The following is a 93109-nucleotide window of genomic DNA, read 5'->3' as shown; positions in this document are numbered from 1 at the left end:
TAACGTAAGGCAGCAAATAAGACAGCCGCCGAAAAACCGGCGGCCGCAAGATGGATCATTACTTTCGAGATACAAGAAACAAAGTTTACTTTTATACTTGACAGCTGAGACGGTATCTGGATTCCCGTCAAGTTGCGCCAGGGAACGACGGTTATTCAGCTTCCCGGTATTAGGGTTTTCACGATAGTTTGACGATAGTTTGACTACTGTTTGACTATCGTTTGCCCGCCCTTACTCGTAATAATCAGTCAGAAAGTTTTCTCTTCTTGCATCTGTCAGAGCCTTAATTATCATGTTCCTTATGTGGGAAAGGCCAGGGGATCCGTCTGGGATATCCTTCTCATAGATCAGGGGTCTGCCTGATAACAGCAAAGCTTTTGCACCGTTGAAGTTTTGGACCTGAATGTCATATTGAGGTGTTTCAAGCTGAAGGTCCCTGTTAAGCCTTTCCTTATAAACTTCAAAATCGCTTGGGCTGCCGCCCCATTCTTCTCCTCTCATGACCACAGTGTCGTCAAGGGTCAGGACACTCTTGCCCGTTACTTCTTTAACGTTTGGTATCAGGATATTCAAGACATACTTCCTTCTGATCTCGATATCGTTTTCTTGAAAATAATCCAAAACAGCACCGACTCTTTCTTCCATGTCAGTATTGGCCCGTATCATATCAGTCTGCACAGGATCGGTCGGTTTCCGGTTGTCATCCCTTGGCTTGATGAACTTCATAGTATCAAGGACCGTCTCCAGCGGCTTGAAACCGCTTTTGTAGCGAATGTCTATTCCTTTGACATAAAGCTGCTTAAGTCTCTCTACCCTCATACGTTCAAGATAGGTCAGGAGACCTACGTTGTTGTATCCTGCCTTTTGCATGATGTCCAGTGCCTTCAGGTCCGTCTCTTTTTCAAGGTCGATGTCGTAAAAATTTATAACAGCTCTGTTCAGATATGACCTCACCATGTTCCCCGCTACCTTGCCGCTTTGGGTCGCAGCAGCGACCTCTGCCATCGTCTGGAAGTCAATTTTTTCATTTCGGGATGACTGGATCAGCCAATGCGAGAGGTCTGAATGGGTAAACTCACGTGCAAGTACAGCCGAGATCTCATGGTCGCTTTTCAGGAAATCAAGCATTCCTGTAGTTATATATGTCAGTCCGCCCGGAAGGGAAAAAGCATGAGGATCGTTCCTTTTGATTATGCGAACCTCGTAATTCAGGTCTCTTCCCATATAAGGCTTTATTTTTGCTGCCACTTCAGAGAGTTTTTTCTCCATTTGGGGATCTGTTACCCTCGGTATCTGCTTTTCCACCTGTTCTGATATGTTTTCAGTGATCTTCTGCTCCTTCTCACGGATATCATCTGAGTTTACGGAGTTATCATCAGAGGCTGAGCTCTGAGAAATAATTACAGCAGAGGATATTAATATATAAAAAAGCAATACCAGGAACTTTTTCATTAAGCTTCCCCCATGAGTTGTTTAGATATTCGATTATTCTAGCTGTTTGGCAGAGATGAAACAATTGGGGGAATTGCGGCTTTTAAACCGCAGAGAATTTACAGCTTAACAATGGTGAGGACGCAGAGGCGGTCAAACGATAGTCGAACGGTTGTCAAACAGTCGTCAAACGATCGTAAGAGCTTTTGAAAAGCCACCTCGGGGAATTGCGGAGTGGGACATGCCGCGGAGAATTTGCTTGCTTCGCATCGCGGAGAATTTTGCAGGAAGACCCATCCGGCTGTGAATAAAAGTTTTTTATATCGTCTTCCCCGAGTGCTTAAATCGGGGGCCTGTGTCCCTGCTCAGCCGCCCCTCCTGGATGCGAAGCGAACAAATTCTCCAGCGGCCGAAGGACGCGAATTCCCCGCGGCCCTTGGCCGCAAATCCCCGCCCTTTGGCCCCTACGGCCGCTCGCCAATTGCCAGTCTTTACAACTCCTCAGCCTTTCTTACTTAACAAACTCTTTGACCGCATTCAGATCCTGGGGTTTTAGGCTGCGGACTATCTCTCCTTTTTTAAGCTCTAGGAGTGCGGGAAGTTCTTTTATGCCAAGTTTTTCTACCATTCTGGCATTTCTGTAGCCATCTATTAGGACGATCTTTACTCCGCTCTCTTTTGCATATTTCTCTGTCTCGACCTGAAGGTTTATCTGGCTCTGGTCAATGCTCGAAGTCATCAGCGCACAGACATGGTCCGGGTCTATCAGGACAGAGCGGAGATGCAGCTGCTCAGTAATGTAGGAGTAGGCTGCCATCGATGCAACAGCGCCGTCCCCTGCAGCAGTAACTACCTGGCGCAGATACTTTTCGCGGATGTCTCCTGCGGCGAATATGCCTTCCACCGATGTCTCCATCTTGTCGTTCGTATCGATCCAGCCCCCGCGGGTCTGCTTGACAAGTGATCCGTGCTCACCGAGATAAGATATGTTGGGCTCAGTGCCGACAAAGACAAAGACTCCGGCAACGGGCAGGTCCGAAATTTCTCCAGTCTTTACGTTCTTCAGCACCAATTTTTCAACAAGCCCTTCTCCCTCTATTGATTCAACAACAGAGTTCCATATCGGCTCTATCTTTGGGTTGGAGAGTGCCTGTTCTATTGCAAGCCTGTCCGCCCTGAATTCATCGCGCCTGTGGATTATATAAACTTTTGATGCAAAACGGGTAAGGTATCCGGCCTCTTCTACGGCAACATTCCCGCCGCCTACCACGGCAATAGTTTCATCTTCAAAGAATGCCGCATCACAGACAGCACAATAGCTGACTCCCCCGCCGGTAAATTCAGCTTCGCCTTTGCAGCCTAGCTTGCGGAAGCTTGCCCCTGTGGCAAGGATTATAGCTTCGGCTTCAACTTCGCCTTTATCAGTGATAACGATCTTGCTTCCGTTCCTTATCTCGATCCCGGATACTGTGCAGTCCCTGAATTCCGTTTTGAAGTGTTCGGCATGCTTCCTGAAAGAAACACCAAGTTCTGAACCTGAAGAATGTATAACACCCGGCCAGTTTTCTATTTCGTCTGTTATGTTGATCTGACCGCCGGGGATGCCTTTCTCGAGAAGCAGCACATCAAGGCCGGCGCGGCGTCCGTAAATCGCGGAGGTGAGACCAGCAGGTCCCGCTCCTATTATGACAAGTTCTCTTTTTTCCATAAAAAACGCTCCTTCACGAAATTTTTTTATCTGATATAACTTTCCGAATTCTATATTATTTTCAATTCTTTTTCCACGTCAGGTGCCGTAATATGCCGTTATAGTCGAAAATCCTGTTCATTAGAACAAAATTGCCCGGGGCCATGGATATGAGTATATCCGCCTGTTCGTCCCCGCCTGTCTCGAATCCCATAAAGCCTCCATCCTTAAGAAACCTCGGAAAACTCTCAAAAAAGAGCCTGTAGAGTTTAGTCCCGTCCTCTCCGCCGTCCAGTGCTTCAATGGGTTCGTGGTCCTTAACATCTGACATGAGCCTGTTGACCTCTTTGGAAGGAATATATGGCGGATTGGCAACTATGAAATCAAGTGATCCCGGTGGAATATCGCATACAGAGGGATCTGAATTCAATATTAAACTAAATCTTGATTTTAAATTATATTTATAGGTATTTAAATCTGCCCAATTTAGGGCATTTTGACTTGAATCTATTCCATAGCCTGATAAATTCTGATTTTCCAGAAGCAGTGTTAAACCTATGCATCCGCTCCCCGTGCACCAGTCCGCAAATCTTTCAGCATCAGGACAGGCATTCAGCATTTCTTCTACAAGCAATTCCGTTTCGGGTCGGGGGATCAGACAGCCTTCACCTACTTCAAAAGGCCTGCCGTAAAATTCCGCTTCGCCCAGTATATATGAGAGGGGGACCCTCGCAGATCGCTTCTCTGTCATAGACAAAATTCCCACACATTTCTGCGCGGGAATTTCCATATAGCCTTTGGCTATAAGGAGCGCCCTTTCTATCCCGAGCGCTTTCGAGAGGATCAGGTCAACTGTGTAGAAGGGCCTCTCTATCCCTTCTTTCAGGAGCATGCTGAGACATTCGGAACGAAGTTCGGAGAGTTTCAAATTTTACTCCTTAAACGGTCAGCATTTTAAGCTTTTCCGCCTGATCTGCATCTGAGAGTGCGCGTATTAGCTCATAGATGTCTCCGTCCATGACCTGGTCAAGTTTGTAAAGTGTGAGATTTATCCTGTGGTCTGATATCCTGTTCTGCGGATAATTGTAAGTCCTGATGCGTTCTGAGCGGTCTCCTGTCCCGACCTGCCCCTTTCTCTCCGCGGCCATTTCGGCGTTCTGCTTCTGCAGCTCTGCGTCGTAGAGCTTCGTTCTCAGGAACTGCATCGCCTTTGCCCTGTTCTTGATCTGTGATCTCTCGTCCTGGCACGTCACGACTATACCAGTCGGAAGGTGTGTGATCCTTACAGCCGAGTCCGTCATGTTGACGTGCTGTCCGCCTGCTCCGCTGGCTCGGTAGGTGTCGATCTTAAGATCCTCGGTACGGACTTCGATGTCGACGTCCGCTGCTTCAGGGAGGACTGCTACAGTCGCCGTAGATGTGTGTATGCGTCCGCTTGCTTCTGTCTCGGGCACGCGCTGTACCCTGTGGACACCGCTTTCGAACTTCAGGCTGCTGTATGCCCCTGTTCCGTCGATCCTGAAGATTATTTCCTTATATCCGCCTATGCCAGTCTCGCTTCCCGATATGATCTCTGTCTTCCACCTCTGGCGTTCGGCAAATCTCGTATACATTCGGAAAAGGTTGGCGGCAAAGAGGGCTGCCTCGTCTCCTCCCGCACCTCCCCTTATCTCAATGATGACGCTTCTGTCATCGTTGATGTCCTTCGGCAGCAGGAGGATCTGGATCTGCCTTTCCAGGCCCTCGACCTGAGATTCCAGGAGAGCCAGCTCTTCCTTTGCAAGCTCGGCCATCTCCCTGTCGTCCCCCGCGATCATTTCCTTCGAGTCCTTGATCCCCTGCAGTACGGATTCGTACTGCATGAATGCATCTACGATCGGGGTCAGGTCAACGTGCTTCTTTCCAAGCGACTGCATCTCCTGGGGGTCGTTAGCGACCTCCGGATCAGCCATGCGCGTCTCGATCTCCTTATAACTCTGTTCGATCTCCCTTAACTTATTCATCAATTCCATATGTTGTTACACCACCTGTTTTAGTTGCAGGATGGTCCTTCCTGCGTGAAACTGCGGCAGTATCTGCCGCGTGAACCAGTTGTAAAGACTGGCAAGCGATCGGCAAGCGTGAGCAATTGGCAAGCAGTCGTTGCCAGATTTTTGTCCACCCTTACAACTGCTTCACCACTGCTTCAATATTGTTCCCAACTGCTTCACTCTGCGTGTTTTCCGCGGCTGTATCCGGGTGCAAAGCCAAATCCAGCGCGGCCAGGGCAACTTCTATCTGGTCGATCCTTGGTTCCCTTGTTGTGATGTACTGGAGCGAAAGGGCCGGCATTATGCAGTATCTTCCCCAAGTATCAGAGTTTGACGCACCTTTTATGAACTCATATGAGATGCCTATCACCAGAGGCAGCAGAAGTACCCTGCTTCCTATCCTCCACAGCAGTGACCCTCCCCCTATTGCGGAAAATACTATTATGCTGACCAAGATCACTACCAGCAGGAAAGAGGTACCGCAGCGCCTGTGTATCCTCGAAAACTTTGCCACGTTCTCAGGCGCGAGCTCGGCTTCGTTCTCATAAGCGTTTATCGTTTTGTGCTCCGCTCCATGGTATGCAAAGACCTGCTGTATATCCTTCCAAAGTCCTATCATTGCGACATAACCGACAAAAATTATACCCCTCAGTATGCCCTCTGCGATGTTTTTTGTCAGATGTGCAAGGCCCAAGAGGGATGTGAGGTATTCCGAAACAAGCATCGGCAGCGCGACAAAAAGTCCCGCGACTGCAAAGATGGCAACGGCTATCGCTCCTGCCATCTCAAGCGGAGTGATGTTGTCCTCCTCACCGAGGCTGATCTCCGCGGAAAGGGAGAGGGCCCTCATGCCTATCCTCATCATCTCTACCATAGTTGCAAAACCACGGATGACCGGATATTTCCATATGCCCCTTTTGAGCCAACCGGAACCGAGCCACGCCGTGAGCCAGATGGAACCTCCCGGTTCCCTGACCGCCAGCCCCCAATGTTCCGGACCCTTCATAAGCACTCCCTCTATAACTGCCTGACCGCCTACCGGTATCCTCTTCGGAACACCCAACGCAGCGGATATGGTCATCCGCCGCAGAGCAATTCTGATATTCTTCATTCAGACAACATCTTCTCCATGCTCACATACGGCTCACCGCATGGGTGAGCCTCTTTGCATACTCCTTCAACGACACAGGAAGGTCCCGCGACATCAAATATGTCGGGAGCTGCGTCTCTTGCCAGTATCAGCATTTTTCGTGCCAGTTCCCTTATCTCCCACTGAGCTCTTCTGCAAAGCCTCAGAGAGAAGAAATGGTGCAGTTCGCGGGCGTTCATTGTCATCACGAGCCTTGTCTCAGTCCCGTGAGGCAATATGAAGCGCGCGTCCTCTTTCGAGATCCCAAGTGAGACAAGTTCCTCATAACATTTCCAGGCATCTTCTGTCTGCTTCATAAAGAGCGCGTGCGCCTCTTTATTTTCAAGTACCGAAGGAGGCACAATGCACGTCTGTCCCGACATGCCCACATACCGCTGGCTCTGCTGGGAATAGCTTGCAAGTCTGTGCCTGACGAGCTGGTGTGTTGCGACCCTGCTTACTCCCTCTATGGCAAATGTAAATGAGACATGCTCGAATGGCGAAAGATGACCTGACTCCCTCAGCATCTTCAAAAATGAGACGGTCTTTTTTTCGTCAAGTCCTTCAAGGATGTCCATAGCCCCTGAAGGGCTGTAGCAAATTTTAGCAGCGGCAGCGACCACTTTTGCGGCATCCGGGGTGCTTGCGATCAATTCAACTTCTATCGGCAAGGAGAGAACCTCCTTTCGTCATGTGGAATATCTCAACTGATGCAGGTCGGGAATTACTAGAAAAAAGAGGGGAGCGGCATGCTCCCCTCGTGGGTGAAAGCTATTCTTCTGTACCCTCTTTTGCGCTCTTCTGTCCGTAGTTCATGCCTGCGTACTTCTGACGGAATTTCTCGAGTCGTCCGGCTTCTATTACGCGGCCCTTCTTACCTGTGTAGAAGGGGTGACATGCGTTGCAGATCGAAACCCTCATGTCTCCTGTGGTCGACCTGGTCTCGAATGTATTGCCGCAGGCGCAGGTGACCTTGCAGGTTTCATATTTCGGATGTATATCCTTTTTCAATGTATTGCACCTCCAGATGTTCTGATACGTCTAACATACAGCTGTACATTATATTGCAGGTTTCATAAAGACGCAAGTAAATTTACACTCTGTTTTTCCGATATGTTTGATTGAAAATGGAGAAGAATTTGCTGAGCATGGCTGAGCGGTAATTGAACAGTTGTAAAGGCGGTCAAACGATCGTCAAACGTTGTCAAACAATAGTGAAACGGTCGTATGGGCCTTAAGGTAGTGCCTATCTTGCCGGCCTCTTTTTTTACACTTTGCTCAGCGAATTTCCCCGTTTGGGTTCGGCCTTTACAGGTACGTTCAGCACATCGACGCCCTCCATGACTTCTACCAGCCTCTTTTCAAGCATGTCAGCATCTTCCTGCATACATTCGCAGACGATCGAGTCATGTATCTGAAGTACTGTTTTCGCCCCTTTGAACTCTTCACTGATGACCTTGTCGAACCTCATAATGGCTATTTTGGCGATGTCAGACGCGGCGCTCTGTATGGGAGTGTTTACTGCCACCCTGTCTATGGGGTTGTTGCCTCTTCCGGCAGTTGTTGCAACCTCGGCGAGCGGCCTTATGCGCCCGAATATCGAACGAGTATAGCCGGCCTCCTTTGCTTCCCTTACACTCTTTTCAAGATAACCTTTAACGTTTGGAAGGACGCTGAAGTACCTTTCGACCATCGCGGCCGCTTGTGGCCGTGATATGCCGAGCCTCTGAGCGAGTCCGTGGGCACCCATGCCGTAAAGCAGCCCGAAGTTGACCACCTTGGCGAACCTTCTCTGTTCCTGGGTTATCTCTTCAGAAGGAAGTCCGAATACCCAGGAGGCCGTCTCCATATGAACGTCACGTCCCTCGGAGAATGCGCTTACCAGCATCTTCTCTCCGGAAAGATGAGCAAGCACCCTTAGCTCTATCTGTGAATAGTCTGCCGCGACAAAGATTTTTCCTTCGCCCGAGGGTATAAAGCAGTCCCTGAACCTCGAAGCCCATCTGCCGAATACCGGCATGTTCTGAACGTTGGGATCCCTGCTTGAGAGGCGACCGGTGCCGGTGGAAAGGTGGTCAAAGGTGGAGTGGATCATCCCATCTCCCTCTTTTGCTGCAGCAAGGAAAGGCTGCACAAAACCGGACAGTATTTTTGCCTCTTCACGGTACTCTATTATCTTGTTCGGAACATCGCAAAGCGGCTCCGGGAGCCGAGCCAGCTCCTCAAGGACACTCATGTCGGTAGAATATCCGGTCTGTGTTTTCTTTATAGGAGGCAGGTGGAGATGTTCAAAGAGCAGCCATCCAACCTGCTTTGGTGAGTTAAGGTTAATACTTTCCCCCACTAATTTTTCAATATCATTCTCTGACTGCGCGATAGCTTTTGCCAGATCCTTCTCCATCGAAACAAGTCTGGCTGTGTCAGCATATATTCCGTTCCGTTCCAGGTTGGCAAGGGCTGCCGAAAGAGGAAGGTCCAGCTCAGTCATAAGTTTGTCCAGGCCGAATTTCATTATTTCAGGCTCGAATGCATCCCACATTGCAAAAAGCTCCGAGGCAAGCTCTTTCCCTGTGGGAAGTTTTCTGCCCAGAGTCTTCTCTATCGCGCTCCCGCCTCTGTCTGGGTGCAGAAGGTAATGAGCCACCTCAACATCCTTTATCCTTTCCGCAGGGGGCAGCGGAATGTCATATTTTGCAAGCATTTCCCTGTATCCGAAGAGAGTAAGGCTGCCTTTTCCGCACCAGGCAGACCACTTACCCATGGTATCGTTTTCGTCAGGGTCAAGCACGGCGCTCCTGCCCGCTTTATCAAAGAGACAGAAAACAGTTTTTCCATCGATCGCCGCAGATATTGCAAGTTCCGGCGCCTCGAAAAGATCATCATATCCTGTTTCAAGGCTCTCAGGTGTAGCTCTTATCTCGATCATAGGTGTAACTGCCGGGCCTTTATTCTTCAGATTTACAGCAGGTTTCTTCATACTTATTTTACTTGATAGGGTTTTAGTTCCCAGCATCATACGCTCCATAAGCCTCCTAAGGCTTAATCTTGTACACATCTCCGCCAGGATCTCTTCGTCAGGGTCTTTCATGATAAGCTCTTCAAGAGGCACGCTTTCGGTCAGCTGTGGAATTATCAGGTCCCTGCTGGAATAGGCCAGTTCTCTGTTCTCTTCAAGCTTTGACCTTCTGCCCTTCGGCATTTCGTCCAGGTTTTCAAAGATGCCTTCCAGAGAGCCGAATCTGCCGATAAGCTCCTTCGCCGTCTTGTCCCCTATGCCTGGTACTCCGGGGATATTGTCGACTGCGTCCCCTACAAGTGCAAGATAATCGGCCATTGCCTCCGGTCTGAACCCATATTCATCTACAAAATTTTCCTTGTCATATACCTTAAAGTCGCTTACTCCTTTTGAGGGGCGGATTATCTTTATGTTGCCGTTTATGACCTGGAAGAGGTCCTTGTCGGCGGAAAAGATAGAGACGTTCCATCCCTCATCCGAAGCGCTTTTGGCAGTTGAGACTATGTAGTCGTCGGCCTCCATGCCATCCCTTACGAACACAGGTATGCCCATGGCCCTGCTTATGTCGATTATAAGCGGCAGCTGTACCTTAAAACCCTCCGGCGTAGGCTTCCTGCCCTCCTTGTACTCCTTAAAGAGTTCGTGACGCCTCGTAGGCCCCTTAGGATCAAAGAAGAGGCCCACCCTATCAGGTTTCCACTTGTCAAGCCCATTCAGAAGCATTGTGGTGAATCCTACAACGGCGTTGGTAGGTGTCCCGTCAGCAGCTGCCAGAGTCTCGGGAAGCGCGTAAAATCCCCTGAAGGCAAGCCCGTGCCCGTCTATAAGAAGCATGTCTTTGCTCATAATTACCATCCTCTGCATAATAAAAGGTTACTTCATCCATGTACGCAATACATTGTAAATGCAAGGGAAGAGAGAGACAACGTGAGGCCAAAGGCCGCGGGGAATTTGCATCCCCCGGGCTGCGGAGAATTCGCGACACTCGTCGCTGGAGAATTTGCATCGCTTCGCATCGCGGAAAATTGCGGCCAAAGGCCGCGGAGTTGCAATCTTTAAGGATTATGGTCCAATTCAACTCAGCGTGATCCTTGCTGCAAATTCCCCGCAGCGCAGACGCTGCAAATTCACCGCGTCAAGATTTTCGTCGCAAATTCACCGGCGGACACATTCTCCGGCTGTTTTCACAGCCGCTCGGCCGCCTTATCTTTAGACCAGTCCGTAATAAGCCAGCCTTTTCCGGCACTCTTCTTTTCCGAGCTGTGCGGCTACTTCGAATACACCTGGGCTGACTTTTCTTCCTGTCAGTGCCCATCTGAGAGGGAGAGCTACCTCTTTCATGCTGCTTTCGTTGACTTCGACCCAAGATTTTGTGAAGGCTTCCATGCCCTCTGAGGTGAAGTTTTCTGTATCAAGCAGTTCCCCGTAGAATTTCTTGAGGACGGGACGGCGCTCTTCCTGTATGTCGTCTGCCTTGTATCTCTCCTTTACGGCGTCAAAGCTGATGAAGTAGTCGCTGTATTCGGCGAGCTGGAGCGTTGTCTGGCCTCTGCCGCCCATTGCCTGAAGGGAGGAGGCGAGGTAATCGTCTGAATAGCCGCTGATATCGAATCCCATGTCTTTCCAGAATGGCTTGATTATCTCAAGGAGTTTAATTGGATCCATGATCTTCATCTGTTCCTGGTTGATGTGGTTGAGCTTGTCCATGTCCAGTACCGCGGGTTTCTTTGTTACAGAGGAGAGTTCGAAGAGCTTAATGGCCTCCTCGCGCGTAAAGACCTCCTGTCCGTTCTTAGGCGACCATCCAAGCAGCGCAAGGAAATTGAATACTCCATCGGGGAGATATCCGAGATCGTTGTACTCGAAGACGCTCGTAGCACCCTGTCGTTTGGAAAGTTTTTTCTTGTCCTTGCCAAGGATCATGGGGAGGTGAGCAAAATTAGGGGCCTCGAACCCAAGGGCCTGATAGATCAACAGCTGCTTGGGAGTGTTGATTATGTGGTCCTCTCCGCGGATGACCATGTTTATGTTCATCGTATAGTCGTCTATAACAACGGCGTAGTTATATGTTGGCATGCCGTCCCTTTTGAGGATGACGATATCCTTGATCGTTCCGTCCTGACTGACTGAGGCATTCTCGCTCATCACCTCAATATGCCCGTATACTTCATCATCAAAGGTGACAAGCTTACCTGATGGGACTTTAAAGAGGACTGCCCCGTCGTCTTTATAGGCAAGTCCGGCTTCCATGAGCCGGTCTGCGTATTTCGTATATGACTCCATCCGTTCAGACTGTCTATAGGGACCAAACTTTCCGGGCTTGTCGGGGCCTTCGTCCCAGTCAAGCCCCATCCATCTCATACCATCCATTATCGACCGCTCGTACTCAGCGGTCGAACGTTCTTTGTCTGTGTCTTCTATACGGAGTACAAAAGTCCCCCCGTTGTGGCGGGCGTACAGCCAGTTAAAAAGGGCTGTGTGAGCTCCCCCTATATGAAGTGATCCTGTGGGGCTTGGAGCAAATCTGACGCGGACATTACTTGACATCCTAAAGACCTCCGGTAGTTTTTTAAATGCGGCTGAGCGTTTGTAAAGACTGGCAAGCAATAGTTTAAAAATACTGTCAAACTATGGCCAAACGGTTGTCAGACAGTCGTTTTAAAATGCGGCTGAACTGTTGTCGGTTGTCGAGCAATAGCTGAGCAGTCGTAAAACCGTAAAATCAACCATTCCCGTCTTCCCCGAGTGGGTCAATCGATCCAGAGTGTCTCTAGGTTCTGACTATGACAGGGTTTATCGGCTCTAAACCCAAAGCCGCTGGATTCCCGATTTAAGCATTCGGGAACGACGGTACTTTTGGATTCTTTTTCAAAGCCTGAATTCTCCGCGATGCGAAGCGATGCAAATTCTCCGCGACCGGTTTTGTCGCAAATTCCCCGTGGCATGATCCTTGCCGTAAATTCACCGCAGTCGAGAGACTACAAATTCCCTGAACTTACAACTGCATAGCGATTGCTCAGCGAAGTTTTTATCTATTCTGCTTCCCCCACGAATCCTTTAATGGAACCGTCAGGTTGAAAACAGGTTTGTCTGCCGTGCTTCCGTTATCTGCGCAGAAATAGCCGTGGCGAAGGAACTGGAATTTATCCATTGGTTTTGCCTGAGCCAGGATGGGCTCTAGCAAGGCATCTTCGATCACAACAAGCGATTGGGGGTCAAGGTAATCCTTGTAGTCCTTCCCCTCTTCCATATCGCTCATGTTTTTAAGGGTGAAGAGGTGCCCGTAGAGGTTGACCTTAGCTTTAACCGCTTCTCCCGCCCATGCCCAGTGGAGGGTCCCCTTTATCTTCCTGCCGTCGGGGGCGTCTCCTCCCCTGCTCTCCATGTCGACCGAGCAACGGAGCTCGACAACTTCTCCATTTTCATCCTTGATAACTTCCCTACATTTGATAATGTAAGCATATTTGAGGCGGACCTCTTTGTCAGGAGCCAGACGGAAGAAGCCCTTCACAGGTTCCTCCATGAAGTCGTCGCGTTCAATATATATCTCTTTCCCGATCCTGACCTTTCTGCTTCCGGCATTGTCGTCTTCTGGGTTGTTTTCGGCCTCAAGCTCGTCAACAAAATCCTCGGGCCAGTTCTCCAGGACGACCTTAAGAGGACGGAGCACGGCCATTCCCCGTTGCGCTGTCCTGTTGAGCTCTTCTCTCAGACAGTGCTGCAGAAGTTCGACCTCGACCATGCTGTCCGCCTTTGCAACACCGATCTCTCTGCAGAATCGCCTGATGGACTCGGGAGTATACCCCCTGCGCCTGAATCCGCAGATGGTGGGCATCCTTGGGTCATCCCACCCTGATACGATCCCCGTCGTGACCAGTTCCAGCAGCTTCCGTTTGCTCATAAGCGTATATGTGAGGTTGAGGCGCGCAAACTCGTACTGATGGGGTACGTGCGGAACGTCAACGTTCTCTATGAACCAGTCATAAAGCGGCCTGTGATCCTGGAATTCCAGTGTGCATATAGAGTGTGTGACACCCTCTATGGCATCCTCATATCCGTGCGCGAAGTCGTACATCGGATAGACGCACCACTTGTCTTCGGTCCTGTGATGGCTTCTCTTAAGTATCCTGTAGATAACGGGATCCCTCATGTTGAGGTTGCTGCTGGACATGTCTATCTTAGCGCGCAGCACCCTCGAGCCCTCTTCAAACTCACCTTCAGTCATCCTCATAAAGAGCTCCAGGTTTTCCTCAACGCTTCTGTTCCTGAAGGGAGAGTCCTCTCCGGGCTTTGTCAGCGTGCCCCTATTCTGCCGCATGTCCTCAGCGTTCTGATCATCAACATAGGCTTTGCCTGCCTTGATAAGATCTATCGCCCACCGGTGAAACTGATCAAAGTAATCAGAGGCGTAGCAAAGGTTGGCCCATTCGAATCCGAGCCACCTGACATCTTCCATGATGGATTCGACGTACTCGGTCTCCTCTTTCGCAGGATTCGTGTCGTCGAAACGAAGGTTGCACTCTCCGCCGAACTGTTTCGCAAGTCCAAAGTTAAGGCAGATCGATTTCGCATGCCCGATGTGCAAATAGCCGTTGGGTTCAGGCGGAAATCGGGTAATGATGCTCTCCACCAATCCGTTTTCAAGGTCTTTTGTAATTATCTCTTCAAGAAAGTTAAGGCTCTTTGTTCCATCGTCAGAAGCCATTGTAAATTCCTCCAATACTGCTTTCATTATTGCTGATCAAAGCATGTCAAATACAAAGTTTACCATATAAAACCAATCATGCCACCAGCCGTTAAAGCAAGCGGATAATGCTCCCGCCGGTGAATTTGCGACGAAAATCCTGTCGCGGTAAATTTGCAGCAAAGATCACGTTGCGGTGAATTGGACCATATAATTCTTAAAAATTGGATCTCCACGGCCTTTGGAGGCAATGCTCCGCGATGCGAAGCAAATTCTCCACAGCATAGAAGTTGCAAATTCCCAGCGGATGAAGTTCCTCCCCGACTTAAGAACAGCTCAGCCATGTCTCAGAACGCCGCTGTTTCCATTGATATCTTTATTCCCTCATATACGACCAGAAGTGTCGCTGTAACTGTCAGTATTATATATAGCCATGTTCCGCAGCTCTTTATTTTGATCGATCTTTCAAGCAGCTCATGCACTTTCCAGCAGAGAGTGACTCCGAATACCCTGATCAACAGTACCGTTGACCAGAATGCTGCAAAGTTGACCGACTGGGCCCACCATGAGATGCTGAATCCGGCATTGAGTCCCTTGAAAAAAACCCACGGGAAAAATATGTGAGTCACCAACGCTACCACAAGAAAAGCTCTGAATATTGACCAAAGCTGGAGCGTCGACCTAGGCGCTCCGTTGAAGTCCGGAAGTTCGCAGTTTTCAAGCAGAGAACAGCCGAAACCGGCGTTGCTGTGAGGTATACGGCTGAATATTACAAAAATGAACATCAGTGTACCGGTAAGTGAAAAAGGCACTGATGCTGACATGTGTTGAGCTTTCGTGAAAGTGTTGAGGCTGAACGGGTCTCCCTGAACTCCGCTTGCCGAATAGTAAAAACCTATTGATACAAAAGCAGCCATCATCGGCACGATAAGGCCGATAAGCTCATTCATCATCCTCTTTGCAGTTGCCTCGGCGGCGGGAGTTCCAAGTGACAGGACTGAGAGTATCGCCAGTGTCTCCGAAAGGAGAGCAAACTGCAGTATCTGCATGAGGTCTCCTCCGTTGTCCATAACAGGTACAAAAGAAAAGAAAGGTATGCTTGCTGCAATAGGGATCAGTCCGGCAAGAGCCAGGCAGGGCAAGTATATCGAAAGCCTGACCGCAGCGTTCTCCGGAAGACTTACAGGGACCGTAATGGACCTGAAGATATCACGAAGAGGGATAAACGAGACGACCGTGCCGCGCCTGCTCAGGCTTTTGCTTGACAGAAATGTATGGATGGCCTCAGCGAAAAGTGCTACGGCAAGCGTTACCAGCATCAGTACCCATGATGAAAAATATCCAAGCAAACTAATGAACAAGTTCTGCATTTTTATTCGACCCCGCTGCCAGAAAAGAGCGCAACTGCAAAAAGGAGGAAGAGTAAGACCATCGAAAGAAGGTGCAAAAAGGGGAAATCAAACCATGGTCCCATTATTTTGCTTCTCAACATTGCCGTCCTCTGTTCAGATATAACTTCGTCTTGATCTTCTCCGTACTCGCGCATCTTTTTGCTGCTTATAAGGTTCCCGCCTGTTTTCTTTTTGATCACATAAATCAAAAAACAAAAAATGACCGCGGATAAAAGAAATATCTTTATCCACGCAGTAAAATTCCAAATGAAATAGCCTGTCTCCAGTGTCGAGATCATTCGGAATTTCCTCCCTGATGGATAGCGTTGACCAGCTGTCCCTTGTTAAGGAGGGAATAGACAGACGGAGAGACCATTGAGTTTATGAAGAGCGAAGGTGTTATCGTCGAATAAAATAGGAATACAAAAAGCATTATCAGGGGTATCATCACCTGAATATCACCGTTCCTGACCTTTTCTGCGGCCTCCGTAGGTTTTCCGAACATTACCCTTGATATGTACCTGACTGAGATCAAAAGGATCAGCATTGCTGAGACCAGAAGAAAGATAGTCAAAAGAGGTGTTACGTAACTGGAAGATCTGTACAGAAACTGCTTTGCCGGGAAACCGACAAACGGCGGAATACCTGCAATAACGCATATCGCAAAGAAAAACGCGGCTCCTGACAGCGGTATCTTCCTGAATAGCCCTGTATGCTGCCACATCTCACCGTCCTCGGTCTGCTGCTTTAATGTGCAGCAAACGAATGACAGCGCCGCAGATGTCGGAAGAAAAAGTATCCACATGGCCACCATGCTTTCTATGGCTCCAAAACCATATTCGGCAGCTGCCTGCGCGGTGTATGTCCCGCTTATGCTGATCCCCATCGACAGCATGAGGAATCCTTTCATAAAAAGTTCGACAGCCTCAGCAAATTTAACCGGGTCTTTTTCATTTGCTGTAAGTATCAGTGACACGAATATCAAAACCAGTCCGAGCAATATAAAAAGATTCGGTATCTTTTCAAGTCCCGGCAGTGGACCATAGAGAGAAAAGACGATCCTGAAGACAACAAAAAGTGCCGCCTGCGCCCTAATGGCAAAAAATACCCTTTTTGATCCATCTGTCACATACGAGGAAGATTTTACAAAGAGGAAAAGAAGCGGGACCACAAGAAAAGCATATGCTAATTTTTCGTTGGTTCCAAGTTTTATTATAGTTGATAAAACTGCAATATTTGTTGTCCTATAATTATAATAAAGTATAATTGATCCTGTTAAAAACATCAGCATAGCCGTGATCCTTGAAATGTAATACCATAAAAGCTCCCTAAACTTTTCTTTAGTTTTTATGATCCCATAAATAAGTCCGGATGCCCCGATCTGCGAGATCAGTATGAAAAAAAAGAGTGAAAAGATCCCTCCGGAGTAAAAGATCCCCTGTATTCCGGCAAGTGTCGTCAGGAAAAAACTTACTTTCGAAAGGTTTAACGTGTCATTTTTATCAGCCATTGCAGCAAGTCCCGCAATGAAGGCAACGCACCCCATCAGAAAGGCTGACATGGCTCCAAATACATCGACCTGCAAAACCGCTTTTATGAGCATTGGACTGCCAGGAGAGAGTGTTTGCGACCAACCTCCGCTGCTGAGTACAAACAATTCTGTTCCCCCCTTGTCCATACCCGTCCATACTGACCATGAAAGTATGATGTTCGCAGTAAGAACAACGATGAAAAATATCTTTAGAGGCCTCAGATTAATATCGCAAACAAAATCCGCACCTTTGTGCCAGCACTTTATTTTTTTGTATAGAAAAAAACCAAAGGGGACAAAGGCTGCTGCGAGAGGCAACAGCAGGCACAGTACGGGTAACGGTATTCCTGGCAGTGATCTGTATAAAAACATTTTTATCTCCTAACTTGAACGCCCTGCAAAGCTTAATGGCAGTTCCAGCCCGCACGATCTCATATACTCTCTGTCGCTGAGAACTCCGGGGACTTCACCGTCGCTCTCTATCTTTCCATTTTTCATTATGATCACCCTTTTACAGACATCCAGCACCATGTCCAGGTCATGCGTGGCGATCACAGCGGTCATCTCTGTCTTGCCGATGATACTTATAAGCCGGCACCTGCTCCTGGGATCAAGCCCCGAAGTAGGTTCGTCAAGTAGAAGCGTTTTCGGCTTCATTGCGAAAAGTCCCGCCAGTGCAGCAAGAGTCTTTTCCCCGCCGGAGAGCTTCCATGGCGCTTTTTTTGAAAGTTCCTCGATCCCCGTATCATGAAGCGCACCCTCGACCCTTGATGCCACTTCTTTCTCGCTTAGGCCTAGATTGCGGGGGCCAAAAGCAACATCCTCCCAAACTGTCGGCAGGAAGAGCTGATCGTCAGGATCCTGGAAGAGAAGTCCCGTCTCTTTTCTCATCGACCTTACCGTATCCCTGTCAAAACTCTTGCCCAAATAAGCTATCCTTCCCTTTAAGGGAGTAAGGCATCCCATCATGAGCATCAGAAGGGTAGATTTGCCCGAACCGTTTGCTCCTGCGATCCCTAGTACATCACCCTCGCTTACCGAAAAGGAAAGTTCGTCGAGGGCTTTTGTGCCGTCCGGGTAAGAATAGCAGATTTTTTCGATTTCAAAAACCTTCAAATTACACACCTTACAGTCAGATCGCCAATAGCCCTTGAAATGTCAAAGAACCTAACGACCAGAAAATATGCCGTCCAAAAGATCCCAAATATGATATCCTGCCGCGACAGCCTGTTCATATCACGTTTTCCCCGCCAAAGGGCCCCGTCGAACCCCCTGCACAAAAGGGCATTGTGTATCTTCTCAGATCTGCTGACCGAACGCATAAGCAGCGGTCCGCATACGTTGCCTGCGTTTGACAGTGTTATTTTGCCACCCCTGAATACCCTGGCCCTTAGGGTGTTGTGCGCCTCTTCCACAATAAGCCTTATATAGCGGTTCAACAGAAAAAGCTGGGTAGCAAGCACTTCCGGCAGGCCCGCAGCGGCGGCGCACCTGCATAGTCCGTCGAAACCCGCAGCAGATACCATTATAAGCGTCGAAGCCGTGATCATCAGAAATTTTATCATTAATGAAAAAAAGGATATCCATCCCCTTGAGATAATGATCCCAAGGTGCTCTGTACCGATCCTGTCAAAAAATGGGTTCCATATCCCTATAAGGATCACGAAAGGCATCACTGCTGTCATCTTTCTGAAAAGATCCCTGCCTGATACGCCTGAGAAAAGACCGACGAAGATCGGATAAGCGGCAAGTGGAATGATCCTAAGAGTCTGATACCTGTCAAAGGAAACAACGGTTATGATGTAGGCTGAAGTCAAGCATAACAACAACATTGGGGAGAGGGCTGTCTCTCTCCTCTCGTCATATATTTCTGTCCTGTAAAGATCCCTGAGCCTCACTGACGGTTTTTTCTTTTGCTGAACATCATTCCCATGAAGACTGCAAACGTCAGGGTAATGATGCTGCCCACAATACCGGAGACCGTTGTCCCCATATTTTCGGAATATGTTTCCCCCTTGATGGAATAATCGGGCAGGGGCGCGATCATATCCTGGAGGGAAGAGAGTAGTGAGTGGATAAGGGTATGAGGTGCATCCAGCTCCGCGGTTCCCGTTACATTTACTATCGACCACTCCAGCCCGTCAGGGGAAGAAGATGCGTACCAGGCAAAAAAGCCACCTGTCAGTAATGCCAGTACCGAAAAAACAGCCACAGCACGCTTCATTCCATTTTCCGGCTTATCTGGGCTTCCGCCGTTAAGGACCTCCGGCATTCTTGCATATACATATATGATCACCATTGCCGTAGCAAAACCTTCAACTGCGCCTATCGCGAAATGTACAGGAAGCATCAGCATCATAAATACTCCGACCGGAAGGGCGGTAATCCGGGAAAGTGTCGTCTGGAGGACCACAAAGAATGCGCCCATCAGAAGCCCTGCCACCGAAGCTGAGATCGCTCCGGACATTATGCCTTTGGGTCCATCCACCCTCTCTGTTATCCTTTTATAAATGTGGGGATATGCTATGAAACAGGGGAAAAAACCCATGTTGAAAATGTTGCATCCCAATGCAAGCAGACCGCCGTCGGCAAAGAAGAGAGCCTGTACTGTCAATATGGAGACCATGGAAAGGAATGCCCTTTCCGGACCCAGCAGTATTGCCAAGAGGAGCCCTCCTCCGATATGTCCGCTCGAACCTGTTCCAGGGATCGAGAAATTTATCATCTGAGATGCGAAGACAAATGCGGCTAAGACACCCATAAGCGCCGCACCTCCGCTCATGTTGTCATTCTTTGCCGCAGCGGAGCTTTTTGCCGTCAGAAATGCGCTCGCAGCCCAAAATAACCCTCCAACGGCAGGAGAAACAAGCGCGTCAGCCATATGCATTTTTAAACATCTCCTTTAACTGTTGACAGGGCCTCTATGAGACCCGTCCCCTATTATAAGGCAGGATGCCGGTCAAGAGCTAAAAAGAAGCCCGGAACCAGCCTGATGCCTGCAATTATCAGCATGGGGCGTTAAGATTATAACAACCATAAACAACTAAGAAAAGTTTTAAGTTCTTTAAATCATTTGCAGTTTTTTACCTCTCGATCTTAGATTTATGCTAAAATCAACGTAAGAGATATAGGGCTGTATCTCTAAAAACTTTTGGATTCATCTTTATCAAAAATCATAATCTCATAAGGAGTGAAACGAATGCAGAATAAGAAGGAAATGCCACTTATCTGGAAGATCGCGATCGGGTTCGTGATAGGTATCGTGCTTGGCTTTGTGATCGGGCCGATGCAGCAGTCAAGCACTTTCATCTCTAATTTCCTTATACCTCTCCTCGACCTCATCGGTAAGATCTTCCTCGGTCTATTGAAAATGCTCATCGTTCCCCTTGTCTTTGCCAGTATCATCACAGGCGCAGCGTCGATAGGCGATCCTAAAGTGCTTGGGCGCATAGGGATCAAGACAATACTTCTATACCTTTCCACTACTGTCGTAGCAATATTCTTTGGGCTCGTTCTAGGCAACATCATACAGCCCGGATTGGGACTCAGCATTGAAGGAGCTGCCGGTGAAGCCAAGGCGGCGGCCGGAATGGTAGATGTCCTGATGGGGATCATCCCCGTCAACCCGCTGCAGGCCCTTGTAAGCGGTTCAATGCTCCAGATCATAGTATTCGCTCTATTCCTCGGCGTATCGGCCACATTGATCGGTGAAAAGGGAAAGGCCTTCCTTAAGTTCAACGAGTCTTTGGCTGAAACCATGTACAAGATGACCGGGATCGTTATGAAATTCGCACCGCTCGGCATCCTCGCATTGATCGCAGTAACTGCGGCTAAGTACGGTCCTGCCGTCCTTGCCCCCTTCGCAAAGGTCATATTTGCCGTTTACCTTGGCTGCGCTCTTCAGGCTGTCGTTGTTTACTCGAGCCTGATCATGGCCGTAGTGAAAAAATCACCGCTCTGGTTCTTTGGCGGAGTTAAAGAGGCAATGCTTGCAGCCTTCGTTACCCGCTCGAGCTCGGCGGTCCTTCCGATATCCATGAGAAACGTACAGGATAATCTCGGAGTCTCTGAGAAAGTTTCCTCATTCGTCCTTCCGCTCGGCGCTACCATCAACATGGACGGAACAGCACTATATCAGGGTGTATGTGCCCTCTTTGTAGCACAGGCCTTCGGGATCCCTCTTTCAATGGGAGCCCAGGTAGGCATCCTTATCACAGCTACTTTGGCTTCGATCGGTACAGCCGGAGTGCCCGGAGCAGGACTGATAATGCTGTCCATGGTCCTCACTTCAGCAGGGCTTCCCATTGAGGGTATCGGCCTTGTGGCAGGCATTGACGCAGTCCTGGACATGGCCCGAACCTCCATCAACGTGACCGGGGACATGTGCGTATCAGCAGTCGTCGCCAGATCCGAAGGAGAAAAGTTCTAACTTACCATCGATCCGGCCGGCAGTTCCGTCTCTTGACGGAACTGCTTTTTTTTGTATTAAGCTATAAGTAATCTAAAGCTCATTACTCAGCAAGGGGTTGTTGTGAAGCTGCCGTAAAGTCTCCGGCGTGAAACGGTTGTGAAACAGTGGTGAAGCAGTTGTTTAAGATAAAACAATAATTCAGATGTCTTTAAAAACAATTGCTTCACAATTGTTTCACGGCGATAAAGATCGCCGCTTCACGCGGCATTTCTTCTGCCGCAGTTACAGAATTGCATGTCGGTAAGTCAGCGCCGCGCTTTTAGATTTTAGCGATACCTTCACCAATATCGCAATTGGGGCAGATCGCGAGTGATGACGACGCAACTTGTGATGCTCCGAACCGAGGCGTATATTAATACGTTGAGGTGATGGAGCATCGCATGTTGCTAAGTCAGCGCCGCGAGATGCCCCAATTGCATACAAAAATCCCCGAGGGATTAGACACCCCTCGGGGATTTGTTGCTTTCAATGGCGCGCCGGACAAGATTTGAACTCGTAACCTTCGGATCCGTAGTCCGATGCTCTATCCAGTTGAGCTACCGGCGCAGTTCGTTATTGATGGCGGTGAGGCAGGGATTTGAACCCTGGAGGGCGGTTTTGGCCACCCTACCCGCTTAGCAGGCGAGCGCCTTCAGCCTAGCTCGGCCACCTCACCAACAGGGGCTATTTTATTTCTCCTTACCGGCTTTGTCAATACCTTTGACAGCGCTGTTACTGCTTATCTTCAGATTTCGCCTCAGGATCAACATCAGCTGACGCAGTCGCGGGGAAGATCTCCGGATCAAGGACCTTTACCTTAGCCCTCTTGAGAAGTTCTTCGTAGAACTGCTGCTGCTTTTCCTGTGCCTTCTGGCTCCTTATCATGGCAACGACATCTGCACTGACTTCTTCGTAGCTCAGCTGCTTCTCAGCCTCTTTGCTCCTCTTGATAGCAAGATAAGAATCACTGCTGGTCACCGGCATAACAGGAGAGACCTTGTTGAAAGGAAGGGCCTTGAGAGCCGCAAGTGAATCGACCATCATCTGCTCAGTTATCAGCACCGGCTTGTCGTAAGGAGTCGAAGACATTATGTCGGACTTGTGTGATTCCATTACCTTATCCCAGCCCTCTCCCCCTTCAAGGGACTTCTGCGCAGCCTCGGCAGCTTCGTTGCTCCTGAAGGTGGCGAGGTTTACTTTGAAGCCTGCAGGCTGCTTGTACATAAATGTCTTTGCAGAGTCATAGAACTTGCGGGCTTCGTCGTCAGGGACACTTATCTCAGCCGAAAGGGCATCCATGACTTTCTTCTGCGAGATCTGTTTTTTTAAGTCGTCCTTTATCTGCTTCTCGGTGATACCCGAACGTTCCATAAAAGCCTTGAACTCTTCTCTGGTGGGATAACTGTCCATTATGTTTTTGTAGGCTTCCTCGATCTCGTCCCCGGTCACATCGATTTTGCGGCTTTTGATCTCCTTTTCAAGCTCGGCTTCTATCGCCGTACTGTCGAGGATCGCCTTTCTCATAAACGGGATGTCTGCAGACGTTACTTCTCTGTCAGAACCAAGCTGTTCAGCAAGCTGCATCGTTCCTTTTTCAATGTCAGAACGCATGACGTCTTTCCCGTCTATTTTCGCAACAGCATAGTCTTTCGAACCGTCAGCGCTTCTGCCGGATCTGGCATACAGTCCATATCCTGCGAAACAGGAAAGCACGAACAAAAGTATTACTGCTATCATTATCGCCTTCACATGTGACCTTAGATATCTTAACAAGGAAAATCGTCCTCCTTCAAAATAAAAAGCCTGGGTGCGATCGGATGGCACATCCGATGTGAAACTGCGGTGCTCAGCACCGCGTGAAACAATGGTGAAGCGGTTGTAAAGACTGGCAGTTGGCAAGCAGTCGTAAAAATCGGCTGAGCGGGTTGCTGAGCAATAGCTAAGCGGTCGCTAAGCAGTTGTAAAATCTAAAAACCTTTAAACCGAAGCCGCTGGATCCCGATTTAAGCACTTGGGGATACGAGTGTCTCTGAACTTAGTATTTCACCGGCTTTTCAAAACCTAACCAAAAGACGCTGGATTCCCGATCTCAAAGCGCATTCGAAATAGTTCGAATGCTAAGGAGTTTTTAGATGTTTCCTTAACAGGAAACGGCATTCTCCTGATCAGGGGGGAAGCGTCCGGAAACGACAGAGAGTTAGGCTAATGGCAGAAACAACGGTAATTTTGAGCCTCCGCGGCCTTTGGCCGCAATTCTCCGCGATGCGAAGCGAGCGAATTCTCCAGCAACCGAAGACCGCGAATTCTTCGCAGCCCAAAGGCTGCAAATTCCCCGACCCTGGCCCATGTGCCCTCACAACCGTTTGACTATCGTTTATCCGCCCTTAAACTGCTTAACTATCACTTCACGCCACCTTATTCGCAGCTTCACAATTGTATATGCAGTCTCACCTGACTTGTCACACCGGACAATAATACGTCAGCTGGCCCCGCCTGTCAAAGAGCCAGCCGGGCAAACTTATCCAGCATTTTGGCATTGTCCCTCATGTATTCGGCAGCTTTGCCTTTGGCATGTTTTATGTCTTTCTTCAGCTGATGGACAAGAGCATCTGCACCGGCAAATTTCATCTCTTCCCTGTTTCTGGAAATGATGTGAAGAGTTATCGTCTTCTCGTAAAGATCACCTTCAAAACCCACGATATGAGCTTCGCAGTGAAGGCCCCTTGCTGCTTCAAAAGTCGGGTTATATCCGATGTTCAGTGCAATGGGATACCAAAAGCCGTTTATATGTGAAAAACCGGCATAGCTGCCTCTTGCAGGATATATCTTGTTTGGCCTGAGTGAGAGGTTAGCAGTCGGAAAACCCAGCACCCTTCCCCTGCCGTCACCCTTTATGACTTTGCTTTGGATCATAAAGGGGTAGCCGAGCATTTCACACGCAGCCTCTACCTGTCCTCTCAATATAGCCTCCCGCACTGTCGTGCTGCTTACGATCCCGCCGTTCAGCCTGTAAGATCCTATCACGTCAAGGCTCCAGCCACGTTCTTCACATAATCCGGACAGCATCTCCGGGGTGCCTATCCTGGCTCTTCCAAACCGGAAGTTTTCTCCTATGACAAGCCCGTCTATCGGGACCCTCTTTGAGATGTGATCTAAAAAGTCCGCCGGAAGCATGTCTGCCAGTGTTATGTTGAATGGGATCTTGTCCACGACAGGAATATCAAGATACCTGATCAGCATTTCCCTCTCTTCGGGGGTAAAGAGAAGTTTGAATGAATCTTTATTAAAAAGCAGCTGCGGGTGTCCCTCAAAGGTAATGACTCCCCATTCCCTGCCAGACTTTATCGCACGCTCTCTAGCGGTCTCAAGCAGACGCTGATGACCGAGGTGAAATCCATCAAAGGCTCCTAGTGCAAAAATCATTTCAATTACTCCTGTCGCTGATTATGTTTACTGCAGGCAAAAGATCGTATGATCTGCAGTTGTCCCTGAATCTGCATATTGAAAATATCTTTCCGGACCTTACTACGACCTCTCCCGCTGTCGTCGACCATCGGGCAAAATTCTCCCTTTTAAGTTTCTGCAGTGGGACGTTAAGTCCGTTTATGAGCCTATCCGCCTCTTCCTCGCCGCAGAGGTATGTGGCAGCAGCCGGAGAAAGGCTTTCGACCCGGAGAAGATTATCTGTAATTTCTTCCCTTGCTCTCTCCTCAAGTGAGGCTGCATCGATCGCACCATCGACTTTAAATGGCCCGCAGCTCACCCTCTTAAGTTCACATACATGAGCTCCGCATCCAAGCATCCGTCCAAGGTCCCTTACGAAGCTTCTGATGTATGTTCCTTTCCTGCAGCTTATCCTGAATGAGACTCTGCCCTCTTCGGAGATCTCTCCCGTCCTGACAATGGAGCAAAAAAAGACCGGCTTCTTCTCAGTTTTTACCTCATGACCTTCCCTTGCAAGCTCATGTGCCCTGCGTCCATCGATGTGGACAGCTGATACATCCGGAGGGGCTTGCATCCTCCATCCCATGAAGGATGCGAGAACCAGGTCGATATCCTTTTCCTTTATTTGTCTCCATTCATCCCGTCTGATCACTTCGCCGGAAGCATCATCCGTCGATGTCTCGACACCCAGGGATGCTGTCGTCTCATAGCACTTGGGCATGTCCATTACGAAACTGCTGAGCCTGGTAGCTGCCCCTACAAGGATAATAAGAAGGCCGGAGGCCGTGGAATCGAGGGTTCCTCCGTGTCCTACTTTGGTCTTCCTGCCAAGCTTATTGCGCACCAACTCGACACATTTAGTGCTGCGCATATCTACCGGCTTACTTAGCAGCAAAAGTCCTGTCATGTATATATTTCTCCGCCTCTGACTTCACAGAGTCTATGACATCACAAAAGTTGCCCTCGATTTTAGCTCCTGCTGCCTGAAGATGGCCGCCGCCGCCGAATGCGGAGGCAATATCCCTGGCTGAGTAGGGCGCCTTTGTCCTAATGCTGACCTTGTTCTCTCCGTTAACTTCTGTCAGGAAGAGCGCCACCCTGACACCGGTGATCCGAAGCAGGACGTTGACCAGTCCGTCAACGGCGCTTGAGTCTGCTCCGGCGGAGGTGAAATCTTCCTTCCTCAGCCAAAAGAGAGCTCCACTGCCGTTGGAAAAGATCTCGGTCCTCGTGTAGGCGACTCCCCAGAGCTTAAGTATCTCGGGAGTCATGTTTTCGTTGACATACTCGTCAATGATCGCAGGCTCTACTCCAGCCTCCAGGAGCCTTGCCGCACAGAGGTGGCTTCTGGCCGTTGTCGTCCCAAACCTGAAATTGCCGTTGTCGGTGGAAAGACCTGTGTAAAGACAAATGGCCTCACGCTTTTCGATCCCCCACCCACCTTCGGTGAGCAGATCGGTTATTATCTCGGCTGAAGCCGACGCATCAGGATCGACCAGATTGAGTCTGCAGTAGAGATGATTGTCTCCGTGATGATCGATATTTATACTGTCGGCATATGAAAGGACCTCTTTCAGACCGGGCATGCTCCTCGCAGCAGTGCTTGTATCGACACAGATAAGCAGGGCATCCTTCACATCATCTCCCCTGATCTCTTTACAGCATTCGAAATCGTTGTAATAAGGAAGGAACCAATACCTTGAAGGTAAGGGATCCCTGCCCATTATACGTACGTTTTTCCCAAGCCTCTTTCCAAGCGAATAGAGCGCCAGCCCACAGCCGATAGTATCTCCATCAGGGTTCTCATGACAAAGGATCACCCATTTCTCGCCGGAGTCAAACTTTTCAATTATTTCTCTCATTGCTGCCTTACCCATTATCAGTTGTCTCCCGGTGGCTTTTTTCTGCTTCCATCGCGGCGACCCTGTCAAGCAGCTCGTCCATCGCTCTGGCCTTGGCTTCGGAATCATCATACAGGAAGTGAAATTCCGGTATCGTGCGAAGGTGCATCTCCCTGCCAAGCATAGATCTGATCTGTCCGGCAACGGAGTCAAGGGCATTCTGTATTTCTACGCGTCGGGAGGTGTCGATAAGGGTGTAAAAGACCTTTGCATAGCTTAGATCCTTTGACGTATTAACCTTTGTGAGGATGGCTTCACTGACGCCCTCTTTCTTTATGCGGCTCTGGAGCATCTCCGATATCGCCCTCAGAAACTCCTTGTTTATACGGTCTATCCTATAAGTCACCATAGGCGAAAACCTCCCAGTCAAAACGTACCGTCTCAAACTCTCCCTCCCCTTCCTTCCTTGCGAGAAAGCTCTCCAGATTCCTGAGCCTCTCTTCAAGTTCGGAAGGGGAAGACCCGGCTCCGGCAAAGCCGAGTTCTGCATCCTGCCATTTATCTGCAGGTCCCAGGTCGGAGCAAGAAAGGCTGAAACGGATCCGCACGCCGTCCACTATCGAGCGGACGATATGCCTCCGTTCCTTGAGGCTTCCCGCATAGGGCAGCCTCAGTGAACACTTGGCGACTCCTATCCAGAAAGGCATGTTTGTACCTTAGTCGAGAGTCTTCTTTTCCTTGACTATCTCGTAAGCTTCGATCACGTCGCCTACACGGAAGTCCTGGAACCTGTCAAAACTGAGTCCGCATTCATTGCCTGCGCGGATCTCCCTGACGTCATCCTTGAAGTGCTTGAGGCTTGAAAGCTCGCCGTTCCAGAAGACAACTCCGTCGCGTATCAGACGAACCTTAGCGCTCCTCTTGAGAAGGCCCTCCATGACACGGCATCCCGCTATATTGCCGACCTTAGGCACCCTGAACATCTCCCTTATCTCTGCGGTCCCAAGTGTGTTCTCGCGCAGTTCGGGCGCAAGCATACCTTCCATGGCGGCATGGACATCGTCCAGCATGTCATAGATGACCTGGTAGAGGCGTATCTGGATCCCTTCAGCTTCGGCGATCTTCTTAGCGTTGCTGTCCGGCCTTACATTGAAACCCACTATTATCGCGTTTGAAGCTGATGCGAGCATGACATCGGATTCCGAGATCCTTCCGACACCTTCATGAACAATATTTACAGTGACAGCTTCGGTGTTCATCTTCATGAGCGAAGAGTGGAACGCCTCAAGCGATCCCTGTACGTCTGTCTTCAGGACTATGCGCAGCTGAGGGACCTCTTCTGTCTGCATCTTTTCGTAGAGTTCCTCAAGGGTCAGACGCTTTGACTTGCCCTGGTCCTGCTCCCTTCTCTCAAGCTCATAGTGTGACATTATGTCGCGCGCTTCACGCTCGGATCCTATGACCGAGAACTTTTCTCCGGGCTGGGGCACGTTCTCAAGTCCGAGGATCTCAACGGGCATGCTTGGCCCCGCGCTGTCAACGTTACGTCCGGAGTCGTCGATCATTGCCCTGATCTTTCCCCAGGCTGTATCGGTGTGTATTATGTTCCCTCGGCGAAGCGTCCCGTTCTGTACTATGACAGTAGCTACCGGACCCTTTCCCTTGTCAAGGTTGGCTTCGATTACGGTCCCTTCGGGTGCCGCGTTCGGATCTGCCTTCAGTTCCTGCATTTCGGCGACCAGTATCACCATCTCAAGCAGCTGGTCTACGTTTACACCCGTTTTCGCAGCGACGTCCACCATGATCGTGTCCCCGCCCCACTCCTCAGGGACGAGTCCGTAATCGGAAAGCTGCTGGCGTACCCTCTCGGGCTTGGCTGCGGGTTTGTCTACCTTGTTGACAGCGACAACGATGGGAACTCCGGCCGCTTTAGCATGGTTCATGGCTTCTATGGTCTGGGGCATGATGCCGTCGTCCGCAGCGACTACAAGAATAGCGATATCAGTCACTTGTGCTCCTCTGGCGCGCATCGAGGTAAAGGCCTCATGGCCCGGTGTGTCAAGAAATACCAGGGTGTTTCCTTCATAATTTACCCTTGAGGCGCCTATGTGCTGCGTTATCCCGCCTGCTTCCTTCTCTGTCACTCTTGTCTTCCTTATGTAGTCCAGAAGTGTCGTCTTACCGTGGTCAACATGGCCCATGACAGTTATTATGGGAGGCCTGAAGGGCAGGTCGGAGGGGTCTTTGGCAACAGCTTCCTTCCCCTTTTTGATCCCTTTCTTGGCTGAAAGAGGCTTCTCTTCTTTCTTTACTTCCTTAGGTCCATGCCTCTCTTCAACGGCCTCTTGTCTTTCCAGCGTTCCGAATACGAAGTGCTTCTCGAAGCCTTTTCCAAGGATCTCAAGTATCTTCTCGTCTGCAGCAACTGTTGCAGGCACCATAAGTCCCTCTGACATCAGTATCCTGACCGCGCTTCCCGGCTTTTCACCGATGCTCGCGGCAACATCCGATACAGAGGCGCCTTCTTCGATCCTCACCACCGGATATGTAGTTATGGCCTCTACCGCTTTCTTTTCTTCCTCTTCTTTCCTTCTTTTGAGTTCCTCTTCGACCAGCTGGTAAACTTCCTCGTCGATCGAACTCATATGCGATTTGATGCTGACCCCTATCTCTGTAAGCAGGTCCACCATCTCCGTGTTGCTCATCTCAAACATTTTCGCGAGATTATATACTCTTATTTTGCTCATCGGCATCACTCCTGTCATAAATTGCCAAAACTTTTTTAGCCAGTCCGCCCTGAGGAAGTGCGACGACCTGTGCTGATCCTACCCCGAGATGTGATCCCAGGGCGGTCCTATCCGTATCATCCAATTTGAGCAGAACTGCTTCTCCGCGCTCCACCTTTGGCTTCAGTGAACGCAGAACACTTGCTGAACAGTCAGATGTAACTATGACTACCAGCTTTTCATTGTGTCTGCCGGCGGCAAATACATGATCCTGTCCTATCAGAAGGATCCCTGCTCTTCTGGAAAGCCCCAGTATATTCATCAGTTCCTCATTTTTTGACTGAGACATCTCAGGCCTCCCCATCTTCCCCGGCACAAAGCGCCAGCAGGCTGTCATATACATCTTCGCTGACCTCTGTCCTGAGGGCCCTCGAAAGGGCCTTTTTTTTCTTAGCGAGCACCACACAATCGCTGCACCTGCACAAATAAGCTCCGCGGCCATTCGCCTTCCCCGTGGAGTCATACTGAACTTCGCCCTCTGGAGTCCTTATGATCCTCATAAGTTCCCGCTTGGGAGACTCTTCGCCGCATCCTACGCAGGTGCGGGGACGCTTTCTCTTATCAGTCCTGCGTTCCTCACCCGCCATGGTCCTCTATCCTTCGTCTTCCTGATCCTCGATGACGCTGCTAAGATCCTCGAAAAGATCTTTCATCGTCGGAAGCTTTTCATCTTCTTTGACCTTGATGTCTATCTTCCAGCCGGTAAGCCGCGCCGCAAGCCTGACGTTCTGTCCGGCCTTCCCTATGGCCAGAGAGAGCTGGTCGGAACGGACATAGACAAGTACAGAGCGGTCCTGGTCGAGCAGAGGTTCTATCTTAAGCACCTTCGCGGGAGAGAGGGAATTCCTGATATATGTAAGGATATCCTGGCTCCAGACGATGATGTCTATCCTTTCTCCGTGCAGTTCGTTGCTGATCGACTTGATGCGGGCTCCTTGCTTGCCCACGCAGGCACCCAGCGGTTCGACGTTCGCATCAAGGCTCGCCACGGCAATTTTGGCGCGGGTCCCTGCCTCCCTGACTATGTTGCGGATCTCGACCACGCCGTCCTGTATCTCCGGCACTTCAAGTTCAAGCAACTTGTGAAGGAGCTTGGGATGGGTCCTCGAAACGATTATACGCGGGCCCCTCGTGGTCTGTCTTACGTCAAGCAGATAGAACTTCATCCTTGAGCCGGGAAGGCATTTCTCTCCGATAATCCGCTCTTCCTTGGGCATTATAGCTTCAGTCTTCTCGTTGAGACGGACAAGGATCTGATCACCTTCAGCCTTGAATATCGTCCCTGTGATTATGTTGCCGATCTTGTCCGAGAACTGCTCGTAGATCACCTGGCGTTCTGCATCCTTCAACCTTTGTATGATCACCTGCCGGGCAGTCTGTGCAGCGATACGGCCAAAGTCTTCCGGAAATACTTCCTTCCTTATAACATCGCCGACCTCTACGTCGTCGTTTCCCCTCCGTTTTGCCTCGGCTATGGATATCTCCGATTCATCGGACGTCTCACCGTCTACGACCATCCTCACCTCATAAAGGGTGAAATCGCCGCTCTCAAGGTCGATGTGGACCTCCGCCGTCTGATTCCCGCCCTTGTACTTCTTATAAGCAGATACCATTGCGGCCTCAAGGCTTGCTACAATGATCTCTTCTGAAAGCCCCTTCTCTTCCTCTATCTGCTTAAGCACTTTCCTGATGTCTTTCCCAAGCTGCATCTATTTAGACTCCTCTCATGAATTATTCCGTCGCGCTAATTCTTTTTTGTAAGAAGCAGGCTTATTTAAGGCTCCTACTTTTTCTTTATCTTTTTGAAAGTCTTTTTCTGCCCCTTTTCCTCTTTATATACGAGCTTCCCCTTTTTTATGTCAGAAAATGGCACCAAACTCTCTCCGTCTGCTGAAAGAAGATGGACTCTGCTCTCTTCATCAACGCCGTTTATGATCCCCGAAACCTTTTTGCCGCCCTTCAGCAAGATCTGAGCTTCTCTGCCTGAAAAAGCCCTGTAGTCCTCCAAAGTGAAAAGGGGCCTTTCGATACCGGGTGAACTCACTTCAAGGTAATATCTCTCCGGAAGGTAACTTTCCATTCCGTCAAGATAAACGTTGACCTCCCTGGCGACCGCCTCGCAGTCCGAAAGGTTGACTCCTCCGGGAAGGTCTACATAGATGCGGAGGATCTTCATCTCGTCCTCGGTCACGTTCTCAAGCCCGACACAGTCGTAACCCAGCGACTCGATCCGTTCTCTCAGTCCGCTGTAAATGTCGTTGAGGCTGAACTTTTCCATCAGGCACCCCCCTTAAAGCAAGAAGAGTGGGCACGACCCACTCTTCCAGAACTTGCCCCTGAATTAGTATATAAATTGTAGCATTAATCCCCAAAAAAGCAAGCAATTGTGATTTATAGCAGCGTTAACTTAGCAAGGCTTGCGGATCCCCACTTCGACGTATTGGTATACGCCTTCGGCATGTTCCGCTACGTATTGCGTCGTTATCACTCACTCTAAATCCCAATTGCACACTTTTTGCCTTTGTTGAGCATGTCCAAGGGGCAAGGGACAAATTCAACGGCGGAAGTACCTTCCGCAATTGGGGCAGATCGGAGATGATAGCGACGCAACATGCAGTGGTCCAAGCGAAGGCGTATTGGACATACGTCTAAGCGCAGGATCGCAAATGTTGCTAAGTTAGCGCTCCGAGATGCCCCAATTGCTGCGAGTGTATTCGAAAAGTGCAAGTGCCGCCGCCACGGATGCATTCAGCGACCCCGTCTTTCCGGCCATGGGTATATACCTCAGCTCGTCGCATGACTTTGCAACTGACTGGCCCAGGCCGGCGCCTTCTGCGCCTATCACTATGGCCAGCCTTGGGGGCATGTCTTCCTTGAAGAGGGTCTCCTCTGCGTCCATTGAAAGGCCCACCACCCAGAAGTTGGCCTCCTGGAGCAGCCTTATTGTTTGGGAAACATTGCCTGTCTTTGCTATAGGCAGCCTCAGCGCAGCCCCTGCGCTCGTCTTGACGACTGTCCCCGTGGGAAGGGCTCCTCCCCGTTTGGGTATCATCACTGCGGACGCACCCGCTGCTTCGGCGCTCCTTATGACGGCGCCCAGATTGTGCGGGTCCTGAAGATGGTCGCACAGGATGACCATGGCAGGCTCAGGCGCCTCTGGAAGCATTTGGATGAGTTCCTCCGCCTCCCACAGCTTCATCGGAGCCATGTAAGCAACTACGCCCTGATGGTTCTCCTTGCCGGTCATCTTGTCCATTGCAGCGGATTCGACCGTCTGGAGGACGATGTTGGCAGACCGGCAGAGTTCCTGCAATCTGGCCCTTATGTGGGGCTGGACTGTCTTCGAGATGATCACCTTCATGCACCTCTCAGGCGACTCCTCAAGCAGTGAGAATACCGGGTTTCTTCCCCAGCATATATCTTCGTTTATTGTTGCCTTTTCTTCCCTCATCCGGCCTTCCTGCCTTCCCTCGTGTCGTTGAAGAATGCCGCGAGGTACTTTCCCGTAGGTCCGCCGGAAGCGGCGATCTCCTCGGGAGTTCCCTTTGCGATAAGGTCCCCGCCCCTTCGTCCTCCTTCCGGGCCGAGATCCATAATATAGTCTGTCGATGCAAGCACATCCAGGTTATGTTCTATCACAAGGACTGAGCTTCCGTGGTCGACCAGTTTGTGCAGCAGCTTCAGCAGCTTCTTCACATCATTGTAGTGAAGGCCTGTCGTCGGTTCGTCAAGAAGATAGAGGGTGTTGCCCCTGAACTTCTTGCCGAGTTCCGTGGCCAGCTTCACCCTCTGCGCCTCGCCGCCGCTCAGTGTCGGCGCTGGCTGTCCGAGCCTGATGTAGCCAAGCCCCGCTTCCTGTATTACCTTCAGTTTGTTGGCGATCCTGGGAATGTCCTTGAAATGCTCCGCTGCCTCGTCAACGGTGAGATCGAGCACATCAGCTATCGAGAGCTCCTTGTACTTCACTTCGAGAGTCTCCCTGTTGTACCTTGTCCCTTTGCAGACGTCGCATTTAACATATACATCCTGCAGGAAGAGCATTGAGACCTTAAGTTCACCGTCACCTTTGCAGGACTCGCAGCGTCCGCCCTTTACATTGAAGCTGAAACGCCCCGGCAGATATCCCCTCAGTTTTGATTCGGGAAGCTGAGCGTAAAACTCCCTTATCGGGGTAAAGACGCCCGTGTATGTTGCGGGGTTCGAGCGCGGCGTGCGACCTATCGGGCTCTGATCGACGAGGACAACGTTTTTCAGGGACTCATATCCGGATATGCTCTCAAATTTCCCTGCGCGGTCCCTGTATTCCCTGTCAAACCTTCCCTTCAGCCCCTTATAGAGTATCTCGTATAAGAACGTACTTTTGCCCGAGCCTGAAACTCCGCTGAGCGCGGCAAATACCCCGAGCGGGACATCTATGTCAATATTCTTAAGGTTATTTTCACGGCATCCCGTCACCCTGATTTTGCCCTTAGGCTTCCTTCTTTTGAGTTTGGGCCTGTACGTGCCGTCTGCCTCACCTCTGAGGTAGAGAGCCGTCGGGGTGTCTCCGTTGAGTATGTCAGAGTAGCTGCCGCAGGCGATAAGGTCGCCGCCGTTCTCTCCCGCACCGGGACCAAGTTCCAGGATGTAGTCTGCCGCCATCATCGTATCCCTGTCATGTTCAACGACTATGACAGTGTTCCCGATATCCCTGATATCCTTCAGCGTATCAAGAAGCCTGTTCGTGTCCTTCGGATGCAGGCCGATCGTCGGTTCGTCAAGCACGTAAAGCACACCGGTCAGTTGTGAGCCTATCTGGGTCGCAAGCCTTATCCTCTGGCTCTCCCCGCCGCTCAAAGTGTCCGCCCGCCTGGAAAGGCTCAAATATCCCGCCCCTACGTTGTTGAGGAAAGCGAGCCTTTTGCGTACCTCTGTCAGTGCCTGCCCTACTATCTTCTGCTCCCTGGCCCCCAGCTCCATCGAATCCAGGATTTTGATGAGCTCCTCAATAGGCATCTCCGTAAGCTGTGCAATATTGTATCCGCCAAGTGTTACCGCAAGCACCTCGGGCTTCAGCCTTGCCCCGCTGCAGGTCTGACATATGTCCTCCGCGCGGTAGCGAAGCAGTTCTTCCCTGTAGCTTTCCGATTCAGTTTCCCCCAGCCGTTTCTCCAGCCACGGCAAAAGTCCCGGATAATGTCCGTTGTACTCCCAGTCGCCGTTTCTGTCGCTGAATATCATCGGGATGACCTCGTCGGACCCGTTCAAAAGTGCATCTTTAGCCCCTTCCGGAAGATCTTTAAAGGGTTTTGAAAGATCCCACCCGTGTCGGGCAGCCAGAAGTTCAGCCTTCTGGATCATGTACTTCATGCTCTTCCAGGGTAAGAAACCTCCGTCACCGATCGGGTAATCAGGGTTTACCGCAAGATCTTCAGAAAAGTGGAGGTGTACGCCCAGCCCGGAACAGTCGGGACAGGCGCCGTATGGGTTGTTGAATGAGAATAGCCTGGGCTCGATCTCCGGAAGGCTGATCTCGCAGTCCGGGCATATGTACTTTTCTGTAAGTTCCAGGTCCTCCATGCCTTCGGATATAAGAAGGACAAAACCTTCCGACAGTTTCATCGCCATTTCGACAGCCTCTGAGAGGCGCTGGCGGTTCTCTTCCCTTACTCTTAGCCTGTCGATCACACATTCGATCGAATGCTTTTTTTTCTTGTCAAGATCGATATCCTCTTCAAGCCAAAGCACCGTCCCGTCCACCCTGGCCTTTAGATACCCCTGCTGACGGAGCTTTATGAGAAGATTCTTATACTCTCCCTTTTTACCCTTGATCAGGGGAGAAAGAATCTCAAGGGGTTTGCCGTCATAATCTCTGTAGATCTTGTCAACTATCTCGTCCACGCTGTAACGGCGAACTTCTTTGCCACAGCTTGGGCAGTGCGGGGTACCGGCTCGCCCGAAAAGAAGCCTCAGATAGTCGTAGATTTCTGTTACAGTCCCAACCGTTGACCGCGGATTGTGCCCCGACCCCTTCTGCTCTATGGATATGGCCGGAGAAAGCCCGCTTATGTCATCAACATCGGGCTTGTCGGACATCCCCAGGAACTGCCTTGCGTATGAGGAGAGTGATTCCACATATCGTCTCTGTCCCTCTGCATATATGGTATCGAACGCAAGCGAGGATTTGCCGGAGCCCGAAGGCCCGGTGACCACAACAAGCTTGTTTTTAGGAATTTCTGCGTTTATGTTTTTTAAGTTGTGCTGTCTGGCCCCTGTAATTTTTATGCTTTGTTCCAATTTTCGCATCGCCTTTCAGTCTCTGTATAGTATCCCTGAGTTCAGCCGCCGTCTCAAAGTCCAGCTTTTCGACCGCGGACCACATCTGCCTTTCAAGTTCATGTATGTCAGGCGTACCCTCGTCGCCCCTTAGCGGGGAAGCCGCCCTCATCCCTGCGTAGCCGTTTTCCCCGATGAGTTCCGCGGGCAGGAGATCCTTTACGGCCTTTGATATCGTCCGTGGTATTATTCCGTGTTCTTCATTATATGCTATCTGGCGGTTTCTTCTTCTTTCTGTCTCCTTCATTGCAGCCTCAATGCTGTCGGTTATCCTGTCGGCGTAGAGTATTACTTTCCCCGCCTGGTTTCTTGCCGCCCTTCCTATCATCTGTATCAGCGACCTGTGGGACCTCAGATATCCCTCACGGTCGGCATCCAGGATGGCGACGAGCGAGACCTCCGGCAGGTCTATGCCTTCCCTCAGGAGGTTGACACCGACAAGCACCGCAAATACGCCAAGCCTCAGGTCACGAAGCAACTCTGCCCGCTCAAACGTATCAAGCTCGGAGTGTATGTACCGGACCTTTATTCCCAGTTCAGCCATGTACTCAGCAAGGTCCTCGGCAGAACGCTTTGTAAGAGTTGATATCAGCACCCGCTGCCCTGCGTCTATTATCGGACGTACCTCTGCGAGAAGGTCATCTACCTGCCCCGTGGCAGGATGGACCTCAACTATGGGGTCTGTTACACCCGTAGGCCGTATAAGCTGTTCGACGACCTTCTCCGAATGGGCGAACTCATAATCACCCGGAGTGGCGGATATAAAGAGTGCGTTCTTAAGCAGGGGCTCATACTCTTCCCATTTCAGGGGCCTGTTGTCGAGACAGGAGGGAAGCCTGAATCCGTGTTCGACCAGCACTTCCTTCCTCGCCCTGTCGCCGTTGTACATTCCCCTGACCTGGGGAAGCGTCATGTGCGACTCGTCAATAAATTTTAATGAATCATCGGGAAAGAAGTCCATCAGTGTTCCCGGCGCGTCTCCCGGTTCGCGGCCATCCAGAAATCGGGAATAGTTCTCTATCCCTGAACAGTATCCGACCTCAAGCAGCATTTCGAGGTCATACTTGGTCCTCATTTTGAGCCTCTGGGCCTCGACGATCTTGCCTGATGACTCAAGTTCTGTGACTCTGTCTGTCAATTCCTTATCTATAAGCTCAGCTGCGTTGTTTATGGCATCGGAAGAGGTCACATAGTGCTGCGCAGGGAATATCCCTGTGTGATCTTTGCTGAGGACAGCCTTCCCGCTTACCGGGTCGATCTCCTCGATGCGCTCTATTTCGTCTTCGAAGAAGATGACTCTGACGGCGGTGTCGCTGTATGCCGGATAGATCTCCATCGACTCTCCTCTGCTCCGGAAGTTTCCGGGCTGGAGCACCAGGTCGTTGCGCTGGTAGTAGTTGTCCAGAAGCCTCGTCATGAAAGTCCTGCGGTCCCACTGCTCGCCTACTGCGAAACGAAAAATGGCATCCTCATAGTTCTTTCTCTTTCCAAGGCCATATATGCACGATACACTGGCAACTACGATGACGTCGCGCCGCTCGAGCAGGGCCTTTGTCGTGGCAAGGCGAAGCTTCTCGATGCGTTCGTTTACAGAGGCATCCTTCTCAATATAAATGTCCTGCGCCGGCATATAGGCCTCCGGCTGGTAATAATCGTAATAACTGACAAAATAATTCACTGAGTTCTCGGGGAAAAATTCCTTGAACTCGCTGTAAAGCTGCGCAGCCAGAGTCTTATTGTGGGCCATTACAAGAGTAGGCCTCTGCAGCCGCTGGATGACATTTGCCATAGTGAACGTCTTCCCGCTGCCGGTGACCCCAAGCAGTGTCTGCACAGCCCCCTGTTTTTCAAATCCCCTGACAAGCCGCTCGACAGCCTCAGGCTGATCCCCGGACATAGGCCAGGGTGAAAAGAGCTTGAATTCCTCAGACATAAGTCCACTCCTCCGGAAGAAATGCAACCTTGATAATATATAGCTTTTTAAGGAATGCGTCATCCGTGTTTCCCCCGAAAGGGGGAAGCGGCATGAAGATGTCGCGGGTAATTTGCAGCGTCAACGCTGCGGTGAACTTGCAGAAGAGACCGTGCTGCAGAGATTTTGCCTGACTAAGTCAGGCGGCGAATCAAGGTCTTTTAAACCGTCTTCCCCTAATGCCTAAATCGGGGATCCATTGTCTCTAGATCCTTGCTATAACTAAACTTATAGTCCCTAAAACCAGAGCGGGATTCCCGATCTCAAAGCGCATTCGAAATAGTTCAAATGCTAAGGAGTTTTTAAATGTTTCCTTAACAGGAAGCGGCATTTTCCTGATAAGAAGCGTCCGGGAACGACGGATAGTAAGGCCAATGCCTGGGGAGACGGTGATTTTGAAACTTCGCGGCCTTTGGCCGCAATTCCCCGCAAAGCGAAGCGAGCAAATTCCCCAGCGACGAACGTCGCGAATTCACCGCAGCCAAAGGCTGCAAATTCCCCGAACCTGGCCTTGTAACTACAACTGAACAACAAAAAAGCTCAGCAAAAAAATTTCGCTGAGCTTTTTTGAATTCTTGGTCGGGATAGTCGGATTCGAACCGACGACCCCCTGCTCCCAAAGCAGGTGCGCTAACCAGGCTGCGCTACATCCCGTGACGATGGGCATTATAGCATAAATCATCCTTGTGTGGGGAAATGAACGGCTGTGATTTAGATTTAAATACATTCCAACAAAAAAGGAGCCTTTCGGCTCCTTTCGGGTAGTTTCTTTACTCTTCTTCCTCGTCAGGATCTTCGTCGTCTTCGTCAGGGTCTTCCGCACTCTCCTGAGCCTTCTTTTTTTCCTCTTCTTCGCCCTCAGAGCCGTTGTCCTCTTCAGTTCCGTTCTCATCGTTTTCGGAATAAGCTTCCTCCTCGTCCGTCACTGCAGGGACTACCGGAGCTTCTTTCTTCGGGTAGCCGAGAAGCTCATCAAGCTCATCACCCTCAAGGACTTCCTTCTCAAGAAGCAGAGCTGTTATCTCCTCCAGGCGTTCGCTGTGTTCCGTAAGGATATTCTTCGCAAGATTGAAGCATTCATCTATTATGCTGCGGACTTCCTGGTCTATCGCATATGCTATCTCTTCGCTGTAGTTCCGGTCCTCCATGATATCCCTGCCAAGAAATACCTCATGCTGCTTCCTGCCGAGAGTCACCAGTCCAAGCCTGTCGCTCATCCCAAACTGTGTGACCATCTGCCGGGCTATCTGCGTTGCCCTCTCAAGGTCGTTGGAAGCGCCTGTTGTGACATCTCCAAATTTCAGCAGCTCAGTCACACGTCCGCTGAGCAATATCGTTATCCTGTCTGAAAGTTCCTTCTTTGAGATGAGGAACCGGTCCTCTTCGGGCAGCTGCAGTGTGTAACCAAGTGCCATGTGGCCTCTCGGTATTATTGAGATCTTGTGTACAGGGTCGCTGCCGTCTATCTTGCTTGCCACCAGTGCATGTCCGGCTTCATGATAGGCGATGATCTCTCGCTCTTTCTTGCTTATAACGCGGCTCTTGCGTTCAGGACCTGCCATGACCCTGTCAATAGCCTCTTCGAACTCGGCCATGCCAAGCTTGTCCTTGTTTCTACGGCCTGCAAGGAGTGCAGCTTCATTAACGAGGTTCGCGATGTCAGCGCCCACAAAACCCGGGGTCCTTCTCGCGATAACATCAAGGTCTACTTCCTTGCTTATCTTCTTGTCCTTGAGGTGGACCTTCAGAATATCCCGTCTTCCGTTTACATCCGGCCTGTCAACTACTATCTGTCTGTCAAAACGGCCCGGGCGGAGCAATGCCGGATCAAGAATGTCAGGCCTGTTGGTCGCGGCGAGGAGTATTATGCCTGTTCCCGCCTCAAAACCGTCCATCTCGACCAGCAGCTGGTTCAGTGTCTGCTCCCGTTCATCGTGTCCGCCTCCGAGCCCTGCTCCGCGATGGCGTCCGACCGCATCGATCTCGTCTATAAAAATGATGCAGGGCTGATTTTTGCGCGCCTGCTCAAATAGGTCCCTCACACGTGCAGCACCGACACCAACGAACATTTCGACAAAATCGGATCCGCTGATGCTGAAGAAGGGAACATTGGCCTCTCCTGCAACTGCCCTGGAAAGCAGCGTCTTTCCGGTTCCCGGAGCGCCCAGCAGCAGTACACCGCGAGGAACTTTAGCTCCCAGCCTTGTAAACTTAGACGGGTCCCTGAGGAATTGCACGACCTCCTCAAGTTCCTCTTTTGACTCGTCACAGCCCGCAACATCATCAAAAGTAACTTTGGGCCTGTTGTCCATGAAGAGTTTTGCTTTGCTCTTCGCAAAGCCCATCACCTTGTTCCCGCCGCCCTGCATGTTGTATATGAAATAGATCCATACGCCTATCAGGAGCAGAGTGGGCAGCAGCGATGTCAAAAGTGCCGTCAGCCAGGAGTTCTTGGGAGGAGGTACCACCTCGACCTCAACGCCCTTCTGGGCTATCTCGCTCGGGAGTGTCCCGGGATCAAGGATGTATGTCGTAAACTCCTTGCCGGATTTGAGCGTTCCTTTCAGCTGTTCATGGTCGATCTTTACTTTCGTTACATTGCCCAGGTTGACTTCATTCAGAAACTGGCTATAAGGAAGCACTTCGACAGTCTGACCTGCCTTGTTCCCGTCAGGGGTCAGAAAAACATTGACCAGGCTGACGACAAGGACGATCAGTATTATGTACATCCCTACATTTTTAGAGGTTTTCTTCAAACGTGTGACCTCACTTTCGTGCGATTGTTTTTCAAGTGTTGCTTCTTCTATCCGACAAATGGTGGCTTTTGATATTCCGTTTTTTAAGGCAGCTGAACGTTTGTAAAGACTGGCAAGCGATTGGCAAGCAGTCGTGAAACCTTAAAAATCTTAAATCTAAGCCGCTGGATTCCCGTTAAGTTTCGTCCGGGAATGACGGTGCTTTTGGTTCTGACGACCGCTCAGCTATTGCTTAGCCATGCTCAGCTATTGCTCAGTCGCCCCTCTTGGATGCGAAGCGCTGCAAATTCTCCGCGGAGTTTTGCTCCGCAATTTCCCCCTGCAATTGGGGCAGATCGGAGATGATAACGACGCAACATGAAATTGTACTAGCTAATACGTATTAGTCATACGTCGAAGCGACGGATAATGAATGTTGTTAAGTTAGCGCTTCGAGATACCCCAATTGCCGCTACGCGACGGGCTCGGCGATGAAGACCGCCGGCAGATGGCGGAACATTCCGGCGTAATCCAGGCCGTAGCCGATCACAAATTCATCAGGGATGGTAAACCCCGTATACTCGACCTTCACAGTTTCCTTGCGGCGGTCAGGCTTGTCGAGCAGAACGCAGATCGCAAGGCTCTGAGGCCTGCGTTCGAGCAGCAGCGACTTTATGTACTTCAGCGAAAGGCCGGTATCAACTATATCCTCTATTATAAGCACATTTTTGCCGTATATGTCCGTGCTCAGGTCCTTCTGTATTTGCACTACCCCGCTGCTCTTCGTAGATGCCCCGTATGAAGATATCGCCAGGAAGTCGATCCTGACATCCACTTCAGGGCTTATGTGCCTGATAAGGTCGGCAAGGAATATCACCGCGCCTTTAAGAACACAGACACAGATCAGCTGCTTACCGGCGTAATCCCTGCTCAGCTGTTCTCCCAGTTCCTTTATCTTCGCCTGAAGTTTTTCTTCAGAAATAAGGGTCTTGCCTATCTTATATTCCAAATGAGAAACACTCCCTGAGGACAAAGTTTATTCTGCTCAAAAACATTAGACATAATAACATAATTATTACTATCTCGCCCACCATGGGAGCTCTTCTTTTCGGGCATTTTGCCTATTTTCGTCTGCGCCTTTTGCGATATCTTTGCGATGCAGCCAGCCCATACCCCTGTTCGACCAACAAATTTCAATATCTCTCGCCCACTGGAAACGCCATTTGCCGCCCTTTCGGATCAGTGAGAGCAGTTTCATTGTTCTGTCTCTGTCAAGCCTGGGGAGGTCCAGCAGCACGCCCTGGAGCCTGAGCATATCCGCCAGTTCTGTATCCTTGACGTTTTTTATGAATGCCGGAGACCAGCATACGATCGCCGGAGGTATGGTTATTGAAGCTTCTGAAATCAGCCTTTCCGTGTTTTTCTTTTTATTTTCAAGTTCTGCGTCTATCTGCTTGGAAAGCCCCAGCATAACTGACTCGAAGTTCGGGTTCATGTTCTCCCTTATCCACGGGATCAGCACTTCCCTGACCCTGTTTCTCCTGTAGACGGTGTCGGCGTTGCTTGCGTCCTCCCGCCATTCGACCCCGTTATCCCTGAGGATCTCCCTCAGCTCATCCCTTCGGAAATCTATTATCGGGCGGACTATCATTCCCCTCCTCTCGGGGATCCCTCTCAGTCCCTCCAGTCCCGTCCCTCTGAAAAGGTTCATCAGCTGGGTCTCTACTACGTCGTCAGCAGAGTGGCCGACAGCAATGAAGGGCAGCCCCTCCGCCTCCGCAGTTTCATAGAAATGGGTGTAGCGCTCCCTTCTGCCCGCCATTTCAAAAGACTCGCCCGTCAGCCGTTCCTTGTATACCTCGACGGTTTTGACAATGCATTTGATGCCCCACTTTTCGCATAGCTCAACAGAGAACTCCGCATCCCTGTGGGACATACCCTCCCGCGTACAGTGGTCAAGATGTGCGGCGACGATCCTACCTTTGTAAAAACGGTGAAGGAGCCATAGCATTGCCACAGAGTCCCCGCCGCCCGAAAGCGCGGCAACAAGTCCCTCAGAATCCCACCAGCCCTGGCGCTTTCCTGCTGCTGTAAGTTTATTATGATAAGATATATCCTTTTTCATGCTAGTTCTCCTGATCTCAGCTGAATTATCTTCGGTCAATTTTACAAAACAACAGAGCGGGTAATTTTACTTCAACATGCCACAATACTATACACACAATAAGCTTTTTAAGAAAGAAAAAAGCCCCTGCCAAAGGCGGGGGCTTTGAACATTCTGGAGCGGAAAACGGGACTCGAACCCGCGACCTACGGCTTGGAAGGCCATCGCTCTACCAGCTGAGCTATTTCCGCGCAACGGGGGAATAATATCACTCCATTCATTCCCCTGTCAAGTGCAATTGGGATTTATAGCGGCGTTAACTTAGCTTTTTTTAAAGTATATGAATAATTTCTCGCGGCATCGGCCGCATCTTCTGTGAAGTGCTCGTAACTGTCGGTGATCTTCTGCTCAACCGCATTGTATGTCCTTAATGAAAAAAGGGCAGTGATCAGGAAAAATGGGATAATGTATACACAAATGTTGATCTGTTTAAAGAGTTTTATGTTTTTCTCGTTCATTCAACACATCCCCAATTTGAGAGAGAAACGTCAGAGACAGACGGGGACTGCATCCGTCTGGAGTCGATCAGTAATCAGCTGCAAATCTATTGCGAATCGGCGGTATCAAATACCGGTCTGCCGGCAAGCGAGAGTAATAGACAAGCAGTCGTTCAAGGCATGTAGAATCCCCGATTTAAGAATGCGGGACGGTTCACAAGGTTTTCATTCACCGCAGCTTACAAAGCTGTAGTTTCTCCGAAACGCAACGCGTTGCAAATCCTCCACAACTGGTTTTGTCGCAAATTCTCAGTGGCTTGAAAAGCCACAGCCCTTAAATTCTCCGCAGCCAATAGGCTGTAATTTCCTCACGACCCTCGGTCGCAGACCCATACCAATATTTTACTTATGATCAATATAAAATGGCAACCCCTATAAAGAAGCTGCCATTTGTGGTGTTCTTATTCTTTGATCGGAATGCTCAATGCAGCATCTCACCGTTTTGTAGGGATGAGCAGGATGGAACAGGGGGCCTTTATCGCAACTTTGCTGCTGACGCTTCCAAGGAAGAACTCCTTCACGTATCCTCTGCCCTGGCTTCCCATAACTACGAGCGGGATGCCGTTTTCCTCTACTGTTTTTATTATCTCGACAGCGGGCGAACCGTATTTTACAACCACGTCTACTTCGATCTCTCCCCTGTCCTGAAGCAGCTTTTTCATGCCTTCAAGCCTTGCTTTGTCTATCCTGTTGAATTCTTCGACCCTCTCATCAAGATGAGGGCTTATTTTTGCTGCATCCTGGACATGGAGGAGAGTCACCTTCCTGGCATTCCCGGGAGCGATTTCAAGAACTTTGGAAAACGCGACATCAGCGTTTTCTGAGAAGTCGGTCGGGTATAGCAGGTGGTCTGCTACCTGACATCCGTCTATTACGACCTTTCCATCCTCTTCGATTTTGTCGTCCCTCCTCGTCCTCATTATCAGAAGGGGCATGGATACTGAGTGCATGAGGTCGTTTGCAAGGGTGCTGAAGTATACGTCGCCGGATGATGATCGCTTTCTTGCCCCCGTGACAATAAGTGAATACCCTTCGGAGGCGGCAACCTTTTCGATTTCTCCGGCAGGATACCCCGCCAGTACCCGTGTTTCTACCTCAAATCCCGCCTCCATGAGTTTCTTTTTATTGTCTGCAAATGCGTCCTCGTATTTCTGGAGAGGAACATTCGATTGCCCTCTTGTGTAATCGATCACTTCTTCTATTGTCCTGTATTGTATCAACAGGCACTTTTTCGCTCCGTATGCCTTAAGCCTTTCCACGCAGCCCATCAGCGCAAGGGAATCATCTGACAGATCGACAGCAACCACGAATTTTTCAAACATTTTTCTCTCCTCCTACTCAATATTTACTCACAGAGAAAAATTGTCAATAAACCTATAGCTCACTTGTCCGCCCGGTGATCTGTTCAGCGTCTTGTCGGTATCAGCAGTACCGAAGAGGGGCTTAGTCTCGCAATGTTCTGGCTCACGCTGCCCAGGAAAAACTCTTTGACGTATCCTCTTCCCTGGCTGCCCATTACAACGAGTTTCACTTCGGCATCCTCGACAAGTCTAAGTATCTCAAGAGAAGGCGACCCATACCTGACCGCCGTTTCGACTTCTGCCTTCCCTTCTTTTTCAAGCATGTCCTTCATTCCTTTAAGCCTTGCCTCATCAAGTTTGTTGAACTCCTTTATCCTGCTCTCCAAATGGGGACTGATCTTCGATTTGTCCTGCACGTGAAGGAGAGTTATCTTCTGCACGCTGCCCGCTGCCATCTCCTTTATGTACCTGAAGGCGATGTCCGCATTATCGGAGAAATCTGTCGGATAGAGGATATGGCTGCTGAGATCCGCTTTTTCTACTGCCGAAAGTTCATCTTCATCTGCGCCGACAGGATCATCAGTCCTTATCTGCATTACCGGATACTGTGCCGAGTGGATAAGGTCATTTGCGATCCTCCCGAAGCAGACCTCACCCGAAGGAGTATATTTCCTTGACGCAACGACAGTGAGAGAATAACCTTCTTCTTCGCATATCTTGTTGACATGGGCAGGAGAAAAGCCCGGGAGGGTCCTTGTTTCAACTTCAAATCCCTCCGCCTCTATCTGTTTCTTGTGCATTGAAAGAGTTTTTTCATACTCGTAAACGAGTTCATTCGAGTATATGCCGGAAAAATCGACTATCTCGTTCAGGTCCACGAACTGAAGCAAAAGGCATTTCTTCGCTCCGAACGTTTTCAATCCGCCTATTGACGACATCGATATTGCAAAGTCCTTTGATATGTCGGTTGCTACAATAAACTTCTCGAACATCTTGACCCCCTCCTTTCAGAGATACCTGAAACTTTCTCCACTTTCGCAAAGAGATATGTGATATCTCTTTACTTCGTTAGTGTAATTATACATTATTTAAAAAATAATTGCACAACAATTAAATCGAAAATACCCATCCCCTGCACCCATAGAGGAGGACCGCCCTTCCTGCCAGAAAGGGCGGTCCTCTTTACTGCTTTTAATGATGCATGCTCTTATTTGAGGTTTTTTGCGTAATCGGGGTTTATGAGGCTGTCGGGGGTCTTGCCTTTCAGTATCTGTATTACAGAATCAGATGTCCCCTGTGTCTCTCTGGCAAGGCATTCCATGGTCCATCCTGCAAGGTGTGGCGTGCAAAGGACATTGTCCAGTGCAAAGAGCGGGTTGTCCTTTGATGTGGGTTCCACGCTGTATACATCTATTCCGGCACCGGCGATCCGGTTTTCACGCAGTGCCTCAACAAGGGCCTCCTCATCTACAAGGGCTCCCCTTGCAGTATTGACAAGATATGCGCTCTTTTTCATCTTCCTGAGTTTATCCCTGTCTATGAAGCCGCAGGTTTCGTCGCATAGCTGACAGTGGATGGAAATGACGTCGCTCTTTTCAAGAAGTGTATCCATGTCGACTGACAGTGCCCCGGCAGCCGAGATCCTTTCGGGGTCAGCATAGGGGTCATAACATAAAAGATCGACCCTGAAGGGCTTAAGCATTTCGGCAAGGCTTGATCCCGCAGCGCCCAGTCCTATTATACCCACTGTCTTTCCAGTCAGCTCAGATGCCTGGAGGGCTTCGCTCTTCCATCCCCCGTTCTTCTGGATCTCCGTCGACTTTGGCATAAGCTTTAAAAGGGCCATCATCAGGGTGAGGGCATGTTCCGCTACACTGACCCTGTTGGCTCCCGGAGTGTAAGTTACGGCAACACCATAGTCAGTCGCCGCTTCTACATCAATATTGTTTGGGACAGAGCCGCACTTGGCAATTATCTTGAGGTTTGTTGCGGCCGCTATGACATTCCTTGTAAATTTGCCCCTGGCTGTACAGACCACGGCATCCGCATCCCCTATCAGTTCGATGAGTTCCTTCTCATCAGTGTAACTGTTGTCAGGATCTCCGAACCTTACACTGCCGACCTGATCCATCAACAGATGGAGTTCACGTACTTCGCATTCGACTACGACGATATCATACATATAAAGACCTCCGGATCATTCATTTACACTGCGCTGAAAATTTCAATTAAAGCAAAATTGGTCATTGTCAGGCAACGCGGGTATATTATCCACCAAAATCGGCACAGATGCACCCTCTTTCCGTTTTTTTGAAAGAAAGAGAGAAAGCTCCCTTTGCGGGAGCTTTCCCTGGCGTTGCCGAGCCTGAACTGGATCAGTCCCTCTTTGCCGGTATCAGCAATACCGGAACGGGCAACTGGCGGGCAATGTTGTGGCTAACGCTTCCAAGGAAGAATTCGTTGACGAACCCCCTGCCCTGGCTTCCCATCATCACCATTTCCGCAGATAGTTCCCTTGCGCTTTTCAGGATCTCCGCAGAGGGCGAGCCATATTTGAGCACTGTTTGTACCTCGGGACATCCCTTCTCCAGCAGCAGTTTTTTCATCGCCTCAAGCCTTCCGGTATCTATCCGGTTGAACTCCTCTATCTTGTCGTCGAGGTAAGGCGATATCCTGTATTCATCCTGGATGTGGATCAGAGAGATCTTATCTTTGATCATAGGTATCATTTTGATCAGATAATTGAAAGCATACTCCGAATTTTTGGAGAAATCTGTTGCGAAGAGCACATGGCCCGCTACGTTCCCGGGCAGTTTGTAACGCTCATATTCTTGAGAAGTCTTTCCGTCAGCTGACTTGAATATGTAGGTCGGTATCCTGGCACTGTGTATGAGCTCGTTCGCCATGGAGCCGAAAATATGCCTGTCGGACCCAACTGCTATGATCGAATATTTTTCATCTACCGCTATCTTGTTAACATGCGATGCTGAAAGACCTTCAAGCACCCTTGTCTCCACCTTGAACCCCAGACTTTCAAGCGCCGACTTCTGATTCTCAAGATTCTTGTTGAAATCCTCAAATACAGTAGGTTTGTAAAAACTGTCAACTCCAAGCACATCAAGGGTCCCCCAGAAATGGAGGAGCAATATCTCTTCTGTTCCAAATCCCTTGAGCCCTCCTGAAGAGTTTACCAACGCCAACGATTCCCTCGTAAAATCAGATGCCACTATTGCACGTTTGAACATTGCTGCTCCCCCCTTGGATAGATTTGAAATGTTTTTATTGTTCTACAATGATATATAACATTGTTATCTCTTCAAAGCAAGAGCGCAAATACTTTTTAAACAAGAAAAGTGATAAAGCAATCGGAAGTATATTATAATCAGGCTCTTCCTTCATTAAGCATGTCAATTTTGGAAAGGAGTGAAAGCAGGTAGAGAAGGACCGCCCCGTTCGCTGTAAGGACTATTCCAATGACAGGTCCCGGGATAAGGTTCCTTATCAGCATAGATGTCCCAAAAATTATAGAGAGGGTGTTCAGGGTCGTCTGGGTAATGAGCAGTTTTGTGATCACGGGCGGCATTTGAGCCGTCTTCTTTTGCTCTCCGCTGAACAGCGAAGTGAGCATTTTTACAAGCGGTATGGCGCCTCCTCCGATATTCAGGAACGCTATGATCAGAGTCAGCCATGGGAGCATTATCCCGGGGACTATGCATGAGATTATCCCCATGGATGCAAAAAGGAGCCCAAGAAAAACAAGCGGCCATGTCCTTGTGAAGGACCTCAGCGGAGTATTTCCAAAAGCTGTCATCTGGATGGACATTATGACCACAAGGAGTCCAAGCTGGGCGCTCCCTGAAAAGGGCAGAAGGCCGAAAGTAACGGGTATAAGCAGCAGCCCAAGCAAGACCATGAATATACCTGTGATGAGGATGACCGCCCTATCGTCCGAAAGGCTTATGCCTCCCGGCGGCCTCTTTGCGGCGGCCGGATAGAGTGCGTAGACCTTATAGAGCACCGCGGTGAGTGAAAGGATCAGCAAACCGTACAGAAGCACTGAAAATGCCGTCAGAGATTCCGGGATGAAATCTTTATCGAGCAGCAGTATGGAGATCACTATTGAGAGGGAATAGAGGGCGGCACAGTTTACTGCAAGCTTCATCAGTATCCCCCCCTTCTTTTTCCAAAGCGGGAATTTATCTTTGGAGAAGAGCATCTGCAGCAGAAGGATCATACCTCCGGGTCCGAAACACATAAACAGCATGGCCCTCGGAATGCTTTTTAGAAGGTCGGGAACGAAACATGTGACTATGCCTATACAGGCAATGATAATGCCGAGCATCAAAACCGGAAGCGTCCTTTGGGAGATGCCGCCAAACGGCGTTTTGCCAAGTACAGTGATCTGGAGCGCATATATGAATATCAGAAGTCCGTACAGGCCGTTTTCATAGTAGGGCACTTTGCCCGAGTAAACGGCAAAAAGCAAAAGTCCCGCAATGACCATCGTCAGACCCGCGATAAGCAGTATGACAAGGTCTGACGGTATGTCTGCTCTTTTTGAATACCACCCGGCGGACATATTCAAGGCTTCCTCACCATCATCTCCGCATCAAAAGTCTTTCAGGCATAAGGATAACTCTTTCAAATGCCCGAACATCTAGCAATATGTCCCTTTGGTCCTGTAATTTTCACGCCTTTCGTCAGCCATCTGTTTCATCATCTTGTCGAATTCATCTCTCTTTTCCCTGTAAAGGTAGTCTGCAGACCTGGCTGTTTCAGGGAAGATTATGACTAACGAACCTTTTTCTATCTCAGAAAAGATGTATGTGACCGCTTCCTCGACGCTTACGGAATCTGCCGGAGGGGTAACGTCTTTGAATATCGCGGTCCTGACGTTGCCGGGACAGAAGACAGAAAACTGAAGCCCCTCGTTCTGAAGTTCATACTGGAGACATTCCGTCATTGATATGACGGCGCTTTTGCTGGCGGCGTATACTGCCTGATAAGGCACAGGGACTTTCCCTGCGATCGATCCTGTGTTGATGATGTGTCCTGCCCCCTGTTCCCTCATTACCGGTATGGCAGTATAGGTTCCATAAATGACCCCCATCAGGTTCAGGTCGATAATATATCTCCATATGTCAAATGTTATCTTTTCAGTCGGGAGAGTCAGTCCCATTCCTGCGTTGTTGAAGAGGAAATCTATACGCCCCAAGTTGTTTTTTGCCGTCGAAATCAGGCTTTGGACCTGATCGAGTTTTGTCACATCGGTAAGTATAGGGAAGACTTTTCCGGGATAGTCCCTTTCAAGGCGCCCGGACTCGCTCTTCAGGTTCTCCTCACTGTAGTCCCCCATAAATACCGCGTTCGCGCCCCTTTTCAGGAGTTCTTCCGTAATTCCCAGACCCAATCCCGAAGCCGCTCCTGTCACTACTGCCGTCCTGTTCTCAAAATATCCGCTCATGGCGTGCTCCTTTCGGCTAGTCAGACTATCTTCCGCAATAAGTGTCAAGATGTCTGTGCCCTGTGGTATCTGATGCGTTTTGACCGACTTTCAGACAAGTGATCTTGAATCTCCAACGTTCAGGCGCGCAGACCCCCTGAGCATCATCGCCCTTTCATATTTCAGGATCGGCAGCCGGGACATCTCACTGATTATCCTGATCTGAAGCATGTTCATTTCCGGATCAAACTTCAGCCACTCGATGCTGCCTTCTCCTTCCCACGCCTTATCTGTCTTCATCTCCTGCGGGTAGAGCGTGGCATGGCTCAGTGCAGTTCCCGCCTTACCCAGCTCCGGTATGTATCTCCATCCAAAACAATTCACCCTGACATCACGGTTAAGCAGATCGAGCTCCTCATTCTGCAAAGGCCTTCCCCTCTGCATTCCGATCCTCAGGAATGTGTTGCACTCATAACTTGCCGCAGAAAACCAATGATCCCCATTGTGCCTCAATCCTGCGATATCTGCAAAGATCTTCGGCATTCCGTCCTCTTCTCTTCCTCCAATTATTGGACATGCCTTGTTTTCCCATATAACAAGGATATATTCGCCTTCAACCGCTTCGCCGCCGCCAGTGTATCTTACCGGAGCTCCGGCCTGGATAAGACGGTATTCCCCGCCTGTCATCCAGTCAATATCGCGGCTCTCAGCAAACTGGATGTTCACGGTCGGGCTTATCAAATCAAAATCCTCGGGGATAAACCTTAATAGTGCCTCCTCTTCCGTCTCATAGCTGATGCAGATAGTGGTCATGTCTCCGTAAACAGTTCGTACCGGGTAAAAGGGATCACCGCTGAAATGGACCGGCATTTTGTAGACAAGGTCTTCCTTGATCCTGAACTTTCCCTTCATTGCATATACCTCCCCTTATTTTCTTCCGGATAGCCGCTTTAGAGCAGGGGGATGAACGAGGCAGATCTGATTCAGTTCAGCAGCTCTTCATGGGCCGATGAGAGCAGCCCGGTAATTTTTAATCCCTGCGGACAGTGCCTTTCACATACACCGCAGGAAATGCATCTGTCTGCTCCCCTGCCCTTTTCGTAAAAGTTTTTGACATAAAAGTTTTTCACGGCGTCCTCGCCGGTCAGCCTGTATTTGTTGAAAAGAGCGAAAACCGCTGTGATCATGACTCCCTGAGAGCAGGGCATGCAGTACTTGCAGTCAGTGCACGGAATGACAGTGCTGCTCTTGTATTCTTTTGCAATGTCCTCTATAAACTTCCCGTCCTCTTCGCTCATGACCCCGGACCCTGAGTCGCTGAATATCCTCAGGTCATCGTCGAGCTGTTCCATTGTGCTGGTACCGCTTAGGACGACAGTGACCTCAGGCTTGTCGTATAGCCACCTGAAGCACCATTCCGCAAGTGACCGCTTTTCCCGGTAGACGCCGACCATATCAAGTACGCTGTTTGGAGCGTCCTTTACGAGAGAACCTCCCCGAAGCGGTTCCATTACTGTGACCGGCAGTCCGGCTGAAGAGGCATACTTCAGTCCTTCAACTCCCCCGGCCTGGTTCTTTTCATCCAGTATGTTCAGCTGTATCTGTGTCATATCCCAGGGACAGTAACTGATTATCTCCTTAAAAGCTTCAAAACTGTTGTGGAGCGAGAAGCCCTTATGCAGTATCTTCCCTTCCGCTGCGGCCTTGTCCAGAAATCCCGCTCCGTCAAACTTTCTGACCTTTTCCCATACCGCGGGGCTAAGGTTGTGCAGCAGGTATATGTCAACGTAGTCCGTCCGGAGCCTTTTTAGCTGCTCGTCAAGGTATCTCTCCATATCCTCGCGGCTCGATGACATCGCCACAGGGCATTTCGTCACAAGGCAGACTTTTTCCCTGTATCCGTCCATAAGGGCCTTTCCGACTATCTCTTCGCTGCCGGGATATGTGTACGCCGTATCAATATAGTTGACTCCGCTGTCGATAGCGTGCCTGACCATTTTTATGGCTACTTTTTCATCAGCTGGAAACCTCATGCATCCAAGTCCAAAACGGGATACCCTAATTCCTGTTTTTCCAAAATCAACATACTCCATAATTTATGCCCCCACATCATGTTAACGTGTCATTTTGTTTATAGTATACACTTTCGCAATAAAAACGTAACTATGGTGACGGGGCGGCAAATTCTCCGTGACTCGAAGCAATGCAAATTCTCCGTCGCATATATGCGACAATTTCAGTTATAATTTATAGTGGATAGTAAGACATATCGGTTTTATATTTTTTATAAAAATCAACAGCTATAATTTTATAGGGAGGGATGCTCATGATCGAAGCTTTTCGCTTATCCGGCATGTTGGCAGGGATCCTGATGACTTTATCCGGGTTCACGGGGTTTTTCGGCCCCAGCCTCAGGAAGAGGATAAAGGGGCCGCTTGTCTTCACTGTCCACCGCTGGTGCGGTCTCGGTGCTGTAGCATGCGGACTGACGCATGGGCTGATCTACATGCTCTATCTTGGTTAGGGCTGATAAAGGGGGAATTATGATGCGTAAGTTCGCAAAGCTGCTTTTGACATTGATGTCGGCCATAATCATCTGCACGCCTCTATATGCACACCCCGCGGAAATGGTCGAACTGAAGTGGAATGAGGCTGTCTCTGTACTGGATGTATCGATCCTCCATCCGGTCAAAAACACTGCTAATCACTATATAAGCAAGATCGTGGTCTCTGTCGATGGAAAGGCCATAGAGGAAAAGACACTAAAATCCCAAAGCGACTCCAGGACAGAACATGTACAATTTGAGATCAAAGATATGAAAAAGGGATCAAAGATAGAGGTGGAGGCAACCTGCAACGTCTTTGGAAAACTTAAAGAGAGCGTGGTGCTCTAGCCACGAAGCATTAATAAAAAAGGCAAAGGAGCCGCCTGACCAGGCGGCTCCTTTGCTGTGGATTTATTGATGCTCTTATTTTACGTTAACGGTGAACATTTCTCCGGGACGGCCTATGCAGACGACATAACTGCCTTCAGGCGCATAGACTTCACCCTCGTCTGTGATGCTGTCAAAGAGCGCCAGGCCCTCGGCTTCTTCAGCCAGAACCATTATCCTGCCCTTTTCGGGTTTTTCAAATGAAAGTATGGAACCTGAACCTGTCCTGTACCATTCATTATATCCCTTTTCACCTATCATCACCGCGTTTTGCCCGCTCCTTAGGACCCTCGTTTTCCCGGCATCGGAAAAAAGGAATATCCCGGATCTGATCCACAGGATCCCGTCGTTTTCGTACATCTCAAGCTCGAACTGATCCCGGAACAGAGGCGCGGCATATGTGGCACTGTGTTCATCCTCAACCCTCAAAGGACTCATAAATGTAAGGTATCCCGGGAGCTCTCTGTACGTATCTGAAGATAATATGGCGGTCTCTCTGTACAGCTGGATCGATGGCGTCATATTCCTGATAAGCCAGACTTTGCTTTTAATATCCGCAATAAGCTTCTTTGAGTTTTTCTCTTCGGGTACTTTCTGGAACATCAGATTGTCTATCCCGTAAAAGGGATCTTTCTCTGCAATAAAGCAGGGCATATTCCCATTCTTTATAAAATAGCCCCGCAGATCTTTTTCAAAGGAGCTGAAAGAACCTCCGTTGTAGACAAAGGAGATCAGTACAGATCCGCCATCTCCGGCAGGCACTTTATCCCCTTCAGGCATCAGCCGTATTATGTCCATTTTTTTTCTCTCTTTGTCAAACCTGATCCTTACGAAGGATCCGCCGTTTGCGTAGATGCCTTCGAAGGCAGCAAGGTCGGCAGGGATGATCTTGGGATCAGCGGGCTTTTCCTTTTTCCTTTCGGAAGGAACCGGAAGCCCTTTGTCCTTCATAAGCGCATTCAGCATGGCTCTTGTAACGGCTTCCCCGTTCATCCTTCCCGATATGCTTGCTGCAACGACAAGCCTCTTTTCAGGTATTACCTGCAGGCCGGTCGAGTACGCGCCAGTACCCCCGCCTTTTGAATATACCCTCATGCCGTTTGCCTCGTATGCCGGAAGAGAAGAGTAGTCCCAGCCGAACGAGTCCATTATGACCGGACCCCGCATCCCTGCTGAAAAGGGAGTCGGCTGACTTTTAAGTATCTCTTCGACCGAACTCTGTGATAGTATTTTTTTGCCTCCCGGGCAGAAGCTGTCAGCAAACCTGCAAAGATCTTCTGCGGTTGATGAAAGACCTCCCGCGGCGTGCACCAGGATCACTTCGGGAGGATACTTCTTTCCGGTCTCGGGATCATAAAAATGCGATATGTTCCCTCCCGTTTCCCCTATGCTTGTATCCGTATCCTTCATGCCAAGTGGCCTGAAGACTCTCTCTCTGAGGAAATCAATAAATTTCTCCCCCGATACCCTTTCGACTATCATCTCTGCCAGGGTGAATCCGTCATTGCAGTAGATCCCGACGGCGCCAGGGTCATGCTTCAGGTTCGATCCCTTCATTCTCTGAAGAAACTCCTTGTGGGGGTCCCCTTCCGGCTCATATCCAAAGAGGAAAGTCGAACCCGGCAGCCCTGAAGAGTGATTGAAAAGCATCCTTACGGTGATGTCCCTGTATCTCTGATCCTTCATCTCAAATTCGGGTATGTATTTCACGACAGGTTCGTCGAGGGAGACTTTGCCGTCGTCTGCCAGAAGAAGGATCGCTGTTGCAACGAACATCTTGCTTGTTGAGCCTATGTTGAACCTGGTCGATCTGTCTACACTTTTGCCGGTCTTCCTCTCGGCGGCTCCGAAGCCTTCCGAATATACTATTTTGCCTCCGTCCATTACCGCAACAGTTGCGGAACTGCCTTTCCCTGATGTTATAACGTTCCAGACTGCTTCGCGCGCGGCCTCCTTTGTGTTCCTGTAGGAAGCCGCCGCCTCAGCAAATGACCCTGCGGCTGCGATCAGAAGGCAAAAAACAAGTACATTGACAATGGCCTTTTTAAATTTTGACATCTTACCCTCTCCCCGGAGAAAAAATATGAGATATTGTCCGCCATAATTTGTTTTTTCAGATTTTATGCGGGATCTCTTTGATTTATACATCAATTTAGTTAATTAGCAAGCATCAGATAATTAAATTTTAATATTTTTTCGTTTAAATTTTATCACTTCTTGCTTCTCATTCTTTACTGATTTGATATGATAGCCCGAGTACTATAGATCAATTATGCAATTGCCTGACCATCTGTATTTAGTATGCTGAAGCCAGAACACAGGAGGGATTTTTGTGTTGGATATCAAACAGGTTCTAATTATTATAGCAGCGGCTCTCGTAAGCTTTGCCATTTTATTTCCCTCTGCATCCTCTGCGTGTACCTCGATATGTCTTATTGCAGACGACGGAACCGCCGTATGCGGAAGGACAATGGAATGGGGTACATTCGACTTAAATTCCAGGGTCGCTATAGTACCCCGCGGACATGAATTTTCTTCAGAGACGCCTGACGGCAAAAAGGGGCTCACTTGGAAGACCCGTTACGGGGCTGTGGCGCTGGACATGATAGGGAAGAACTGCTTTGCGGACGGACTGAATGAAAAGGGGCTTGCCGTAAACTATCTTTATCTCCCGGGAATTTCTGAGTATCAGTCCTATGACCCGTCCAAAGCAGAGATATCCATGGGACCCGCACTTATGGCGACCTATGTCCTGACACAGTTCGCCACATCCGATGAAGTAAAAAAGGGTATGGGCAGAGTCCGTGTTGTTGCGATCCCTGAGCCTGCCCTCGGCGGCGCGCCTGCCCCTATGCACCTCATGGTGACAGACAAAAGCGGAAAGGTAATAGTTATAGAATATCTTGAAGGTGAACTGAAGATCCGCGACAACCCTGTGAGAGTACTCACAAATGCTCCCAGCTTCGACTGGCACCTGACCAATCTGAGCAACTACGTAAATCTTTCAGTGGTCCCCTATCCTCCAAAAAAAATAGGAGACCTGACCGTTGAGCCCTCGGGAGGAGGCAGCGGACTCCTTGGCATTCCGGGAGACATAACCCCCCCTTCACGTTTTGTAAGGGCTGTTGCCCAGACGATGCTCGCGCGAAAAACACCGGACGGGCCTGAAACTATATATGAGATATTCCGTATTATGGACAACTTCAACCATCCCCTCTCTACAGGTGAAGGAACTGTTACAGAACTTCAGAAACAGGACGGGATGCGCAGCTCCACTATCTGGACAAGCGCTATAGACACAGGAAGCCTGGTCTACTATTATCATACTCAGCACAACAGGAAGGTCAGGATGATAGACCTGAAAAGGATAGACTTTACACAGTCAAAAGCAGGCATAAGGCATCTGCCGCTTGACCGGGTGAAGGAGCAGGAGATAGAGGACGTCACGCCATAGTCCACAACGGAGGCAGTATTGCACATGTCAACATCAGAGGAGTTCATGTTCTACCTGGCAGATCAGCTGAGTGGCGCAGGCGAGATAACTTACAGGAAGATGTTTGGTGAGTATGTACTCTATTGCGACTCGAAGGTCATCGGCCTCGTCTGTGATGGTCAGTTTTTTCTTAAAAAAACAGATGCCGGACGTAAATTACTTAAAGAAGTGTGTGAAGCGCCGGCATACGCGGGCGCAAAACTCTCATTTCTGATAACATCGACTGACGACAGGGAGCATATGATAAAACTTGTCAGAGCGACCTGGAGTGAACTGCCCTTCCCAAAACCTAAAAAATACAAAAAAGAGCCGGCGGATCCTGAGTACGTATGCTACTGTTCAAAGGTGACGGAAAAAATGATAGCCGAAGCCGTAAGAGACGGAGCAGACTCTCCCGAAAAGGTGATCACGGTTACCGGAGCAATGAGAAACCCGGACTGTAAAGTCAAAAACCCTAAGGGTTCCTGATGTTACGAGGACATAGTCCGGGTGTTCGGGAAACACTTTGAAAAATACAGAAACCACAATAAAGCAGGAAAAAAGGAGTGATCCTGATGAGAGTAATAGCACTGAACGGAAGTCCCCGCAAGGATGGAAACACAGCTGCCGCGCTGAAGATAATGGCGGAGGAACTGGAAAAGGAGGGGATAGCTGTCGAAACTGTAAATATCGGACATCTGACGATCCAGGGCTGCACAGCATGCGGCTATTGCGCAACTTCAGAAAACAACGAATGTGTTTTTAAAGATGACCCTGTCAACGAGACGGCCTCAAAGATTCGCGAGGCGGATGGGTTCATACTTGCCTCCCCCACTTATTACGCGGGTATAGCGGGTACTATGAAATCATTCCTCGACAGGCTCTTCTATTCAAGTTCCAGGCACTTTAAGTACAAGACCGCAGCCGCTGTGACGGCCGTAAGGCGAACGGGCGGGACAGATACGCTCCATCAGCTGAAAAACTACCTTGACCTCGCGCAGACCGTGACTCCCCCGTCCCAGTACTGGACAGTCGTCTACGGTAGAGCTGAGGGGGAAATGACACAAGACAGTGAAGGCGTACAGACGATCAGGAGAAATGCAAGGGCCATGGCATGGCTGATCAAGGTGATCGCCGAGGGTAAGAAGACAGTCCCACTGCCTCCTGATGAAAAAAGAATCTTCACGAGCTTCATACGCTGATCCCAAACTGCGGGAGCAGAAAGCCGGGGATAAAATGCAAAACAACTATTATGCGAAGAGCCTTAACGCCCAAAAGCTATGGCAGGTCTATGACACCGAGATACCGAGGATATCACGGTACCTTGAACGGGAGACGGCCTTTGTTCGTGAGCGCCTGAAAAAAACTGACACAGTTCTTGAGCTTGCGGCCGGTTACGGTCGTATCATGAAAGAGCTGGCTCCCTTTGTGCGGAGTATTACAGGGATCGAGATATCAGACGACAACGTGCATTTCGGAGAGCAATATCTCAAAAACATACCAAATACTTCATTACTGACAATGGATGTACATGATATAGACTGCAGCAACTCATTCGACGCCGTGCTCTGCCTGCAGAACGGCCTTTCCGCAGTAAAAGCCGAAGTCCCTGAAATCTTGGCCGCAAAAGTAATGAAAGCCCTGAAAAATGGGGGCAAAGCCTATTTCAGCACATATCACCCAAAATTCTGGGAACATAGATTGGCTTGGTTTCAGGAACAGGCAAAAAAAGGGCTGATCGGAGAGATTGACATGGAAAAGACAAAAAATGGGGTCATTATCTGCAAAGACGGCTTCCGTGCCACCACACACTCCATAACTGACTTTGAAAAGATCGGGCGTTCCACGGGCTGTCGCTGGCAGATAGCTGAAGTCGATGACTCAAGCATATTCCTTGTCATTGAGAAACAGGACTGAAAAAATTATAAGATGGCTTCGGTCTCAAACCAAAGTTATTTTTTGCGTTAATACCGGAGAAAATTATTACACTCAACACAGAGTGAACAGGCTGTGATCTGTCATGGTCTTTTGTAATTCCAGACGTTTGCGTCTTTCAGAGGCTGCGGGTTTCCTGTTATGACGATCCTGTCGTCTGAAAAATCTATCCTTGTTATCCTGACCGGAAACGGGATCCTTTCCCTTTCGATGAGCGGATTTATGCGTTCAAGAAGCTGTGATGTCAGGTACTCAGGCTGTTTCACTCCTGCAACTAAGAGGGTAGTATCAGTAAGACAGAGGCCCCTCTCGTCAAATGCCAGTTTTGAAAGGACTTCCATCCTTATATTGAATGTGAACAGAAATGTGGCAACGTAAGATCCGGAGACCCTTATGCCGTTCTTGGAAAAGTCACATTCGAGGTTTTTAAATCCTTTTATATCTTCGATCTCCTTGCTTGTGTACTCGGTAAAATCTTTTTCGAGGAGGACAACTTCACCTCTTGAATAGTGGATGAGGTCTGCGAGCTTGTATTTATGGTCTTCGTCGTCTTCCTTAATATTGTTGGGGGGTTCTTTCATCATTGCATAGAGAGAGACGCTCTCGATCCTTACCCCTTTGATAACTATCCCGGTCGCCTTTGCGTACAGGAAGCTCCCACCCCCTGTAGCCTGGACAGTGAGTTTTTCAGGGTCAAACTCTTTTACAAGAAGCTTGCCTACCTTTTCCTCTATGCGTTCCTGAGCGTCTGATATGTGGGGACCAACGAAAATAGCTGCAGCAAGAAAGGCGAAAAACAAAAAAAGATGAAAAAAGCGCACTCTCATCGTGACGTAAAAAAAGCACATTCCCAATATCAGTCCTCTCTGAGGTGGATATCCTTGAATATTCTATCATTAAGATGAATACCCCAAATAGTATTCTATGCAAAAACCATTTCGTAATATTCCTTGACATCTGACAATGCTATTTCACCGATGTAAATAGATATCGGAAAGATTAAAATATAATGCATGCTAAGGTCATGAATGGAGGACAGAATAATGCACAAGGTCAGGTCGCGGATCATTAAGAGTCTTATTTTAACGCTGGCTTCACTTATCATCCTGGGAGTCCCCTCACTCTCGTACTCAGACATCAAACAGGGCGGATCCCTGCTGGGTCTCTACGTTTCAGGCCGTGAAAGGCTTATGGTGAGGGAGAACAGGGGCATCCTGGAGGTACTCTGCGACACTGAGAATGAAGAGGAAAAAATGTTTGGAACCTATGCAAGTTTTCCGCTCATCCACACCGGAGGGAACAAATATCTTCTTTTATGCCGCAGCCCTTTGAAAAATGAACGCCTTAAGGCCGACTTCACTGCAGATGCGCGGGGAGAAGGTTCAGTCCTGACAGTTGGGGGCAAGAAATTCAAAAGAAAGTTCTTCGACGCCGAAATGGGAACGACTTTCAAAATAAAACCGCTTATGGCGGAAGATGAACTGAGAAAACGGGCACTTGCAGCCGCGCCTCCGACAGAGCAGGGCCAATTCATTAAACCTGACCTTGTAGAGATAATAAAATTAGATCCGACCATCAGGCTGGACATTCGTTATGCAACTTCGAACAACTTCATGGGGATCAGGCTCTACGACCAACCCAGGGCATTCCTTCAGAGAGAAGCCGCCGCCGCTTTGGTCAGGATCAGCGGCAAGCTTTCGGCATATGGCTTCGGACTTATCGTCTACGACGCATACCGTCCCTGGTACGTCACTAAGATGTTCTACGACGCTACCCCTGACCATCAGAAGGATTTCGTTGCTAACCCATCGCAGGGATCGAGACATAACCGCGGCGGCGCTGTCGATGTAGGACTCTACGACCTGAAGACCGGTAAAACTCTGGATATGGGGAGCGGATATGACGAGTTCTCCATCCGTGCATATCCCGACTACCCCGGCGGGACCTCGGAACAGCGGGAACTGAGGGAGAGGCTTCGCATCGTAATGGAAGGAGATGGATTCAAAATATTTCACAACGAATGGTGGCATTTCGACTACAGGGAATGGAAGAAATATCCGATAATGAACCTCCGGTTTGATGAGATATGAGCTGTTTCAATGGAGCAAAAGGCAGGGAGGGATAAAAATGTTTGATTTTATTGACAGAATGGTAAGGGCAGCGAACAGGTACACTTTCTGGGACTACTTTTTTCTTAAGACGACGGTCCTCTTTTTCGGCATATTAATAGGGACATACTTCTCCAGTTTCTTCATCGGCCACACGCTCTTCCTGTGGGCGGCCTTTCTTGTCACATATGTCTACATCATATACAGGACTTTCGTAAAACACATGAAGTAGCCTTTTGTGCTTATCGGCTTACTATAGGCTCAAAATGGGCCTCCCTCGCCGGGAGGCCCATTTTGTCATTCTTCTATGCCTGCGTACTCTTTGGCCTTTTCCAGCGCCTTGAGTATCTGCTTCTCATATTTGGGAGGGACATCAAAGCTTTTTAGCTTTTCCATGTTAAAAATCTGTGTCTGATCCATCGATCCGGAAAACCTGCCGCCGCCCCCGCCTTTAGATCTTTTTCTGATCTTTTCAAGCTCCGAATTGAGGGCCCTCATTACTTCTTTGGACATAGTCCTTGACGGATGTTTTGAATCCTTGCACAGTTCCCTGATCTCTTCATCGATCCTTTTCGCTTCGTCGTACAGCATTATTATTCTCCTGTTCTCAACAGGGAAAAGCCGATAGTAAAAAATACGGCCAGCCCCAAAATTTCCTTTTTATTTTTTCTTGTCTCTTATAATAACTCACAACATGCAATAATTCATTGCCCGCTTTTTAGGATACCATATTTCTCTGACTTTGACATTTTTATATGGCCTGACCAACAAAAATAAAAAGTGGGAGGCATAACATCGGGCCTCCCACATATTTTTAGACTCCTCCCATTCAATTCCGGAAGGGTTGCTCTCTTCCTGATATGAGCATTAAAGCTGGATCTCTAACTTTTTCTCCGTGCCCTTTCGTGATATGGAAAGAGTTATCATTGCCCCTGACCTCTGTCTCTCGGAAATGTAATTGTCGAACCATGCGGGATCAAAGTTTCTGGTCTCGTAGACATCCACCGAGAGCAGCACATCGCCGGGCCTGATCCCTGCGTAGTATGCTGCCGTACCCTTCGCGACTTCCCCTATGACCAGATGGCCTGAAGAACTTCGGGCAGACCTGTCAAATCCGAACCCGGCTGACCGCAGTGTTCCGTCCTGTTGTTGCATAGCCATGGAGGCATTGGTGTAATTAGGGAGCGCAGGTACCTTGTTGCGGATCCCCTCGGAAGGCTGCGTAGGCGCCGGCCGATCCACGGCCCTTGTGTAGTAATCGTTCTCTTCGGCAGAGATCGAATAGTCAGGCACCGATATCCTGACATATACCTTCCTGTTCTCAGGCAGGAAGGTATATGTGATCTGGCTGCTGTCATAGAAACCGGTCACCTTAAGAACCTGCAGCCCGGCAGATGCATCAAGGAACGTTCTTCTGCCTTCACCTTCCCATGCACCGGCCAGAAGTGCGGCGGCCTGCTCGGAACCATGTTCTGATGCCATCTTCGCAGCCCGGCTTGCCTCAGCCCTCGCCTTCTCGCCGGCCCTGGACCTGATCAAGCCGATCTCCCTTTCACGGTCATAGCTGTTGGAATAGGAGTAACTCTCCCTGTCCGTGCCGGGGTAAGTGCCGGTGACAGGCGGCGAATACTGCGGAGTCCTGTTCATATTCGAGATCAGGCTGCCAATGAGCAATCCTACCCCTATGCTGATCCATATGTCATTGTTGCTGTAGTATCTGTAACTCCTGTATCCGGGATAGTGATAATACCCGGGCCTGTAGTAAGGTCTGTGATAGGGCCTGTAGATCGGCCTTGGCGGGGGGCCGGGAAAATGTCCCGGTCTTGGACCCGGATGAGGGGCAGCCTGTGCGGCCGGAACAGCAGACAGACAAACCAACAATGCGATCGAAACTATTTTTGATCTCATCAACAAACACTCCTTTGCATCACTGCCCTGGCATGTATCGGACTTATAGTACGGACATGCCGTTGATCAAAAGGATCCCATCCTATGCCAATATTTTATGACAGAAATGTGTGAATTTTGTGATGATTTTTTGAAATTATCCGAACTAAAGCTATTTTCTCATGCTATTTAAAAAGGGGGTGGGAGTTTAATAAAAATATTTTTCGGTTTTTAACTACAGCAAACTATTATTACTTTTGGTATTATAAACATTTGATGTCAACTATTTTTTATAGTGTCAACAAGATAATCATAATGTTGCAGGTCGTATTATAAAGTGCCTTTATAATATTATGCGTCAATTACTGTTGACGTAGTTCCTCCGTTGATGTAGTTTAAAGTTTGTGCTATTCACAGAATATTTGAGGGGGATCCTTTTTGATGGATCTAGAAAAAAAAATTCCAGATCAAGAAAACGCTTTTGTACGTTCCGTCTACGACTCAATGTTCAATTTCACACAGGATGCCATAGCCATCCTCGACACAGAAATGCATATCATAAGATCAAACAAACCCTTCATAGAGATCGCAAAAGACTATTCATCCTCAACAGATATTGGAAATATTTTTGACCTTATCCGTGACGAGGATTACAGAAAAAGTTTTTTGTCTGTCCTAGAAGACAATATCTTGATGAAGGAGATCACGCTTGACTCTTTGCAGGGGAAAGGCTTCTGCATCCTCCAGACAAAACTGGGGCCGGTCAAGGACAACGGGAAAATAATCGGTGTATATGCCATTTTCGTTGACATAACAGATTTCAGGAATAGGGAAGACGAACTTAACAGGCGCTTCAATATGATTTGCCGACTGGTCGAAAACGCAAGCCTGGGGATCGTGATCATCGATCAGCACCACAAAGTTCTGGAGGCGAACGGGCGTTTTTGCGAAATGCTGGGCTACTCCCGTGAAGAGATTTCGAAGCTCCACACTTGGGATTGGGAGTTCCTAATGGACAAGAGAAACATAGAAATGGAATTCTGCGACCTTTCGGAGGTGCATTCGTCATTTGACACGATCCACAGAAGAAAGGACGGGACCACCTATCACGTGACGGTCTCAGCTTCAGGCTTTGACGTCTTCGGTGACGGAAACGACGTAATAATGTGCATATGCCGTGACATCAGCGAGAAAAAAGAAATGGAAGAAAAGCTGAGGCTGAGCGAGAAAAAATTAAGAACATACCTTGAGAATTCCGCGGACATGATCCTCACCGTAGACGGCAACGGAGAGACAACATACATCTCGCCCAACTGCGAAAAGATCTGCGGTTTCACGGCGGATGACTTTATCGGGAAAAAAACGTCAGATTTCTTTTTGTCCAAAGATACCGCAAAAGCAATAACAACAGATCCATTCATGACCTCGCTTTCTGACGACACAAGCACATACGGGACTTTCAGAATGGAGCACCGTGACGGAACTGAACACTGGTACGGTGTGACCATATCAAAGATCTCAGACGAAAACCGCAGGGCTTTTCTTATATGCAATGCAAGAAACATAGACAAGAGGATAGAAAACGAAATGAAGCTTAAGCAGCTAAGCCTATATGATCATCTTACCGGTGTTCCAAACAAAGCCTTTTTCGACGCCACTCTGAAAAGGGCCCAGAATGAAGGACAGAGGCCGGTTTCTGTCCTTGTGTGCGACATGGACTGTCTGAAGACGATCAATGACAGATACGGACACGCGAAGGGAGATGAAGCCCTTAAGACAGCTGCGGAACTGATCAGGTCTTCCCTCAGAAAAGCTGATTTCATCGCGAGAGTAGGCGGCGACGAGTTTGTGGTGATACTTCCCGGAGCAGGCGAGGACCAGGCTCTCAGAGTAGTGGAAAGGATCCAAAAAACTTTCACAGATCACAACTCTGAGGGCAGTGCCCCTTCAATTTCCATATCTATAGGGCTATCAACGGTAAACGACACCGAAACTTCACTGGAGGATGCGCTCTGCAGGGCAGACATGAATATGTACAGCCGTAAACAGCATAACAAAGCCCTTACTGCAGATTGATCTGCTGTTCACAAACCCATTTTTGTTATATAATTTGATGGTATTTCCAACATCTCACCATGCTGAAATCATTATTGGGTGATCACATTTATGGTTAAATCGGCTGCAGGTCATTTTTGCCTTGACAACAGATCTTTAAATAGATTTTTTTTGGCAGCTTCTCTAATATTCATTATCTTTGCGGCAAACCACATCTACAGCACCTGGAAGCAATACGTTACCAGGGAGCGCAATTATGCCTACATACTGGCAGAATCGACAGGAGCTCTGATATCTTCCGCTCAGATCTCCTCTCTGCTTGGCAGCAAGGGTATAGACCCTCATAATGAAGACTACCTTTTTCTAAAAAACAGCCTGTCAAAAATTGAAGAGACTGTTCCACAGGTATCTTCAGCTTATATCTTTGCCTTAAAAGAGGGCAAACCTGCATACCTGGTCGGTTCATCGGACAGAGAAAGATACTCGAACAAAGATGATTACTATACGCCTGAAATAGCTGACGCTGTAATGCCTTTTTTCAACGGAAAAACCGCGTCCCCCGAGAATTCGACCTTCAGCCACGGAGACATCACAAGCGTATATGCCCCCATAAAAAACGGAAAAGATGGAGAAGTCTCCGCGGTCATAGGATTGGATTATTATACAGAAACTCTGCGGGCAGGGGCGATCAATGGCTTATTCAGCTCGATCATGACAGTGACTGCTCTCTTCATACTTATGTTTGCCGGATACATCATAATTCTGAAAAATTTCAGCATCAGGGATATCGGGGAAAAGCTCGAAGAGAGCGAGATACTGCTTGACAACGTCTTTCAGAGGATACCGGTCGGCATAGCAGCAGGGAACAGGTTCGGAAATTTCTCTGTGGTCAACCCCACATTTGAAAAGATAATCGGATGGCCGAAGGAGCAACTGAAGGATCTTGACTGGAGAAAGATAACACATCCTGATGATCTCCCCCTGAATATTGAAAAATACGAAAAATTCAAAAAAGGAGAGACTGACGAATACTCCCTTGAGAAAAGGATCTTAAAAGCAGACGGCTCGTATGCATGGATCGACCTTGCAGTAGCCTCCCTCGTCGAATCAGCTGGGGAAAACAGGCTGCACATGTGGATAATACAGGATATTAACGATAGGAAGCGTGCAAAAGAGGCTCTTGAGGAAAGCGAGAGGAGCAAGTCGGTGCTTCTCGCGAACATTCCGGGAATGGCTTACAGGTGCCTCTATAGCAGGGATTGGACCATGCTCTTCGTTTCAGACGGATGCTTTGAACTGACAGGCTACAGGCCGGAAGACCTCGTCAGAAACAAGACTCTGCCTTTCAACTGCCTTATCAAAGATGAATATAGGGAAATGCTCTGGCTTGAATGGGAACGTGTACTTGCCGGACATAAGACTTTCAAAAGCGAATACGCCATTACCACCGCTTCAGGAGAGAACAAATGGGTGCTTGAGACGGGGCAGGGAGTCTACGGAAGCGATGGGACCGTGGAAGCGATCGAAGGAATCATTATTGACATAACAAACCTCAAGGAAAAAGAAGAAGAGATCCGCTACATAAATGAACATGACCATCTGACAGGCCTCTACAACAGACAGTATTTCGAGAAAAAACTGTCGGAGATGAAGATGGAGGAAAATCTGCCTCTGTCTGTCCTGGTTGCCGACATAAACGGCCTTCACCTCATAAATGAAGCCTTCGGACAGCATGAGGGAGACCTGATAATTATAAAATCTGCAAGGACCATCAGGAACTGCTGCCGTGATAAAGACATACTTGCGAGGGTAGGCGGTGACGAGTTCGGCATTATTATGCCCCTGACAGACAATGCCGAAGCGCACGAGCTTCTGGACAGCATCAAGAGCGCATGCGTCAGCTTCAATGGTAACAACGGACCCAAGTCTCCGGAGATAAACATCTCAATGGGGTATGCAACGATATCAGATGAACTTGAGCTCGCAGAAGAGGCACTCAAGACAGCCAACGAATATATGAGGAACAGGAAACTCTTCTCTCAGCAAAGCTCATACAGCGACATAATCAACTCAATAATGACTACGGTGTACGAAAAGTCACAGGAGACCGAAAGGCACGCTGAACGCCTTGCCGAACTCTCCACAAGAGTGGGGAGGATGCTCAATCTTATGGAAAAGGACCTCGGCGAGCTGCAGCTGCTTGGGATGCTGCACGACATAGGCAAAATAGGGATAGATGACAAAATACTGAACAAGCCCGGGAAGCTCACCGAAGAGGAATGGGCCATAATGAAGAGGCACCCCGAGATCGGATACAGGATCGCCAGGGCTTCCCACAAACTGGCCAGGATAGCCGACTACATCCTGACGCACCACGAAAGGTGGGACGGTGCCGGATATCCCAAGGGGCTCAAGGGTGAGGACATTCCCCTGCTTTCAAGGATACTTGCAGTCGCAGACGCATACGACGCAATGACGGAGGACAGGGTCTACCGAAAAGCCATGTCCAAGGAACAGGCGGTCAAAGAGATCAGACGAAATGCAGGGACCCAGTTTGACCCCCTGATCGCGAATATTTTTATTGAAACCATACTCGAAGAGGTAAAATAGCTTTTCTTATTCCTTTCCAAGTATTTTTGCAGATGTTGATCTTTTTTCTTCTATTTGACCCGGACTGAACTGATGTGGTATCTGACTGGGGGCACAGCCGTCTCCCAAGGTCTGTGGTATGCAAGGAGAATGTCTGACCTGCCCGGAGCGGCCGCATTGAACTTCCATATTTCATGGCCCGAACGGCCTTTCGCATGACCGCCAACTTCATCTTTTTCCTCCGGCCCTTCCACCATTTTTTCTTTGAAGGCAAGTATACTTTCCCTGCCTTTTCCCAACAGAGTCCATGAGTATCCTGTCGAGGGATTGGAGGGCAGCCTCAGTGAGTATTCATGTCCGGCAGATGTCTTTTCGAATCCGGCTGTCAGGGTCAGCCCTCCCCTTTCGGGGCAGCGCAGCCCCTCTGCGCGGACTGTCTGAGAATCCGGCATTGTAAGGCGTATCGCAAAAGAGCTCCCTGGAATGATGCCTGAAACAATAAATTTGCCGTCACGTCCAGAAACAGCCCGTTTCAAAACTTTCCCGTCCCAGATATTTACTTTTACACCAGAGGCCGAAGAACCGTTAAGGCCTGAAACAAAACCTTCAATTCTGCCATCCGGGGTCTCTGCTCCTACAGCGGAAAAACCGGTGAAAATAACAAGCAATAATGAAAGTATAAACGTGCATGATGTTTTCATGACAGATACTCCCCCTTCTTAAATATGTACCGATGTGTAACAGGCTTCATAGACATGATTATATTAACACCATTGAAGGTCACATCTCCGATATTACATAGAGAGCAACAGGCAATTAAAGCAAAAATATAAAACCCGTCAAATATATTAATTGGTAGGTTAATATGAGGAATTCTCATGTATGCAGTCTGCTAAAATTCATGGGAAAAGGAGAAGTGAAAATCGGCCGGGAAGGCCCTTTGGAAGACCACTAAGGCCTGCAATGCGTGTCTGTTCGGTTAAAACCAAATTATAAATGTGCGGTATCTGGTCTCCCCTGCTGTCCGGTATCGCCGGCTGTGTACAGTTTAAATGCCAGTTCCCGGATCTCCCTTACCGAATCCTGATAAGTACGGGGGAATTTGCCTTTTGAAGTGTCGCATTTCTCAACTGTTCTGATCCAGTCTTTCGGGAACATGTTATACCCGAAATATGCTCCGGCAAGGGCACCGGTTATGGCACAATTTGTATCCGTGTCGCCGCCCATATATGCCGTTTCGCATATTGCTTGTTCCGGTGTTTCGCTGTGCATAAGCCTGTAAACCGCATTCTGCAGTGAAAGGATCACCCACCCGCTTTTACCCGGTATGTCCTCAGGCTCCCTTTCCTTTGCGTCAACGAGCGATCCTGTAAGGACGTTGTCCCCTAGTGTATCCGCTGTCCGGCAGATACTGCCGTATATTTCATCCCTTTCAGACCCCAGGATCGCAAGTGCCAGTGCCTGGACAAAGACTATGTTTGCCGCGGTGCAGGTGCTGTTGGGGTGTGTAAGTCCGGCATCAAGGGCTGAATCTGCAAAAAGTTCTGTGAGGTCAGGCTCTTGGTTATCTTTGATCCTTCCTGCGTGATAGACAGCCAGGGGGCTGATCCTCATCAAAGCTCCGTTTGCCTGGCTCGTTTCGCTCGGCGTACTGTATCCTCCCAGAGCCCTGAAGGTAGTCATGCCTATGTCGAAGGGTTTTGAATCAAACCATTGTCTGTAATGTTTTAACGCTGTCTCTCTTTCGTACCGCCCAGTCTCAATGATGCTGTCCGCCAGTGCCACAGCCATTTCGGAGTCATCCGTTATCTGTCCCCCGACAGTAGGCCAGGTGTAGCTTTCGCCCATTATTCTGTATCCAGGACCTACTATCTGAAGGATGTTGTAGGATGTCTTGAATTCAAACTGAGCACCAAAAGCGTCCCCGCAGAAATGCCCTGCCAGACAGCCCGCGGCCCTGTTTAGTCTGCTCTCCCTTGTCGTACCTCTGGCCATTTCAGCCATTATCATCCTTTCTCCCCCTTTATGCAGAGGATCCTCTGCCCCTTTTATCGGTCAACATAGACGGTCATCGTTCCGAGCGGTCATCCTAATAAATTATCTTTCCGTTATCCTGTAATATATCGCTCACAACAAGGTCTCACAAAGTAGCTCCGGAGCTGGTCCATGCAGGGAACAGGTCTTGAATTACATTGTTTCTGTCAGGACACAGGTTCTTTTATTATTGTTGCCGGTGCATAGGTAAAGGTAAGGAAATACGGGCAAAATTGAGATAGGGATCCCATTAACATTCCATCCTATATTGTATACCATTTCAACTTAAAGTAAAGGATACCGATTTGGGACCAAGTATTTTAGAATGACTTCCTATAGAGGAGAATACAAAAACCCGGCCTTTCAGCCGGGTAATATTCGTTTGGTGGCGCTGACTGGATTCGAACCGGTGACCTGTCGGGTATGAACCGAATGCTCTAGCCAACTGAGCTACAGCGCCAAAATTGGTTGCGGGGGCAGGATTTGAACCTGCGACCTTCGGGTTATGAGCCCGACGAGCTTCCGTACTGCTCCACCCCGCGATTTTCAGTTGTTGCGTTAATGGTGCCGAGAGCGGGATTCGAACCCGCACGAACTTGCGTTCGCAGGATTTTAAGTCCCGTGCGTCTACCATTCCGCCATCCCGGCAAACAGGAAGTATTATACCAACAAATGCTCATCCGTCAAGACTTTTTGAGAACTGACACCAATTTTTTGAGTAACATTTGTCGCAGTCCGGTTTTCTCGCCGAACAGATGCCCCTGCCATGCTCGATCATGTTTAGATGAGCTCCTCTAAAGCGTTCCCTGGGGAGCGTACTCTCAAGATATTCCTGTATCTTGTCCGGAGCCATCTTTTCCGGTGCCCACCCCAGCCTTCGGCTTATCCTTGCCACATGAGTGTCTACGGGAAAGGCAGGGACGCCAAGATCGAATACCAGGACACATGCCGCTGTCTTGACGCCAACTCCGGGGAGCGATACAAGAAATTCCCTTGCTTTGGCCGCATCCCAGTTTTTTAGCTCGCCGATCGAATAACTCCCGAATTTATCCCTGAGTATCGCAAGGATCTGCTTCATCCTCGCTGCTTTAGTATCCCCCAGACCGGCTACCCTGATGAGATCGACTATACGTTCGGCGGGGGCCTCTGCGGCCATTTCCCACCGTGGATATTCGGCTTTGAGTTTTTCAAAAGCCTTGTCCCGGTTCCTGTCGTTTGTATTCTGGGAGAGCAGTGTCAGCATTAGTCCGTCAAGCGGGTCATCGTGCTTCAGCTCCGGAGAAGGCCTTCCCTCATTGCCCCAGTGCCTTTCAAAGGCATCGAGGATCTCCCTGGCATGGTGAGGTCTCTTCACTTACCGGGCTCCTCAAATATTTTGCCCTTCTTCTTACCTTTTGATTTTTTCTTATCTTCAGGAGGATCGACCTTGTCCTGCATCTTCTTCTTGTGTCTAAAGGAACGCTCGATCCAGGCTTCCAGGCATGCCTTTACCCTTCCGTGTATGCTCTCCTCAGGATATTCGCCCTTTTCATCAGGAACTCCGGCACTGACGTCTGTCAGTATCTCTATGCCCTCATCTATGGTCCTGACGCTCCATATATGGAATTTACCCTTCCTGACGGCTTCAAGGACCTCGTGGCTGAGCATGAGGTGTTGTTCGTTCTGGTGCGGGATCATGACCCCCTGTTCGCCTGTCAGACCTGAAACTTTGCAGTAGCTGAAGAACCCCTCTATCTTTTCGTTTACGCCGCCTATGGGCTGTATGTTGCCGAACTGGTCGACAGATCCGGTTACTGCGATGCTCTGCTTCAGCGGTATTCCGGAGAGCGCAGAAAGCATGCAGTAAAGTTCTGTAGAGGATGCGCTGTCTCCCTCAACTCCCCCGTAAGTCTGTTCAAAGGCGATCCGTGCCGTCATCGAAAGCGGGAAATGCTGCGCGTATTTGCGGCCGAGATAGCTTGAGAGGATGAGAAGGCCCTTGTTGTGTATGGGGCCGGTCATGTTTACCTCACGCTCTATGTTGACTATTCCCTCCTGACCCATGTATACGTTTGCGGTTATCCTGACAGGGGAACCGAAGCTGTGGTCCACGAGTTGGGCGACTGTAAGGCCGTTTATCTGTCCGACGGCTGATCCTGCAGTATCTATCCTGATAACACCGTCACTGAAGCCTTCGCGGATCTTCTCCTCAAGAAGGTTGGAGCGGAATGTCTTTTCATCGATCGCCTTTATCACATGAGTCAGGCCTACCTGTTTTTTGGCTTCCATCCTCGCCCAGGCCGTAGCTTCAACAAGAATTTCGGCGATCTTGTTAAACTGTGTACAGATCTTGTTTTGATTTTCGACCAGCCGGGACGCCCATTCAATGACCTCCCCCACTGCCTGGACAGTAAAATTCAGCTTGCCTTCGTGTTCGACAAACCCTGCAATGAAACGGGCGACCTGCATTTCGGATTCCTGCGTCCTCGGCATGTCTGTATCGAAGTCAGCCTTTATCTTGAATATCTTCTGAAACTCGGGATCATAGATATTCAGCAGGTAGTAGAGGTACGGCGTGCCTACGACAACTACCTTCATGTCGATCGGGATAGCTTCCGGCCTGAGCGATGAAACAGGTATATACCCCAGCTGCTCTCCGAGGTTTTCGATCAGGAGTTCCCTGCAGCGAAGCACCCTTTTCAATGCGTCCCATGACATGAACTGCCTCAGGAGCTCTTCCGCCTCCAGCAGGAGAAAACCTCCGTTGGCCCTGTGCATGGCTCCCGGAGTTATCCTTCTGAAATCGGTATAAAGGTTTCCCTGGCGGCTTTCGTACTCTACCTTTCCGACCAGGTTGTAATAGACAGGATTTGTTTCCCTTATTACAGGAGCACCCTCGTTCGGATTGTTTGAGACAAATGAATTTACCTCGTAACGGCTGAAGTCCACGTCCGCTGCTTCGTCGCGGGCTGCCGCGAGAAAGGCGTTGAAGTTTGCGACAATGTCTTCCGTGAAGTCGTCGAACCATTCCTCAAGCTTTTTGTTCGGGGCATATTTCGCCCTGAGTTCAGAGAGGATGGGGCCTATCGCATTTCTGCATATCTGACCTTCGAGTTCTTTGATCTTCTCTTTGAGGTCCTTCTCTCTCTCCCTGATGGACCTCAGTGTCTCGAGCGTCTTCTGGGATATCTCCTCTGAGGCTTTCTGGAGCTTTTCCTGCTCTTCTTCCGAGAGGTTTTCAAACTCTTCCTGCTGCATCTCCCTCAAAACGGGTTCGGTATTTTTCGCCTCAGCCTTTTCTGCCTGCTCAGCCTCGTTTTCCGCCTTGACTGACTTTTCATCGGCATCTATTACGGGAGGCGCAAATATCATGGGCAGGTTAACAAAGCCCTGAGGGGTGCGCTTTATCGCGAAGCGCTTCTCCTCCGCCCATTTGCGGAGTTCTTCCATATACTTGTTGACCTCTTCCTGGAATGACTTAACCAGTTGGGCCTTGTTGTCTTCAAATTCATTGTTGTCAAATGCCTTTGCCAGGACAGACTTAAGATCCTCGACCGCATTCTCGGCATCCTTTGAAAGTTCCTTGCCTTTACCGGCAGGAAGCCTTACGGCAAGCGGAGTTCCGGGCTCGTCAAAGTTATATACATAGACCCAGTCGTCAGGTGCGGGCATTGTCGACGCGCAGCGGGTAAGCTCCTGCATAGCGTATGTGGTCCTTCCGCTCCCGGGCTCCCCGACCATGAAGATGTTATAGCCCTTGCTCTGTACGGACAGGCCAAAACTTACAGCATGGACAGCCCTTTCCTGTCCTACCAGTGCCTCCAGCTTCGGAAGGGATTTGGTCGTCCTGAAACCCAGTGACCCGATATCGGCAGTCCGTCTCAATTTTGCAACAGGGAGTTTTTTATCTTTAATAAGGGACATGCTGCAGCCTCCTCGAAAAATACAAAATCTGCATAGCTTGGGTTCAAAATACCAGTCAACAATAGACGAAATCATGTGTTTTAGGCAAGAGGCAATTTACATAAATTACAAAGAAAAAGAAATATCGAAAAGAGCAGGTCGAATTTTAAGAGGAGACAACTGGCGTCGGTTTTCAAGTTAAAGCAGCAGTTTTTGATTCTCAACAGAAAGCTTATCTTTAACTTTCAAAAACGATTTAAAAAGGAAGACAACGAGTCTCCTCGCTGTCTTCCTTCAATAGTTTATTTCCTTATTAATAAAGAAATATGCTGGCTAGCCTAAGCTAGATCTTCTCGACGTCAGAAGCCTGAGGCCCTTTGCTGCCCTGTGTGATCTCGAAGGATACCTTCTGACCTTCATCAAGGGTTTTGAATCCGTCGCCCTGGATGGCGCTGAAATGTACAAAGACATCGTTGCCTTCATCTGTGGTGATAAAACCATAACCCTTAGTTGCGTTGAACCATTTTACTGTACCGTTGCTTTTCAATGTGTTGCCTCCCAACAGGAAATATTGTAATCGGAACTTATCCGACCCTGCAACTTTAAACTTATCCGAGCCACTTGTCAAGCACATTTGACTAAATATTTTCCACATACAGCCAATTTTGCTGAAATATCAGAGATTATTTTGAACCTTGTGTACATTCTTAGAAATCAAAAGATTATAAGAAATTATTACAGTAATACGGCTAAAATTGATAATATTTGTATGTAACCCGCCGCAGATTCCTCAAAGGAGGATTGTTTGATTTTGTTTGACCTATATAATATTAGAGATTGGTCAACAATAGTTAATTAATTTGGACATTGGAGGAATTGCAATGAATATGAATAAACTTACACAGAAATCACAGGAAGCATTTTATGAGGCTCAGAACATCGCCATAAAGCATGGGCATCAGGAGGTCGATGTCGAACATTTGGCGCTTGCGCTGATAAGCCAGGAAAACGGACTTATACCAAAGCTTATCACCAGGATGGGGCTGCCGGCGGAAAATATCATAAACGCCCTTGAGATAGATCTCCGCAAAAGACCCCGTGTTTCGGGCGCAGGACAGGAAGCCGGAAAGATATTCGTATCCCAGAGGCTTTCACAGCTCATCGTGAAGGCGGGAGACGAGGCTGACGCACTTAAAGACGATTACGTGTCCGTTGAGCATATTTTCCTTGCGATGCTGTCGGAAGGCACCTCTGCACCATCGGTAAAGGTATTCTCAGCCTTCGGACTGAACAGGGACAATTTCCTTAAGACCCTGTGCGATGTCCGCGGCAACCAAAGGGTGACTACGGACAACCCTGAGGACACTTACGAAGTGCTTGAAAAATACGGCAGGGATCTGGTCAGGGCCGCTCGCGAGAACAGGCTCGACCCTGTAATCGGCCGTGACGAAGAAATAAGACGAGTAATAAGGATACTGAGTCGCAAGACAAAGAACAACCCTGTGCTTATTGGAGAACCAGGAGTCGGTAAGACAGCGATAGTTGAAGGATTGGCAATGAGGATCAACAGAGGCGACGTACCCGAAGGGCTGAAGGACAGATCCATCTTCGCGCTCGACATGGGATCGCTTCTTGCCGGTGCCAAATACAGGGGTGAATTCGAAGAGAGGCTCAAGGCAGTGCTTAATGAAGTCAAGAAGAGCGAGGGACAGGTCATCCTCTTCATTGACGAGCTCCATACCATTGTCGGAGCAGGGAAAGCAGAGGGCGCGATCGATGCCGGCAACATGCTGAAACCCATGCTGGCAAGAGGAGAGCTGCACTGCATAGGAGCGACCACGCTCGAAGAGTACAGGAACTACATCGAGAAGGACGCTGCGCTTGAAAGAAGGTTCCAGCCTGTACTGGTAGAGGCTCCAGACGTTGAGGACACCATATCTATACTCAGGGGCCTTAAGGAACGCTTCCAGCTGCATCATGGGGTAAGAATACAGGACAACGCGCTGGTTGCCGCGGCTATACTTTCCAACCGCTACATATCGGACAGGTTCCTTCCGGATAAGGCCATAGACCTTGTAGATGAAGCATGCGCCATGATCAGGACTGACATCGACTCCATGCCGGCTGAACTGGACGACGTCTCCCGCCGGGTTATGCAGCTTGAGATAGAGGAAGCGGCACTGAAAAACGAGAAGGACAAGGCGAGCAGGGACCGGCTTGAAGCCCTTCAGAAAGAGCTAGCCGACCTCAAGGAGAAGGCGAATACCCTAAGGGCACAGTACGAGACAGAGAAGGCAAATATTTCGAAGGTCAGGAGCCTGCGTGAAGAGATCGAAAAGGTAAGGCGCGAGATCGAGAAGGCGGAGAGGGAATATGACCTTAACAGGGCCGCGCAGCTGCGCCACGGCACCCTTCCCGGACTTGAAAAAAAGATAGAGGAAGAGGAGAAGGCCATTGCTTCCGGCGGGTCGCGCCTGCTCAGGGAAGAGGTCACGGGCGGCGAGATAGCAGAAATAATTGCCAAATGGACCGGAATACCGGTAACAAAGCTGATGGAGGGTGAAATTGAAAAGCTTCTGCACCTTGACGACGAGCTTCATCGGAGGGTCATTGGCCAGAACGAGGCTGTAGAACTTGTAGCGGACGCCGTTTTAAGGGCGCGTTCAGGCATCAAGGACCCCAAAAGGCCAATCGGTTCCTTCATATTCCTTGGCCCTACGGGGGTTGGAAAGACAGAACTTGCAAGGGCGCTGGCAGAAACGCTTTTTGACTCTGAAGAAAATATGGTAAGGATCGACATGTCGGAATACATGGAGAAGCACTCTGTCTCAAGGCTGGTCGGCGCTCCTCCCGGGTATGTCGGTTATGATGAGGGAGGCCAGCTGACCGAAGCTGTCAGGAGACACCCATATTCAGTCGTGCTTTTCGACGAGATCGAAAAGGCACATCCTGATGTCTTCAACATCCTTCTTCAGATACTTGACGACGGCCGCGCGACGGACAGCCACGGCAGGACCGTGAATTTCAAGAACTGCGTGATCATAATGACAAGCAACATAGGTGCGCAGGACCTTATCAGCGGGATGGACGCCTCGACCGGGGATATATCCGAGGCAACGAAGGCAGAGGTCATGTCTGCCCTAAGGAGTAAGTTCAGGCCGGAATTCCTAAACAGAGTCGACGAGATAATATTTTTCAAACCACTGCGGATGGAAGAAATCACAGAGATCGTGAAGCTGCTGCTGAAACAGCTTGAGGAAAGGCTAAAGGAAAGGAACATAACCCTTGAAGTGACTCCCGAAGCACTAAATATCGCCGCCAAAAACGGCTACGACCCTGTTTACGGAGCAAGGCCGCTGAAAAGATATCTGCAAAAAAGACTTGAGACTCAGATCGCCCGCCTTATAATAAGCGGAGAAGCTGAGGAAGGTTCGGTGATAAGGGTCGAGAACCAGGGGAACGACCTGGTGATACATGTAGAGTGATCCAATTTTTGATAAGTTGATTTCCGGGGCTGCATCTGACATGGAGTTGTCGCCCCGGGATCAGATTTTAAATCAATGATAAGAGCAGGAGGATTTCGAATGTCACAGAATATCGAGAAGCATGAATTCCAAAGCGAAGCAAGACAGGTCCTGGAGCTGATGATCAACTCCGTCTACTCCAACCCGGATATTTTTCTTAGGGAACTTATATCGAACGCCTCTGACGCGCTCGACAAGCTGAGGATTGCGAGCCTGAGCAAAACCGAGCTTACCGATCCGGCAAAAGAAGGCGAGATCAGGGTAGTTATAGACGGGAAGGCTATGACGCTTACCGTCAGCGACAACGGCATCGGGATGGATAGGGATGAACTTGTATCATACCTCGGCACTATCGCGAGGAGCGGTACAAAGGAATTTATCAAGGCAATGCAGGAGGCAGCCTCCTCAAAGAACAGCGATCTGATCGGTCAGTTCGGCGTAGGATTTTATTCCAGTTTCATCGCAGCAGACAAAGTCACCGTCGAAACAAAAAAAGCAGGCTCAGACAAAAGCTGGACATGGGAATCGGAAGGTGAAGGCACATATACCATTAGTGAAGCTGACCGTGATACAAACGGCACATCCGTTACCCTCCACATAAAGGAGAGGGACAAGGACGACGAATCGTCAAAAGATTACCTCTCAGAGTGGACACTCAGAAGCATAATAAAACAGTACTCAGACTTCGTTACCTATCCGATCTACCTTGAAGACAGGTCAAAGACGGATAAAGAGAAGGAAGAGCCCGTCAATTCGATGAAGGCCCTTTGGACAAGACCGGAGAGCGAAGTCGGCGACGATGAGTACAGAGAATTCTACCGCCACCTGACACACGACTGGGAAGACCCGATCGAACGCATCAGCTACAAGGCAGAAGGCTCAAGTGAATTTCGCGCTCTGCTCTATATCCCCTCCCGTCCCCCGGTCGACCTGTTTTTCCAGGACGGCAAACATGGGGTACAGCTCTACATACGCCGCGTATTCATAATGAACGACTGCAGCGAGCTGATTCCCGAATATCTTCGGTTTATCAAGGGAGTCGTCGATTCAGAAGACCTGTCGCTCAATATTTCACGCGAGATACTCCAGCAGGACAGGCAGACCGCCATGATAAAAAACAACATTACACGTAAAGTGCTTGACGCGCTTAAAAAAATGAAAACAGACCGCCCCGAGGAGTTTAAAAAATTCTGGCAGATGTTTGGGATGGTCCTCAAGGAAGGAATAATTTCCGATACAAAGAACCGCGAGCAGATAATGAAACTATGCCTCCTTGACAGTTCCGGAGGCGAAAAGACCACTCTGGAGGAATATGTTTCAAGGATGTCTGACGGGCAGAAAAATATTTACTACATCACCGGGGGCCCTGTCAAAAATCTTGAGATATCACCAAAGATCGAAGGATTTAAAAAGAAAAACATAGAAGTCCTCCTGTTGGGAGATGCAGTTGACGAGATATGGGTAAACCATGCAAGGAAGTTCGGAGACTATGAGTTCGTATCCGTTTCTCAGGAAGATATTGCCCTTCCGGAGGGAAGCGGATTCGACAGCACAGAGGGCAGGGAAGAACTTGAAAAGACGGGGTTTGTCTCAAAACTGAAAGAATCACTGGCCGACATGGTCGAAGATGTTAAGATATCCACAAGGCTTGTAGACTCCCCTGCATGTTTCGTCCAGAAGGGCGAACCCATCTCTCCCCAGATGAGAAATTTCTTCCGCAGCATGGGACAGGAGGTCCCAGAGGAAAAGAAGGTACTTGAGGTGAACCCGGCACACCCGCTCATAAAAAAAATAGCCGCTGAGACTGAAAAAGGAAATGCAGACGTCGCAGAGTGGGCAAATGTCCTGATGGGTCTTGCGTCGATCTGCGAAGGCGAACCCGTAGAGGACGGCAGGAAGTTCACAATGCTTTTGACAAAATTGCTCGAAAAGTAATTTTTTCAAATATGCTTCATGGCGCCCGGTACTTTCCGGGCGCCTTTTTTCATGCACAGCAGAACGTTCGGATCCGTTCCAAAGTCTGACTGGACCATATGAAATAAGCGGTTTGCCCTGTAACTCGCTCTTTTGATATGATAAACTGACAAGATGAAGAAAATACTCTCGCTCCTTACAGCAATAATAATATTTGCAGCTTCTCCGTCATATGCGTTTGAAAAGGCGGTTCCGATGGATTTTATATTTAAGGGCGGCGACTTTCGTGAGCACATGATCATGGTTATTGACGCTCCGCTTTCAGCGAGGATAGCGGGACCTGACGGATCCCATTTTTATATTGATTTTACAGGCAGATGCGAACTTCAGAATACCGAAACGGACGACAACGGCATAGAAACCTATTCCGCAGCCCCAAACACCGTGACAGTAAGGTCCTCCGCTGAAAAGACCGGTAACGGCAGCCTTGCCGCAGGCCTTATATACGAACCTGTCACCTCTTCACTCGCATGGCTCGTTCACTCGACCGGCCCCGCCGGGACGGGAGAAAGGTGGACGGAAGAGCTAACCGAGAGTGAGTATCAGTTTATAGGATTCCAGACTACGATAACCGCTGACGTCGGGACCAACGCGGTCCTTGTGCAGTACGCGGGAGATCTTCCTGACACAAAGGAAATAGTATTGGAAATCACCGATGCCGATGCCACTGAAATTCTAACGCGGAAGTTGATCAGCACCGATGATATCCCGGGCTACTTTCAGATCCCGGGAGGAGGCATCCTTGCCATCGAGAGTGCAGAGAACGTGGACGGCATTCGGATCATCAGTTACGAGTGGGTGAAAGAACCTCCGCTTTAGTGTCGGGATCATACAGGGCAGTATTTGCAAGGCCGTCACTTCTCGCGATATCTTTGAGCCGCCCTTCTCCGCTCTTAGCAACTGCTCGTTCATTGCTTGCCTACAGCTTGCGATCGCTTGCCCGCATTTACGTAGTATAATACTCACCTAAACTCCATAAATTACACTGTGCTAAATTAACAGCACTGCAAAGGGGAAATTCATATGAAACCTTGTTTTATGCCTGCTGACATATTGCTGCCGAATGAAAAAATAGAGATGAAGAAGTGGGCTGTTATCGCATGTGACCAGTACACTAGCCAGCCTGAATACTGGGAAAAGGTCAGGGAGGTCGTCGGTACATCAGCATCTGCCCTTAACATCGTATTCCCCGAGGTCTGCCTCGGAAAAGAGAACGGCAGGATCGAGAATATATGCGCATCAATGAAAGAGTATTTAAAAAACGGAATAGTGAACCAAGCGGTATCCAACGGCTTTATCCTCGTTGAACGCGAGGTGGAACACGGGACAAGGACCGGGCTTATCGGAGTGATAGACCTTGAGGAGTATGATTTTCACCCCGGCTCAAATAAACTTATCAGAGCTACGGAGGGAACGGTACTCTCCAGGATCCCTCCGAGAGTCAGGATAAGGGAGAACGCTGTACTTGAATGTCCCCACGTCTTGCTCCTCATCGACGATCCCTGTAAAAGGCTTATCGAGCCTCTGGCGGCTCAAAAAGCTGACCTGAGAAGACTGTACGACTTTGACCTGATGCTTGGCGGCGGCAACGTAAAGGGTTATGCGATAGAAGGAGAAAGGGCAAAGTCACATATGATGCTTATATCCCAAATGCAGGCCGAAAGCAGCAGTTTCTTCCTCGCTGCCGGTGACGGCAACCACTCTCTTGCAACGGCAAAGACATGCTGGGAGAATATCAAAGCTGATCTGAGCGAAAACAAAAAGGGATCCCATCCAGCCAGGTTCTCCCTGGTCGAGGTCATTAACCTACATGACGATGCACTAAACTTCGAACCTATCCACCGAGTAGTCGGAGATCATGACTACACGAAGGTGCTTGAAGCCTTTCATAAATACGTTAAGGAAAATGGCCTGACCGCTGAGGTGGGCGACGACGTCACATTTGTCGGTCCCACCGGGGAAAAGGCAGCACTTTCTATCGGCGGCCTTGACGGAAGGCTTCCCGTCGATGTCATCCAGCGATTTCTTGATGAACTTACTAAAAACGACCCCGAAAAACTCGACTACATTCACGGCGACAAACATGTGAAGGATCTGGTAAAGAAGAAAAAAGCGACAGGTATCCTGCTGAAATCGATAGACAAATCAAGCCTTTTCCCCGGCATAGCTGCCGGCGGAGTACTGCCCAGAAAGACCTTCTCGATAGGACATGCGGATGAAAAGAAATTTTACATCGAATGCAGAAGGATCTCGGAAGAGCAATGACTCTTTTCGCCAATTCATTACAGCCGCGAGGCTGCAAATTTTCTGCGGCATCTCCATGCCGCACTTCACCAAAGTATTTTTTCGGTTTTAGCGATAACCTCTCCAAAACCACAATTGGGGCAAATCGTGAGTGATGACGACGTAACTTGTGATGCTTCGAACGCGTATGTCAATACGTTGAGGTGATGGAGTATCGCATGTTGTTAAGTCATCGCCGCAATCATTCAGGTTTTACGATAGTCATCAATATCGTAATTGGGATTTAGAGCAAGTGATAACGACGCAACGCGCAGCGGAGCCTTCCGAAGGCGTATAGGGCATACGTCGAAGGAAGGCTCCGCAAGCTTTGCTAAGTTAGCGCTGCTATAAATCCCAATTACCGGCAGCTATGCTCTTAAAATTCCTATACGTCACATTGGCCTCTCCACCCTTGATCGGGCTTACGAATTTTCTGAGGGTATAATCTACTCTTTGGCCGGGGCTATTGCCGTTCCTGCTGTATTTGGCGGCAATGGAGGCACAGAATTTAATGGCCTCGTCTTTTTCTTCTTCTGCAGGAGTTGATGTGAATCTTAATATGACATGGGCTCCCGGTACTCCCTGGGCGTGGAACCAAATGTCGTCAGAGACGGCCAGCTTGAATGTTACGTATCTGTTTCCCCTGGAAGAAAGTCCGGCAAAGACCAGTGCGTATCCGAGATCAAATCTCTTGTGCGGAGGAAGTGGAACGGCAGCTTTTTTCCTGCCGTTCTTGGGACCTTTAGTTATTTTTATCCCAAGCTCCCCTTCGACAAGGGCAAGGGATTCCGGATCATCCATGGACATGGCTATGGCAAACTGTTCCCTAAGGTCATCAAGCTCCTCTTTTACCTTAGCCAATATCTTTACTGCCCGCTCCCGGGCAGAGATTATTTTTTTATACTTCGCATAATAGCATGCGGCGTTTTTTGCGGCGGAGAGCCTTGGATCGAGGGGAACTGTCTCCCGGATCTCATTGCCCTCACTGTCCCAATAGGTAACACAGGCCTCCTCGGCTCCTGAAGTTATCTGCCATGAATTCGCAACAAGGGCATCACCATATTTTTTATACTTTTCAGCATCCTCTTCGTGAAGAAGCTTTTCAATGTCTTCTGTCTGCCTTTCTCGTCTCACTGTTTCGCGTTGGATCTGATCGGTCACGGCTTTTCGCCTTCTGTTAATGGAAACATCGGCGATCGGACTCAGAACGGCCAGATGTCCTGTATCAGTGACTGTAGTATCAGGCAGAGGCGATGCCCCTTCCAATAACTCAGGCAGTGCAGTGAGATAAATTTTTATCATCTGCGGAGCGTAGGGAGATGTGTCGGTTTCATTTTTGTAAAAACCATTCAGGCATCGGGCTGTCCTTTCGGCTTCCATCCCTGAGAGCCTTTCCAGAAGCTTTTTCCCAAAACCGGCGACAGATCTTAACGTTTCAGAAGACGGATGTTGCAGCCAGTCCTCCAGCGTAATGCCATTAAACTCCGGCGGCATTGAGTAAGGATGTCCGGGCAGGACAGAGCGGAACCTGTTATCTGCCGGATGTATATGCTTTGCAGTTTCAAGAACTGTGTTGTTTTCATCAGTAAAGATCAGGTTGCTGTAACGTTCCATCATCTCGAGTGTCAGATGCCTTGTATTGGAAAATCCTGCGCCGATCGTCTTTGTAAATGTAAGTCTGATGATCCTGTCTCTGTTCAGTTGGCAGACATCAGTAAGCTCAGCTCCGGAAATGTTGCTTTTAAGTGCGTTTACTATCGGCGGAGCCTGCTTGGCGCTTGCAATTAGGTCCTTTTTTTCTTTATCTGAGATAACTGCTATTCCGCAGTTCTGCGCGCCCCATGAAAGCAACAGCACCGCGTTTCCCGAAACAGAGACAGCCACCCAGCTGTCCCCGCCCTCAAGTTTCCGGACTCTTTTCCCGATATGTTTTTTCAGATCCCTGCTCCAGATCCAGACAAGTTCAGGCCCGAAAGAGATGGGTAGGACCCCCTTCACACTTACAAATTTATCAGGGTATTAATATAGCATAATCAAGGCTGCAGGGGTGAAACTGGGACGAGGATAGGCAAGCATGGGCAAGCCGTAGGCGAGCGATTGGCAATTACGACCGCTGAGCAACCGCTTAGCGAATGCTCAGCCATCCCTCGCTTAGCAATGTTTTAAAAACATCCCAATTTACCTGCCTAGGATGTCTGCCAGCACTGCAGACAGTTCGGCCGCCAGCGGCGCGCGGAAGGCCATCTTCTGTTTAGTTCGGGGATGTTCAAAGCTGAGCTTCCATGAATGTAGAAAGACCCTATCCTCTTCAAAGGGCGACGGTCTTGATGGGGCGTAAGTCCAGTCGCCTGCGAGGGGGCATTTTATCGCTGCCAGGTGGACCCTTATCTGGTGGGTACGGCCTGTGTGAAGGCGGCATTTTATGAGGGTGTATCCCTTTCTGCTCCAGATGGTCTCATAGTCCGTCCATGCATCCCTGCCGTCTTCGGTTACGGCCATTTTCAGTTTGTTGTACGGATCCCGGCCTATGGGATAGCGGATCTCGCCTTTTGGCGAGGGAGGCGTTCCCCAGCATAGTGCAAGGTATTCCTTTTCAACACTTCTGGCCTTGAAGTCCCTGAAGAGACCTTCCTGTGCTAGGCCGTTCCTTGCTATCACCATAAGGCCGGAAGTAGTCGCATCAAGCCTGTGGACTATGCCCGGCCGCTTTACTCCGTTGAGGCAGCCAATGTCGGGGTATCTGTAGAGGAGGCCGTGGACGAGAGTTCCGGTCCAGTGACCGGGGGCGGGGTGGACGACCAGGCCCGCTGGCTTGTTTATCACTATTATGTCGGCGTCTGAATAAACCTCTTCAAAGGGGACATCCTCGGGTTCGAGATCCAGGGTCTCTTCGGGAGGGACCGAGACCGATATCGCGTCTCCGGCCTCGACTTTTATTGAGGGTTTGATCCGCCTTTCGGGCAGGAGCGATGCCCTTCCCTCCTTTATGAGCTTCTGCGAAAAACCCCTGCTGAGCCCAAGCTGCCTTGAGATGACAAAATCCAGTCTGTGGCCTGACATCTCCTCTGATACGCTGAATGTTTCAGTTACAGCGTTACTCTCCTGAGGACCTTCACCATCATAGAAAAAGAGGGAAGAGGCTTCCCTCTCCCCCGCTTTTATATTTATTTCTTCTCTTTTAGTCTCCGATGACATCTTTGCAGCGGCTGCAGAGGCCTTTTTCTGCAACTTCAGGCCTTCTCTTCCAGCAGCGCGGGCACTTTTCATCTTTTGACTTGTCAACGCCAATTATGAGCCCTGTCGTTTCGTCCTCGTAAATTACTTCCGCGCCATTCACCTCGTCAACGACTTCGCAGGAGGAAACGATGAGCACCATCTCCCATGTTTCGTCGCTGACCTTGCCCGCGAGACCTTTGTAGTAATCGCTGAGCTTGATCTGCACATGAGCGTCGAGCGGGTGACCGATGACCCCCTTGCTTCTTGCTGCTTCGAGTCCGCGGAGCACTCCCTGTCTGGCATTCATGATGCTGTCCCATAAAGCCTCAACAGAGGTATCGAGTCCTTCTCCGAGCGGTTCCGGCCAGTCAGTTAGGAATACGCTCTTGGGCAGGGACGGATCCATCTCGCGCATTTTCTGCCATATCTCTTCCGCCGTGTAGGAGAGTACCGGGGACATCATCTGCGTGATGGTCCTCAGGACCTTCCACATTACGGTGCGGATCGAGCGGCGGCTGTCGTCATGCTCGCCGTCTGCGTAGAGTTTGTCCTTGCTCACGTCGATGTAGAATGAACTGAGCTCGTTGTCGCAGAACTGGTGTATGAGCGTCATCGGCTGATGGAACTCATACTCGTCAAATCCGTTGGTGCACCTTGAACGGAGCTTCTCAAGCTTGATCAGTATGTACTGGTCTATCTGCGAGAGCTTATCATTGGGCATGCTGTCCTTTTCGGGGTCGAATCCCTTGAGGTTTGCCAGGAGGAAGCGTGCTGTGTTCCTAATGCGCCTGTATGACTCTATAAGGTTCTCGAATATCTCCTGCGATATGCGCACGTCACCGCGGTAATCGGAAGAGGCTACCCAGAGGCGTAGTATGTCAGCGCCGTTCTTGTCTATTATGTTCTCCGGGGTCATCGCATTTCCGAGGGACTTGGACATCTTGCGCCCGTCTCCCGCCATGATGAATCCATGAGTAAGCACTATCTTGTATGGAGCCGTCCCGCGAGTCGCAACGCTGTTCAGCAGGGAGGTCTGGAACCAGCCGCGGTGCTGGTCGCTTCCCTCAAGGTACATGTCAGCGGGCCAGCGGAGGTCTTCCCAGTTGTCCAGGACTGCCGAGTGACTTGAACCGGAATCGAACCAGACGTCCATGATGTCCTCGTCCTTGCGGAGGTGGCTGCTGCCGCATTTCGGGCACACTGCCAGGTCTCCTATAAGCTCTTCGGGGCTGAGGCTCCACCAGCAGTTGCTGCCCAGTTCCCTTACCTTGTCGGCCACCCTGCGGACGCGGTCTCCGGTCAGGATTACCTCTCCGCAGTCTTTGCAGTAGAAGGCCGGTATCGGGACTCCCCATGTCCTCTGGCGGCTGATGCACCAGTCTGAGCGGTCCCTGACCATGTTTGTTATGCGTTCCTTGCCCCAGTCGGGGATCCATCTTACTTCATCTATGGATTTGAGGGCCTCCTCCCTGAAGTCAGAGACTGCAACGAACCACTGCTCCGTCGCCCGGAATATTACGGGCTTTTTGCAGCGCCAGCAGTGCGGGTAGGAATGTGAAAGCTTCTCTTTGCCAAGGAGTTTCCCTGACTCGGTAAGCATTTCAAATATCATTTTCTCTGCATCGGGGAGAGACATGCCGGCAAAAAGAGGTGTATCGGGGTAATAGTGGCCCGTGTCATCGACCGGGTTGTAGACCTCTATGCCGTAGCGGACGCCGGTCTCATAGTCATCGTTTCCATGTCCCGGGGCAGTATGTACACAGCCTGTTCCAGTTTCGAGGTCAACGTATTCAGCAAGTACCACGACAACTTCCTTGTCGTAGAAGGGGTGTATGGCCTTTGATAGTTCAAGTTCGGCGCCCTTGCATGAGATCATCGGCTCTTTAAGATCAAGTCCGGTAGCCTTTATGACCTTGTCCTTCAGTCCCTGGGCGATCAGGTAGACCTTGTCACCGACTTCGTAGAAACCGTAATCGAAACGGGGATGTACAGAAACTGCCATAGAAGCGGGAAGGGTCCAGGGGGTGGTCGTCCAGATGATTATGTCGACGTCCCTGCCCTCAAGCTGCGGGAAGACCTTTGCCGCATCTTTGTATGTGTATGCTACGAATATAGATGGTGACACTTCGTCCGAATATTCGATCTCTGCCGCAGCCAGGGCCGTTTCGCAATCTATGCACCAGTGGATCGCCTTGCGGCCCTTGTAGACGAGGCCTTTGTCGACCATGTCAGCGAAGCCTTCAAGCTGGGTCGCCTCGTAGGCCGGGACCAGGGTCATGTATGGATGGTCCCAGTCGCCGATGACTCCCAGGCGCTTGAACTGCTCCGTCTGTACTCCGGCATACTTTTTGGCATATTCGGTGCATCTTTCGCGGAGCTCTACCGGGCTGATGTTATCACGGTCTATCCCCATTTCCTTAAGGACCTTGAGTTCGATAGGAAGACCGTGTGTATCGTATCCGGGGACATAAGGGGCAAAGTATCCGCGCAGCCACTTGTACTTTACTATGAAGTCCTTAAGGATCTTGTTGGTGGCCGTTCCGATGTGTATGCTGGCATTTGCATATGGAGGCCCGTCATGCAGAATGAATGAGGGTTTGTCCTTGTTCTTTTTTTTCAGTTCCTCGTAAAGGTCAATGTCATACCAAAATTTCAGATATTCCGGTTCCCTCTGAGAGAGGTTTGCCCGCATGGGGAAATCTGTCTGCGGGAGAAATAATGTATCTTTATAGTCGTTTGCCATTGATGTTACCTCCTATAAGCTCGGTCCGCCATGTCGTCCGGCATAGGCAGAATTATCGCCATATTGTACAACCTGTACATTATAAATGTGATGCAAGTATGAGACAAGGGGAGGAATAGCGGCATGAGGATGCCGCGGGGAATTGCGGCGCGAATCATGCCGAGGAGAATTTGCAGCCTCTAGGCTGCGGAGAATTTGCTCGCTTCGTCTCGCGGTGAATTTGCGGCTAAAGGCCGCGGAGATTCCATATTGATGATTTAGGGGCCAATTCACCGCTGAATGATCCATTCAGTAAATTCACCAGCGATGATCCTCGCGAATTCACCGCGAGTGCATTCCTTGCAAATTCTCCGGCGGAGGACCTCGCCTTCAGTGTTGCTAAGTCAGCGCCGCGAGATTCCTCAATTGCAGAGGTATCCTTTTCTGCACAGCTCACTTTCTATGATGTCCAGGTCCTCTTCGGTCTCAGCTTCTACCAGGTGGGAGTGGCGGTTCTGGGTCAGATTTTTCAGAGGGCGGCTTCTGCCTGCTGAGATGCTTTCCATCAGTTTTTCGGCGTCTTTTCTCGACTTGACGTTTAAGTCCGCGGCAAAGCTGCCGTACGCCTGATGCTCTACCCTGACGTCCACTATACGTCCGCCCAGGTCAACTATCGTGAAAAGTTCGTCGAGTATGCTCTCATCATCGTGGACTACATAAAAAAACCTTTGGGGCCTTACAGGACTCTGAAGCATGTAGCCGGAACTTGTGGAAAGGATATCGTGCTTTTGAGCCCTGAGCAGTGCAATATCCTGAACAATGACCTGCCGGCTCACGCCGTGCATTTCGGCAAGGCGGACCCCGGAGAGCGGCATCCTGTTCTCCTTAAGCTGCTCAAGTATCCTTTCCCTTCTCTTTTCTCCGTTCATCCGGTCAGTCTGTCCTTTCCAGGTTTTTTAACGACATGTCAAGTATAGAAGAATTGTAGGTAAGAACTCCACAGGAGATGTAGTCAACCCCTGCTTCTTTTATCGCGGCTATCTTTTCGGCCGTGACGTTTCCGGAACACTCGGTGAGTGCCCTGCCGTTTATCATTTTTACTGCTTTTTTCATATCCGCTACACTCATGTTGTCCAGCATAATTATATCCGCTTTTGCCTCAAGCGCATCCCTGACCATTCCGAGATCTTCGGTTTCAACCTCTATCTTATGGACAAAGGGGGCATACTTCCTTGCGAGGGCGATGGCCTGCCTGACTCCTCCGGCTGCCGCAATGTGGTTGTCCTTCAGCATTATTCCGTCAGAGAGGTTGAACCTGTGATTATTCCCTCCTCCCACCCTTACCGCATATTTTTCGAATATCCTGTTGTTTGGAGTTGTTTTTCTGGTGTCAAGCAGCCTGATCCCGCTGCCCTCAAGCATATCAGCTATCTTTCTCGTATGGGTGGCTATCCCGCTCATCCTCTGAATAAAGTTCAGGGCAGTCCTTTCGCAGGAAAGTATCGTCCGTATGTCACCCTCGACCTCAGCTGCGATATCACCGTTTTTCACTGTATCTCCGTCTTTGAAATGAAGGCTGATCTTTATTCCGTCATCCAGAAGCTTGAATACGCGCTCAAAGACATGGAGGCCCGCTATCACGCCATCCTGCTTACAGATCAGCTTTACCCTGCCTTTTGTGTACTCTTTTATTACGGCGTTTGTAGTGATGTCCTCATGCGATATGTCTTCGCGAAGTGCCGACAGTATGAGGCAGTCAATGTTGTTCTGCATCCTTCTCTCCCCTTCTGATCTCGCTGATTACCATATTTTTATCTTTGAGGATCTGCTCTTCGCAGGATATTTGAGGCGGTTCGGGAAAATTGGGATGCTCCCTTATCTGCCAGTTATTATTTATGTCCTGCGCAGCCCTTTTGCTGAATACCAGACTCTCCAGCAGTGAGTTGCTCGCAAGGCGGTTTTTGCCGTGAACTCCGTTGCAGGCTGTCTCTCCCGCTGCGTAGAGGGAGTCCATAGATGTCCTCCCGTTCAGGTCCGTCTCTATGCCGCCCATAAAGTAGTGCTGCGCCGGGACAATGGGTATGGGCTCGCTGGTTATGTCATAGCCGTGTTTTAGGCAGTACTCATAGATCGTGGGGAACCTATTGGCTATGTCGGCCCTTACATGCCCCTTCAAACAGAGGCGCACGTAGGGCATTTTGTCCTTTTCCATCTGTTCGTATATTTTTTTCGTTACCACGTCGCGTGGCTGAAGCTCATCGGTAAATCTGTTGCCCTCTCTGTCTATGAGAACAGCGCCTTCTCCCCTGACTGCCTCCGAGATAAGAAATGCCCTCCCCTGCTCCTCTGTGTAGAGTGATGTGGGATGTACCTGTATATAATTTATGTCTTTGATCTTTATCCCGTGTTTTATCGCAATGGCAAGCGCATCTCCGGTAAGATGAGAAAAATTTGTGGACCGTTCAAAGAGTCCCCCTATTCCTCCGGTTGCAAAGACCGTCACATGAGAGCAGAAATTTTCATAATTTCCATCGGGTCCCCTGACTATCACTCCGCAGCAGCGGTTTCCATCGGTCAATATGTCTGTGACAGTTGTCTTTTCCATTATTGTCACATTTTCCATTTCAAGGACTTTTTTAAGCAGTCTGCCGTTTATCTCACTGCCGGTCCTGTCTTTGCAGTGGAGTATCCTGGGCCTGGAATGGGCAGCCTCCCTTGTATATGAAAAGCTGTCCCCATCGCGGTCAAATTTGACCCCCAGACGGATCAGGTCCCCTATCACTTCTTTGGATTGCCTTATCATGACCGCAACAGCTTCCCTGTTGTTTTCATAGTGTCCGGCCCGGAGCGTGTCCTCCATGAAACTTTCGAAATCATCATCATCGGCCTGAACGCATATGCCGCCCTGCGCCAGGAATGAGTCTGTCTCATCAAGGGTTGATTTGGTCAGTATGGCGATATTTTTGTCCCTATTAAGGTTGAGCGCAGTGAAAAGCCCCGAAACTCCCGTTCCGACGATGACAACATCAAATTTTTTCATTTTGTCTGTCCGCCTTTTGCATATCTGAGCATATTTTTTAGAGGACGAAGGGCTTTAACCGCAAGAGCCTCATCGACATGGATCTCATGACACGGCTCCTCAAGAGCTCTGAGGACTTTTTCAGGAGTGTTCTTCTTCATATCACCGCATAATGTGCACTTTGAGGGGGTATACAGCTTTATTCCCGGTCTCCTCTTTTGAAGTTCATAGAATATCCCGCTCTCTGTACAGACAATAATTTCTTCAGATGGGTTTTTTCCAATGTAATCAATGATGCCGGAAGTGCTTCCGACGTAATCTGAAAGGACTGCCGCCTCCTCCCTGCATTCCGGGTGGGCGACGACCTTGGCATGAGGATGGAGCCTTTTGAGGTCCATAATATCTTCTGCTTTGATCCCGTCGTGCACGTAACAAAAACCATCATTGAAAATAAAGTTTTTCTCGGACACCTGTTTTGATATATATCTTCCAAGATTCTTGTCGGGTATGAAGAGGATGTTTTTCTCAGGTATTGACCTGATGACCTTCAGTGCATTAGAAGAAGTGACGCATACGTCAGAACAGGCTTTTATTTCTGCGGTCGAGTTTATGTAACAGACTACGGAAAGATCTCCATACCTGCCTCGTATTCTTTTGATCTCCTCCGTCGAGGCCATGTGCGCCATCGGACAATCTGCGGTCAGATCAGGCATCAGGACAGTTTTTCCCGGGTTCAGTATCTTTACGCTTTCCGCCATGAACGAAACACCGCAGAAAAGTATCACTTTTTGCCTAAGCTGTGAAGCTACAGTGCTCAGATAGTAAGAATCACCGACATGGTCGGCAATATCCTGCACTTCGTCCGGCACATAATAATGCGCAAGTATCGCAACGTCCTTCTCTTTTTTGAGTTCCTTGATCCTTTGTCTAACTTTTGTCATTTTTTCCCCTCAACTTGATAAGATCACCGGCACGAAAGATAACACCTGACAAGACAGGTGTCAAGACTTTTGGATTTGTTGATGAAACGGCATTCAGAGATGACAAAAGACAGCGCATCTATTGCGATGCGCTGTCTTTTGTCAGAAAAATCTATGCTTGATTTAGAAGAGGCCTGTTATGCGGCCCTGGTTGTCTACGTCGATCTTTTCGGCTGCCGGGGTTTTGGGAAGTCCGGGCATTGTCATCATCGCTCCGCAGATGGCTACTATGAATCCCGCCCCGGCAGAGAGGCGGACCTCACGTACAGTTATCTTGAAGTTCGTCGGTCTGCCTTTTACCGCTGCGTCATCTGAGAGTGACATCTGGGTCTTCGCCATACAGACGGGGAGGTTGCCGTATCCCATATCCTCAAGTTCCTTGAGAGTCTTTGATGCCTTGTCCTCATATACCGCGTCATCCGCCCCGTAGACCTTCGTTGCTATGGTACGGATCTTCTCTTTAAGCGGCATATCAAGTCCGTAGAGAGGGCGATATTCGTTTTTCTCATTGTCGATCATGTGAAGCACTTGGCCAGCGAGGTCAAGGGCACCATCTCCGCCCTTTGCCCATACTTCGGCAAGGGAGATCCTTGCTCCAAGGTTAAGAGCAGCTTCTTGGACAAGCCTGAGTTCCTCGTCTGTGTCATCTACAAAACGGTTGAGCGCTACGACTACCGGAACCCCGAACTGCTTCATATTTTTGATATGAGCTTCCAGGTTCGGGATGCCTTTTTTAAGGGCCTCGATGTTCTCCGACTTAAGCTGATCCTTCGCCGCTCCGCCGTGAAGCTTGAGCGCGCGGACAGTTGTGACTATCACTACTGCATGGGGGTTGAAGCCCGCATAGCGGGAGACGATGTCCATGAACTTCTCAGCTCCGAGGTCTGAGGCAAATCCGGCTTCCGTTACGACGTAATCGGAAAGTTTTAGGGCCATCCTCGTTGCTGTGACAGTATTTGTCCCGTGGGCGATGTTAGCGAAGGGGCCGCCGTGTACGAAAGCCGGGACGCCTTCGATCGTCTGAACAAGGTTGGGGTTGATGGCATCTCGGAGAAGCGCCGTCATAGCCCCCTCTGCCTTTATGTCATGCGCCGTTACGGGCTTGCTGTCATACGTGTATGCTACGACTATTTTGCCGAGGCGTGCCTTAAGGTCCTCAAGGCTGTCCGCGAGGCAGAAGATAGCCATGACTTCCGATGCCACAGTAATGTCAAAACCCGTTTCACGCGGAACGCCGTGTGCAGTCCCGCCAAGCCCTATAACTATGTTGCGGAGGGCACGGTCATTCATGTCCATGGCCCTGCGCCACACTATCCTGCGCGGGTCTATGTTGAGCTGGTTGCCCTGCTGAAGGTGATTGTCGATCATAGCGGAGAGGAGGTTATGTGCTGTTCCTATCGCATGTATGTCACCGGTGAAGTGTAGATTGATCGATTCCATCGGAAGGACCTGTGAGTAACCGCCGCCGGCTGCTCCGCCCTTTACTCCGAAGCATGGGCCGAGCGAAGGCTCTCTGAGGCATGTCATGGCTTTTTTGCCGTGCTTCACGAGCCCCTGGGTGAGGCCAATCGTAACGGTGGTCTTACCCTCTCCTGCCGCGGTGGGCGTAGTTGCCGTTACAAGGATAAGCTTCCCGTCTTTTTTATCCTTTAGTGTATTGAAGAAATCCAGGGAGATCTTTGCCTTGTCGCTTCCGTACGGGATCACATATTCATCTGGGATACCCGCTTTTTCGGCTATTTCATGGATCGGTCTGAGTTTCGCCTGCTGTGCTATTTCGATATCTGAGAACATAATATCCTCCTCCTGATATATAATTACTCCTGAGCCTAAAGTAAATATATATACCATAAGTTGCTCAAAATGTTAATGTTTAATACTGATTTTTATTTTCGTGATGTATGGTGATAAAGCATGAAACAATGGAAGAACGGAAATCTGATAAGCAAGACCGGGTACTCTCTTAACGGCATATGGTCGGCATTCAAGTCTGAGAAAGCCGTCAGACGCGAGTTCGGCGCTCTGGCGTTTCTGGTGGTTCTGGCACTTTGGAAGGGCAAAGATGTCAAAACTGTTCTGGCCGTATTTCTGGCAGGCCTCTTTCCGATAGTGATCGAACTTATCAATACATCCTGCGAGACGATGATCGATATGCTCCTGGGCCCCATCTACAGGGAGGATGTCAGGCACGCGAAGGATATGCTGTCAGGCGCAGTTCTGATCAGTTTGTTTTGCGGTTACACCGCTGCATTAATTTTAATATTTGGGTGAGTTTCCCAAATATTAAAATTGTGAAGTGCGGCAAGGGTAAGCCGCGTGAAACTGCGACAAAATCTGTCGCGTGAAGCGATGGTGAAGCAATCGTAAGGGCGGTCAAACGATAGTCAAACGTTGTCAAACAATAGTCAAACGGTCGTGAGAACCTAAAGAACCAAGTCCATTTTGTCGTCCCCGAATGCCTCAGTCGGGGATACAAGTGACTCTAGGTCCTTGCTATAACTAGCTTTTTAAGTTCCAAACAGAAGCCGCTCGTATCATAAAATATATTTACCAAAGAGATAACATAAGAATAAAAGTAAGCGTCTTTTCATAATACTGGTCATTTGGGTAGAATTACCCTAATGATATAGAGGTGCCGGGAAGACCGAA

Annotated in this window: 75 protein-coding genes and 7 tRNA genes; 16 read left to right on the top strand and 66 right to left on the bottom strand. The window is 49.4% G+C overall.

What is annotated here, in order from left to right:
• Positions 1 to 231 precede the first annotated feature (231 nt).
• The 16 genes from OLM33_07715 to OLM33_07640 form a co-directional block, all read right to left on the bottom strand.
• Positions 232 to 1452: a M48 family metallopeptidase gene (locus tag OLM33_07715; GenBank protein MCW1713544.1), complete on the bottom strand. Its 1221-nt coding sequence runs from the start codon at positions 1450 to 1452 to the stop codon at positions 232 to 234.
• Between the two features lie 490 nt (positions 1453 to 1942).
• Positions 1943 to 3139 (bottom strand): thioredoxin-disulfide reductase, encoded by a 1197-nt coding sequence (trxB, locus tag OLM33_07710; GenBank protein ID MCW1713543.1) that lies wholly within the window; start codon positions 3137 to 3139, stop codon positions 1943 to 1945.
• A 61-nt stretch (positions 3140 to 3200) separates the two neighbouring features.
• On the bottom strand, positions 3201 to 4046 hold the full coding sequence (gene prmC, locus OLM33_07705; GenBank protein ID MCW1713542.1) for a peptide chain release factor N(5)-glutamine methyltransferase: 846 nt from the start codon (positions 4044 to 4046) through the stop codon (positions 3201 to 3203).
• A 10-nt stretch (positions 4047 to 4056) separates the two neighbouring features.
• On the bottom strand, positions 4057 to 5130 hold the full coding sequence (prfA, locus tag OLM33_07700) for a peptide chain release factor 1 (GenBank protein MCW1713541.1): 1074 nt from the start codon (positions 5128 to 5130) through the stop codon (positions 4057 to 4059).
• Positions 5131 to 5281: 151 nt separating this feature from the next.
• Entirely contained in the window at positions 5282 to 6259 is a 978-nt protein-coding gene (locus OLM33_07695) for a DUF1385 domain-containing protein (protein ID MCW1713540.1), read from the bottom strand.
• A complete protein-coding gene (gene thyX / locus OLM33_07690; GenBank protein MCW1713539.1) occupies positions 6256 to 6948 on the bottom strand; it encodes an FAD-dependent thymidylate synthase in 693 nt (230 codons plus the stop codon). Before thyX ends, OLM33_07695 begins: the two co-directional genes overlap by 4 nt.
• A 100-nt stretch (positions 6949 to 7048) precedes the next feature.
• Positions 7049 to 7288: a 50S ribosomal protein L31 gene (gene rpmE / locus OLM33_07685; protein ID MCW1713538.1), complete on the bottom strand. Its 240-nt coding sequence runs from the start codon at positions 7286 to 7288 to the stop codon at positions 7049 to 7051.
• Between the two features lie 256 nt (positions 7289 to 7544).
• Positions 7545 to 10139 (bottom strand): DNA polymerase I, encoded by a 2595-nt coding sequence (gene polA, locus OLM33_07680; protein MCW1713537.1) that lies wholly within the window; start codon positions 10137 to 10139, stop codon positions 7545 to 7547.
• Positions 10140 to 10502: 363 nt separating this feature from the next.
• On the bottom strand, positions 10503 to 11840 hold the full coding sequence (gene gltX / locus OLM33_07675) for a glutamate--tRNA ligase (protein ID MCW1713536.1): 1338 nt from the start codon (positions 11838 to 11840) through the stop codon (positions 10503 to 10505).
• Between the two features lie 481 nt (positions 11841 to 12321).
• Positions 12322 to 14025 (bottom strand): glutamine--tRNA ligase/YqeY domain fusion protein, encoded by a 1704-nt coding sequence (locus OLM33_07670; GenBank protein ID MCW1713535.1) that lies wholly within the window; start codon positions 14023 to 14025, stop codon positions 12322 to 12324.
• Between the two features lie 299 nt (positions 14026 to 14324).
• A complete protein-coding gene (locus tag OLM33_07665; GenBank protein MCW1713534.1) occupies positions 14325 to 15326 on the bottom strand; it encodes a hypothetical protein in 1002 nt (333 codons plus the stop codon).
• Between the two features lie 23 nt (positions 15327 to 15349).
• Positions 15350 to 15667 carry a hypothetical protein gene (locus OLM33_07660; GenBank protein MCW1713533.1) on the bottom strand — a complete coding sequence of 106 codons (318 nt, stop codon included), beginning with the start codon at positions 15665 to 15667 and terminating at the stop codon, positions 15350 to 15352.
• A complete protein-coding gene (locus OLM33_07655) occupies positions 15664 to 17025 on the bottom strand; it encodes a hypothetical protein (GenBank protein MCW1713532.1) in 1362 nt (453 codons plus the stop codon). The genes OLM33_07660 and OLM33_07655 overlap by 4 nt, the downstream gene beginning before the upstream one ends.
• 255 nt (positions 17026 to 17280) lie before the next feature.
• Entirely contained in the window at positions 17281 to 18015 is a 735-nt protein-coding gene (locus OLM33_07650) for an energy-coupling factor ABC transporter ATP-binding protein (protein ID MCW1713531.1), read from the bottom strand.
• Positions 18012 to 18797, bottom strand: a complete 786-nt coding sequence (locus tag OLM33_07645) for an energy-coupling factor transporter transmembrane protein EcfT (GenBank protein ID MCW1713530.1) — start codon at positions 18795 to 18797, stop codon at positions 18012 to 18014. The genes OLM33_07650 and OLM33_07645 overlap by 4 nt, the downstream gene beginning before the upstream one ends.
• Complete coding sequence (locus tag OLM33_07640; GenBank protein MCW1713529.1) at positions 18794 to 19786, bottom strand: energy-coupling factor ABC transporter permease; 993 nt, start codon at positions 19784 to 19786, stop codon at positions 18794 to 18796. The genes OLM33_07645 and OLM33_07640 overlap by 4 nt, the downstream gene beginning before the upstream one ends.
• A gap of 312 nt (positions 19787 to 20098) precedes the next feature.
• Here OLM33_07640 and OLM33_07635 point away from each other — a divergent pair, with 312 nt between their 5' ends.
• Positions 20099 to 21328, top strand: a complete 1230-nt coding sequence (locus tag OLM33_07635) for a dicarboxylate/amino acid:cation symporter (GenBank protein ID MCW1713528.1) — start codon at positions 20099 to 20101, stop codon at positions 21326 to 21328.
• Positions 21329 to 21839: 511 nt separating this feature from the next.
• Here the strand turns inward: OLM33_07635 and OLM33_07630 are convergent.
• The 30 genes from OLM33_07630 to OLM33_07485 form a co-directional block, all read right to left on the bottom strand.
• Positions 21840 to 21916 (bottom strand) — tRNA-Arg (locus OLM33_07630).
• Between the two features lie 13 nt (positions 21917 to 21929).
• Positions 21930 to 22025, bottom strand: a tRNA-Ser gene (locus tag OLM33_07625).
• Positions 22026 to 22081: 56 nt separating this feature from the next.
• Positions 22082 to 23122 carry a SurA N-terminal domain-containing protein gene (locus OLM33_07620; protein MCW1713527.1) on the bottom strand — a complete coding sequence of 347 codons (1041 nt, stop codon included), beginning with the start codon at positions 23120 to 23122 and terminating at the stop codon, positions 22082 to 22084.
• Between the two features lie 723 nt (positions 23123 to 23845).
• A complete protein-coding gene (gene ribF, locus OLM33_07615) occupies positions 23846 to 24772 on the bottom strand; it encodes a riboflavin biosynthesis protein RibF (protein ID MCW1713526.1) in 927 nt (308 codons plus the stop codon).
• A 1-nt stretch (position 24773) separates the two neighbouring features.
• Positions 24774 to 25700, bottom strand: coding sequence for a tRNA pseudouridine(55) synthase TruB (truB, locus tag OLM33_07610; GenBank protein MCW1713525.1), 927 nt, complete (start codon positions 25698 to 25700; stop codon positions 24774 to 24776).
• The gene (locus tag OLM33_07605) at positions 25675 to 26670 is read right to left on the bottom strand and encodes a bifunctional oligoribonuclease/PAP phosphatase NrnA (protein MCW1713524.1); all 996 of its coding nucleotides are present in this window, start codon (positions 26668 to 26670) and stop codon (positions 25675 to 25677) included. The genes truB and OLM33_07605 overlap by 26 nt, the downstream gene beginning before the upstream one ends.
• The gene (rbfA, locus tag OLM33_07600) at positions 26663 to 27043 is read right to left on the bottom strand and encodes a 30S ribosome-binding factor RbfA (GenBank protein MCW1713523.1); all 381 of its coding nucleotides are present in this window, start codon (positions 27041 to 27043) and stop codon (positions 26663 to 26665) included. Before rbfA ends, OLM33_07605 begins: the two co-directional genes overlap by 8 nt.
• A complete protein-coding gene (locus tag OLM33_07595; protein ID MCW1713522.1) occupies positions 27030 to 27341 on the bottom strand; it encodes a DUF503 domain-containing protein in 312 nt (103 codons plus the stop codon). The genes rbfA and OLM33_07595 overlap by 14 nt, the downstream gene beginning before the upstream one ends.
• Positions 27342 to 27350: 9 nt before the next feature.
• Entirely contained in the window at positions 27351 to 29381 is a 2031-nt protein-coding gene (gene infB, locus OLM33_07590) for a translation initiation factor IF-2 (protein ID MCW1713521.1), read from the bottom strand.
• Positions 29359 to 29709 carry a hypothetical protein gene (locus OLM33_07585; GenBank protein ID MCW1713520.1) on the bottom strand — a complete coding sequence of 117 codons (351 nt, stop codon included), beginning with the start codon at positions 29707 to 29709 and terminating at the stop codon, positions 29359 to 29361. Before OLM33_07585 ends, infB begins: the two co-directional genes overlap by 23 nt.
• A gap of 1 nt (position 29710) precedes the next feature.
• Positions 29711 to 30007 carry a YlxR family protein gene (locus tag OLM33_07580; GenBank protein MCW1713519.1) on the bottom strand — a complete coding sequence of 99 codons (297 nt, stop codon included), beginning with the start codon at positions 30005 to 30007 and terminating at the stop codon, positions 29711 to 29713.
• Positions 30008 to 30013: 6 nt separating this feature from the next.
• Positions 30014 to 31129, bottom strand: a complete 1116-nt coding sequence (gene nusA / locus OLM33_07575; GenBank protein MCW1713518.1) for a transcription termination factor NusA — start codon at positions 31127 to 31129, stop codon at positions 30014 to 30016.
• Between the two features lie 74 nt (positions 31130 to 31203).
• The gene (locus OLM33_07570; GenBank protein MCW1713517.1) at positions 31204 to 31698 is read right to left on the bottom strand and encodes a ribosome maturation factor RimP; all 495 of its coding nucleotides are present in this window, start codon (positions 31696 to 31698) and stop codon (positions 31204 to 31206) included.
• A 399-nt stretch (positions 31699 to 32097) separates the two neighbouring features.
• A complete protein-coding gene (gene rlmB / locus OLM33_07565) occupies positions 32098 to 32871 on the bottom strand; it encodes a 23S rRNA (guanosine(2251)-2'-O)-methyltransferase RlmB (protein ID MCW1713516.1) in 774 nt (257 codons plus the stop codon).
• Positions 32868 to 35696: an excinuclease ABC subunit UvrA gene (gene uvrA, locus OLM33_07560; GenBank protein MCW1713515.1), complete on the bottom strand. Its 2829-nt coding sequence runs from the start codon at positions 35694 to 35696 to the stop codon at positions 32868 to 32870. Before uvrA ends, rlmB begins: the two co-directional genes overlap by 4 nt.
• A complete protein-coding gene (uvrB, locus tag OLM33_07555; protein ID MCW1713514.1) occupies positions 35626 to 37668 on the bottom strand; it encodes an excinuclease ABC subunit UvrB in 2043 nt (680 codons plus the stop codon). Before uvrB ends, uvrA begins: the two co-directional genes overlap by 71 nt.
• Positions 37669 to 38283: 615 nt before the next feature.
• Positions 38284 to 38361 (bottom strand) — tRNA-Pro (locus OLM33_07550).
• Between the two features lie 116 nt (positions 38362 to 38477).
• A complete protein-coding gene (ftsH, locus tag OLM33_07545) occupies positions 38478 to 40436 on the bottom strand; it encodes an ATP-dependent zinc metalloprotease FtsH (protein ID MCW1713513.1) in 1959 nt (652 codons plus the stop codon).
• Between the two features lie 478 nt (positions 40437 to 40914).
• Positions 40915 to 41451, bottom strand: coding sequence for a hypoxanthine phosphoribosyltransferase (gene hpt, locus OLM33_07540; protein ID MCW1713512.1), 537 nt, complete (start codon positions 41449 to 41451; stop codon positions 40915 to 40917).
• Positions 41452 to 41520: 69 nt separating this feature from the next.
• The gene (gene tilS, locus OLM33_07535; GenBank protein ID MCW1713511.1) at positions 41521 to 42567 is read right to left on the bottom strand and encodes a tRNA lysidine(34) synthetase TilS; all 1047 of its coding nucleotides are present in this window, start codon (positions 42565 to 42567) and stop codon (positions 41521 to 41523) included.
• A gap of 154 nt (positions 42568 to 42721) precedes the next feature.
• Positions 42722 to 42797, bottom strand: a tRNA-Gly gene (locus tag OLM33_07530).
• Positions 42798 to 42851: 54 nt separating this feature from the next.
• Complete coding sequence (locus tag OLM33_07525) at positions 42852 to 43064, bottom strand: hypothetical protein (GenBank protein ID MCW1713510.1); 213 nt, start codon at positions 43062 to 43064, stop codon at positions 42852 to 42854.
• A gap of 473 nt (positions 43065 to 43537) precedes the next feature.
• Positions 43538 to 44425, bottom strand: a complete 888-nt coding sequence (locus OLM33_07520) for a universal stress protein (protein ID MCW1713509.1) — start codon at positions 44423 to 44425, stop codon at positions 43538 to 43540.
• Between the two features lie 83 nt (positions 44426 to 44508).
• Positions 44509 to 45396: a universal stress protein gene (locus tag OLM33_07515; GenBank protein MCW1713508.1), complete on the bottom strand. Its 888-nt coding sequence runs from the start codon at positions 45394 to 45396 to the stop codon at positions 44509 to 44511.
• A 215-nt stretch (positions 45397 to 45611) separates the two neighbouring features.
• Positions 45612 to 46586, bottom strand: a complete 975-nt coding sequence (locus OLM33_07510) for a hydroxyacid dehydrogenase (protein MCW1713507.1) — start codon at positions 46584 to 46586, stop codon at positions 45612 to 45614.
• Positions 46587 to 46779: 193 nt separating this feature from the next.
• Positions 46780 to 47649, bottom strand: coding sequence for a universal stress protein (locus OLM33_07505; GenBank protein MCW1713506.1), 870 nt, complete (start codon positions 47647 to 47649; stop codon positions 46780 to 46782).
• A gap of 137 nt (positions 47650 to 47786) precedes the next feature.
• Complete coding sequence (locus tag OLM33_07500; GenBank protein ID MCW1713505.1) at positions 47787 to 48983, bottom strand: hypothetical protein; 1197 nt, start codon at positions 48981 to 48983, stop codon at positions 47787 to 47789.
• A gap of 78 nt (positions 48984 to 49061) precedes the next feature.
• Entirely contained in the window at positions 49062 to 49868 is an 807-nt protein-coding gene (locus OLM33_07495) for an SDR family oxidoreductase (GenBank protein ID MCW1713504.1), read from the bottom strand.
• Between the two features lie 90 nt (positions 49869 to 49958).
• A complete protein-coding gene (locus OLM33_07490; protein ID MCW1713503.1) occupies positions 49959 to 50759 on the bottom strand; it encodes an acetoacetate decarboxylase family protein in 801 nt (266 codons plus the stop codon).
• A 71-nt stretch (positions 50760 to 50830) separates the two neighbouring features.
• Positions 50831 to 51940 carry an aldo/keto reductase gene (locus OLM33_07485; protein MCW1713502.1) on the bottom strand — a complete coding sequence of 370 codons (1110 nt, stop codon included), beginning with the start codon at positions 51938 to 51940 and terminating at the stop codon, positions 50831 to 50833.
• 233 nt (positions 51941 to 52173) lie between these two features.
• Between OLM33_07485 and OLM33_07480 the strand changes: the two genes are divergently transcribed.
• On the top strand, positions 52174 to 52371 hold the full coding sequence (locus tag OLM33_07480; GenBank protein ID MCW1713501.1) for a hypothetical protein: 198 nt from the start codon (positions 52174 to 52176) through the stop codon (positions 52369 to 52371).
• Positions 52372 to 52393: 22 nt separating this feature from the next.
• The gene (locus tag OLM33_07475) at positions 52394 to 52741 is read left to right on the top strand and encodes a desulfoferrodoxin family protein (GenBank protein ID MCW1713500.1); all 348 of its coding nucleotides are present in this window, start codon (positions 52394 to 52396) and stop codon (positions 52739 to 52741) included.
• 75 nt (positions 52742 to 52816) lie between these two features.
• Here OLM33_07475 and OLM33_07470 read toward each other — a convergent pair whose 3' ends face one another.
• Positions 52817 to 54838: a beta-lactamase family protein gene (locus OLM33_07470; protein MCW1713499.1), complete on the bottom strand. Its 2022-nt coding sequence runs from the start codon at positions 54836 to 54838 to the stop codon at positions 52817 to 52819.
• A 277-nt stretch (positions 54839 to 55115) separates the two neighbouring features.
• On the opposite strand from OLM33_07470, the gene OLM33_07465 reads away from it, so the two are divergent.
• From OLM33_07465 to OLM33_07450, 4 genes are all read left to right on the top strand, one after another.
• Complete coding sequence (locus tag OLM33_07465; GenBank protein MCW1713498.1) at positions 55116 to 56234, top strand: linear amide C-N hydrolase; 1119 nt, start codon at positions 55116 to 55118, stop codon at positions 56232 to 56234.
• A gap of 24 nt (positions 56235 to 56258) precedes the next feature.
• Positions 56259 to 56741 (top strand): TfoX/Sxy family protein, encoded by a 483-nt coding sequence (locus OLM33_07460; GenBank protein ID MCW1713497.1) that lies wholly within the window; start codon positions 56259 to 56261, stop codon positions 56739 to 56741.
• Between the two features lie 86 nt (positions 56742 to 56827).
• Positions 56828 to 57454 carry a flavodoxin family protein gene (locus OLM33_07455; GenBank protein MCW1713496.1) on the top strand — a complete coding sequence of 209 codons (627 nt, stop codon included), beginning with the start codon at positions 56828 to 56830 and terminating at the stop codon, positions 57452 to 57454.
• Positions 57420 to 58169, top strand: coding sequence for a class I SAM-dependent methyltransferase (locus OLM33_07450; GenBank protein ID MCW1713495.1), 750 nt, complete (start codon positions 57420 to 57422; stop codon positions 58167 to 58169). The genes OLM33_07455 and OLM33_07450 overlap by 35 nt, the downstream gene beginning before the upstream one ends.
• Positions 58170 to 58270: 101 nt before the next feature.
• Here OLM33_07450 and OLM33_07445 read toward each other — a convergent pair whose 3' ends face one another.
• The gene (locus OLM33_07445) at positions 58271 to 59014 is read right to left on the bottom strand and encodes a DUF2993 domain-containing protein (GenBank protein MCW1713494.1); all 744 of its coding nucleotides are present in this window, start codon (positions 59012 to 59014) and stop codon (positions 58271 to 58273) included.
• Positions 59015 to 59215: 201 nt separating this feature from the next.
• Here OLM33_07445 and OLM33_07440 point away from each other — a divergent pair, with 201 nt between their 5' ends.
• Both OLM33_07440 and OLM33_07435 read left to right on the top strand, forming a co-directional pair.
• The gene (locus OLM33_07440) at positions 59216 to 60277 is read left to right on the top strand and encodes a M15 family metallopeptidase (protein ID MCW1713493.1); all 1062 of its coding nucleotides are present in this window, start codon (positions 59216 to 59218) and stop codon (positions 60275 to 60277) included.
• 37 nt (positions 60278 to 60314) lie between these two features.
• Positions 60315 to 60527, top strand: a complete 213-nt coding sequence (locus OLM33_07435; protein MCW1713492.1) for a hypothetical protein — start codon at positions 60315 to 60317, stop codon at positions 60525 to 60527.
• Positions 60528 to 60592: 65 nt separating this feature from the next.
• On the opposite strand, the gene OLM33_07430 is transcribed toward OLM33_07435, so the two are convergent.
• Together OLM33_07430 and OLM33_07425 are read right to left on the bottom strand one after the other, a co-directional pair.
• Positions 60593 to 60886: a hypothetical protein gene (locus OLM33_07430; protein ID MCW1713491.1), complete on the bottom strand. Its 294-nt coding sequence runs from the start codon at positions 60884 to 60886 to the stop codon at positions 60593 to 60595.
• Between the two features lie 276 nt (positions 60887 to 61162).
• On the bottom strand, positions 61163 to 62203 hold the full coding sequence (locus OLM33_07425) for a PDZ domain-containing protein (protein MCW1713490.1): 1041 nt from the start codon (positions 62201 to 62203) through the stop codon (positions 61163 to 61165).
• 420 nt (positions 62204 to 62623) lie between these two features.
• On the opposite strand from OLM33_07425, the gene OLM33_07420 reads away from it, so the two are divergent.
• Together OLM33_07420 and OLM33_07415 are read left to right on the top strand one after the other, a co-directional pair.
• Positions 62624 to 64258, top strand: coding sequence for a PAS domain S-box protein (locus tag OLM33_07420; GenBank protein MCW1713489.1), 1635 nt, complete (start codon positions 62624 to 62626; stop codon positions 64256 to 64258).
• 150 nt (positions 64259 to 64408) lie between these two features.
• Positions 64409 to 66847, top strand: coding sequence for a PAS domain S-box protein (locus OLM33_07415; GenBank protein ID MCW1713488.1), 2439 nt, complete (start codon positions 64409 to 64411; stop codon positions 66845 to 66847).
• 50 nt (positions 66848 to 66897) lie between these two features.
• On the opposite strand, the gene OLM33_07410 is transcribed toward OLM33_07415, so the two are convergent.
• From OLM33_07410 to OLM33_07375, 8 genes are all read right to left on the bottom strand, one after another.
• On the bottom strand, positions 66898 to 67527 hold the full coding sequence (locus OLM33_07410; GenBank protein ID MCW1713487.1) for a protease inhibitor I42 family protein: 630 nt from the start codon (positions 67525 to 67527) through the stop codon (positions 66898 to 66900).
• Positions 67528 to 67816: 289 nt separating this feature from the next.
• The gene (locus OLM33_07405) at positions 67817 to 68836 is read right to left on the bottom strand and encodes an ADP-ribosylglycohydrolase family protein (GenBank protein ID MCW1713486.1); all 1020 of its coding nucleotides are present in this window, start codon (positions 68834 to 68836) and stop codon (positions 67817 to 67819) included.
• A gap of 407 nt (positions 68837 to 69243) precedes the next feature.
• Positions 69244 to 69320 (bottom strand) — tRNA-Met (locus OLM33_07400).
• Positions 69321 to 69325: 5 nt separating this feature from the next.
• Positions 69326 to 69402 (bottom strand) — tRNA-Met (locus OLM33_07395).
• 20 nt (positions 69403 to 69422) lie between these two features.
• Positions 69423 to 69508, bottom strand: a tRNA-Leu gene (locus OLM33_07390).
• A 28-nt stretch (positions 69509 to 69536) separates the two neighbouring features.
• Positions 69537 to 70214, bottom strand: coding sequence for an endonuclease III (locus OLM33_07385; GenBank protein ID MCW1713485.1), 678 nt, complete (start codon positions 70212 to 70214; stop codon positions 69537 to 69539).
• Positions 70211 to 72763 carry an AAA family ATPase gene (locus OLM33_07380; protein ID MCW1713484.1) on the bottom strand — a complete coding sequence of 851 codons (2553 nt, stop codon included), beginning with the start codon at positions 72761 to 72763 and terminating at the stop codon, positions 70211 to 70213. Before OLM33_07380 ends, OLM33_07385 begins: the two co-directional genes overlap by 4 nt.
• A 322-nt stretch (positions 72764 to 73085) precedes the next feature.
• Entirely contained in the window at positions 73086 to 73289 is a 204-nt protein-coding gene (locus tag OLM33_07375; GenBank protein ID MCW1713483.1) for a cold-shock protein, read from the bottom strand.
• 334 nt (positions 73290 to 73623) lie between these two features.
• Between OLM33_07375 and clpB the strand changes: the two genes are divergently transcribed.
• From clpB to OLM33_07355, 4 genes are all read left to right on the top strand, one after another.
• On the top strand, positions 73624 to 76227 hold the full coding sequence (clpB, locus tag OLM33_07370) for an ATP-dependent chaperone ClpB (protein ID MCW1713482.1): 2604 nt from the start codon (positions 73624 to 73626) through the stop codon (positions 76225 to 76227).
• Between the two features lie 99 nt (positions 76228 to 76326).
• On the top strand, positions 76327 to 78201 hold the full coding sequence (gene htpG, locus OLM33_07365; GenBank protein MCW1713481.1) for a molecular chaperone HtpG: 1875 nt from the start codon (positions 76327 to 76329) through the stop codon (positions 78199 to 78201).
• A 153-nt stretch (positions 78202 to 78354) separates the two neighbouring features.
• Complete coding sequence (locus tag OLM33_07360; protein MCW1713480.1) at positions 78355 to 79059, top strand: hypothetical protein; 705 nt, start codon at positions 78355 to 78357, stop codon at positions 79057 to 79059.
• 204 nt (positions 79060 to 79263) lie between these two features.
• Entirely contained in the window at positions 79264 to 80505 is a 1242-nt protein-coding gene (locus OLM33_07355; GenBank protein MCW1713479.1) for a DUF1015 domain-containing protein, read from the top strand.
• 363 nt (positions 80506 to 80868) lie between these two features.
• Here OLM33_07355 and OLM33_07350 read toward each other — a convergent pair whose 3' ends face one another.
• The 8 genes from OLM33_07350 to OLM33_07315 form a co-directional block, all read right to left on the bottom strand.
• Entirely contained in the window at positions 80869 to 82521 is a 1653-nt protein-coding gene (locus OLM33_07350; protein MCW1713478.1) for an NFACT family protein, read from the bottom strand.
• A 180-nt stretch (positions 82522 to 82701) separates the two neighbouring features.
• Positions 82702 to 83718: an RluA family pseudouridine synthase gene (locus tag OLM33_07345; GenBank protein MCW1713477.1), complete on the bottom strand. Its 1017-nt coding sequence runs from the start codon at positions 83716 to 83718 to the stop codon at positions 82702 to 82704.
• Complete coding sequence (gene ileS, locus OLM33_07340) at positions 83702 to 86482, bottom strand: isoleucine--tRNA ligase (protein ID MCW1713476.1); 2781 nt, start codon at positions 86480 to 86482, stop codon at positions 83702 to 83704. Before ileS ends, OLM33_07345 begins: the two co-directional genes overlap by 17 nt.
• Positions 86483 to 86883: 401 nt before the next feature.
• The gene (locus tag OLM33_07335) at positions 86884 to 87390 is read right to left on the bottom strand and encodes a transcription repressor NadR (protein MCW1713475.1); all 507 of its coding nucleotides are present in this window, start codon (positions 87388 to 87390) and stop codon (positions 86884 to 86886) included.
• Positions 87391 to 87394: 4 nt separating this feature from the next.
• On the bottom strand, positions 87395 to 88234 hold the full coding sequence (gene nadC / locus OLM33_07330; GenBank protein ID MCW1713474.1) for a carboxylating nicotinate-nucleotide diphosphorylase: 840 nt from the start codon (positions 88232 to 88234) through the stop codon (positions 87395 to 87397).
• Complete coding sequence (locus OLM33_07325; GenBank protein MCW1713473.1) at positions 88218 to 89501, bottom strand: L-aspartate oxidase; 1284 nt, start codon at positions 89499 to 89501, stop codon at positions 88218 to 88220. The genes nadC and OLM33_07325 overlap by 17 nt, the downstream gene beginning before the upstream one ends.
• Entirely contained in the window at positions 89498 to 90421 is a 924-nt protein-coding gene (nadA, locus tag OLM33_07320) for a quinolinate synthase NadA (protein ID MCW1713472.1), read from the bottom strand. Before nadA ends, OLM33_07325 begins: the two co-directional genes overlap by 4 nt.
• A 162-nt stretch (positions 90422 to 90583) precedes the next feature.
• Positions 90584 to 92254, bottom strand: a complete 1671-nt coding sequence (locus OLM33_07315; protein ID MCW1713471.1) for a formate--tetrahydrofolate ligase — start codon at positions 92252 to 92254, stop codon at positions 90584 to 90586.
• A gap of 120 nt (positions 92255 to 92374) precedes the next feature.
• Between OLM33_07315 and OLM33_07310 the strand changes: the two genes are divergently transcribed.
• Positions 92375 to 92731, top strand: a complete 357-nt coding sequence (locus OLM33_07310) for a diacylglycerol kinase (GenBank protein ID MCW1713470.1) — start codon at positions 92375 to 92377, stop codon at positions 92729 to 92731.
• Positions 92732 to 93109 lie beyond the last annotated feature (378 nt).

The sequence above is a fragment of the Synergistaceae bacterium DZ-S4 genome (assembly GCA_025943965.1).
GTDB classification, from domain to species: domain Bacteria; phylum Synergistota; class Synergistia; order Synergistales; family Synergistaceae; genus Caenicola; species Caenicola nitritireducens.
The sequence above is the reverse complement of the archived record's forward strand: the minus strand, read 5'-3'. Positions and strand labels throughout refer to the sequence as shown.

Coding starts and splice junctions, on each gene's coding strand:
- rbfA (MCW1713523.1), bottom strand. CDS start 27,043: ATGGTGACTTATAGGATAGACCGTATAAACAAGGAGTTTCTGAGGGCG.
- OLM33_07355 (MCW1713479.1), top strand. CDS start 79,264: ATGAAACCTTGTTTTATGCCTGCTGACATATTGCTGCCGAATGAAAAA.
- OLM33_07605 (MCW1713524.1), bottom strand. CDS start 26,670: ATGGGTAAGGCAGCAATGAGAGAAATAATTGAAAAGTTTGACTCCGGC.
- OLM33_07315 (MCW1713471.1), bottom strand. CDS start 92,254: ATGTTCTCAGATATCGAAATAGCACAGCAGGCGAAACTCAGACCGATC.
- OLM33_07335 (MCW1713475.1), bottom strand. CDS start 87,390: ATGAACGGAGAAAAGAGAAGGGAAAGGATACTTGAGCAGCTTAAGGAG.
- infB (MCW1713521.1), bottom strand. CDS start 29,381: ATGAGCAAAATAAGAGTATATAATCTCGCGAAAATGTTTGAGATGAGC.
- OLM33_07450 (MCW1713495.1), top strand. CDS start 57,420: ATGAAAAAAGAATCTTCACGAGCTTCATACGCTGATCCCAAACTGCGG.
- OLM33_07670 (MCW1713535.1), bottom strand. CDS start 14,025: ATGAAAGCAGTATTGGAGGAATTTACAATGGCTTCTGACGATGGAACA.
- OLM33_07525 (MCW1713510.1), bottom strand. CDS start 43,064: ATGAACGAGAAAAACATAAAACTCTTTAAACAGATCAACATTTGTGTA.
- OLM33_07360 (MCW1713480.1), top strand. CDS start 78,355: ATGAAGAAAATACTCTCGCTCCTTACAGCAATAATAATATTTGCAGCT.
- OLM33_07505 (MCW1713506.1), bottom strand. CDS start 47,649: ATGTTCAAACGTGCAATAGTGGCATCTGATTTTACGAGGGAATCGTTG.
- OLM33_07585 (MCW1713520.1), bottom strand. CDS start 29,709: ATGTCTCAGTCAAAAAATGAGGAACTGATGAATATACTGGGGCTTTCC.
- OLM33_07440 (MCW1713493.1), top strand. CDS start 59,216: ATGGAGGACAGAATAATGCACAAGGTCAGGTCGCGGATCATTAAGAGT.
- OLM33_07405 (MCW1713486.1), bottom strand. CDS start 68,836: ATGATAATGGCTGAAATGGCCAGAGGTACGACAAGGGAGAGCAGACTA.
- OLM33_07495 (MCW1713504.1), bottom strand. CDS start 49,868: ATGAGCGGATATTTTGAGAACAGGACGGCAGTAGTGACAGGAGCGGCT.
- OLM33_07345 (MCW1713477.1), bottom strand. CDS start 83,718: ATGTCATCGGAGACTAAAAGAGAAGAAATAAATATAAAAGCGGGGGAG.
- OLM33_07410 (MCW1713487.1), bottom strand. CDS start 67,527: ATGAAAACATCATGCACGTTTATACTTTCATTATTGCTTGTTATTTTC.
- gltX (MCW1713536.1), bottom strand. CDS start 11,840: ATGTCAAGTAATGTCCGCGTCAGATTTGCTCCAAGCCCCACAGGATCA.
- OLM33_07510 (MCW1713507.1), bottom strand. CDS start 46,586: ATGTATGATATCGTCGTAGTCGAATGCGAAGTACGTGAACTCCATCTG.
- OLM33_07580 (MCW1713519.1), bottom strand. CDS start 30,007: ATGGCGGGTGAGGAACGCAGGACTGATAAGAGAAAGCGTCCCCGCACC.
- OLM33_07695 (MCW1713540.1), bottom strand. CDS start 6,259: ATGAAGAATATCAGAATTGCTCTGCGGCGGATGACCATATCCGCTGCG.
- tilS (MCW1713511.1), bottom strand. CDS start 42,567: ATGAAAAAGGATATATCTTATCATAATAAACTTACAGCAGCAGGAAAG.
- htpG (MCW1713481.1), top strand. CDS start 76,327: ATGTCACAGAATATCGAGAAGCATGAATTCCAAAGCGAAGCAAGACAG.
- OLM33_07470 (MCW1713499.1), bottom strand. CDS start 54,838: ATGTCAAAATTTAAAAAGGCCATTGTCAATGTACTTGTTTTTTGCCTT.
- ribF (MCW1713526.1), bottom strand. CDS start 24,772: ATGATTTTTGCACTAGGAGCCTTTGATGGATTTCACCTCGGTCATCAG.
- OLM33_07325 (MCW1713473.1), bottom strand. CDS start 89,501: ATGAAAAAATTTGATGTTGTCATCGTCGGAACGGGAGTTTCGGGGCTT.
- OLM33_07635 (MCW1713528.1), top strand. CDS start 20,099: ATGCAGAATAAGAAGGAAATGCCACTTATCTGGAAGATCGCGATCGGG.
- OLM33_07500 (MCW1713505.1), bottom strand. CDS start 48,983: ATGTCCGCCGGGTGGTATTCAAAAAGAGCAGACATACCGTCAGACCTT.
- OLM33_07485 (MCW1713502.1), bottom strand. CDS start 51,940: ATGGAGTATGTTGATTTTGGAAAAACAGGAATTAGGGTATCCCGTTTT.
- uvrB (MCW1713514.1), bottom strand. CDS start 37,668: ATGTCTGAGGAATTCAAGCTCTTTTCACCCTGGCCTATGTCCGGGGAT.
- OLM33_07660 (MCW1713533.1), bottom strand. CDS start 15,667: ATGATCTCGACACTGGAGACAGGCTATTTCATTTGGAATTTTACTGCG.
- truB (MCW1713525.1), bottom strand. CDS start 25,700: ATGACAGGACTTTTGCTGCTAAGTAAGCCGGTAGATATGCGCAGCACT.
- OLM33_07455 (MCW1713496.1), top strand. CDS start 56,828: ATGAGAGTAATAGCACTGAACGGAAGTCCCCGCAAGGATGGAAACACA.
- OLM33_07310 (MCW1713470.1), top strand. CDS start 92,375: ATGAAACAATGGAAGAACGGAAATCTGATAAGCAAGACCGGGTACTCT.
- OLM33_07420 (MCW1713489.1), top strand. CDS start 62,624: ATGGATCTAGAAAAAAAAATTCCAGATCAAGAAAACGCTTTTGTACGT.
- nadA (MCW1713472.1), bottom strand. CDS start 90,421: ATGACAAAAGTTAGACAAAGGATCAAGGAACTCAAAAAAGAGAAGGAC.
- polA (MCW1713537.1), bottom strand. CDS start 10,139: ATGAGCAAAGACATGCTTCTTATAGACGGGCACGGGCTTGCCTTCAGG.
- OLM33_07435 (MCW1713492.1), top strand. CDS start 60,315: ATGTTTGATTTTATTGACAGAATGGTAAGGGCAGCGAACAGGTACACT.
- nusA (MCW1713518.1), bottom strand. CDS start 31,129: ATGCAGCTTGGGAAAGACATCAGGAAAGTGCTTAAGCAGATAGAGGAA.
- ileS (MCW1713476.1), bottom strand. CDS start 86,482: ATGGCAAACGACTATAAAGATACATTATTTCTCCCGCAGACAGATTTC.
- OLM33_07445 (MCW1713494.1), bottom strand. CDS start 59,014: ATGAGAGTGCGCTTTTTTCATCTTTTTTTGTTTTTCGCCTTTCTTGCT.
- OLM33_07640 (MCW1713529.1), bottom strand. CDS start 19,786: ATGCATATGGCTGACGCGCTTGTTTCTCCTGCCGTTGGAGGGTTATTT.
- OLM33_07430 (MCW1713491.1), bottom strand. CDS start 60,886: ATGCTGTACGACGAAGCGAAAAGGATCGATGAAGAGATCAGGGAACTG.
- ftsH (MCW1713513.1), bottom strand. CDS start 40,436: ATGTACATAATACTGATCGTCCTTGTCGTCAGCCTGGTCAATGTTTTT.
- clpB (MCW1713482.1), top strand. CDS start 73,624: ATGAATATGAATAAACTTACACAGAAATCACAGGAAGCATTTTATGAG.
- OLM33_07570 (MCW1713517.1), bottom strand. CDS start 31,698: ATGGAAAAGTTCAGCCTCAACGACATTTACAGCGGACTGAGAGAACGG.
- OLM33_07380 (MCW1713484.1), bottom strand. CDS start 72,763: ATGTCCCTTATTAAAGATAAAAAACTCCCTGTTGCAAAATTGAGACGG.
- OLM33_07715 (MCW1713544.1), bottom strand. CDS start 1,452: ATGAAAAAGTTCCTGGTATTGCTTTTTTATATATTAATATCCTCTGCT.
- trxB (MCW1713543.1), bottom strand. CDS start 3,139: ATGGAAAAAAGAGAACTTGTCATAATAGGAGCGGGACCTGCTGGTCTC.
- nadC (MCW1713474.1), bottom strand. CDS start 88,234: ATGCAGAACAACATTGACTGCCTCATACTGTCGGCACTTCGCGAAGAC.
- rlmB (MCW1713516.1), bottom strand. CDS start 32,871: ATGAGGGAAGAAAAGGCAACAATAAACGAAGATATATGCTGGGGAAGA.
- OLM33_07480 (MCW1713501.1), top strand. CDS start 52,174: ATGATCGAAGCTTTTCGCTTATCCGGCATGTTGGCAGGGATCCTGATG.
- prfA (MCW1713541.1), bottom strand. CDS start 5,130: ATGGAATTGATGAATAAGTTAAGGGAGATCGAACAGAGTTATAAGGAG.
- OLM33_07595 (MCW1713522.1), bottom strand. CDS start 27,341: ATGCCTTTCTGGATAGGAGTCGCCAAGTGTTCACTGAGGCTGCCCTAT.
- OLM33_07490 (MCW1713503.1), bottom strand. CDS start 50,759: ATGAAGGGAAAGTTCAGGATCAAGGAAGACCTTGTCTACAAAATGCCG.
- OLM33_07515 (MCW1713508.1), bottom strand. CDS start 45,396: ATGTTCGAGAAGTTTATTGTAGCAACCGACATATCAAAGGACTTTGCA.
- OLM33_07475 (MCW1713500.1), top strand. CDS start 52,394: ATGCGTAAGTTCGCAAAGCTGCTTTTGACATTGATGTCGGCCATAATC.
- OLM33_07520 (MCW1713509.1), bottom strand. CDS start 44,425: ATGTTTGAAAAATTCGTGGTTGCTGTCGATCTGTCAGATGATTCCCTT.
- OLM33_07425 (MCW1713490.1), bottom strand. CDS start 62,203: ATGAGATCAAAAATAGTTTCGATCGCATTGTTGGTTTGTCTGTCTGCT.
- OLM33_07460 (MCW1713497.1), top strand. CDS start 56,259: ATGTCAACATCAGAGGAGTTCATGTTCTACCTGGCAGATCAGCTGAGT.